Genomic DNA, 115343 nt, shown 5'->3' on the forward strand with positions numbered 1-115343 from the left:
CGGGGCCTACACCGCCGCCGTCGTCGACGCCGACCCCACCGCCGAACTCCCCTGGCTGGCCACGCTGTACGTCCCCGGCCCCTCCCTCTCGGAAGCGGTCCGCGCCGACGGCCCCCTCCCCGAGGCCCAGGTCCGCCCCCTCGGCGCCGGCCTCGTCGAGGCGTTGCAGGCCATCCACGCCGCCCACGTCGTCCACCGCGACCTCAAGCCGGCGAACGTCCTGCTCGCCCAGGACGGCCCCCGCGTCATCGACTTCGGCATCTCCCGCGTGGACGGCGCCCCCGGCCTCACCCGCGTCGGGGTCGTCGTCGGCACCCCGCCGTTCATGTCGCCCGAGCAGATCCGCGGCGACCGCGTCGGCCCGCCGAGCGACGTGTTCTCCCTGGGCGGGGTCCTGGTGTACGCGCTCACCGGCCGCCCGCCGCACGGCAGCGGGGAGGGCGTGCGCATCGAGGTCGTACAGGCAGAGCCCCGGCTCGACGACGTACCGCCGGGACTGCGGCCCCTCATCGCGCGCTGTCTGGCCAAGCGGCCCGAGGACCGGCCCCGGCTCGCCGAGATCCTGGCCGAGTTGGTGGAGGAGGAGACCCGCGTCGAGGCGTGGCCGCCGCCGCAGGTGGCCCGGACCATCGAGGTGCGGTACGAGGAGCTGAAGGAGCGTCATCTGCGTCGTACGACGAGCGAGTCCGTCCCCTCCTGCCTGCTGCTGCACGCGCAGGCCCTGCTCGACGCCGGGCTGACCGACGCCATGGTCGCCGGGGCGGTGGTCCGTGACGGTTCCTGACTCCTATCCGGGCCGCGACTCCTTCTCCGGTCGTGACGGTCGCGATGGTCGTGACAGTCGCGACTCGTACCCGGGGCGCAACGCCGAGATATACGACCTCGGCACGCACTGGCGGCAGTTGGTGCAGAACTGGGTGGCGCGGCGGAATTACCACACGGTCCACGACACCGTCTCCGTCTCCCTGCAATTCGATCTCCGAGAGGCGGGGCGGGTGGTCACCCTGCGGTTCATGACGACCAAGAGACTTCTCGTGGCCTTCGCGACGGACGGCAATTTCCTCCGGCAGGACCAACTCGCCATCGCCGCGGCCGCGTCGAACGCATGGAATACCGAACAATTGAACCCCATGCTTTCCGTATGGGACGTCCGCGGGCCCCGCCCCTGTCTTGCCGGGGTCTGTGATCTGCCGTTGACATGCCGGATCACCCAGGCGGATTTCGATGCCTTGGCCAATGACTGGGTGGAGCGGGCGCGGCAGATGTTCAGTCGTTGCCATCAGGTGTTCAAGTTGTAGAAGTGAAAAGCGTATTGATCGAACGTCGGCGTAACTCGCCGTAATTCCATCGGCGGAATTCGCCAAACCCTTCCGGCCGCCCGGCTGCCTGCTCCACTATGGGATGGGCTTTTTCAGGGCCGCGGGGGCGTGCCTTTCAGGCCACGGGGGGTTGGGCGATGGGTGCGATCGGGCGTTTGTCGTTTCTCGGTGTGCTGCTGGGGTTGCTGGTCGGACTGGTTCCCCCGGGGCCGTCGGTCGCGGCCGGCAACCCGTGCCCGGGCGACGGGTTCATGAAACAACTGGCCTGCTGGGTCGGACGGACGGCCGAGGGACCCGTGGTGATCACCCTCAGGAAGCCGCTGGACTACGAGGACCTCGGTGACGACCGTTCGACGGTCCTGGAGCAACTGAAGGACAGCACCCACCCGGTGGTGGTGCAGGTGCCGAAGGGTGCGCGCACGGGACAGGGCGGCACGGCGTTGCTCCTGGTCTTCGACGAACTGCTCATCCACCCCGATGCCACGATCGACCGGCTGACGGAACACACCCGGGCCGACCTCAGGGCGAACGGTCTCTGCGCCGACGACAACCAGCTGTGCCGCGTGGTCAGTCCCGGCGAGGGGCGGCCGGCCAAGCTCAAGGGATCGGAACTGACCGAGTTCGCCGCCGATCCCGACGCCAACAGCTTCACCGTCACCGAGGTCGACAAGGGCGGGAGCACCACCCCCTCCACCTCGGCCGGCGCCCTCGGTGGCCAGGGTGACGGTGACGGCGACCAGGACGACAAGGCGAACAACGCGGTCGACACGCCTGACGACGAGGGCTCCGGATCCGGATCCGGCTACAGCAGCGCCACCTGGACCGCTTTCTGGATGGCGCTCCTGCTCGCGCTCCTGCTTCTCGCCTTCGTGATCGTCATCCGGCGGTCCAGGGGCCCGGTCGCCGTGGGGCACCGGGCGCCCTCGCCCGGCCGGGCGGTCGGCGGGTTCGGCGGGCTCGCGCGGGTCGCTCCCACCCGGACCACACCGGCGCACGCGGCGCGCGGCGGGGGCGGCAGCGCCGGCGCCGGGGCGAACGGGGGCAACGCCGGGGCGAACGGCAGCGGCGGTGCCGGTGGCCATGGGGGCCATGGGGGCGGTGGGGGCGGTGAGGGTGACGGCGGTGACGAGAGCACCACCCGGCTGCGGGTGGCCTCCGGGCCCCGCCACGGGCGGCAGGTGGGGGCCCGGCCGTCGCACGCCCGGACCGCGGTCGTCCGGACCGAACTGCACCCGCAGGGATACGTCGAGGTCGACCGGGTGCTGCGCCGGGCGGTATGGGCCGAGCCGGGGCGGCCGCCACCCGCGCCCGGCGGTCTCGTCGACGTCACCGACGCACGGGAACCCGACTCCGACGTCCTGTACGCCTTCCCGCCGACGGCCGCGCGGCACGCCAAGGGCACACCCAGGTGATCCCCACGGCGCCAGGCACCCGGCACCACCCGCGGAGCGCCAGGCATCAGCACGGTGAGCGGCACGCCCACCGAGCACAGCACAGCACCACCGGAAACACAGGGGGATGACGATGCACAGCGAATACCCGCCCACGCTGCCGGCCGAGTACGCCGACATCGAGTTCGAGAACAACGCCCAGCGCATGCCGCTCGTGCTCTGTCTCGACACGTCCAGTTCCATGGCCGGCCAGCCGATCCAGACACTCAACAACGCGCTCGCCGAGTGGACCAGGGAACTCCACGACGACGTCAGCCTCAGCTACAGCGTGGAGGTCGCCGTCGTCACCTTCGGCGGACAGGGCGTCGGCGCCTGGCGCGGCCCCCAGCTGCTCGACCCGCGCACCCGGACGAGCCCCTTCATACCCGCGCACGCCTTCCAGGCCCCGCAGCTCACGGCCGCCGGGGTCACACTGATGACCGAGGCGCTGGAGCTGGCGATGCACATCGTCGCCGCCCGCAAGAGCGAGCTGCGGGCGTCCGGCCTGCAGTACTACCGGCCGCAGATCTGCCTCGTCACCGACGGTCTGCCCACGGACCCGACCGGCCATCTCACCGACTCCTGGCACCGGTTGGTGCCCGTCCTCGCCGAGGAGCAGCGCGCCCGCCGGTTCCGGCTGTACGCGATCGGCGTCGGCGGGATCACCGACATGGGCGAGTCCGTGCTGCGGGCGTTCGCACCCAAGTTCAACGCCCGGTTGCAGGGCTTCCCGTTCCGGGAGCTGCTCCAGATGATGTCCGCCAGCGCCAACGCCGAGCAGAAGGGGGCGGGGGACGAGGTCTTCGAGAAGATCTTCAGCCAGTTCAAGACCCAGCGCCCCGCCTGGGAGGCGTGAGGTGAACACCGCCCCGCCCTGGCGGATCCACGGCCTGAGCGTCGAGGGCTACCGGCACCGGCGCCAGGGCCTGCCCTGCCAGGACGCCTGCGCCGCCGCCGCCACGCCCTCCGTCGCCGTGCTCGCCGTCGCCGACGGGGCGGGCAGCCGGCCCCGCTCGGAGGAGGGCGCCCGGCTCGCGGTCGGGCTCGCCACGGACCACTTCGTACGGCGGGCCGAGGCGGCCGTGGAGACACGGCCGGGGGAGGCCGTGCACGAGCTGCTGCGGGAGGCGCTGCGCGACGTCAGCGAGGACTTCCTCGACCGGACCGGCGCCGACGCGCCCGACTTCGCGACCACGCTCACGGTGGTGGTGCTCGCGCCCGGCTGGCTCGGGCACATCTCCGTGGGCGACGGGTTCGTCGTCGTCCGGGCCGGGACCGAGGACGGGGAGCGGCAGTTCCACCTGCTGCCGCAGGCCGCCGCGGCGAGCGAGTACAGCAACGAGACGGTGTTCCTGACCTCGCCGGACGTGGCGCGCTGGACCCACACCGAGTGCGTCCTGGACGACGGTGTCGACGGGGTGCTCCTCTCCACGGACGGGCTCGCGCAGGCCATGCTCAACCGGTCGGGCGACGGCGCGCAGTCACCGAACACCTCGTTCGCCGACGCCGTCTTCCGCTCCCTGGACTCCGCCGCCGAGGACGACCGCGACCCCAACCTGGCCGCTCTCCTGCGCTCCGACCGCCTCACCGCCCTCAACGCCGACGACAAGACCCTGCTGCGCGCCGTCCGCACCGCCCCGGCGATGAGCGCGCCCCCAGCTCATCAGCGGTGACGACCGCCTCGACGAACACGCGGAGGTACGGCCATGAGCGGCCGCACGGTCTTTCTCGACGGTAGGCGGGTCACTCTGGCCGAGTTGCCGTTGAAAGGGGGTGGACAGGCGGCCGTGTTCCCGGTGGAGGGGGACACGAGCATCGTCGTCAAGATCTACCGGGACACCCCGGGGCCGGACCAGGAACGGCGGCTGGCCCGGATGCTGACCATGTCACCGCTGGCCGCCCGGCCCACGGACGCCAGCCAGCCACCGGAGCTGGCGTGGCCCACCGCGATCGCCCGGGACGCGAACGGCGCGTTCCTCGGCTACGCCATGCGCCGCTTCGGGGAACCCCAACACGTCCAGCTGGTCGGCCTGTTCACCCGAGTCCAGCGCCTGAAGCTCTTCCCGGACCGGGCCGACTGGCGCTTCCTGCTGGGCGTCGCCTGGAACCTCGCCTTCATGACGGCCCGGATGCACTACGACAACCTCGTCATCGGCGACTTCTCCAGCAGCAACGTCGTCGTCGATGCCAACGGGTTCGTCACCTTCCTCGACTGCGACTCCATCGCCTTCACCGACCCGGTCACCCGGGAACTCTTCCCCTGCCTGATGCACACCACCGACTACTCGTCCCCCGAGCGCCAGACGGGCGGCCCCGCGACACGGCAGAGCGACGACTTCGCCCTGGCCGTCCTCGTCTACCAGCTGCTCACCGCCGGCAACCACCCCTTCGGCGGGGTGCCGCACGAGAGCGCCTCCGAGTCCACCGTCAAGGACAACATCGCCGCGAGCTGCAGCTATGTCGTCCGTCCCGAGCGGGTCACCATCCCACGCGGCACGATCGACCCGTCCGTCCTGCCGACCGAACTCCTCGCCCTCGCCAAGGCCGCGTTCGGGCCCGGCGTGGAGGACCCCGACGCGCGGCCGCAGGCCGAGGCGTGGCTCCGGGCCCTCGACAAGGAGCGCGGCCAGGTGCGGGCCTGCACGGTGCGGCCCCTGCACACGTACGGCTCCCATCTGCCGACCTGTCCCTGGTGCACGCGGGCCGCGGTCACCGGGCACGACGTGTTCAACGGGCCGCGGGCGGCTTCGGTCCCGGTGCGGGTGGCTCCGCCGGATCAGCCGCCGTCTCCGTACGCGGCGTTGAAGGTGTTGGCGGTGGTGGTGGGGGTGGTGTTGCTGATTGTGATTCTGGCGAGTGCGGGGTGAAGGGGGCCGGGGGGTGCGTGGGGGTGCCCGTTTCGTCGCCGGGTGCGGGTGGGTGGGGCTTCTCGCGCAGTTCCCCGCGCCCCTGAAAAGCAGGGGCTGCGCCCCGTGCTTTTCATCCCGCAGCCCGGTCGTCTTTCATCCCGCAGCCCCGTCGTCTTTCAGGGCCGCGGGGCTGTGGTCTTTCAGGCCCGCAGGGCCTGGGCCTTCAGGGGCGCGGGGAACTGCGCGAGAAGCCCCACCGGACCCGCACCCGCCGACGCACCCGTACCCCCGAGCTGCTGGGCGCCCCTACCCCGACCGGTCCTCCAGGTAGCGCGTGTGGGACTCCTGTCGGCGCGCCTCCGTGTCGCGCAGGGCGGTCGCCAGGTGGCACAACTCCTCCTGAAGCAGGCCGAGTTGGCGCTCAAGGTGCCGCTCCGGCGGTTCCGTGCCCGGGGTCAGGCGGGTCCACCAGCGTGTGCGGACGAACGTGTCGACGGCCTCGGGAACGTCCTGACGGACGGCCCGCGAGAGGGCGTGCACACCCTCGGGGTCATGGGCGAGCACCTCCGCGACCCAGCCGGGATCGAGAAGGGCCGCGAGAAGTTCCGTCAGCTCGGTGAGCCGGCCGGCCGCCGCGGGCGGCAGCTCGATGTCGGCGAGATATGTACGCAGCGTGTCGAAGTCGGCTCGCAGTTCGTCGAGTTGGGCGGACGGATCTGCGAAGTCCGGCGGAGCCACCCGCTCCGGCGGAGCGATCAGCGCGCCCGCGCCGTACAGCCCGACGACCACGACCGGCCAGTACGGTCCAGCGACCCCCGCGAAGGTCAGCCCGAGCCCGGCGACCCCGAGCGCGCTGCCGGTGAGGTTCTTGCGGGACTCGACGTACGCCATGAATCTACTGGTAGCCACGGATCTCCTCGAAGGCGCCGTCCAGCGAGCCCTGCCGGGCGTCGAAGAGACGGCCGCCGGTCAGGTCGGCGATGTGCTCCAGTTCGTCCCGGTCGGAGTCGCCGAAGAGGATCGGGAAGACGGGGATCTGCCGCTCGGCGGCGGGCAACCGGTCGTAGAAGGCGTCGAAGTCGGCGGGGCTCGCGCCCTCCGTGTTCTCGCCGTCCGTCATCAGCACGATCGAGGTGAAGGTGTCCCGGTCGCCGCTGCCGAGATGTTCGTACGCCTTCCGCAGCGAGGTGTAGATCGCGGTGTCGCCGCTCGCGGACAGCTCCCGGGTGTCGGCGCGGATGCCGTCGAGCCCGGCCTTCGGGTCCTCGGGCCGTACGACATGCGTCCGTATGCTCTTCACGTCCGACCCGAACGGCATCAGCGTGACCTCCTCCCGGTCCCGGAAGTCGCCGGTCAGTTCGGTGAGAGCGGTCTTCAGCCGGTCGAGCCGGTCGCCCTCCATCGAGCCCGAGGTGTCCAGGACGTACACGGTCCGCGACGGGCGGCGCAGCTCGTTCTCGTACGCGTCGAGCAGGCCGTCGGCGACGGAACGGCTGCCCGGGAAGGGGAGTTCGCGGCGGCGGGTGGTGTCGAGGCCGGCCGCGGGCGGCACGGAGGCGACGACCGGGCGGCGCATCGTCCGCTCGGTGATCAGCCGCTGGATGTCCGGGGTGCGCAGCGCGTCCGCGAGCCGGCGTACGTCGTCCCGGACCTCCTTGCCGGTGGAGGCGAGGGAGGAGAGCGGGTAGTCGGCGGTGACGACGCCGTCGCTCGGCCGGATCACCGTCAGGTCCTCGCGGGACTCCAGCACGGACTCGTAGTTGAGCAGCGCGTCGACGTCACCGCGCCGGTCGTACGCCGCCGCGAGCCAGCCCGACGAGCCCGAGGTCAGCTTCTGTCCCGTGAAGAACTCCTTCAGCCGGGGCGTCGCCCGTGCGACGTCCGCGTCCGTCAGCGCCGACTGGGCGCCGGAGAGGCCCGACGCGACCGAGACGAGCGTGGCGAAACCGGAGTGCGAACGGGTCGGGTCGGTCATCCCGTACGTCAGTGTCCCGTCCGCCACGGCCTTCTCGACGTCCGACCAGGTGACGTCCGCCGGCTTCCAGCCCAGCTCCGCCACGGTCTCGTTCCGTACACCGATCGCGACCGGGCTGGACATCACCGGGGTCTCCGACACGACCTGCTTCGCCGCCTCCGGGCGGAGCCGCAGATAGTCGTTGGAGGACAGCCACACCGCGTCGTACGAGCCCTTCGCGCGCTGCTCGGTGAGCAGGTCGACGGCGTCGAGGGTGCCCATGTAGGTGGGCCGGACCTTGATCCCGGTGTCCTTCTCCACCTGCGCCAACACCGGCTTCATGTCGGCGAGTTCGCTGGAGGCGAGGACGCGGAGGGTACCGGGGACGTACGCGGTCGCCTCGGCGGGGTCGGGCGCGGCCCGGTCGGTGACGGTGCAGGCGGTGGCCAGGAGGGCCGCCGCGGAAGTCAGGGCGAGACCCACTGTCGTGCGTACTCTCATGCGAGCCCACCCCCTTCCAGTGCTCCCTGGCTCCGGCTGCGCTCCAAGTACCGCGTGGCGTGCTGGAGTTCGGAGGTCAGGGACTCGACGGTCGCGGCCATGGTCTCCGTCGCCTGCGCCTTGTAGGTGTCGATCGCGTCGAGGGTGCGGTAGATCTGCTGGAACGCCGAGCGGAGGGTCTCCGCGCCGACGGCCGGGTCGGCGGCGATGCGCTGGATCTCGCCGCTCTGCGTGGCGAGCATCTCCGCGTTGCCCCGGATCAGGTCCTCCGTCGTACCGCGCAGCGCGTTGACCTGGTCGACGACCTTCTTCTGGCTGTCGAGGGCGGAGGCGAGCATCACGGAGATGCGCAGCGCCGAGACCGTGGTCGTCGCGGCCCGGTCGACGCCCTTGATCAGTTCCTCGTTGTTGCGCCGTACGACGTCCATGGCCAGGTAGCCCTGGGCGCAAACGGCCAGCTGGGTGAGGAGGTCCTGATGCTTCTGGCGGACCGGGAAGAGCACGTCGGCCCGCAGGGTGTCGCCCTGGTGCGGATCGGCGGCGTCGACGTGGGAGGCGATGTGCGCCTCGACGGCCGTGTCCAGGGCCTCGGTCAGGACGACGTACTCCTGGAGCTTGCCCATGGTCTCCCAGAGCCGGACCCGCTCGGTCTGCAACGCGGCGTTGTCGCGCCGCAGTTCGTCCTGCCCGCCCCGCAGGGCGCCCACGATCCGGTTCAACGTCCCCTGCGCGGAGGCGTACTTGGCGACGTGGTCGCGCAGCTTGTTGCCGCCCGGCAGCCGGGACAGCAGCTTGCGCCCCTTGCTCGCCGGCAGGTCGCGCGGGTCCAGATCCTCCACGACCCGCCGGAGCTCCACGAGCGAGCCCGCGACCTGCGACTGGGCGTCGCCACCCTTGCCGGGGAGGCTGCGCACGGTCCGCTCCAGCATCCGGTTGGACTGCGCGGCGGCACCGCGCATCTCGCCCGCGCCGAGCGCGGTGATCTCCCCGACCCGGCCGGCGAACTCCGGCGAGCGGGCGTCGAGGGCGGCGAGCCCCCGGACGTACTCCTCGGCCTTGCGGGCCATGTCCATCCGTACGGACTCCTCCACCGGCACGAGTCCGCCGGCCTTCTCCCGGGGCACGGCCGCGACCGGCTCGGGAGGGGTGAGGGTGAAGGCGCTGTCGCCGGCGCCGTTGTCGATGGTCATCAGTGCTGTTCCCCCGTCGTCCTACTGGCCCCTGGCCCGGCGCGCCATCTCGTGCAGCACCTCGGAGGTGGGCACGGGCGCCTGCCGGACGGTCAGCCTCTGCATCAGGTAGGTGGTGTGGTCGGCGGTCGCCGCCGTGAACTCGGTGGCCGCGCCCTGCGGCCGGAACCCGTGCCGGGCCGCCAGCTCGCGCAACCTCGGGTCGCTGCCGAGGAGTTCACCGAGCGCACGCCCTTCCTCCGTGACCGGTACGACGGTGTGGTCGCTGAACACGGTGGTGTCCGGGTAGAGGACGACCAGGTCGTCGACGGCCTGGCCCTCCGCCAGCAGGGCGGCGACCTGCGACTCGTAGACCAGGACGAGCGGATTGCCGACCCCGCTGACGAAGTCGCGGAACGCCGCGTCGGTGCTCGGCTGCTGCGCGCCCTGCACGCTGATCAGCTCGCGCATGAGGGGCGCGGTCCGGTCGAGGCCCTCCTTGTCCGCGACCACCCGTCCGCCGTTGGCGACCTCGGAGGCGGCGGCGAGGTAGAGCGCGCCCGAGTTGGAGGTGGTCGGGTCGGTGGTGGCGATGTAGAGAAGCCCCCTCAACTCGCCGTACTTCTCGGCCCCCTTGAGGTCCTGCCACGTCCGCCCCTCCTCGGCGGCCTTCAGGTACGCGTCCATGTCGAGGACGCCCCGGCCCTCGTCGAGCGTGGCCAGCCGGTTCTGCCGCAGCACTTCGGCGGCGCTCCGGTGGGCCACCACGACGAGGGGCGAGTAGAAGGGGCGGGGCAGCGGCTCGCGCACGCCGTACTTCTCGGCCAGCTCGTCGGCGGGTGCCTTGCTGGACGGGAAGGCGAAGTCGTACCCCTGCGGATCCAGGCCCTCCATGGCCCAGGATCCCGACGTCTCCGTCTTCACGGTGTAGCCCTGGGCGGCCAGGGCCTTCACCACCTCCGGGTCGGCGAAGAACTCCGCCTTCTCCGACCCGATCACGCCTCGCACGGTCTTCGTTGCCGTGCTCGTGTCCTCGGTCTGCCGGCCCGCCACGACGGCTGCCACCACGCCGCCGATCAGCAGGACCGCGAGGACGATTCCCGCTATTCGTCTCACACGGGGAGAGTGCTCCCGGAATGCAACGTTCCTTACGGGGGCCGGTGAACGAAGGGTGAAGCCGTGGTCCCGGAACGCAACGGCGACCGTCCTGCCGCGGGACGCCTTGCCCCTGCCGTGGGCCCTCTCGCCCCTGCCGTGGGCCCTGTCGTCATGCGCGGGCCTCGGCGGGGCGGCCGGACGGGACCAGTGACCGGCGGAGGGGCAGCGCGATGAGCAGGGTGACGGCCACGAGCAGGCCGCTCGCCCACAGGGGCCCGCGGTTTCCGGCCGTGGTGCCGAGGGTGGTCGCGGCGAGCAGCGGGCCGACGGCGGCGCCCATGTTGAGCGCGGCGGTCGCGTAGGAGCCCGCCATGGTGGGGGCCTCGACGGCTTCGTGCAGGACCCGTGTGATCAGCGTGCCGCCCAGTGCGAACGACAGGGCTCCCAGCGCGAACACGAGGACACACAGGGCGAGGGGCATGTGCGCCGACACCGCGAGGAGCGGCCAGCCGATGAGCAACAGCGGACCGCCGGCCGCGACGACCGCCCCCGGCCGCCGGTCGGAGAGCCGGCCGACGACGGTGACACCGACGAGGGAGCCGGCACCGAAGAGCACCAGCACGAGGGGGATCCACGGCTCGTCCAGGCCGGCGGTGCCGGTCACCAGGGGGGCGAGGAAGGTGAAGCTGCCGAAGGTGGCCGCGTTCACCAGCGCGCCGAGCGCCATCACCAGGAGCAGCCGCGGCCGTGCGAGCTGGGCGAGTTCCGTGCGCAGGGCCGGTCCGCCGGTCGTCTCCGCCCGCCCGGCTGCCGCCGGGACGCCCTTGAGGATGCCGAGGGCCGCGGGCAGACAGAGTGCGGCGACGGCCCAGAACGTGGCCCGCCAGCCCAGCGACGTGCCGAGCACCGCGCCGCCGGGGACCCCGACGATCGTGGCGACGGTCGTACCGGACAGCAGCACGGCCAGCGCGCGTCCCTTCCGGTCCGGCGGGACCAGGGCGGCGGCGGTCGTCAGCGCGACGGCGAGGAACCCCGCGTTGGCGAGCGCGGCGACGACCCTGGTGGCGGACATGACCGGGAAGCTCGTGGTGACGGCGCCCACGGCGTGCGCCGTCGCGAAGGCGACGACGAAGCCGAGCAGGACGGCCCGCGGGGGCCAGGTGCGGGCGAGCGCGGCGACCAGGGGGGCGCCGACGATCATGCCGATCGCGAAGGCCGGCACGAGCGCGCCAGCCGTCGCGACGCCGACCCCGAGATCCGAGGCGATGTCCGGCAGCAGGCCGGCGAGCATGAACTCCGAGGTGCCCATGGCGAAGACGGCCAGGGCAAGCAGGTACAGCGGGAGAGGCATCGAGTGACTCCGGGGCGAGGAGAGATCGGGAACGTCGTCTCGTCACCGCGGTCGGCCCCGGACACACCCACGTCCCGCCGCGACACACGCCGCGACGGCAGCTCAGCGATCCAAGGGGCTGACGGCGCGACCGAAAGCCCCCCACCGATCCGACTCGGGACTCACCACACCGGGCACGCTACCGAACCGGCATGGACGGGGGCACGCCGTTTTCGGAGGGGTGAGGGAGGGGCCGGTCTGAACATCGGGGAGGGGGCGACGACCGGTCGGGGGCCTCTGGCCGAGGAGGGGCGCTGGTTGGGCGGAGGCACGAGGGGCTCCTTGTGGCTGCCGGGCCACCCCGGAGAACCCAGGGGCGCGGGGAACTGCGCGATCAGCCACGCCTGGCCCGCACCCGCCCCACAACAGTCGCCCCACGACGAAGAGGCACCCACGACAGTCGCCTCACAACGAAGAGGCACCCACAACACTCGCCCCACAACGAAGAGGCACCCACAACACCCGCCCCACGACGAAGTGGCACCCACAACGGCCGTGCGCCCACGGCGATCAGGCACTCCCGCCGGTCGCCCCCCGGGGCCCCGCTCAGCGAGCCGCCAGCTCCCGGGTGGTCGGCGCCGTCGTGGGGGTCGCGGGCTCGGCCGCCGCGTGCGCGTCCATCCGCTCGGCCGCCAGGATCGCCGCCGCCGTGTCCGCGCGGGACGCCGCCACCACGAGCGCGCGGCCCGCGAGAGCGTGAGCACGCCGGTGAAGGTCGCCCAGGTCCAGCCCGTCACCGGCGCCCGAGGCGACCCGTACCGGCGGCCGCCCCCCGCGCAGACGCGCCACCTGCGCGGCCAGCCGCTCCGCCGCGGTGTCGAGGTCGACGGACGGGGCGAGCGCGCGGAGCGCGTCGGTCGTCGCCAGCAGCGCCGCCAGATGACCCGCGAGCTGGATGTCCAGCTCTTCCTCACGCGAACGGTGAGGGAAGTCGCCGGAGGTCGTGCCGGCCATCGTGTGGACCGATTTCGTGCGGATCGGCTCGTACATGGGATGACCTCCAAGCTCTCGGACGACCACTCTACCTTAGATTTGGTCTAAAGTTGAGCGAGGTCCGAAAGCTCTGGTGTGCCGTACTCGCCGCGCGGTGTCAGGCCTGCCCGTACCCGTCCAGGAAGTTCCCGATCCGGGTGATCGCGGACCGCAGGTCCCCCACCGTCGGCAGCGTCACGACCCGGAAGTGGTCGGGTTCGGCCCAGTTGAAGCCGGTGCCCTGCACCACCATGATCTTTTCCTGCCGGAGCAGGTCGAGGACCATCCGCCGGTCGTCCTTGATCTTGAAGACGTTCGGATCGAGGCGCGGGAACAGATACAGCGCGCCCTTCGGCTTCACGCACGAGACCCCCGGGATCTGCGTGAGCAGCTCGTACGCGACGTCCCGTTGCTCCTTCAGCCGCCCGCCCGGCAGCACCAGGTCGTTGATGGTCTGCCGCCCGCTGAGCGCGGCGACCACCCCGTGCTGCCCCGGCATGTTCGCGCACAGCCGCATGTTCGCGAGGATCGTCAGACCCTCGATGTAGGAGTCGGCGTGGGCGCGCGGGCCGGAGATCGACATCCAGCCCACCCGGTAACCGGCCACCCGGTACGCCTTCGACATGCCGTTGAAGGTCAGGGTCAGCAGGTCGGGGGCGACCGAGGCCGTCGGGGTGTGCGTGGCACCGTCGTAGAGGATCTTGTCGTAGATCTCGTCCGAGCAGACCAGCAGGTTGTGGCGGCGCGCGATGTCCGTCAGCCCGCGCAGGACCGCCTCGTCGTACACCGCGCCCGTCGGGTTGTTCGGGTTGATGATGACGATCGCCTTGGTGCGGTCGGTGACCTTCCGCTCGACGTCCGCGAGATCCGGCATCCAGTCGGACTGCTCGTCGCAGCGGTAGTGCACGGCCGTACCGCCGGACAGGGAGACCGCCGCCGTCCACAGCGGATAGTCCGGGGACGGTACGAGGACCTCGTCGCCGTCGTCGAGCAGGCCCTGCATGGCCATCACGATCAGCTCGGAGACGCCGTTGCCGATGAAGACGTGCTCGACGTCCGTCTCGATGCCGAGGGTCTGGTTGTGCATCACGACGGCCCGGCGTGCGGCGAGCAGGCCCTTGGCGTCGCCGTATCCGTGGGCGCTGGACACGTTCCGGAGGATGTCCTCCAGGATCTCGGGCGGGCACTCGAAGCCGAACGCCGCCGGATTGCCCGTGTTCAGCTTGAGGATCCGATGCCCCGCCGCCTCAAGCCGCATCGCCTCCTCGAGCACCGGGCCCCGGATCTCGTAACAGACGTTGGCGAGCTTGGTCGACTGGATCACCTGCATGTCCGTGAGCTTACGGCCCGGTAACGCCTTCCGGGCCGTGTTTTCCACCACGTGGGACGGCCGCATTACCCCGAAATGCCCCGCCGCTGTTCCCCCGGCCGCCTCCTCTCTACAATCCGCGAGCAGGTCCGGCCGACCCCCCACCGTACGGCCGCCGACCGCACGGACCTGGCCGTACGCCGCTGAGACCTGGGCGTTCGGCCGCTGAGACCTGGGCGCACGGCCCACGACACGAAGGCAGTGGAACGCGATGAATGGGGTGGGCGGCGTGGACAGCGCGCACGGGCCTGACCGGAACGAGGCCGACGCCGGGACACCGCCGAACGTGTACCTCCCCGTCGGTGACCCCCACTCCACCCCGGCCTACGAGGTCTTCGCCGACCCGGCCGCCGCCCACGGCTGGCAGAACGCCTACGACGACACGGTCCAACTGGACGAGATCGTGCCGCCCGCGCCGGTCCCGGCCGGGAACGGCCCCGCCGCCCAGGCCCCCACGGGCGCGCGCGGCCCGGGAGCGCCCGGCCTGCCGTACGGGGAGCAGGCGTCGTACGGCGACGGCGGTGTGCCGTACGACGGGGGCGCGCCGAACGAGCACGGCGGGGACACGACCCACGGATCCGACGCGTCCTACGGATCCGACGCGGTCTACGGATCCGACCCGGTCTACGGCGGCGGTCCGTCCCACGGCGATGGCGCGTCCCACGGTGATGGCGCGTCCCACGGTGATGGGGCGCCCCACGAAGGCCGTGCCCCGTACGGCGTCGACGCACCGTACCCGGACGCACCCGGCCGGCCCGGTGGTCCGGAGGGCGTGGGGGCCGGGCGGCGGGCGCGGGCCGTCGACGGGCGGCGGGGCACGCTCGGGCGGCGACGGGCACGCCGGCGTGGCGCGTTGGTCGCGGGCGGGATCGGTGCCGCAGTGCTGGTCGGCGCCGTGACAGCGGGGCTGGCCGGGCTCGGCACCTCGGAGAAGGGGTCGCCCGACACCCCGGGATCCGTCCCGTCCGCCACGTCCGACGGCCGCACCGGGGACGGGGACACGGCCGCCCCGTCGGCCGGCGAGACCTCCGACACGGGTGCCGCGACGTCGTCCGGCGACTCCTCGCCGGACACTTCCACGTCCCCGACCTCCTCCGCCACCACCGGCGAGCCGTCGCGCTCCGCGTCACCCACCGCCACCTCCGCCCCGCCGTCCACCGCCACCTCCGACACCGAGGCCCCTTCGTCCCGAGGCAACTCCAACGGCAACCAGGGCCGTGGCCAGGGCGCAACGAAGGACCCCAAGTAACCACGGCCCGCCCCCGGTTCACCCCCGCCCCCGCCCCCAACCCCCACCCCTGGCCGAAGATCGCGCGGCCGGAACCAACTCCTTGCTCGTCCTCCACATCGCCCTCACAATGCGCATGACAAACTGCGGTGGCCGGAAGATCTTCTGCCACCACGCAGCCCTATAGCTGTAGTGAGGGGACCCCCACATGAGAAAGCCTCTCGTCGCCACGCTGGCCGCCCTGGTGATCGCCGGGGCCGGCGCGGCACCGGCGGTCGCGGCGCCGGAAGCGGCGGCACCCGGGAAGTCGGCGGACGCGACCGTGCGGAACGTGGTCGGCGACGTCGTCGACACCGCGAACAAGACCGTCGCCGACCTCGCGGGCCCGGCCCCGGCGGCGCAGGCCGTCAACTTCGCCGGCACCGTCTCGCTCAGCAACTGTTCCGGCTCGGTCGTCCGGATGCCCGACTCCGAGGACAACGACCCGGCGCTGGTCATGACCAACGGCCACTGCCTGGAGACCGGCTTCCCGACCCCCGGACAGGTCATCGTCGACCGGGCCTCCACCCGCACCTTCGGTCTGCTCAACTCCGCCGGCACCCGCGTCGGCACCCTGCGCGCCAGCAAGATCGCGTACGGCACGATGACCGACACGGACATGGCGGTGTACCAGCTCACCACCACGTACACGCAGATCAAGAGCACGTACGGCATCGACGCGCTCGTCTACGACACCGCCCGCCCGACCGCCGGCACCGCCATCAGCGTCGTCTCCGGGTACTGGAAGCGGATCTACACCTGCGGGGTCGACGGGTTCGCGTACCGCCTGAAGGAGGGTGACTGGACCTGGAAGGACTCCATCCGTTACACCTCCGCCTGCAACACCATCGGCGGCACCTCCGGCTCCCCGGTGGTCAACGTCGCCACCAACAAGGTCGTCGGCGTCAACAACACGGGCAACGAGAGCGGTGAGCGCTGCACCGTCAACAACCCCTGTGAGGTCGACGCGAACGGCACCGTGACCGTCCGTCAGGGCATCAACTACGCCCAGCAGACCTGGCACGTCCCCGCCTGCTTCGGCGTGGACAACAAGCTCGACCTGTCGGCGGCCGGCTGCGTGCTCCCCAAGCCGTAGCGCTCCGCTCGGGGGGCGTGGGGGCTACCGGGCCCCTCGGTCGTTCTCCGTCCGCGGGCCGGTGGGGCTTCTCGCGCAGTTCCCCGCGCCCCTTTACAGGGCCGCCCTCCTGCGCACCGCCCGGCCCGCCAGTACGTCCGTCCGGCGGCCGTCCTCGATGACGAAGCGGCCGTCGACCAGGACGTACGGGATGCCGGTGGGCAGGGTGCGGGGGGCCTCGTAGGTCGATCCCGCGGCCACGGTCGCGGGGTCGAAGAGGACCAGGTCGGCGCGGTACCCCTCGCGGACGAGTCCCCGGTCCGCGAGGCGCAGCCGCGCGGCGGGACGTGAGGTGAGATGGGCGACGCACTCCTCCAGGGAGAGCACGCCCAACTCCCTCACGTACCTGCCGAGATAGTGGGGGAACGTCCCGTACGCGCGCGGATGCGGCTTGTCCCCGCGCAGGATGCCGTCCGAGCCGCCGGTGTGCACACGGTGGCGCATGATGGCCCGAACGTTCTCCTCGTGGCCGACGTGCTGGAGGATCGTGGAGCCGAGCCGGTCCTCGACGAGCAGCCGGCGGGCGGTCACCCAGGGCTCCTCGCCGCGCGCCTTCGCCGAGCGCGCGACCGTCCGGCCCACGTACGAGGACAGCGCCGGGTCGGTGACGCCCGAGATCTCGATGGTGTCCCACTCGATGGGCACGCCGTGGCAGCCGTCGGCGCCCACCACCTCCAGATGGTGCCGGATCCGCTCGGCCGTGTCGTCGTCCGTCAGCCGCCCGAGGACCGCCTCCGGCCCGCCCTCGCCCGCCCAGCTCGGCAGCATCGCGACGAGGGTCGTGCAGCCGGGGGTGTAGGGATAGGTGTCGAGGGAGATGTCCGCGCCCGCCGCGAGCGCGTCGTCCAGGAGCGCGAGGAGCTCCGGGGCCCGGCCCTCGTTCACCCCGAAGTTCATCGTCGCGTGGGCCAGGTGCAGGGCACAGCCGGCCTCACGGGTCAGCGTCACCATCTCCTCGTAGGCCCGGAGCGCGCCCGCCCCGTACGAGCGGTGGTGCGGGCAGTAGTAGCCGTCGTACGCCGCCACCACCCGGCACAGCTCGGTGAGTTCGGCGTCCTTCGCGTACATGCCGGGCGTGTACGTCAGCCCCGACGACATCCCGACCGCGCCCTCCCGCAGCCCCGCCGCCACCAACTCCCGCATGTGGTCCAGCTCTTCGGGGGTGGCCTCCCGGTCCTCCCAGCCCACGGCGAGCATCCGGACCGTGCCCTGCGGGACGAGGTAGGCGGCGTTCACGGCGATGCCCTCGCCCCCGAAGCCGTGGTCGAGCCGGTCCAGGTACTCGCCGACCGAGCGCCAGGTGAAGTCGACGTCCTCGCCGTAGCCGTTCCAGCCGGTGATCGCGCGGCGGACCTCTTCGAGGGTGCGGTCGTCGACGGGGGCGTACGACAGACCGTCCTGGCCGATGACCTCCAGGGTCACGCCCTGGGCGGCCTTCGCGGTGTGCTCGGGGTCCCGCAGGAGCGCGAGGTCGCTGTGGGCGTGCATGTCGATGAAGCCGGGCGCCAGGGCCAGGCCCTCGGCGTCGATCTCCCGGCGGGCCCTCGGCCGCTGGCACCCCGCCGCGGCCGCCTCCTTGACGATCGACGTGATCCTGCCGCCGGCCACGACCACGTCGGCGCGGTAGGAGGGGTCGCCGGAGCCGTCCACGACCTCGGCGTCACGGAAGACCAGCTCGTCCATGCGCGCTACGCGTTCGTCCATGCGGGTCACCTTTCAGGGCTCGGCGGCCGGGCTCAGAAGAACGTACGGACGTAGTCCGTCACGGTCCCGTCCGCCTCCACCACCGGAATCAGCTTCCACTTGTCGAACGACGTGCACGGATGCGACAGCCCCAGCCCGACCCAGTCGCCGACCTCCACCTCCGCGCCGGACTCCGTGCGCAGCCAGGCGTGCTGGTCGGACAGCCCCGTCACCGTGATCCCGGCGGCGTCGCGGACCGCCCCCGTGCCCGCGTCCCGCACCACCTCCGCCGACGGCAGATCGAGGTCGTGCGCGGCGTCGCGCTTGCCCGCGTTGACGAAGGCCTGCTCGGGGGAGGGGCGGGAGACGACCTGGGCCCAGAGCCGGAAGGCGGGCTCCAGGGCGCCCTCCTCCGGGATCCGGTTGAAGGGGGTGATCCGGCGGTAGTGCCCGGCGTCGTGCGAGACGTACGCGCCGGAGCGCAGCAACTTCAGTACCGGCACGGACAGTTCGGGCAGCTCGGCGAAGACCTCGGCCACCGCGTCGAACCAGGCGCTGCCGCCCGCGCTGACGATCACCTCGTCCAGCCCCGCGAACCGCCCCGCCTTGTCGAAGTCGACGGCCAGCGCGGTGAGCCGGCGCAGCCACGCCCCCACCCGCTCCGGGCCGGCCTGCGGCACCTCGCCCTCGTACCCGGCGACCCCGACGAGGCGCAGTGTGTCGACGCGGGCCACCGCGTCCGCGACCGCCGCGCACTCGGCCTCCGTACGCACGCCGGTGCGCGCGCCCTCACCCGCGCCCAGCTCCACCACGACGTCCACGGGGCGCGCCGGGCGCGCGGAACCCCGGAGCGCCGCGTCCATCAGCTCCACGCCGCGCACCGAGTCGACGTAACAGACGAGCCGGAACGCGGGGTCGGCCGCCAGCTCGTCGGCGATCCAGCGCAGGGCGACCGGATCGACGACCTCGTTGGCGAGGAAGACCCGCTCGATGCCGAACTCCCGTGCCACCCGCACCTGGTGGGGCACGGCGAGGGTGATGCCCCAGGCGCCGCGTTCGATCTGCCGCCGGAACAGCTCCGGTGCCATGGAGGTCTTGCCGTGCGGGGCGAAGGCGAGGCCGTGGCGCGCGGAGTAGCTCTCCATCAGCGCCAGGTTGTGCTCCAGGCGCTCGGCGGACAGGGCGAGCACGGGGGTGGTGAAACCGCCGGTGAACAGGTTCCGGCGCTGCGCGGCCAGCTCGGCCACCGTCAGGCCGTCGGCGTCCGGCGGCAGTCCCTTGAAGCGGTGGTCGACGCGCTCCTCCGCCAGCCGGGCCAGCGCTTCGACACTCTCGACACCCATGGGATCTCCCTGACGAGGTGCGTTGCAGAATATGCAACGCTCATTGCGTATGTCGCTCACTGCTGTCTAACATCCCAGCCGACGCCGGGTCAACGGTGCCGCCCCGCCCCAGCCGACGCGACGAGGAGCCCCCACCATCGTGACCGCCGACGGACTCCGTTCCCCAGACGCCGCTCCCGCCGCCGTCGACGTCGTCGCACTCGGCGAGTCCATGGTCACCTTCCTGCCCACCCGCCCCGGGCGCCTCGCCGACGTCCCCTCCTTCGACCGGGCCATCGGCGGCGCCGAGTCCAACGTGGCCTGCGCGCTGGCCGCCGCCGGGCACACGGCGCGCTGGGTCAGCCAGGTCGGCGCCGACGGCTTCGGCGACCACCTGCTGGAGGAGATCGGCTCCTACGGCGTCGACGTGACCTCCGTACGCCGCGACCCCGCCCGCCCGACGGGCGTGTACTTCCGCACCGCGGCCGACCGAGCCACGGACACCCACGAAGTCGCCTACTACCGCGCCGGTTCGGCCGCCTCGGCGATGTCGACGCGGACCGTCGACCTCGCCGCGGTACACGCCGGACGCGTCCTGCACCTCTCCGGCATCACAGCGGCCCTCTCCGACGACTGCCTGCGCCTGCTCCGCGACCTGACGGCCCCCCGCCCCGACCACCACCCCCTGGTCTCCTTCGACGTCAACCACCGCCCGGGCCTCTGGCGCGACAGCGACGGCCCCCGCGTCCTCCTCGAACTGGCCCGCCGCGCCGACCTCGTCTTCGTCGGAGAGGACGAGGCACAGCAGGCCTGGGGCGTCACCGGCGGCCCGACCGCGATCCGGACCCTCCTGCCGGAGCCGACCACCCTCGTGGTGAAACAAGGAGCGCGCGGAGCCACCCTGTTCGTACGCACGCCGCCATGCCCGGACCGGCCGCGTACGGACGGAAGGGGGCGTGCCGGGGGGTGTCCGCCCGCGGCCGGCGTCCACCACCGGGCACGTCCCCACCCGACGGCGCCCGCCGGACCGAGGACGGAGACCCCCCGGCACGTCCCCGACCCCACCCCCACCGCGGGCGACCCCGAGACGACGCGCACCGAACCAGTCACGGACACGACGACGTTCGTCCCCGCCCCCACCGTCCAGGTCGCGGCAGCGACCGGCGCCGGCGACGCCTTCGCCGCCGGCTTCCTCTCCGCCACCCTCCGCGCCCTCCCCGCCAAGGCCCGCCTCCGCCACGGCCACCTCATGGCGGCCGCCACCCTCACCGTCCCCGGCGACCTCGCCGTCCCACCCCGGCGGGACCACGCCGACCGCCTCGCCGCCCTGGACGACGACGCGTGGGGGACACTTCGACTCGCCCCCGGCTGGACTGACGCACCGGACCGGGCCGAGGAGGAGGTACACACCCCATGAGCCAGACCGTCGACCGCGCGCTCAGCATCCTGCCGCTGCTCGCCGAGGGCCCCGCCGACCTCGGCCAGGTCGCCGACCGCCTCGGCGTCCACAAGTCCACGGCCCTGCGCCTCCTGCGCACCCTGCACGAACACGGCCTGGTCTACCGCCAGTCCGACCAGCGTTACCGCCTCGGCGCCCGCCTCTTCGCCCTCGCCCAGGAGGCCGTGGAGAACCTCGACATCCGCGAGATCGCCCACCCCCACCTGGTCCGCCTCAACGAACAGTGCGGCCACACCGTCCACCTCGCCGTCCACGAGGAGAACGAGGTCCACTACATCGACAAGGTGGAGAGCCGCTACCCGGTCCGTATGTACTCCCGCATCGGCAAGCCGGTCGCCATCACGGTCGCCGCCGTCGCCAAGCTGTGCCTCGCCGACCTCCCCGAAGCCGAGCGCCGCGCCCTCGCGGAGAAGCTCGACTACCCCCTCTACACGTCCCGTTCGACCCCCAACGCCGCCGCCTTCCTCAAGGAGCTGGCGCGGGTGCGCGAACAGGGCTGGGCCACCGACCTCGGCGGCCACGAGGAGTCCATCAACTGCGTCGCCGCGCCGATCCGGGGCGCCGACGGCCGGGTCGTCGCCGCGATGTCGGTCTCGGCCCCCAACGTCGTCGTCACCGCCGACGAACTCCTCACCCTGCTCCCGCTGGTCCGCCTTACCGCGGACGCGATCAGCGGCGAGTACTCCGGCAGAACCCCCACGTCAGACCCCGTATGACGGACAAGGACCCCCGATGACCGACAAGATCGCCCTCACCCCGAAGACCCACACCGCACCCCCCGCGAAGTTCTCCCACGGCGTCCGGAAGGGCAACATCCTCCAGGTCGCCGGCCAGGTCGGCTTCCTCCCCGCCGTCGAGGGCGAGCCCCCCACCCCCGCCGGCCCGGACCTGCGCGCACAAACCCTCCAGACCCTCGCCAACGTCCGGGCGATCCTGGAAGAGGGCGGCGCGACCTGGGACGACGTGATGATGATCCGCGTCTACCTCACCGACGTGGACCACTTCGCCGAGATGAACGCGATCTACAACGAGTACTTCGAGAAGCACCTCACGACAGCCCCCGCGGCCCGCACGACGGTCTACGTCGGCCTCCCGCCGGGCCTGCTGATCGAGATCGACGCACTGGCGGTACTGGACAACTGAGGCCCCCGCGCCCAAAGGGGGCCGCAGGCCCTCTAGGGGCGCGGGGAACTGCGCGAGCAACCACGCCCCACCAGCACCCGGCGACGCTCCAGCACCACCCCCACCATTCCCGGTCCCGGCGGCGCCGAGGTGCCGGCCTCCCGCCTGCCTGGCCGAACGCCGTGAAATCCAGATACGGACATATGCCTGGACCGACTGTCCCCGACACAGGGTCGTCGACCATACTGCCCGCTGTGGAGCAGCGCATCGGTTCGAACAACCAGCCCCTGGCCGCCGCAGCGGTCGACCCGTCGCACATCCCCGGACTCACGGCCCCGGTGTCCGTGAAGAAGGAGAAGCAGGAGGAGCCGGAGGACATTAAGCCGACGGAGTCCGCCGAACCGGCGGAGACCGAGGAGCCGGACGAGGCTGCCCTGACCCGGGACGAGCCGTCCATCGCCGAGAAGCCCTCGGCCAGGGCAGCAGCCGGATCCGAAGCCAAGGCCAAAGCCGCGGCGGAAGCCGAGTCCGAGGCCGGAGCCGAGGCCGAAGCTGAAGAAGCCGACGGCGAAGAAGGCGAAGAAGGCGAAGAAGCCGGAGGCGCGGCCGAGGACACCACGGACGGCCCCGTCTTCGAGGCCTCCGACCGCCGCGCGAAGATCATCGCGGACAGCAGCGGCGTACGGCTGCGCCTGGACGACCAGGAGTGCGAGTTCACCTGGGACGAGATCGGCGCGATCGAGACGGAGTCCCCCCTCTTCGGCAAGCGTTTCACCATCACGGTCCACACCCCCGACCGCCGTTGGTACTTCCTGGAGATCGAGGCCAAGGCCAAGTCGGAGCACGCGGCCTGGGAGAAGCAGATCGACGAGGTGCTGGACGCGTACTTCGACGACGGTTCCGATGACGCCGCCGCGGAGGAAGAGCCCGAGGACACCGCCCCGTAAGAGGCGCGGGGAACTGCGCGACCAGCCACGACGGTCCCGCAGTTCCCCACCCACGGACTCACGTACTCATACGACGAACCCCACGGCTAGCAATACTGCGCTTCCTTGCCGATCGACCGGTACATACAGTCCGAGTTCTCCAGCAACTGCAGCACCGCGTCGCGGTTCCGCGCGGTCTCCCGGGCGATGACCTCGTCGGGCGGGTAGAAGCCGCCGCCCCCGGCCGACCCCGGATACATCTCGAACGTGTACCCGAAGATCTTCTGGTTGCCCCACAGCCAGTCGTCGATCGACCCGTCCGTGATGTAGAGGTCGCTGGACTGCTCGGGCGTGTACCCGTTGCTCGCGGCCATCTTCCCGCCGACCGTCGCGAACGCGTTGCGGTCGTCCGCCGTCATCCCGGTCGTGGTGTCGGCGGTCGTGTACCCGAAGGGCCACAGCACCAGCTCGCTGTAGGTGTGGAAGTCGATCGCCGTCTTGATCTGCTGGACGCCGCCGACGACCCGGCTGCGCACGAAGTTCGCGACGACCTTCACCTCGGGCGCCGACTCGGCGGCCGTACCCCGGTAGGTCTCCGAGGACGTCGACCCGGACGAGCCGCCGCAGCAGCCCCAGCGGTAGTTCCAGTTGCGGTTGAGGTCGGTACCGACGTACGACGAACCGGAGTTGGGCTGGCGGTTCTTGCGCCATGAGCGGTACGAGCCGGTCGCGACGTCGTACTCGCCGCCGTCCGGGTTGATGTCCGGGACGATCCAGATCTCGCGGTTGTTCACCATGTTGGTGACGCGGGAGTCGGTCCCGTAGTCGGAGGTCAGCTCGTTGAGCAGATAGAGCGCCATCTCGACCGTGAGGTGCTCACGGGCGTGCTGGTGGTGGGTGAACAGCACCTCGGGCTCGGCCTCGTCCGTGCCGACGTTGTCGCTGATCTTGATGGCGACGATGTTCCGGCCCTGGTACGTGGTGCCGATGACCCGCTGACTGGCGATCGAACTGTTGGCGGCGACAACGGAGTTGATCTCGTTCGTCATCTCCGCGTAGTTGTGGTAGCGGGAGTCGGCGGACGGGAAGTCGAAGAGCCGTACGTCGTCCTCGCCGTTCGACCGGTCCGGGGCGGCGCCGAGCGGGGTGATCTCGTACCCCTGCTGCTTCAGCTTCTTGATCTGGTCCGCGCGGCCGGAGACGAACACCGAGTGGTCGTCGGCGTCGTCCACGGTCACGCCGGACCGCTGGAGCGCCGTGCGGGACTTGCTGTCCGAGTGCATGTGGACCTCGTACTGACGGATGTCGTCGGCCGAGGCCTTCGGCCGCTCGGCGCTGGTCGCCGTCGCGTCCGTGGTGGTCGCGGCGACCGGGGCGGCGAGGGCCAGCGCCAGCAGGGTGGCGAGGGCGGCGGTGCGGCGGCCGGATCTGCTGCCGGTGCCGTCGGGGGTCGCCGCCCTGCCGCGTATGCGGAGTCGCATCAAGTCTCCTTGTTTCTCCAGGAATTCCGGGGTCTCCGGAAGTGGGGAGTGGAGCTGGGGGGTGGATCCTTGCGACGTGCCTCGGGCCTGGCCGGTGACCGCGGGGTGCCCGGCCGGCCCTGGTGCGGGTGTGGCGCTCATGGTGCGGCTCTGGCATGACCAGGTCAAGAGTGGGTGGGGGCGTGGAGGCGGCCCGGGCGGCCGGAACAGAGTGGAACAGGCCGGGGGTTCATGGCGCGCGTAAGCCCCTACACAACCGCGTACTCGCCCATCGGCCGCGTAGGCGCCCAATTACGGACGTACCCGGGCGGGAAACAGGTATATGCACGGCCGGAAACGGGTAGTCCTCCCCGTGTGCCGCGTACGCGTGGCGGCAACCCTGGAAGCATGCTGCAACTCTCCGGGGGTCTCCTTCCGGATTCCGGCCCCCATTTCGCCTCGTACCCCCAACCGCCCATGGGTGCGGGTCACTTGAGCGTCGAGTACGACCCCCGTCCCACCGCCGCCGCACAGGCCCGCGCGCAGGTGCGCAGGCAGCTGGAGGGATGGGGTCTGCTCGACCAGACCGACACGGCGGAGCTGCTGGTGAGCGAGCTGGTCACCAACGCGCTGGTGCACGCGGAGAGCCGACTGAAGCTGACCCTGTCGGCCGCCCACGGTGTGCTGCGCTGCGAGGTGTCGGACACGGACGGCCGCCCGCCCCGGGTGCGCCGGGTGACGGAGATATCGGAGAGCGGCAGGGGAATGTTCCTGGTGGACGCGCTGGCCGGGCGCTGGGGCTGCCACCAGGACGGGTCGGGCAAGACCGTGTGGTTCGAGCTGGGGACGTGCGGGGCGGACGTCTGCGTGTAGCTCCGCCGGGTTGAGCGGTTCGGCGGGTTCGGCGGCATCGGCCGCCGGGCTCGTCGTTCCGCCCAGGGCGTCTTTTGTCCGCGGCTGCGTCGTGGCTGGTCGCGCAGTTCCCCGCGCCCCTGACGGGGCGCCCCGGGCTCGCCCTCTTGTCTGATGCCGCCCCTTGGGGTTTCTTGACCCTCATGGCGGACACCACGGGAAACCCCACCGACTCACCCGCGACATCCGGCTCCAACCCCCCACCCCGCAAGTCCAGTTGGAAGTACATCGGCCCCGGCATCGTCGTCGCCGCGACAGGTGTCGGCGCCGGTGACCTGGTCGCGACCCTGATCGCCGGCAGCAACTTCGGCTACACCCTGCTGTGGGCGGCCGTCATCGGCTGCCTCGTCAAGATCTCCCTCGCCGAGGCGGCCGGACGCTGGCACCTGTCCACCGGCCGCACCCTCTTCGACGGCTGGGCGAGCCTCGGCCGCTGGACGACGTGGTTCTTCGTCGTCTACGTCGTGATCTGGGGCTTCGTCTACGGCGCCGCCGCGATGTCCTCCAGCGCCCTGCCCCTCCAGGCCCTGTTCCCCGACGTGATGGACCTCAAGTGGTGGGCCGTGCTGTGCGGCCTGAGCGGACTGGTCTTCGTCTGGTTCAACAAGTACGAGGTCTTCGAGAAGGTCATGACGGTCCTGGTGGGCGTCATGTTCGTCGTCACCGTCTACCTGGCGATCCGCGTCACCCCCAACCTCGCGGACGCCTTCGCCGGACTCCTGCCCGTCCTGCCCGACGAGAAGGACTCGATCCTCAACACCCTCGGCCTGATCGGCGGCGTCGGCGGCACGATCACGCTGGCCGCCTACGGCTACTGGGTCAACGCCAAGGGCTGGACGGACACCGGCTGGATGAAGGTCATGCGCCTCGACAACCGGGTCGCCTACATCACGACCGGCATCTTCGTGATCTCGATGCTCTTCGTCGGCGCCGAACTGCTGCACTCCGCCAACATCGCCCTCGCCAAAGGCGACAAGGGCCTCATCCAGCTCGGTGACATCCTGGCCGACGAGTACGGCACGGCCACCGCCAAGTTCTTCCTGATCGGCTTCTTCGCCACCTCGTACACCTCCCTCATCGGCGTCTGGCACGGCGTGAGCCTGATGTTCGCGGACTTCGTGGCGCGCTTCCGCCGGAAGGGGGCGGTGTCCGGCGAGGAGGTCGCCTCCGGCCGGCACGAGAAGTCCTGGCCGTTCCGCGCCTACCTGCTCTGGCTGACCTTCCCGCCCATCGTCCTGCTCTTCCAGGGCCAGCCGTTCCGTCTGATCATCCTCTACGGCGTCCTCGGCGCGGCCTTCCTGCCGTTCCTGGCCGCCACCCTCCTCTGGCTCCTCAACTCCTCCCGCACACCCCGGGAATGGCGCAACGGCATCGTCAGCAACGGCATGCTGGCCGTCGCGGGCCTGCTCTTCCTGGTGCTGGCCGTGAAGCAGATCTGGGACCAGCCGTGGGCGGACTTCTTCTGACGCCGGGCCGTCAGCCGAGCGACTTCCACCGCTCGCTGGTGGCGATCTCCCTCAGCTGAGCCATGGTGAGGGCGGGGGCCTCGCGGGTCGCGGCGGTGTGCTGGGCGCCGGAGTTGAAGGCGCTGATCACGACCCGCAGCCCGTCGGTGCGGAGCGTGTCCACGGTCCACATCACGACCCCCGCGCCGCCCTTCTCGCCGGGCTCCTGCCGGGTGGCGACCTTCGTGCCGTCGGACAGGGTCTCGGCGTCGGCGCCGAACAGCGTGTCCGCGACGTCCGCCATGCCCGGCTGCACATTGATCTGCACCAGGCTCCGCCCCTTGCCGTCGTCGAGGACGACGTACGCGAAGTCCGACACCTGGCTGTCCTCGCCGACGACGTCGGCGTCCTCGGGCAGGAGGCCGATGAGGGTCTTGCGAATGGCCTCGCCCTCGACGACCGGGGCGTCGACGGACCCGCCCCCGGGGGGAACCGTCGACGACTCCTGCTTCTCCCCCTGGTCCTCCTGGCTGCCACCGTCGGCCGGCTTCTCCGTGATGGCGTCGACGACCGACTGCCAGCCCGGGTCCCGGACGATCGAGGTCAACGCGGCGAGGGACAGCGGCGGTTCGGCGCGGGTGACGGGCGCGTCCTTCTGCGCCTCGGCGTTCCATTCCATGACGTTGACCTCGTAGCCCGCCGGATCGACCAGCTGCGCGTACCAGTACTTGGTGTCCACCCGGCGGTCCGGGTACTCGTAGCCCTGGAAGAGCATGAGCCGCGCACCGCCCGGCAGGGTGCTCTCCTCGCAGGAGTCGTACGCGACGAACGTCTTGTCGGGGCAGTCGGTCAGCTGCCGGCCCTCCTCGCTGTCGGCCTCGATCCGCCCGAGCCCGAGCTGCACGGCCGCCCCGCCCTTGCCGTCGTCGTACACGACCTGGGCGTACGGCGGCCCGTCCGCGCTCGTGCCACGGGCGGACTCCCCGCTGATGCGCCCGTCCGGCAGCAGTTCCTTGAACATGCGGACGAGTTCCGTGCCGGGCACCGCGCCGTCGTCGTCCCTGACGCTCTGTTCGAGGTCCGGCTCGGTGGACCTCTTCGCCGCCACGGACTGCTTCCCGCCCCCGTCTCCGGCGCCGGGCAGCAGGAGCGCCCCGCCCACCCCGACGAGCGCGATCCCGGCGACCCCGCCCAGCATCGCCGCCCGGCGGCGGAACAGCAGCCGCCGGCCGCGTACGGCGCCGCCGCCGACCAGCGTGTGGTGATCGGTCGCGAAGGTGCCGCCGACCTGGCGCAGGGCGTCGCCGAGGCGGTCCTCGAAGGGGTCTTCGTGCTGTTCCTGGGGCATGGCGAACCGCCGTTCTGCGAGTGGGTGGGGTGGGCTGGTGTCGGTGCACGCGGGGTGCGCGGTGCGGGGCGCTCAGGGTGTGGCGTACTCGCCGATGGTGTCGCCGAGCAGGACGCGCAGTCGGGCGAGGGCGCGGACGCACCGGGTGCGGACCGCCGCCGAGCTGGCGTTCATCGCCGCGGCGGTCTCCTCGACGGAGCGGTCCTCCCAGTAGCGCAGGACGACCACGGCCCGGTCCTTGGGCGGCAGTTGGGCCAGCGCCTCGACGAGGGTGAGCCGCAGGGACGCGTCGGTGCCGGGCGCGGCGGGCCCGTCCGGGATGACGTCGGTGGCCCGCTCCCGGCTGCTGCGCCGCCGCTGGTGGGCGAGGAACGTCCTGGTCAGCACGGTCTGCGCATAGCCGACCGGGTTGTCGGCCCGCCGCACCCGCCCCCACTTCACGTACAACCGGCCGAGCGTCTCCTGCACGAGGTCCTCGGCGAGATGGGTGTCGCCACCGGTGAGCAGACATGCGGACCGGTACAGATGACCCGCGCGGGCCGCCGCGAACTCCTGATATCCGTCCGCGCGGACTGATCTCATCTGTGGCTCCCCCTGAACGGACTCGCGTTGTCGCCTCTCACTCCCTTGATGCGGTGGCACCCGGGGAATGTTTCACGCGAGGGTGAGAGATACGGTGCGGTACGAGTCACACCGACGGGGCAGAGGACACACACCATGGACCAGCCTGGACAGGGCCACCAGCCGCCACCGCCGCCGCAGCAGCCGGGAACGCCGCCGGGAGGCCACCAGGGCTTCGGCCCCCCGCCCCCGCCGTACTCGCCCCCGCCCGCACCCCCCGGCCCGCCGCAGGCGCCCCCGCAGCAGCCGTACGCACGGCCACAGCCGTACGCACAGCCACCGCAGCCCTACGCGCAGCAGCAGCCGTACGCGCCCCCGCCGTACGCGCAGCCACCCCAGCCGTACGCCCAGTCACCCCACCAGGGCCCGGAGTTCCTGGCCGTCGACCGGCACAATTCCGTCGTCATCGACGCGGGCGGGGTCGCCTTCGAGGACCACGGCGCCTCCGTCGACTTCTCGTGGCCCGAGATCCGCAGCGTCCACTACAGGGCGAGCGGCAACGGCAAGGCCCTCATGGTCGCCGTCATCCACCTCGACGGCGGCTTCTTCGAGTGCGTGGTCGAGGCCAAGCCCCGGGAACGCCTCCACCAGTGGTTCGCCCACCTCGCCCACGTACTCGGCCACTACCGCCCGATGGGCTAGCGCACGGAGTCGAAGAACTCCCGTACGTCCGCCGCCAGCAGGTCCGGTACCTCCAGGGCCGCGAAGTGGCCGCCGCGGTCGAACTCCGTCCACCGCACGACGGTGTTGACCTGCTCGGCCCAGTGGCGGATCGCCACGTCCTCGCCGAAGTTGGCCACCGCCGTCGGCACCCCGGAGGTCGCCGTCGGGAACCAGTCCGGGACATGGCTGTTCTCGTAGTACATCCGGGCCGCCGAACCGGCCGTACCGGTCAGCCAGTACAGCATCACGTTGGTGAGCAGGGTGTCCCGGCCGATCGCGTCCTCCGGCAGCGCGGCCGAGGAGTGCGTCCACGCCTGGAACTTCTCCATGATCCAGGCGAGCTGGCCGACGGGGGAGTCGGTGAGGCCGTACGACAGGGTCTGCGGGCGGGTGGACTGGAGGGCGTTGTAGCCGAAGCCGTCCGTGGTGAACTCGCCGATGCTCGCGAGGCTCCGCAGCTCCCGCTCGTCGAGCCTCTTCCGCTCGTCCTCGTCGACGGGGCCGAGCGGGATGAACCCGACCGACGCGGCGTTCACATGGACCCCGACCACCGCCTCCGGGGCGGTGCGGGCCAGCGCGGGGGAGACCAGCGCGCCCAGGTCGCCGCCCTGCGCGCCGTAGCGCTCGTAGCCGAGCCGGCGCATCAGTTCCGCCCAGGCGCGCGCGACCCGGGAGACGTTCCAGCCCTTCTCCCGGGTGGGCCCGGAGAACCCGAAGCCGGGGATGGAGGGGATCACCAGGTGGAAGTCGCTCCTCAGCAGGTCGATCACCCCGAGGAACTCCACGATCGAGCCCGGCCAGCCGTGCGTGAGGATCAGCGGCAGCGCGTCCGGCCGGGCGGAGCGGACGTGCAGGAAGTGCACCCGCGCGCCGTCGATCTCCGTGACGTACTGCGGGATCTCGTTGAGCGCGGCCTCGTGCCCGCGCCAGTCGTAGGTGTCGCGCCAGTACGTGGCGAGGTCGCGGAGGTACGGCAGCGAGGTGCCGTACGCCCAGCCCGCGTCCGGGAGTTCGTCGGGCCAGCGAGTGAGGTCCAGGCGGGTGTGCAGATCGTCCAGCTGGGTCCGAGGGATGTCGATCCGGTGGCTGCGCACGCTGTTGTCCGTGTTGTCCGTCATGAGTCCAGGGTGGGAAGGCCCGCGGACGGCAGTGTCCGCAAGGGCGGGCGGATTGCTCTCACATGTGCCGGTCCCCGGTCGGCGGCGGACTTCCGGCCGCCGCCGGGGCACCGATGCTCACGCACGCCCGCCCGCCGGACAAGCCTTTCGAACCCGCTCGAAAGGGGTTGACCGACGGGCCCCCACGGTCGCGTCGGGCCGGGGCGCTACGCCGCGGGCCGTTCCCGGTACGCGTCCACGACCGCCCGCTCCAGCACGGCGTTCTCCGACAGCACCGTCCCCTTCGCCCCGCTCGCGCCGTCCTCCGTCAGCGAGGTGCGTTCGCCGAGGTAGACCAGGGTCTCCCGGTCGAAGATCCACTCGGTGGCCCACCCCGTCCGCCGGTCGACGCGGCGGATGCCGACGCCGTGCCGCCCGGCCGGATCGGTCGCCTCCTCGATACGGGTCACCCCGGGGATCCGCGCGGCGGCCCCGTACAGCGCGGCGGCGGTCTCGGCCGGCATCACCGAGGCGTTGAGCAGTTCACCGATCCGGTCGAAGACCGCCTGCGACGGCTCCTGGTCCTCGAACGGCTCGACGAGCCGCCGGAGTTCGGCGAGCAGTTCGTCCGGGTCGGTGGGCAGTGCGGCCAGCCACCGGTACGTCGGGCGGTCGATACCGGCCGGGACACCCGGCGACCCCGGCGGCAGCAGCTCCCGCAGCGGGAAGTAGGCGCCGTTCTCGTAGTGCAGGGCCAACCGCTTCACCGGTCCCGGCTCCTGGGACACCCACTCCTCCCGCTCGTGCAGCCGCCCCGGGACGTACACGCCGTTCTCGCCCTTCGCCTCCGCCCCGGCCGTCAGGCTCCGCACATAGACCAACTGGTCGTCGCGGACCGGCTCGACCTCCGTCCGCGCGGCGACGTCGGCGATCCGGTCGAGCAGCACGACGGCGCTCTCGTCGTCGGACGTCCGCACACCGTGCCCGGAGTCCGAGGCCGTGACCAGGCCGACGGTCAGCGCCCCGGCCAGCGTCAGCGCGGCGGCGGGCAGCCACAGGGCGGGGCGGGGGAGCCGGGGGCGTCGCCACCGGGGTGCGGCGGCGTCGGCGGGCGGCGCGGGAGCGACGGGAGTCGTGGGCAGGTCGTCAGCGACCGGAGTCCTGGCCAGGTCGTCGTCGATGAGTCGCATCAGTCGGTCCTTGTGGTGGACGAGGCGATCAGGCGGAACGTCCCGTTCGGGCGGGGGCGGCAGCAGTCGGGCCAGCTCCTCGTTCATCGGGATCCCTCCTGAATCTCCTTGAGCGGAAGGGCCGCGAACGCGGCCTCGCCCTCTACCTCTCCGCGACGGCGCCCCGGTTCCCTCCGGTTCGGCATGGTTCGCGTACGTTCCTCACGCAGCCGCTCGTCCGTCAGCCGGCCGAGCCGCGCCCTGGCCCGGGAGAGCCGGGACCGTACGGTCCCCACCGGCACGCCCAGCGCCTCGGCCGCCTGCGCGTAGTCGAGGCCGGACCACACGCACAGCGCCAGCACCTCACGCTCCGCGCGCCGCAGCCGCCCGTACACCTGGCGTACGGCGTCCAGCCGGCGCGCGTCGTCGAGGCGTCCGGCGGTCTCGTCGGCGAAGTCGGTCACCGGCGGCGGGCCGGGGCGGCGGGCCAGGAACGCCAGCCGGCGGCCGAGGCCACGGGTGGCGTTGCGGGCCTTGTTGGTCGCCATGCCCAGCAGCCACGGCTTCAACGAGCCGCCGTCCGGCTCCAGTCGCTCCCGGGTGCGCCAGGCGTCGAGGAAGGTGTCGGCCATCACCTCCTCGGCGGTCGACCAGTCGCCGGTCAGCCGGTGGGCGTGGTTGTAGACGGCCCGCGCGTACGCGTCGTACAGCTCGGCGAAGGCCTCCCGGTCGCCGGCCCGGATCCGCGCGCGGGCCGACGCCTCCGCGTCCGTGCGGGCCGGCGCCCTCTCGGGGTCACTCATCTCGTATGCACCTCTCCCACCTCACACCCCCTGTCTCTCCGTGAGGTGGGAGAGGTTCCGGTGACCTGTGCCACACCCGCCGGGCGGGCCGCGGTCTACGGCAGCCCGTGCACGTGCGGCCCCACCGCGTTCGACCACGTGTTGCCCGCCGTGGCGTCCCAGTTGGTCGACCACGTCATCGCGCCCCGCAGGTCGGGGTAGGTCCGCGGCGGCTTGAAGGAGCCGCAGTTCGTCCCCCGGGTCAGACAGTCGAGGGCGTTGTTCACCACGGTCGGCGACACGTACCCGCTGCCCGCGCCCCGCGTCGAGGCGGGCAGTCCCAGCCCCACCTGGGAGGGGGCGAGACCGTTCTCCAGCTGGATGCAGGCGAGGGCGGTGAGGAAGTCCACCGACCCCTGGCTGTAGACCTTGCCGTCGCAGCCGAGCATGGAACCGCTGTTGTAGTACTGCATGTTGACGACGGTCAGGATGTCCTTGATGTTCAGCGCGGTCCGGAAGTACGCGTTCGACGTCGACTGCATGTCGATGGTCTGCGGCGCCATCGTGATGACGAGCGACGGGCCCGCCTTCGCCGACAGCGACCGCAGCGCCTGCGTCATATAGGTCGCGTCGAGCCCGTTCTCCAGGTCGATGTCGACGCCGTCGAAGCCGTACGTCCGCATCAGGGCGTACACCGAGTCCGCGAAGTTCGTCGCGGAGGCCGCGCTGTTCACCGCCACCGTGCCGCGCTCACCGCCGACCGACACGACGACCTTCTTGCCGGCCGCCTGCTTGGCCCGGACGTCGGCCTTGAACTGGTCGACGGTGTAGCCGCCGAGGCCCGCCGAGTCGAGGGTGAAGGTGACCGCCCCCGGTGTGGCGGTGGCGTCCGCGAAGGCCACGGCGATGATGTCGTAACCCGACTGCACGTCCGAGAGCTTCTGGACGGCCGCCCCGTTGTCGAAGTTCTGCCAGTAACCGGTCACGGCGTGCTTCGGGACGCCCGTGCCGCCGCCCGGGGTCGCCGTCGTCGTCCCGGTCACCGTCGCCGAACGGGCCGACTCACCGGCCGCGTTGGTCGCCGTGACCTGGAACGTGTACGAGGTGGAGGCCGCGAGTCCGGTCACCGTCGCCGAGGTGCCGGTCACCGACTGGACCTTGGTGCCGCCCCGGTGGACGTTGTATCCGGTGGCGCCCGGCACCGGGTTCCAGGCCAGGGAGACGGAGGAGGACGTCGAGCCCGACACCGTCAGCCCGGCGGGGGCGGACGGGACGGTGGGCGGCTGGTCGCCGCCACCGCCGCCGTCGGGGCCGTAGACGGACACGTCGTCGACGAGGTACGCGGCCTGCCCGTACCAGCCGTGCGTGTAGACCGTCACCGACGTGGTCGAGGCGCCGGTGGTGAAGGTGGTCGACAGCTGCTTCCAGGCCGTCGAGTCGGGTGTCCACGTCGAGACGTCGGTCGTCCCGGTCCCGGTCACGCCCAGGTACGCGTACCCGCCCCGCACCCAGGCGCCGAGCGTGTACGTCGAGCCGGGCCGCACCGCCACCGTCTGGGTGCAGCGGGCGTTGTCCTGCCCGGCCGGGGTGGCCCGCAGCGCGGCCGTGCCGCCGTGCACCGGGGAGGAGACGGTCGCGCCGCTGCCCGCCGAGCAGTTCCAGTCGCTGAGCCCCGACTCGAATCCGGCGTTCCTGGCGTTGTTGATGTCCGCGGCCGACGCCTGTCCGGCGCCGGCGAGCGAGAGACCGAGGGCGAGGGAGACGGCGACGACCGCCGACCGCAGCCGGGTCCGTCCCCGTATGCGCGAGCCCTCACACTCCTGCGCGTTCGTCCGCATATGTATGCGTCTTCTGTGTCTGAACATACTCGTAAGTTGGTCCAGACCAATCAAGTTGTCAATACTCCCGCACGAGACCCGTTCACCCGTACGGGGGGCCCAACCACCGCGTCCGACCGTCGAGTTGAGGCATATGCGTCTCACTCTGTGTGGATACGGCCCCACCCCGCGTGAGTTGATCAAGGAGATTCGGTGTTGATCGGGCCATGCCGTGGATATGGTGCTGATGCAAGACGATGCAGGAGGGGCGTCCAGCCGTACGTCGCTCCGCACAGGGGCCGTCCGAGGCGGTGGTCGACCACTCCGCCGAAGTGAACGGGGTGGTGTGCGCCGTGCCGACCGCGATAGCCGTCACCAGTTCCGACCTGGTGCTCCCACCGCACGACCGGCAGACCCCGCCTGCGGTCGTCCAGCCGCAGGAGACCCTCGAAGCCTCCCTGTATGGCATGCACGCGCTCATCGAGCAGCACGGCTACGTCATCGCCCTGCACTCGTCCTCCGACGCGTCGGCCGTCACCCGGCGGCTGCACACCGTCCGTTCCGTGCTGGAGAGCGACCGCATCGCCCTGCTCGGTGTGGACCTGCCCCCGCTCGGCGTCGCCCTGCTCGCCCAGCAGTTGCGGCAGCTCTCCGTGTGCGACTTCAGCCCGGGAGTGCTCGCCTCCTCCGTGCGCCTCCTCGCGCACTACATCTACGCCGGCGCGCACCTCGGCTCCGTCGCCAAGCTCGACCGGGTGCCGGTCACGCTGAAGTCGCACGCCAAGTCCTGGCTGCCCGGAGCCCGGTTCGCCGTCCTGGCCAACCCGCGGCCCCAGCTGGTCCGCCTCCACACCGCCGACGAGGAGCCCCTCGCGGGCCCCGAGTTCGGCACCCGGTTGCTCGTCGCCCAGGGACCGCAGCCGCCCTCCGACTGGGTCACCGCCTCCCTCGCCCCGGCCTGGCAGGTGCAGGGGTCCCTGCCCGTGCCGCTGCCCGAGGAGTCCGTGCGCTGGTGGGGCACCGGCAAGCTCGTCGAGTTCGCCGCCGGCCTCTCCGACGTCTCCGTGCTCTACCAACTCGTCTCGTCCGTACGCCGCGAGACCTGCCACTGGTGCGGCCTCGAACTCATCGGCGACCGCTGCGGATTCTGCGCGGCCCCGCTGCGCGAGCCCGAACCGCCACCCGTGCGCGCGCTGCCCCGAGCGGTCACATGACAGCCGTACGACAACTCCGCACGTCCCCACGAGGTGAGATGTAGTGAACTCGCGCCAGCGCCGCGGCGTCATCCTGCTGGTCCTCTCGGCCCTGTGCGCCCTGGCCGCGTTCACCGGGGTGCTCTCGGTGATCCGTGACGTGAACGCCAAGGTCGGACCGGAGGTGACCGCGTACCGGCTCAAGGGCGACATCGCGCCCTACAAGGAGCTGACGGCGGGCCAGTTCGAGAAGATCTCGATGCCGGAGCGGTGGCTGTCCGGCACGGCCGTCACCGATCTGGCGGAGATCCGCGGGAAGATCGCCGTCACCCAGCTGCGCAAGGGCTCCCTGCTCCAGTCCGACATGATCGTCGACCGCCCCGAACTCGAAGCGGGCCAGCAGGAGATCGCCATCCTGATCGACGCCTCCACCGGTGTGGCCGGCAAGATCAACCCGGGCTCGCGGGTCAACATCTACGCCACCTTCGAGGAGAAGGACAGCGACTCCAAGAAGGACACCTCCAAGCTGATGGTCACCGACGCCCGCGTCATCGACGTCGGCAGGCTGACTCCCCTCGAATCCGGCCAGTCCAACAGCGACCGCCGGCGCACGGCGACCGAGGCCGTCCCGATCACCTTCGCGCTCGACACCGCCGACGCCCAGCGCGTCGCCTTCGCCGAGTCGTTCGCCGAGCACGTCCGTCTCGCCCTCGTCGGGGGCGGCGAGGCCACCGTCGTCGTACCGGACGACCGTTCGTACACCCTCGAAGAGGACAAGTAGGAGGCCCCGCGATGAGGTCGGTCCGGAACGTCCACGCGAGGGTCCCTCGAACGGGGGTGCGCCGAACACCGCTACGGAGCGGCGCGTACGAGATCCCCTCGCCCTCCGCACCACGAACGGGGATCCGCCGATGACCATCCGCATCCTCCCCGCCGCCGGCGACGTCGACTCGGCCCGCGCGCTCACCACGCTGCTCGGCCAGCTCGCCGACGCGGAACCGGCCCCGCCCGTCTCCGACTCCACCGCGCTGCTGGACACCCTGGCGCGGCTGGCCGCCGACTCGCTGGACGAGCTGCCCGAGGTGGTGCTGGTCCACGAACGGATCGGCCCGGTACCGGCGCTGGACCTGGTCCGCGACCTCGTCCTGCGCTTCCCTGCCGTCGGCGTCGTGCTCGTCACCTCCGACACCAGCACCGGCGTCCTCACCGCCGCCATGGACTCCGGCGCCCGGGGCATCGTCCAACTGCCCCTCTCCTACGAGGCCCTCGCCGAGCGCGTCCAGGCCGCCGCCGCCTGGTCGGCCGGCATGCGACGCCACCTCGGCAGCGCGACACCCGAGCTGTACGCGGGCCCCGGCGGCACCGTCGTCACCGTCAGCGGGGCCAAGGGCGGCGTCGGGGCCACCGTCACCGCGGTCCAGCTCGCCCTCGCCGCCCGCGCGTCCGGCCGTACGGTCGCCCTTCTCGACCTCGACCTCCAGTCGGGGGACGTGGCCTCGTACCTGGACGTGCAGTTCCGCCGCTCGGTCGCCGACCTGGCCGGCATCCAGGACCTCAACCCCCGGGTCCTCCAGGAGGCCGTCTACGCCCACGACACCGGTGTCTCCCTCCTCCTCGCCCCCGCCGAGGGCGAACGCGGCGAGGAGGTGACGGACCGGGTGGCCCGCCAGGTGGTGGCCACCCTCCGCTCCCGGCACGACGTGGTGGTCGTCGACTGCGGCTCCCAGATGACCGCGGCCACGGCGGCGGCCGTCGAGATGGCCGACCAGGCCCTGCTCCTCGTCACCCCCGACGTCATCGCCGTCCGCGCCGCCAAACGCATGGTCCGCCTCTGGGACCGCCTCCAGATCCGCAAGGCCGAGGAGACGCTGACGGTCGTCAACCGCCTCTCGCGCGCCACGGAGATCCAGCCGGCCCTGGTCGAGAAGGTCACCGGCACGAAGGTGGCCCGCGCCGCCGTCCCCGCCGCCTTCAAGGAACTCCAGTCCGTCGTCGACGCGGGCCGCCTCCAGGACCTCGACGCCCGCTCGGTCGTCAAACAGGCCCTCTGGGCCCTCGCCGGCGAACTGGAACTCGTCGCCGCCCCGGACCACAACCACCACGGCGGCCGGCGCCGCAAGTCCGCCGCCGACCGGGGCGCCCTCGTCCTGCGTCGCAAGGGCGGCGACCGGGGCTCGGCGACCCTCGAGTTCGCCGGCATGCTCCCGCTGATCCTGATCACCATGACGATCCTCTGGCAGGCGGCCCTCTACGGCTACACCTACTCCCTCGCCGGCAACGCCGCCGACGAGGCCGCCCGCGCCGCCACCGCCGCGTACGCGGTCGACGGCGACATCGCGGGCGCCTGCGAAGCCGCGGGCAGCGCCCACCTCCCCGGTGCCTGGAGCGACACGTCCATCGACTGCGCCCCCGCCGGCCCCGTCATGCGCGCCGAGGTCCAGGCCAACGTCCCCCTCTTCTTCCCCGGCTTCGACACGGGCTGGACGGTCGACGGCGAGGCGGGCGCGGCGTTGGAGGGCGACACACCATGACCCGCACCCGCCCGACCACCGGGACCGCGGCTGAACACGTACGCCCGCTTACTGCGACTGTTGCCCTGAGCCCGACCGCAGGGAAGGGACCGCAGCCCGGACGGCGGGTCGGCCGCGCACGGCGAGAAGGGGGCGTGCCGGGGGGTGTCCGCCCGCAGCGGTTGGCGCGTCGACAGCCCGCACCTCCCAGCCGACCGATTCCGCGCCGTTCCGAGGACGGACACCCCCCGGCGCGCCCCCGACCCACCCCCCAAGCCCGGGCGCACCCCGAACGCACAGGCGACGGCCCCACCCCTCGCACCCGGCCGACCCCCCCACCCACGGGCCGCCGCCCCACCCCCCGCTGGAACGACCGCGGCTCCTCCATCCTGGAGTTCGCCGGCTTCCTCCCGATCCTGCTCCTCGTCGGCATGGCGGCGATCCAGCTCGGCCTGATCGGCTACGGCATCAGCCAGGCGGGCTCGGCGGCCCGGGCCGCCGCCCGCGCCGAGTCCCTGCAACCCGGAACCGGCGGGGCCGCCGGCGCCGCCGCGGCGAGCGCGTGGCTGAACCCCTCGGTCGACCCCGGAGGCGGCGGCACGGACACGATCACCGCCACGGTCGTCGTCACCGTCCCCTCCGTGATCCCCCTCTTCGACCCGGTCCCCGTCGAACGCTCGGCCACCATGCCCAACGACCTCGACCCCTGACCCGAGCCGCACCCCGACCCCCACCCACCGACCCAAGCCCACCACCCCCGACCCGCACCACCCACCGCCCCAAGCCGCCCCCCCCCGAGAGGAGTTGACGACAAGATGAGCCTGCGATCCCGTATCGCCGCCCCCGACGAGGGGGGAGCCGGGCGCGAGGACGGACACCTCGTGGCCGTCTACCGCGCCAAGCTCCTCGAAGAGATCGACCTGGCCGAGATGTCGGCCCTGACCGCCGCAGACCGCAGGGCCCGCCTGGAACGCGTACTCGGCCACATCATCAGCCGGGAGGGCCCGGTCCTCTCCTCGGGCGAGCGCTCCGGGCTCATCCGCAGGGTCGTCGACGAGGCCCTGGGCCTCGGCGTCCTCGAACCCCTCCTCGCCGACGCCTCGATCACGGAGATCATGGTCAACGGCCCCGACTCGATCTTCGTGGAACGAGCCGGCCGCGTAGAACAACTCCCCCTACGCTTCGCCTCCACCGACCAGCTGATGCAGACGATCGAACGCATAGTCTCGACCGTCAACCGTCGCGTCGACGAGTCGAACCCCATGGTCGACGCCCGCCTCCCCACCGGCGAGCGCGTCAACGTGATCATCCCTCCGCTCGCCCTCACCGGCCCCACCCTCACCATCCGCCGCTTCCCCCGCGCGTACACCCTCCCCGAACTCATCGACCTCGGCTCCCTCGACGAGCAGATGCTGATGCTCCTCGCCGCCTTCGTCCGAGCCCGCTTCAACGTCATCGTCAGCGGCGGTACCGGCACCGGAAAGACGACCCTCCTCAACGCCCTCTCCGGCCTGATCCCACCCCGCGAACGCATCATCACCATCGAGGACTCGGCCGAACTCCAGCTCCAGCAGGAACACGTCATCCGCCTGGAGTCGCGGCCCGCCAACATCGAGGGCAAGGGCCAGATCACCATCCGCGACCTGGTCCGCAACTCCCTGCGCATGCGCCCCGACCGCATCATCGTCGGCGAGGTCCGCGGCGGCGAGACCCTTGACATGCTCCAGGCCATGTCCACCGGCCACGACGGCTCCCTCGCCACGGTCCACGCCAACTCCGCCGAGGACGCCCTCATGAGGCTCCAGACCCTCGGCTCGATGTCCGAGGTCCTCATCCCCTTCGAGGCCCTCAAGGACCAGATCAACTCGGCCGTGGACGTGGTCGTCCAGCTGACCCGCTTCGCCGACGGCTCCCGCAAGGTCACCGAGATCGCCCTGCTCGTCTCGCACGGCCGCGAACAGTTCCGCATCGCCACCGTCTCCCGCTTCGCCCCTGACCCCCTCGGCGCCGACCGTGTCGTCCACGGTCGCTTCGAGCACCTGCCGATACCCCGGCCGATCGCGGAGAAGCTGTACGTGGCCAACGAGCCGCTGCCGCCCGCGTACGGCGTGGCCGAGGCCATCGACCCGCTCAACATCCGCCAGGCCATCGGATAGCCGAGAGCCCCGAGGAGGTAGGACCGACCATGGCGACCACCGACACCACCACCCTGCTGGCGCTCGGCGCCACCGTCCTGGGCGGCACCCTCGCCGTCGCGGGCGCGCACGCCTACGCCTCCGGCCGCGCCCAGGCCCAGGCCCTCGTCGACCGTCTCGCCGGACAGCAGGGCGGCCCCCCGCGCACGGCGGCGGGCCGGGTACGGCGCTTCACGGCCGTCGACCGCCGTCTGCGCCGCACCCGGCTGGGCCGCGCCATCCACCTCCGGCTGACCACGACCGGACTGGACCTGACGACGGGGGAGTTCGCGACCTACGTGGCGATGGTCGTCGTGGCGCTGTGGCTGATCGCCGCCGCCACCCTGGCCCCCTTCTTCGGCCCGATCGCGGGCGCCGTCGGTGTCTGGGCGGCCGCCATCTTCCTCAACTGGCAGCGCCAGAAACGCATCGAGGCCTTCATCAACCAACTCCCCGACGTGGCACGCCTCCTGGCCAACGCCACCGCCGCCGGCCTGGCCCTGCGCACGGCCCTGGCGATGGCGGCGGAGGAGCTGGAGGCCCCCGCCGGTGAGGAACTGGCCCGGGTCGCCGACCAGTTGGCGCTCGGCCGCTCGGTGGACGACGCCCTCGGCGAACTCGCCGAACGCCTCCCCTCCCGCGAACTGATCGTCCTCGTCACCACCCTCGTCCTGTCCAACAAGGCGGGCGGCACGGTGGTCAGTTCCCTCCGGAACCTCACCCAGACGCTGGAGGACCGGAAAGAGACCCGCCGCGAGGTCCGCACGATGCTCTCCGAGGTCAACGCGACGGCCTTCACCGTCCCCCTCCTCGGCGTCGGCTCGCTCCTCCTGATCAACTCCTCGAACGACGGGGCTCTGGCCCGGGTGACCGGCTCGCCCCTCGGCCAACTGCTGGTCCTGATCTCGATCGGCCTCTACACGATCGGCTTCTTCGTCATCCGCCGCCTCGGCAAGATCGAAGTATGAGAAGGCCCCGGTGACCGACATGACGACCTCGACGCCCTCCGTCCTCCCGCTCGTCCTGGCCCTGCTGATGGCGATCTCCGTGGCGGGCGTCCTCCTGGGCATCCGCATGATCCGCGCCGACGCGAAACTCCCCGGCGACCTGGCCCTCGCCCTGGAGGTGGGCGCCACCCGCGTCTCCAAGACGGGTTCGGCGGTCGACCGCCTGGGCATGCGCTTCGCGCCCCTCGTGCTGCGCCTCATGGGCCCGCGCCGGGTCGAGGCCAAACGCCACCGCATCGACATGGCGGGCAACCCCGGCGGCCTCACCCTCAACCGCTACGCCGCCCGCCGGGCCGTCTACGGCTTCTTCGGCGCCTTCATGGGCCTCGTCTTCCTCACCAGCGGGCGCCCCCTGTTCGCCGCGTTCACCTTCGCCTTCGGTCTCCTCGCCGCCGACGCGGCGATCTGGCAGGCCATCCGCGAACGCAAGGACGTCATCGACCGCACGCTGCCGGACTTCCTGGACGTCCTGGCCGTGGTCGTCTCGGCGGGCCTGGGCTTCCGTCAGGCCCTGGACCGGGTGGCGGAGAAGTACGAGGGTCCCTGGGCCGACGAACTGCGCATCACCCTCCGCCAGATGGACATGGGCGTCAGCCGCCGCCAGGCCTTCGACGAACTCCGCAGGCGCAACTCCTCCGAACAGGTGGCCCAGTTCGTCTCGGCGCTCCAACAGGGTGAGGAGCTCGGCTCTCCCATCGCCGAGACCCTGATCCAACTGGCCGCCGACATGCGCCGCACGGACGCGCAGAACGCCCGCCGCCGAGCGGCCCGCACCATCCCCAAGGCCACCCTCGTCACCCTCGTCTTCATGCTCCCGGCCACGATGATCCTCATCGCCACGGGCATGTTCCTGGGCTCGGGAACGAACTTCGGCGACATCCTGGGCCGCTGATGAACCCCTCGAGCCCTGAAGGCCTCCCGCTCGCCCCCTCCTGCGGGCAATCGTGCCGCTGGGGCGATGGGGAGGGTGGGCGCGGGCGGCGCCTCGCAACCGCCGAGCAGCGGAACCCGCCCCCGCCCGGCCCCGGCGAGGGCACGCCCGCGCAGCCACCGCCCGGCCCCGACGCGAACCCCACCTCCGGCTATCTCGCCGACGACGTCACACCCCCCGCCACCCTCCGCCTCCAGCTCAACGCCCTCCAGGCCCTCGCCCGCCAGACCTTCGCCGTCCGCCTCACGATGCTCGCCATCGGCACCCCGTTCGCCATGGCCAACACCACGGACGGCACCCCGACCCACGCCGTACTCATCGCCGCCGTCCTCGGCATCACCGTCTCGTACGCCATGCTCAGGGACTGGTACCGCTTCGCCCCGCGCCTCCTCGCCCACCCCACCCTCATGGCCCTGGACCTCCTCTTCGGCGCGGTCCTCCTCGTCACCGCCTCCCCGGCCTCCCCCCTCGCCTACGCCACGGTCTGCACCCCCCTCCTCTCCGGCCTTCTCTACGGCTGGCGCGGCGCCGGCGTCCTCACCGGCCTCCAACTCGCCGTCCTCCTCACCGTCCACCGCGCCTGGGAACACCACCCCGGCGCGGGCGCCAGCACCCTCCTCGTCGCCGGCTTCTGCGTCGCCGCCGGCATCATCGGCGTCACCCTCCGCAACCTGATGTTCCGCTTCGGCACGGCCACCCAGGCGCTCGCCGAAGCCACCTCCCGCCTGGCCGTCGCGGAGGCCGTGGAGTCCGAGCGCGCCCGCCTGGCACGCGACCTCCACGACTCGGTGGCCAAGACCCTCCACGGCCTCGCCCTCGCCGCCGACGCGCTGGCGACCTCGGCGGACCGCCCCACCCCGGACCCGGCCCATCTCAGACAACAGGCCGGCCTGGTCGCGTCGGCGGCCCGCCGGGCCGCGGCCGAGTCCCGCGACCTCCTCACGGACCTACGCCGCCACACCGACCTGACGACGCCCGCCCCGCCCACCGATCTGACGGCCGAACTGACGGCGAGGGCGGCGGACTTCGCCTCCCGCACCTCGATCCCCACCCGGGTGACGCACCCCGGCGAGGCGCCCCCGCCCCTCCCGCCCGAGACGACCCGCCACCTCCTCGCGATCACCGCGGAGGCCCTGGAGAACATCCACCGCCACGCCCACGCGACCACGGCGGAGATCTCCCTGACGACCACGCCGGACACGCTCCACCTCACGATCAAGGACGACGGCGTGGGTCTGCCGCCCGCCCTCACCCTCGAAGAAGCGCAAAGTTCCGGCCACTTCGGTCTCCTGGGCATGGCGGAACGAGCGGCCCGCACGAACGCGACGCTCCACCTGCGCTCGACCACCCCGGGCACGGAGGTGACCCTGACCCTCCCGCTGCCGGTCAGCGATCCCCAGCCCACCCCACTCACCTCCCTCACCCCTCGACAGGAGGCCGCTCATGCCTGACCAGCCGCAGGCACGCCCCGGCCCACCCCTCCGCGTACTCGTCGCGGACGACAACCCGGTGGTCCGCGCCGGCCTCACGGCCCTGCTGGACGCGCACCCCGACATCACGGTCGTGGCCCAGGCCACGAACGGTGAGGACGCGGTGCGTGAAGCGCGCCGCCACCGCCCGGACGTCGCCCTCCTCGACGTCCGCATGCCGGGCACGGACGGCCTGACCGCGCTCCCCGAACTGGCCGCGCTCTGCCCCGTGATGATGCTGACCTACAGCACGGAGCCCGAGGTGGTGACCGAGGCCCTGCGCCGTGGCGCCTCCGGTTACCTGGTCCACGGCGAGTTCACGGCCCCCGAACTGATGACAGCGGTACGGGATCTGCGGGAGGGGCGCCCGACCATCTCCGCGACTGTCTCAACTTCACTCGGCGTTTCCTACGAACCTTCACACGAAAGTCACGGCCACGCTTCGCACATGCAACCATCTATGGCACAGTCGTCGAAGTCCGGCCCCACCCGCGCGACCACACCGCCCCGCCACGCCTTCGACCGTGTCAACCGCCCGTCCTTCGGCCTGAGTTCAAGAGAGGTGGAGGTGATGGACCTCATCGCGTCCGGCATGAACAACCGTCAGATCGCCGCCACCTGCTTCATCAGCGAGAAGACGGTCAAGAACCACATCAACAGCATCTTCGCGAAACTGCACAGCTCGACACGCAGCGAAGCGATAGCCCACTGGCTGGGCACCACGCCGGACGGATGGCCCCGATGACCCCACCCCCCGACAAAAGTTGGGCCCCCGGACCCACCCCCCGTACGTGCCGTCTCACGTACGGTGATCCGGTTGGTGTCGGCATCGCGCGGGAAGGCAACCGCCATGAAGGTGAAACACCGTTTCGAGACCTGGTGGACCACGGTCACCACCCGCATGCGCGGCAAGGACCGGGACGCGGGCGCGGGGTTCGTGGAGTACGCGGGCATCATGATCATCGTCGCGGGAATCTTCGTGATGATCGACGGGCTGGGATTGGACGGGGCCATCTCGGGGGCGATCATGGACGCGGTCGAGACCGTTACCGGCGGGGGCGGCTGATCGCGGAACGCCTCCGAGGCGATAGGGGATCGACCCTTCCCATCTACATCTGGTTGACGGCCATCCTGCTCTTCGCGGCGTTGGCCTTCTTCGCGTTCGCCCAGGCTGCCTCCGCCCGCAACGGCGCCCAATCGGCAGCGGACGCCGCAGCGCTGGCCGCTGCGCAGGAAGCGCGGGAGGAACTGCTGCTCGACCTCGGTGACGCCATCGACGCCGGCGACAAGGACTGGTTGGACTGGTTGGACCTGCCCGCCGAGCAACTCCCCGCAGACGAGGCCACTCTCGCGGCCGAGCAGCTGGCCGCAGCCAACAATTCGACCGTCCAGGGCGGTGCCGTAGTCACCGAGGTGGGCGGCTTCCCCGGCTTCCAGGTCGCGGTCGAGACGGACTACACCGTCGGCGATTCGATCATCCCGGGAACCGAGAGCCTGACGGCTGTGGCGCGGGCCACGGCCATCATCCAGCCGCGCTGCGACTTCGACGTGTCTGCGGACCCCGAGAAGCCTGTCGCCCTGGACTGCGACGGCCAGCCGGTTGACATCGATCCCGGAAATTTCGATCCGGACGACCTTCCCGACGCGTCCGTGATGTTCTCTGTGCGTCTGGCTGATTGAGAGGAAGTTGTTCCCATGAAGTTCCGGTACACCATGAAGAGCCGGATGGCTCTGACCACGGTGACGATCGCCACCGGGCTGGTCCTCACGGTGGCCGGTTGCAGTGGAGGAGAGGGCGGCACCTCGTCGGACGCCAAGTCGCCCTCCTCATCCTCCGAAAAGTCTGATGGGGGCGACGACAAGCAGGAGACCGAGACGGAGGTCGCGGACTCGGTGCTGGCCGAGGTCAAGGGCGAAAACGGCCTGACCCTGGTGGTCTCGGCCGCCGGTCGGGACGCCGGGGGGTTCGTGACTGTGGAAGGCACGGTCACGAACAACACGGGCGGTCGCTGGATGGCGGTGGAGTGGCGCGGCGACGAAAGGGAACTGGCGAAGAACGGCGGTTCCCTTGCCGGCGCCAACCTCGTCGACCAGGCAGGGAAGAAGAAGTACCTCGTACTGCGCGACACATCGGGCCGGTGCCTGTGCACCCAGTTCTCGGGCGGAGTGCGGGACGGTGAAAGCGCCCACTGGTACGCCCAATTCCCCGCACCCCCCGAAGACACCACCTCCGTAGACTTCCAGGTCGGCTCCATGCCCCCCGCCACCATCGAGCTCTCCGAGGACGAGTGACCATGGCCGTCCTCACCCCACGGGCCACCGCGGCCCTCGTCGTGCTCGCCGCCCTCACCCTCGGCGTGCCCTCCCAGACCGCCGCCGCCGACGACCCGAGCGAACCCCCGGGCACCGTCACCACGTCCCCGCCCCCGGAGGTCGACGCGAACAGCCCGGGCCTGAAGCTCGCCCAGGGGGCCACCCTCGCCCCCGCCAAGGTCCTGGACATCAAGTCCGTCGTGGAGGACCTCGGCGGCGAGGAGCGCCGCGAGGACACGAACGAGAACGTGACGTTCGCCCTCCAGGCCGAGGTCCTCTTCCCCAGGGACAGCGCGAAACTCAACCCCCAGGCCCGCTCCCGGATCCAGGCCATCGCGGAGGAGATCAAGAAGCAGAGCGCGGGCACGGTCCGCGTCTTCGGCTTCACCGACAACCTCGGTTCCTACGCCCACGGCCTGACCCTCTCCAAGAAACGCGCCGAGGCCGTCCACGACCTCCTCGCCGCCGACCTGGGCGGCAACATCACCTTCGAGGTGCGCGGCTACAGCGAGGACTACCCGATCGCCGACAACTCCTCGGAGGAGGGTCGCAAGAAGAACCGCCGCGTCGAGGTCTCCTTCCCCCGCACCACAGCCGACCCCGAGAGCACCTCAGACACAGCCTCAGACACCGGCGGCGACGAGAGCTGATCCCACGCGACCGTCGCCGCCCTCGCTCCGGCAGCGAATCCCGTACGCCCCAGAGCCGTTCCCGGGGCCGCCGCTCGATGACCCGGGAACGTACGCGCGTGGTACCGGGCTCAGCGCGGTCAGCCCGTCGGGCGACCGGCGCGCCCGTCGACGTCGGCACCGCCGTCGACAAGGGCCTGCCTCGAACGCCCATCCGAAGCGCCCTGGGTCGATACGCCGACACGGGCGACCGGCTTCCCCACCGCGACCCACGTCCGTGCGCCCGCCCCCCACACGAGCGATCCTCTCCCTCACAAGCCCGTACACCCTGTGCCACTGAGAGGCCCCATGCGCAAGCTCGTCCTGATGATGTCCGTGTCCCTCGACGGCTACATGGAGGGCCCCGACCGCGAGATCGACTGGCACCTGGTCGACGACGAACTGCACACGCACTTCAACGACGTCCTCCGGGAGATGGGCGTCTTCCTCGAAGGCCGTGTCACCTACGAGCTGATGGACGCCTACTGGCCCACGGCCGACCGGGACCCCGACACCCCGCGTGCCGTCGCCGACTTCGCCGAGATCTGGCGGAACAAGCCGAAGCTGGTCTACTCCCGCACCCTGCGGCACGGGGACCGGCACACGACGATCGTCCGGGACATCGTCGTGGAGGACATCGAGGCGCTCAAGGCACAGGACGGCGGTGACCTGGTCGTGGGCGGCGCCGAACTGGCGGCCCAGTTCATGCGGCACGACCTGGTCGACGAGTACCGCGTCTACGTCCACCCCGTGCTCCTGGGCGCCGGCAAACGGCTCTTCCCGGCAGCCGACGCCGCGACCCCGACCGGCCTGCGCCTGGTAGAGACCCGCACCTTCGGCAACGGAGTGGTCCTCCTGCGCCACCAACGCTAAGAGTTGCTGTCGTACAGGTCCCGCCCGTGCTCGTCCGCGTACGCCCGTAGCGACCCCACCACCGTGTTGGTGACCGCGACCAGCGGTACGGCCACCACCGCGCCGCCGATGCCCGCGACCATGCCACCGGCGGCGACCGCGAGGACGACGGCCAGGGGATGCACCCGGACGGCCCGGCCGAGGATGAACGGCTGGAGGATGTGCCCCTCGATCTGCTGCACGGCGAGCACCACGACCAGCGTCATGACGGCCGTGAACACGCCCTGGGTCACCAACGCCACCACGACTGCCAGCGCGCCCGAGACGACCGCACCCACCAGCGGGATGAAGGAGAACAGGAAGATGAACACGGCCAGCGGGACCGCCATCGGCACGTTCAGGAAGTAGATCCCCAGGCCGATGAAGATCGCGTCGATCAGCGCCACGACCACCGTGCCGCGCACGTACGCGGTCAACGTCCGCCAGGCACGCGGCCCCGCGTCGGCGACACCCGGCCGGGCCGCCGTGGGCACCAGTTTCAGGGCCCACTGCCAGATCCTCTTGCCGTCGTACAGGAGGAACAGTGTGGAGAACATCGTCAGGAGGATGCCGGTGAGCGCCTCGACGATGACGGTCACGCCCTCCAGTCCCGCCGAGGTGATCGTGTCCGTGTTGTCGCTGACCGCCTCGCGGAGGTTCTTGGCGATGTCGTTGATCTGGTTCTCGGTGACGTGGAACGGGCTGTCGAGCAGCCAGCGCTGCAACTCGTCGATGCCGTCCTGGATCTGGTCGGAGAGATCGTCGATGTTCTCCATGACCTGCCACGTGACGAACCAGCCGATCAGTCCCATGACGATGAAGCCGAGGGCGGCGGTCAGCGCCGTGGCGAGGCCGCGCGGTACGCCGAGCCGGGACAGCCGTGCCACGGTCGGCTGGAGCACGGCGGTGACGAGCAGCGCGGCGGTGAACGACAGCACCAGCAGCCGTACCGAGCTGATGACCCGCATCAACACCCAGACGGTGCCCGCGAGCACGAGCAGCCGCCATCCGGCCTCGGCCGCCACCCGCATCCCCCACGGCACGGCCGACGCGGGATCCGGACGGGAGTAGAGGAGGGGGGTGGTCGTCGCCCGGCTCGTCGAACCCGTGGTTCCGGGGGAACCCGCGTCATCCGTAGGGCCGGTGGAGCCGCCCGCCTCGGCCGGTGAATCGGCGCCGCGGGCCCCAGCGGTCGCGTCGGTGCCGCCGGCCCCGGACTCGGCCCTGCTCCCGCTCCCGCTCCCGCTCCCGCTCTCGCTCTCGCCGGAGACGGTCCGGCCGCCCGAGCCCACCTCGGAGTCCTCGGCCTCCGCCTCCATCTCCGCCCGGCGTCGCTCCAACCGCTCGCCCCATCCGCTCAGTCCGGCGCCGAGCCGGCCGAGCCATCCTGGAACTCGCGACATCATCCGTCCTCTTCCCCCGTCGCTCCTGTGGGTCACCACTCCTCCCGGAGGCCGCGTCACCACCCGGGGCTTTCGACCGTACATGCCCGAAGCCCCCCACCAAAGGACGGTGGAGGGCTTTACGGGGTTGAGCGGCGGGCGGGTGTCACCGCGTCGCCGACCGGCCTAGTACCAGTGGTTGGCCTGCCAGAACGACCAGGCCTCGCACGGGCTACCGTAGCGCGATTCCATGTAGTTCAGGCCCCACTTGATCTGCGTGGCCGGGTTGGTCTGCCAGTCGGAACCGGCGGACGACATCTTGGAGCCGGGCAGCGCCTGGAAGAGACCGTAGGCACCCGAGGAGGGGTTGACGGCCTTGTAGTTCCAGGTGGACTCGTGGTTCACGATGTTGCTGAAGCACGTCCACTGGTCGCTGGCCACGACCGCCTTCGCCATCGCCTGGATCTCGGCGATGGTGTACGAGCTCTGCGTGGGGATGTCACCGAGCGAGCCGGCGGCAGCGGACTTCGACTCGGCCTCGGCCGCTGCCGCTTCCTTCGCCTTGCGCTCCTGCTCGGCCTTCTCCGCCGCCTTCTGCTTGTCGATCGCGTCCTGGGCCGCCTTCTTACGGGCGGTCTCCTCGGCGTCCTTGCGGGCGCTCGCGTCGGCGGCGACGGCCTGGGCGTCGGCCTGAGCAGTCAGGGACGCGGTCTGCACCTGGGCCTGCTGGCCCACGGGTATGTCGGCGAGCAACGTGGTGTCGTTCGCGACCGCCTCGGCGTCGTCAGTGGTCTGGGCGGTGCTGCCCGAGGCAACTCCGACGACACTGCCGACTGCGGTGACCGCGGTGGCCGAGGCCACTGCGAATCCCCGGACCGAAATCCGGCTCACACGGTTTCCTTCCAGCATCGCCCGCCTCGGTGACCCTGGCGGACGCAATCGTGCCCCTGACGCTGGCCTCCCAACTGCGGGGTCACGGAGGCGCGGGCCCGACGGGCAACTCCCTTGCGGAAGCGCCGTGTGGTGCTCGGGCGGCATACGACGACGCTGTGGAGTTGACCTGATGCTGCTGTGGTTCCGTACCGCTGGGGGTACAGGTGTGTCGTATGCGGGGCCTGACAGAAATGAGACTCTGCCGTAACCCGACACCGGGAGGCAATTCAGTGGTGAGTGTGAAAGCTCACACCTCGTTTGACGCCGGAGATTCCAGGAAACCCCCACACGCCGAGGCGCCGCCCGGCTAGGCTGCTGAGCCTTTTGCCGGACGGCGCCCGGGAATTGGGGCCGAACCCGTGGTGTCGGGGTTAAATCTGCCCGTCCTCCAGCATTTCGGTCACAAGGGCCGCGATCTGGGACCGTTCGGACCTCGTCAAGGTGACGTGGGCGAAGAGCGGGTGGCCCTTCAGCTTCTCCACCACGGCGACGACACCGTCGTAGCGACCGACGCGCAGGTTGTCGCGCTGGGCGACGTCATGGGTCAGAACGACCCGTGAATTCGCCCCGATCCGGGACAGAACGGTCAACAGGACGTTCCGCTCCAGGGACTGCGCCTCGTCCACGATCACGAACGCGTCGTGCAGGGAACGGCCGCGGATGTGGGTGAGCGGCAGCACCTCCAGCATGCCGCGGGCGGTGACCTCCTCGATGACCTCGCGGCTGGTGACCGCGGACAGCGTGTCGAAGACCGCCTGCGCCCAGGGGCTCATCTTCTCGGACTCGGAACCGGGCAGATAGCCGAGCTCCTGCCCGCCCACCGCGTACAGCGGCCGGAAGACCATCACCTTCTGGTGCTGGCGCCGTTCGAGCACGGCCTCCAGACCCGCGCACAGCGCGAGCGCCGACTTGCCGGTGCCGGCCCGGCCTCCCATGGACAGGATGCCCACGTCCGGGTCGAGCAGCAGATCCAGCGCGATGCGCTGCTCGGCGCTGCGCCCCTTGATGCCGAACGCCTCCCGGTCGCCGCGCACCAGACGGATGTTGCCGTCGGGCGTCACCCGGCCGAGCGCCTTGCCGCGCTCCGACTGGATGGTCAGGCCGGTGTGGACGGGGAGCGTGCTCGCCTCGGGGACGTAGATCGACCCTTCCTCGAAGAGGATGTCGACCTGTTCGCCCGGCAGGGTCAGCTCGGACATCCCGGTCCACCCGGAGGCGTCCGTGATGGCCAGCTCCGCGCGGTACTCCTCGGCGAGGAGGCCCACGGAGGACGCCTTGATCCGGAGGGGGAGGTCCTTCGACACCACCGTGACGTCGAAGCCCTCGGCCTGCAGATTGCGGGCGACCGCGAGGATCCGGGAGTCGTTGTCCCCCAGGCGGTAGCCGCTCGGCAGCACGCTGGGATCCGAGTGGTTGAGCTCGACCCGCACGGTGCCGCCGAGGTCCCCGATCGGGATGGGGGCGTCGAGGCGGCCGTGCCGGACCCGGAACTCGTCGAGCAGGCGCAGGGCCTGCCGGGCGAAGTAGCCGAGTTCGGGATGGTGCCTTTTCGCCTCCAGCTCCGTGACCACCACGATCGGCAGCACGACTTCGTGCTCGTCGAAGCGGCTCAAAGCATTCGGGTCGGCCAGCAGGACGCTGGTGTCGAGAACGTAGGTGCGCCGGTCTGGCATGCGGCGCTTTGTGCTGGTCACCACGGAAGGACGTACCCCCTCGGATGAGGTCGGGGAGCGACGAGAACGAACTGGGCCGGTCGTTGGCCCCGTTGCACGGGCCGGTGACCGGCCCTCCGCTGCTTCGTCCGTGCTGTGACCGCACGATCGGGCTGGTGCAAAGGGCCTCCCGGGCGGACGGCCCCGAGCCGCCCGCTGAGATCCGACACCCGTGGTTCGGGCGTCGACCTGACTGGCTTATGCCCTCGAACACGCGCCGCCATGCCAAGCGGTACGACGGCGTCCCGGTGAACTCCTCGTTACTTCTGTCCCGGTGAGCGTGGTGCACACCTCGCGTGGGGTGCGGAAGCTCAGCCTCCGTAGCGCCGGTGTCGCGCCGCGTAGTCCCGCAGGGCGCGCAGGAAGTCCACCTTCCGGAAGGCCGGCCAGAAGACGTCACAGAAGTAGTACTCGGAATGGGCGGTCTGCCAGAGCATGAATCCGGACAGCCGCTGCTCGCCGCTGGTGCGGATCACCAGATCCGGGTCGGGCTGGTCGACGGTGTAGAGGTGGCTGCCGATCAGGTCCACGGAGACCTTCTCGGCGAGTTCCTCCATCGAGGCGCCCCGGTCGTGCGCGTCCTGGATCATCGAGCGGACGGCGTCGGCGATCTCCTGGCGCCCGCCGTACCCGATGGCCACGTTGACCAGTATCCCGTCGACGTCCGCGGTGGCCTCCTCGGCCTCCTTGAGCGCGCGCTGCATCCCGGGGGAGAGCAGGTCCAGCGCCCCCACGTGGTGCACGCGCCAGCGGCCGTCGGCGGCGAGGGAGCGGACGGTGTCCTCGATGATCCCGAGCAGCGGGACGAGCTCTTCCTTCGGGCGGTTGAAGTTGTCGGTGGAGAGCAGCCAGAGCGTGACGACCTTCACGTCCGTCTCGGTGCACCAGCCGAGGAACTCCTCGATCTTGTTCGCCCCCGCCTGGTGGCCCTGCACCGTGGTGGAGCCCGCGGCCTTCGCCCAGCGGCGGCTGCCGTCCACGATCACGCCGATGTGCTCGGGCACCTGGGCGTGGTCGAGGTGGCCCTCGACCCTGCGTGCGTAGACCTTGACCAGCAGGCCCCGCAGTGTGTCGCGCAGGTTCACGTCTTCCAGCCCCTCCGATGCGGTGGCAGTCCCCTAGGTTGGCAGAGCCTACCGGGGCTGGAGGCCAACTGCGCCAAGGGGTGTGCGGGGTCGGGCCGCGCCCGGGGCCCTTGGTGCGGCCTCTTCGGAGGGCCGTCTTCCGGGCAGAAAAAACGGGCCGGTCCGTGGGGGGGAGACGGACCGGCCCGAGGGGGGGTTTCCACCATAACCCTTTGTGAGTGATGCTGCGTGCATCGGCGTGCCACAACTACTCTCCGCAGCCGGACGACCGCGCGGCGGTGAGTGCGGAAGCGTTCATTCAGGGTGTGATCGAGGGGTGATCATGGCCGAATCCCGGTGGATTCCAAGGGAGAATGGAGGAATCCCGGCGGGAATGTGGGGTTTGCGTATCGTTGTGCGACTTCCGGGGAGAAGCGCCTCGACGCCCCCGTACGGGTGAAGCGCGGGCGGAACGCGCGCTTGACGTCGAGAAGTGGGTACCCGGCTTCGCGCAGCCCCCTCCACTGCGCGAGGCCGTGCCGCGCAGCTTTGCTCACGCGAATTACCTTGGTCTGAACCTACGCGAGTAGACCCGGGTAAGCCAAGCCGCGGGCGATAACGATGTGGACACCGGCTCAGCCGGCCGACGGCCTCCGGGCCTCGAACAGCTGGCGGGCGCTGTGCGCGACGAAGGGGCCCTCGGCCTCGATCCGCTCGTGCAGGGAGCGGAGCCGGGGGAGATACGCCTCGACGGTGAAGCCGGGCACCATCCAGACGACCTTCTTCAGGAAGTGCACGACCGCGCCGATGTCGTGGAACTCCATCCGCAGCCGCTCGGCCCGCAGATCCACGATCTCCAGGCCGGCCGCCTCGGCGTCGGCGCGTTCCCGGTCCGGGTGGCGGGCGTTCCGGTTCTCCTCCGGCAGCGGGCCGGTGAAGTGCTCGACCAGCTCGTAGACGCTGCTCGGCCCCACGTGCTGCGCGAAGTACGTGCCGCCGGGCCGCAGCACCCGGGCGATCTCCGCCCAGCGCGCACGCACCGGGTGCCTGCTGGTGACCAGGTCGAACGCCCCGTCGGCGAACGGCAGCGGCGCGTCCTGGTCACTGGCCACCACCACCGCACCCCGGGGGTGCAGCAGCGCCGTCGCCTTCGCGACGTTCGGCGGCCACCCCTCCGTGGCCACGGTCACCGCCGGAAACCGGGCGGCGGAGGCGAGCACCTCACCGCCCCCGGTCTGGATGTCCAGCGCCGCCGAGGCCCGCCCGAGCCGCTCGGCCATCCCCCGCGCGTACCCCCACGACGGCCGCGCCTCCGTGGCCCGCCCCTGGAACCACGAGAAGTCCCACCCCTCGGTGGGCACGGCATCGCCCTCGGCGACGAGCTCTTCGAAGGTGGGGGAGGAGGGGGAGGTCATGGGGCCTGATTTTCCCCAGCGACGAAGCGATCGGCGACCGGTTTTCCGGGGCCTGAAGGGCAGTGGGCGAAGCCCCTGTCCCTTCAGGGGCGCGGGGAACTGCGCGACCAGCCCCCTCCGACCCGCGGTCGCCCCACAACTACACCCTCCGAGCTCTCAGGCGATTCCGGCCACCCGCCGTGAGGCACACGCGCCCTACTCGGAGAGAACCGCCCCTACTCGGAGAGAACCGCCTCCGCCTCCACCGTGACCCCCACCGCCTGCACCACCGAAGCGACCCGGAACGCCTCCTGCACGGTCTCCCGGCTCACCCCGGCCTCGCGCAGCACCCGCTCGTGCGAGTCCAGACACGCCCCGCACGCGTTGATCGCGGACACGGCCAGCGCCCAGAGCTCGTAGTCGACCCGTTCCACCCCGGGACCACCGACGGCCTTCGTCCGCAGCCCCGTCCGCAGCGCGCCGTACTCGTGGTCGGACAGCAGATGCCGGGTCCGGAAGAAGACGTTGCTCAACGCCATCGCCGCGGCCGCGGACTTCGCCGCGGTGTACGCCTCCGACGACAGCCGCGCCCGCGCCTCCGGTGCCAGCTCGCGCAGCACGATCGCCGAACGCGAGGCGATCGCCGTGGCCAGCACCGTGCCCCACAACCGCTGCGCCGACAGCCGCGAGTCGCCGAGGACGGCGTCGAGGTTCCGGCGGAGGTCCCCCGCGTACTCCGGAATCAGGGACCTCAAGGTGTCGAGCGACATGGCGTCCTCACTCCCGGTGGGCGGCCGACGGGGTCCAGTGTGGCGGTGCCGCGGGGTCCCCGCGGCACCGGCCTACTCCGTACGCAGCCCCTCCGGCCGCATCATCCTCAGCAGCGGCGGCATGCTCAGCGCCGTGACGAGGACGACGACGCCCGCGCCGATGCCGGCCATGGACAGCACTCCCGACCAGTCGACGGACACCCCGACGTTCGTCATCCGCAGCAGGACCGCGCCCAGGGTCACCCCGACCGTCGAGGCGAGGACGAGGCCGAGGGCGATGGGGATCGTCGTCTGCCACAGCACGGACAGGCCCAGGGTGCGACGCCGGGTGCCGAAGGCGACCAGCGCCGACAGCAGCTTCCTGCGTTCGCGCAACTGCTCCAGCTGGGAGACCAGCAGGCTCGCGCCGATCAGGGTGAGCACGGCGGCGGCACCGACCAGCAGTCCGGTGCGGATGTCCGCGAACTGGTCCACCCGCCTCGTCAGCTCCCACTCCCAGGTCCGGATCAGCGGATCGACCGCCACGGCCGCGTTGCGCACCTCGTCGAGCGCGTCCGGCACCCGGGGGTCGGTCCGCACGTAGACCGTGCCGTAGAACTCCTTCTCGGTGTTCGCCGGCAGGGCGCCCGGGGTGACCAGCAGCCCGTACGTCCCGCTCCGCAGGGGGTCGGCGCGCTCCGGCACCCCGCGTATCTCGGTCGGCAGCTTCCAGGCGATCTCGGCGCCCTGTTCGTCGCCGGTGTAGGTCGGGTCGAAGTAGACCGTGTTCCCGGGCTCGGCCAGCTCCGCCGCGGCCGGGTCCTCCAGGTTCTCCAGGGACTCCATCCGGAAGACGTCGCCGTCGCGGCAGGAGGAGATCTTCGCCAGTTCGCGCAGCGTGGCGCAGTCGCCGAGGGTGATCTCCGTCGCCGCCTCGGGGTCCTTGGCCGTGGCGGCGACGGTCGCGCTGGAGAGCGTCGCGGTGGTCTGCGCTCCCCTGGCCCGCTTCAGCTTCTCGCTGACGACGTCCACCCGGGCGTCGTCGGGCAGGGCGAGCTCCAGCTGCGCCCGCGCGGTGTCCTGCCCGGTCGGCACCTCGTACCGGCCCTCGATGCCGGAGAACAGCATCTGCAGGGCGATCGCGCCGGCCACCGCCACCGCGATGCCGTTGACCATGCGGGCCGCCGTACCGCTGCTCAACTGGAGCCTGCGGACGGCCAGTTGCCAGGAGACGGCGCCGGAGCCCAGCCGGGCGACGAATGCTTCGACGACCCATGGCAGCAGCGCGGTGATGCCGAACAGCAGCAGCACGACACCGCCGATCACCATGTACTCGTTGAAGTCCCCGTTCTCCGCGCCCTGGCCGATCATCGGGTAGAGCAGGGCGAGACCGCCGAGCGGCGGCAGCAGCCGCCACCAGAGCCTGCGGCGCGGCGGCCGGGCCGTGCGCACCACGCCGAGCGGCTCGATGACGACACCGCGCAGCGCGAACAGCGTGACGAGGACGGCGGCGGCCGGCACAGCGAGCGCGACCAGCAGGGCCAGACCGGGGGAGGGGTTGAGGTCGCTCGGGAACACGCTGATGTCGAAGACCTCGACGGAGCCGGCGACCTCCCTGCCGAGCATGAAGAAGCCGGCGCCGAAGACCAGCCCCAGCAGGGAGCCCGCGAGCGCCTCGCCCGCCGCGATCCGACGAGTCATCCGCCCGTCGGAGCCGACCAGCCGGAGCGCCGCCAGCCTGCGGTCGCGCCGCTCGCCGCCGAACCGTACGGCCGTGGCGATGAAGACCGCGACCGGCATCAGCAGCACCACGAAGACGACCAGGGTGAGCAGCACGAGGATCGGGTCGACCTCGTCCTCGTCGGGCGCGCCGGTGGTGTCCGTCCCGAACGCGTCGATCCGGGCCACCACCGAGCCGTCGACGCGGTCGGCGATCCCCTCGGCCCCCGCGTAGTAGGCGAGGTCGGTCGAGCCGATGAGCCCGGCCTGGCCGATGGTGCCCACCGTCTCGTACGGCAGCCGCTCGCGCAGGAGCTTCCCGGCGTCGGACTTCAGCAGGTCGGACAGGGCGGGGGAGACGACCATCTCGCCCGGCGCGGGGAACTCGGCGACCCCGGGCGGCAGCGGGGCGCCCGCGCCCTCGGGTTCGAGAAGCCGTCCCCGGATCTCCTGCTGCCGGTACTCGGTGTCGGTGTCGGCGATGACCAGACTCTTGCCGGTCGGCTTCGACTGGGGCTGGAGGTAGCCGATCCCCCGGTCCTGCCGGGCCTCCTCGCGGATCTCCCGCGCCGACAGCACGTTCGGCACCGCCGCGGTGAGCAGCAGCAGTGCCACCCCGAGGCCCACCCCGACGGCGGTGAGCAGGGCCCGCACCCACCCCTCACGGCCCCCGGTGAAGGTGAACCGCACCCCCATAGCCAGGTCCCGGTACCACTGGCGGAACACGGCGGTGCTCATACGACGCGCTCCATGTCCCGGGACTTCCCGTCGCGTACGACGATCTCGCGGTCGGAGTACGCGGCCACCCGTGCCTCGTGCGTGACCAGGACGACGGCGGCGTTGGTGGACCGGGCGGCCTCGGTGAGCAGCTCCATCACCCGCTCGCCGTTGAGGGAGTCGAGCGCGCCGGTGGGCTCGTCCGCGAAGAGCACCCGGGGGCCGGTGACCAGGGCCCGCGAGACGGCGACCCGTTGGCCCTGGCCGCCGGAGACCTCACCGGGACGTTTGCGGGCGAGGTCGTCGACCTCCAGGCGCTCCATCCAGCCGAGGGCGGTCCGCTCGGACTCCTTGCGGGAGGCGCCGTTCAGCCGCAGCGGCAGGGCCACGTTCTCCACACACGTCAGTTCCGGCACGAGCTGGCCGAACTGGAAGACGAACCCGAACTCGCTGCGCCGGAGCGCGCTGCGCTGGGCGTCGTTCATGGAGGCCATCTCGCGGCCGTTGTAGGTGATCGAGCCCGAGTCGGGCGGCACGATCCCGGCGAGACAGTGCAGCAGCGTCGACTTGCCGGAGCCGGAGGGGCCCATCACCGCGACGACCTCGCCGGGGTGGATGGAGAACCCGGCGCCGTCCAGCGCGGTGGTCGGGCCGTAGGCCTTGCGCAGGTCGGTCGCGACGAGGAGGGAACCGGCGGGGGCCGGCGAGAAGGCCGGGTTCACCGGGTCACCGCCTCGGCCAGCTTGCCCAGTCGGGCGGCGGTCAGCTCCAGCCATCGCAGATCGGCCTCCAGGTGGAACAGGGCGTGGTCGCAGATCAGCTGGTCGGCCAGGTCGCCCTTGCGCTTGCGGTCGGTGAGGATGCGCATCATGCGCAGGTGCTCGGAACGCTGGGTGTCGAGGATGTCGGCCGCGTCCCGGTCGGTGAGCAGGGCGAGGACGACCTTGGTGTAGAGGGTCGACTGCAGATACGGCTCGGGCTTCTCGGGCGTCGCGAGCCACCGCTGGACATCGGTGATGCCGGCCTCGGTGATCGCGTACCGCTTGCGCTCGGGTCCGCCGCCGGGCTCGATGCCGTCGACCTCGACGAGGCCGTTCTTCAGCAGCCGCGACATCGTCGAGTAGACCTGGCCGTAGTGCAGTGGCCGGTCGTGACCGAACTTCTCGTCGAAGGCCCGCTTCAGGTCGTAACCGTGTCGGGGCCCGGACTCCAGGAGTCCCAGGAGGGTGTGACCGATGGACATGAGCACGACTGTACACACGGGGTATACACCGCACGTATACATACCGTGTATAGGTGCCCTCCGGGGGTGAAGGGGGCCCTGGTCAGAGCCGATTGTCACGGTTCTGTCACCGACGCCGTCGGAAACTCATGGGTCGGGTGGGGCAACCATCGCCCCCGCTGGCACGTCCGTTCCGGTGGGATGAGGTCTGTGACCGCGCGCAGCGCGTGCGCTTTGTCACGTCGCCACTGAGCGGACCGACTCCCTCTTGTCGTGGTCCTCGGTGTTAGCTTGCTGAGCTGACAAGACCCGAGTGACGTATGAGACCGAGCAGAAGTCGGAGCGGACCGGAGCCATGGGACGAGCGGAAGAAAGACGAGCGCGGCAGCGCGGCGGTCGCCGCGCGGCGCCCCAGCGCTCGTCCGGAGGCGATGCGGGGGCGACGGCCGTCATAGCCCCGCCCGAGGGCGGCGGCCGGGCGGCGGCCCGCGCGGCGGCCAAGGCCGGCAACAAGAAGAAGCAGAAGAACGAGAAGAGCTTCCTCCGCCGCCTGTTCACCTGGAAGAAGATCCTCGGCACCTTCCTCGGGGTCTGCCTGCTCGGCATGGGCGCCTTCATCGTGCTCTACCTGATGATCGACATCCCCAAGGGCAACCCCGAGGCGACCCAGGAAAGCAACGTCTACAAGACCTCCGACGGCAAGATCTTCGCCCGCACCGGCGACACCAACCGCGAGATCGTCGAACTCGACAAGGTCCCCAAGCAGGTCCAGCTGGCCTTCGTCGCCGCTGAGAACAAGACCTTCTACAACGACCCCGGCGTCGACTTCAAGGGCATGGCGCGCGGTGTCATCAACACCCTCTCCGGCAAGGGCAAGCAGGGTGGCTCGACCATCACCCAGCAGTACGTCAAGAACTACTACCTGACGTCCGACCAGACGGTGACCCGCAAGCTCAACGAGCTGGTCATCTCCCTGAAGCTGGAGCGCGAGGAGTCCAAGGGCTACATCCTCGCGGGCTACATCAACACCAGCTACTACGGCCGCGGCGCGTGGGGCATCCAGGCCGCCGCCCAGGCGTACTACCGCAAGGACGCCAAGGACCTCGACGTCGCGGAGGGCGCGTACCTCGCCGCGCTGCTCCAGGCCCCCAGCCAGTACGACCTGGCCACCGCCACCCCGACCGGCAAGAAGCTGGTCACGGCGCGCTGGAACTACGTGCTGGACAACATGGTCGAGATGCAGGACCAGACCAAGCTGACCGCCTCGAAGCGGGCGGACCTGAAGCTCCCCAAGCCGAAGGCGCCCCAGGCCGCCGCCGGCATGGCCGGCCAGAACGGCTACCTGGTCGAGGCCGCCAACAACCAGCTGGCCAAGCAGCTCGTGGCCTCGGGCAAGGCGGACGACACCGAAGAGGCCAAGGCGCTCATCGACCTGCGCGGCTGGACGATCACGCTGAACATCAACCCGAAGAAGCAGGCCGCGCTGGAGAAGGCCGTCAAGGAACGCCTCACCAGCAACCTCGACCCGAAGAAGCGCAAGGTCGACAAGTACATCCAGGCCGGCGCCGTCTCCGTCGACCCGAAGACGGGCAAGGTCGTCGCGATGTACGGCGGCGTCGACTACGTGAAGCACTTCACCAACAACGCCACCCGCCGGGACTACCAGCCCGCCTCCACCTTCAAGCCGGTGATCCTCGCCGCGGCCGTCGACGGGGACGCCGAGACGCAGGACGGCGACCCGATCACCGCCAGCACGGTCTACGACGGTGACAGCAGGCACAAGGTCACGGACGACGGCACCGCGGTCGGCTTCGCCCCGCCCAACGAGGACAACGTCGACTACGGCGACGTCACCGTGCAGACCGCCATGAACAAGTCCATCAACTCCGTCTTCGCCCAGATGGGTGTGGACGTGGGCATGGAGAAGGTCATGGAGGTCGCCGGGAAGCTCGGCATGGACACCGAGGGCATGGAGGCCGTGCCCGCCCAGACCCTGGGCTCCATGGGCGCCAGCCCGCTGGAGATGGCCGGCATCTACGCCACTCTCGACAACCACGGCAAGAAGGTCACCCCGACCATCATCGCCGAGGCCAAACGCCGGGACACCGAGGTCGAGTTCGACGACCCGATCGGCGAACAGGTCATCAGCGAGGAGGCCGCCGACACGGTCACCTCGGTCCTCACCGGCGTGGTCGACGACGGTACGGCCCAGAAGTCCGTCCGTGACAACCCGGCCCGCAACGGCCAGCAGGTCGCCGGCAAGACGGGTACCTCCGACGAGAACCGCTCCGCCTGGTTCACCGGCTACACGCCGAACCTCGTGACCTCCGTCGGCCTGTTCGGCGAGGACATGAGCAAGAACGGCAAGCACGTCTCGATGTACAACGCGCTCGGCGAGCCCCGGATCAACGGTGGTGGCTTCCCCGCCCGGATCTGGGCCACGTACACCTTCGGCGTCATGGGCAAGACCACCAAGTTCGACCTGGACACCAAGCAGGGTGCCGCGGTCGCGCCCACGGAGTCCCCGACCCCGTCGCAGACGCCGTCCGAGACTCCTTCGGAGACGCCGTCCGAGACCCCGTCGGAGACACCCACCACGGACGAGCCGTCGAGCGAGCCTCCGACGACCCCGGAGACCACCCCGGAGGAGACCCCCTCGACCACCCCGGAGGAAACTCCGTCGGGCGACGACGGCGGCATCGAGTTCCCGACGAACCCGAACGACCCACAGGTGGACAACTAGCGCACGTGACAGAGCGAGGGGGCGCCCGGCGAAAACACCGAGCGCCCCCTTCGCGCGCTCAAGGCCGTAGGCCCTTGAGGGGCGCGGGGAACTGCGCGACCAGCCACGACGAACCGGCTTCTGCTCAGAGCACGGTCGGTCCCGAGCTCTGAGCGGCGCAGCCCAGCGGAGCGCTCACGCCTGGTTGAGCTCGAACCAGACCACTTTCCCCGCACTCAACCGCGTGGCTCCCCACCGCTTGGCCAGCCGATTGACCAGGTAGAGCCCACGGCCCCCCTCGTCCGTCGCCCGAGCCTGCCGCAGCCGGGGCAGCTGAGGCACGTCATCGGTGACCTCGCACCGCAGCACATCGGTCCGCAACAGCCGCAGGGTGACGGGCCGCGTTGCATACCGCACCGCGTTCGTCACCACCTCGCTGATGAGCAGCTCCACCGAATCGGTCAAGTCCTCAAGACCCCATCGGGACAGCGCATGCCGGGCCAGCCGACGTGCCCGCCCCGGAGCCATCTCCTCCGGCTCCAGGAACCAGTACGCGACGTCGCTGGGAGCGATCCCATCGAACCGCGCGGCAAGAAGCGCGATGTCGTCGTCACGGTCCCCCGGGCCGAGCATGTCGAGCACCTCGTCGCACAGCGCCTCCAGCGGCGGCGGATGGTCCGGCCCGGTCAGCTGCGCGGTCGCGGCCAGCTTCTCCCGCAACTGCTCTATCCCGGTCCAGACATCCCGCAGCCGCGACTCCACGAGCCCGTCGGTGTACAGCAGCAGCGTGCCACCGGCCGGCGCGTCCAGCTCGACCGCCTCGAAGTCCACCCCGCCCACGCCGATCGGCGCCCCCGGCGGCACCCGCAACACCTCGGCGCGCCCGCCGAGATGCAGCAGCACCGGCGGCGGATGCCCGGCGTTGGCGATGGTGATCCGGTGCGAGACCGGGTCGTACACCGCGTACAGACAGGTCGCCATGCGGTCCGTGCCGAGCCTCTGGGCCTGCTCGTCGAGGTGGTGCAGCACCTCCTGCGGCGGCAGATCCAGGCCCGCCAGGGTCTGCGCGGTGGTCCGCAGCTGACCCATGATCGCGGCCGAGGTCATCGAATGACCCATCACATCGCCCACGACCAGCGCGACCCGGCTCCCCGGCAGGGGGATCGCGTCGTACCAGTCGCCGCCGACCCGCGCGGTCTCGGCGGCCGGCAGATACCGGTGCGCGAGCCGCACGCCGGTGCACTTCGGCAGCGCCTCCGGCAGCATCGTGCGCTGCAACTCGTCGGCGATGTACGCCTCGCGGCCGTACAGCACCGCCTTGTCGATGCCGAGCGCGCTGTGCGTGGCGAGCTGGGCGGCGACCAGCAGGTCGTCCTGCTCGAACGCCATCCGCTCCGGGCGGCGCAGGAACACCGCCGCGCCGATCACCCGACGCCGCCCGCGCAGCGGCGCGAGGATCGCCCGCTGGCCGGTCGGCACGGTCAGTTCGGCGTCCGGGCCGAGGAGTTCCGGCAGCGCGTCGTGCGCGGCGGGGGCGTCCGCGAAGACCGGGCGCACCCCCCGCAGCACCTCCGCGAGCGCCCCACCGGGCCGTACCTCGCACTGCTCGGCGGTGACGACGGCCAGGTCGACGGGCTGCTCGGGCTGGAGCGACGAGGGCATGAAGCCGCCCTCGGTGTCCCGCTCCTCCGGGATCCGGTCGGTGCGGCGCAGCCGCAGCACCATGGGCCCGGTGGGCCGCTCGTCGCCGACCGGCAGCGGCTCGCGCAGATACACGAGGATCGCGTCCGAGAACGTCGGCACGGTGGCCCGGCACAGACCCATCACGATCTCGTCCAGGTCGATGCCGCGGGCGATCCGCCGGGTCGCGGCGCCCACGAAGCGCAGCCGGTCGCCGTCGCGCCGCATGGGCATGGGGGCACCGGGAGGCACTCCCTGCCCGCCACGCCGCTCCAGACCGCCGCCGCTGTTGCCGCCGCCCGACCGGTCCGGCTCACCGCCGGGCTGCGCCGGGATGGTCTCCGGCGCGGGCCTCGGGCGGTGCGGGTCGGGCTCGGTGGCCGCAGGCTGCGAATGCTCGGAGAGCGCCGGCTGCGCGTGCTCCGAGGGCGCCTCGTTCTTCGCGCAGGGGGCCGCGGTGCCCGGCTCGGCCGGCGCGTCACCCATGCGTGCCTGAGCGGGTAAGGCCGTGGCGGGCGCGTTGCGCATCGGCTCCTGGGTACGCAGAAGCGCCCCGCGGGGATCCGTGGGGCCGGCGCCGCCCTGAGGGCGCTCGTGGGAGGTGGGGTGCTCCGTCACGCGTGTCGAATCCATCCGTCCGGGACTGCGCGTCGTGAGCGCAGTGCGTCCCGCAAACCCGATACTTCGTCCCGCAGAAAGGCCGATACCCGGATTACGTGTCCTGGGAACGGAATTCCCGCGTGGTCAGAGGCAGTTCCTGTGGCACACACGGTACCGGCGGGCTCGCCGAACGACAGTACTGCCCGTCCGTCGGGCCGTCTCCGGCTCGTCCCGGTGTAACCCTCGTACCCCTTGATCACGTCTTGCCGCCCCTCGGTGACGTACGGTCAAGCCCTGCCCGAACTGCGGGAGTTGCCCCTGTGAACCATTGCGGAGGACGATCCTACGGTTGCGGACCGGGGGCGCATCAAGGGTCTCATGAGGACAAGTGCGCGGGCGTACGGTCCCAGTCGTCCGGGAGAGACGGTACTCCCCATGCCGGATTCGGGCGCCAGTGCTGCCAACCGTCCGAGAACGGCGGGCCCCACGCGCGGATCACCTCCACCGCCGACCGCCCCGCCTCCCGGACCCGCTCGGCCGCCGAAGCGTCCATCAGACCGTCCTGCTGGGCCTGCGCGAACTCGTCCTCGTCGAGCCAGTTCCACGATCGGTCCGGATACACGCAGACGTCCAGGAAGTGGTCCTCGGAGTCCACACCGCCGTCCCAACGAGCCAGCGGCGTCTCCAGGTTGACGTACCAGTTCTTGAAACGCCAACCCTGCTCCCAGAACAGCCACACCGACCACGGCTCGCCCGGCCGTGCCAGCTTCAGCACTCCGGTGCCGGACCAGCGGCCGAGCCGCACGCTCCGAGGCTCCTTGTAGCGGGAGTCGAGCGGTACCGAGGTCAGCGAGGCGCCGTCCGCCAGCGCGGGTCGTACGCATTCGGTGCCGGGTGCCAACCACACGGCCAGCAGCTCCGCGTCGTCGCGCACCACCGTGACGGGACGCGCGATATGGAAGCGATCGCCGCCGTTCTCCCGGTAACGCCACAGGATCTGACTCCCCGGCTCCCAGAACGCCGTCGCCCCGCCCGCTTCCACTCGTCTCACCACTCCGTCGTCTCCCATGCGCAGATATTAGGTGTCATGCGCATATGACGCTGCGGTACCGGTCACGGTTCACGCCTCGGCGGGAATCGGTTACCCGGGGGACACCCACGAAGGCCGGAACTCGCCGTCCGCTCACGGTCGCGTCACGGCCGTGTCATCCGCAGGACATCCAGCGCCTCGTCGAGCTGCGCCAGCGTCAGATCGCCGCGCTCCACGTACCCGCCGTCCAGGACGACCTCCCGGATGGTCCGACGCTCGGCGAGCGCCCTCTTGGCCACCTTCGCGGCCTCCTCGTACCCGATGTACTTGTTGAGCGGGGTGACCACGGACGGGGACGACTCGGCGTACTCACGGGCCCGTTCCCGGTGCGCGACGATCCCGTCCACGGTCCGGTCGGCGAGCAGCCGCGAGACGTTCGCCAGCAGCCGGACGGACTCCAGCACGTTCTTGGCGATGACCGGCAGCATCACGTTGAGCTCGAAGTTGCCGGAGGCGCCCGCCGTGGTGACCGTGACGTCGTTGCCCGTGACCTGCGCGGCGACCATGAGAACGGCCTCCGGGATCACCGGGTTGACCTTGCCCGGCATGATCGAGGAACCGGGCTGGAGGTCGGGCAGGGAGATCTCCGCGAGACCGGTCCGCGGGCCCGACGCCATCCACCGCAGATCGTTGGCGATCTTGGTGAGGGAGACCGCGATCGTACGGAGCTGGCCGGACGTCTCGACGATCCCGTCCCGCGCGCCCTGCGCCTCGAAGTGGTCCCGCGCCTCGGTGAGCGGCAGCCCGGTGGCCCGCGCGACCTCCGCGATGACGGCGGCGGAGAACCCGGGCGGTGTGTTGATGCCCGTGCCCACCGCCGTGCCGCCCAGGGGGAGTTCGGCGAGGCGGGGGAGCGAGGCCTCCAGCCGCTCGACGCCGTACCGCACCTGGGCCGCGTATCCGCCGAACTCCTGGCCGAGAGTGACCGGTGTGGCGTCCATGAGATGCGTACGGCCGGACTTCACGACGTCCGCGAACTCCACGGACTTACGGGTGAGCGCGTCGGCGAGATGCCGCAGCGCCGGGATCAGATCACGCGTCACGGCGGCGGTGGCGGCGATGTGGATCGAGGACGGGAAGACGTCGTTGGACGACTGCGAGGCGTTGACGTGGTCGTTCGGATGCACATCGCGGCCGAGCCGCTCGGTCGCCAGGGTGGCGAGGACCTCGTTGGTGTTCATGTTCGACGACGTCCCGGACCCGGTCTGGAACACGTCCACCGGGAAGTGCGCGTCCCAGCGGCCCTCCGCGACCTCGTCCGCCGCCTCCCGGATCGCCTCGGCGATGTCCTTGTCGAGCACGCCCAGTTCGGCGTTGACCTTCGCGGCCGCGCCCTTGATCCGGGCCAGGGCCTCGATGTGGGCACGCTCGATGTGCTGCCCGGAGACCGGGAAGTTCTCGACCGCCCGCTGGGTCTGGGCCCGCCACTTGGCGTCCGCCGGCACGCGGACCTCGCCCATGGAGTCGTGTTCGACGCGGTAGTCACTCATGCCCGGTACAGCGTCCCGGCCGTCCGTGATGTTCCCGGCCGTCCCCCGTGAGGGTGACCACGGCGGACGGCGGACGGCGGACGGCCGCGGCCCGGCCCGGGACCGGGCCGGACCGCCGCGTCGGGCGTCCGAGGAGGACTACGCCAGGCCGGGCCCGCGCACCGGGATCGACGTGAAGGTGGGCGCCGGGGCCGGGTCCTTGAAGAAGTCGTTGCCCTTGTCGTCGACGACGACGAACGCAGGGAAGTCCTCGACCTCGATCTTCCAGACGGCCTCCATGCCGAGCTCCTCGTACTCGACGACCTCGACCTTCTTGATGCAGTCCTGCGCGAGGCGGGCGGCGGGGCCGCCGATGGAGCCGAGGTAGAACCCGCCGTGCGACCCGCACGCGTCCGTGACCTGCTGCGACCGGTTGCCCTTCGCCAGCATCACCTTGGAGCCGCCGGCCGCCTGGAACTGCTCGACGTAGGAGTCCATGCGCCCGGCCGTCGTCGGGCCGAAGGAACCGGAGGCGTACCCCTCGGGGGTCTTCGCCGGGCCGGCGTAGTACACCGGGTGGTCCTTCAGGTACTGCGGCATCTCCTCGCCCGCGTCGAGCCGCTCCTTGATCTTGGCGTGCGCGATGTCCCGCGCCACGACCAGCGGCCCGGAGAGCGAGAGCCGCGTCTTCACCGGGTACTTGGTCAGCTCGGCGAGGATGGCGTCCATCGGCTGGTTGAGGTCGATCTGGACCACGTCGCCGTCGGCCTGAAGGTGCTCGTCCGTGGTCTCCGGCAGGAACCGCGCCGGGTCCGTCTCCAGCTGCTCCAGGAACACGCCCTCGGCGGTGATCTTCGCGACGGCCTGGCGGTCGGCCGAGCAGGACACGGCGATCGCGACGGGGCAGGAGGCACCGTGCCGCGGCAGGCGGACGACCCGCACGTCGTGGCAGAAGTACTTGCCGCCGAACTGCGCGCCGATCCCGATCTTCTGCGTCAGCTCGAAGACCTTCTCCTCCAGCTCCTTGTCCCGGAACCCGTGACCGAGCGGCGACCCCTCGGCCGGGATCTCGTCCAGGTAGTGCGCGGAGGCGTACTTCGCGGTCTTCAGCGCGTACTCGGCGCTCGTGCCGCCCACCACGATCGCCAGGTGGTACGGAGGACAGGCGGCCGTCCCCAGCGAACGGATCTTCTCCTCCAGGAACTTCATCATGGACGCCTCGTTGAGGACGGCCTTCGTCTCCTGGTAGAGGAAGCTCTTGTTGGCGCTGCCGCCGCCCTTGGCCATGAACAGGAACTTGTACGCGCCGCCGTCGGTGGCGTACAGCTCGATCTGCGCCGGCAGGTTCGACCCGGTGTTCTTCTCCTCCCACATGGTGAGCGGAGCCATCTGCGAGTAGCGCAGGTTGAGGTTCAGGTACGCGTCGTAGATGCCCTGGGACAGGGCCCGCTCGTCGGCGCCCTCCGTGAGGACGTTCTGCCCGCGCTTGCCCATCACGATGGCCGTACCGGTGTCCTGGCACATGGGCAGCACACCGGCGGCCGCGATGTTCGCGTTCTTCAGCAGGTCCAGCGCGACGAACTTGTCGTTGCTCGACGCCTCGGGGTCGTCGATGATCCGGCGGAGCTGCGAGAGGTGCGCCGGACGCAGATAGTGCTGGATGTCGTGGATCGCCTCGGCGGCCAGCTTGCGCAGCGCCTCCGGCTCCACCTTGAGGAACGTCCGCCCGTCGGCCTCGAAGGTGGAGACACCCTCGGAGGTCACCAGCCGGTACGGGGTGGTGTCCTCTCCCATGGGGAGCAGATCGGTGTACTCGAACTCAGGCATGTCGCCCATTCCTCACTCGGCACTCGGCACTCGGCGCTCGACACGACGGCGCGGCTGGCCTCCATCGGCAGCGTCCACCAGCGTAGAACCTGGCTCGGAGACCGGGCTTGTGAGGTAAGGCTCAGTTCGCCGGCCCCGAGTTGTCCACACCCCTGGTCGCGATCTATCGCGAGTGGGTACGCTGCTGCCGTGGACCTTCAGAAGCGCCCCACCCAGGAACCGCCGTTGTCCGCCGCCGAGCTGCGCGCCTCCGACGCCGACCGCGACCGGATCGCCGACCTCCTGCGCGACGCCCTCGCCGAGGGCCGCCTCACCGCGGACGAGCACGCCGAGCGCGTCGAGGGCGTGCTCGCCGCCAAGACGGTGGGCGAGCTGGACGTCTTCGTGCGGGACCTGCCGGCCGGCCAGGCCCGCAAGGCCGGGCCGGCGTATGTGCCGCCCGTGTCCTCCGTGCCCAACCGGCCGACGCCCGGCGCGATCCCGATCGACCCCGACGACCGGGTGGTCGCCGTCTTCAGCGCCTCCACCCGCAAGGGCCGCTGGCGGCCCGGCCGCCGGATCCATGCCTACGCGATATTCGGCAGCGTGGAGCTGGACCTGAGCGAGGCGCTCTTCGAGCACCGCCAGGTGATGATCAAGGTGATCTCGGTCTTCGGCAGCGTCGAGATCCGCGTCCCGGAGAACGTCTCGCTGCGCGGCAGCGGCGCCGGTGTCCTCGGTGACTTCGCGGTGGACGCGCTGGACTCGGAGGAGACCGACGCCCCCGTGGTCTATGTGGACGGACTGGCCGTCCTCGGGAGCGTCGAGGCGAAACCCAAGCGGGGCAAGGTGATCGCCGATCTCCTCGGCCGGGTCACCGACCATGTCGCCCGCAAGGTGGACGATCATTTGCGCAAACGCCTGGATCGTTGACGTCAGCGAATTCGACCATGTCCGGACAGGCCCCGAAGGGATCCGGTCCGCTTGTGACCACGCGGTGTTGACAACGAATTCCAGCGGTTCGGGACTCAGTGCATAGGCCCGCGCACAGCGGGTAGGCCTTGCTGCATCGTCTCTCGCTCGCGAAGCCGTCGTCAGGAGTAGACCGTGCTGCATCCGCCGCATTCGTCCCTGCAGGTCGCTGCTGTTCCGCCCCAGCGGGTGCCAGTGCGAGACAGGGATCAGGACGCCCCGTGGCACACGGAGGCCGTGTGCCGGCGTGACGAGGCCGGGCTGTTCTTCGCCCCCTCCAAGGAACCCACCGCGTCCCGGCTCTCCCGAGAGGAAGCCGCCAAGCGTGTCTGTGCCCGCTGTCCCGTCATGGTCGAGTGCCGGGAACACGCACTCCTGCAACCCGAGCCGTACGGCGTCTGGGGCGGCCTCACCGCGGCCGAACGCCGCGTGGTGCTGGCCCGAAGGCGCCGCAGGGACGTCGAACTGCAGAAGGCCGCGCGGGCCAACGGGACGATAGCGGCGGCGGGTTAGCCCCGCGGACCCTGTGGAGGGCGCCCTCTCCGCACAAGAGGGCGCCCTTTCGCCTTGGGTTTTTCAGGAGCGCGAGACTGGATCGATATGCGGCTCCGCCGCGTGGGCGCGACCAGCCACGCGCAACGCGCAGCCGACGGACGGTCGAGGCACCCCGCCCCTTCGGCGTGACCGGCGGAGCTACTTGGCCTTCTCGAAGTCGATGGAGCTGTAGGCCCGCAGCTTGCTCAACCGGTGCGTCGAATCGATCCGCCGCACCGTCCCCGACTTCGACCGCATCACGATCGAGTCGGTGGTCGCGGTCTCCGACCGGTACCGCACCCCACGCAGCAGCTCGCCGTCGGTGATCCCCGTGGCCACGAAGAACACGTTCTCCCCGGACACCAGGTCGTCGGTCGTGAGCACCCGGTCGAGGTCGTGCCCCGCGTCGATGGCCCGCTGCCGCTCCGCGTCGTCCTTCGGCCACAACTTGCCCTGGATCGTGCCGCCGAGGCACTTCACCGCGCAGGCCGAGATGATGCCCTCGGGCGTACCGCCCACGCCGAGCAGCAGATCGACGCCCGTGCCCTCGCGCAGCGCCAGGATCGAGCCCGCGACATCGCCGTCGGAGATCAGCTTGATCCGCGCGCCGGCCTCCCGGATCTCCTGGATGATCCCCTCGTGCCGGGGCCGGTCCAGGATGACCACGGTCACATCGTCCGGCGCGGACCGCTTGGCCTTGGCGACCCGGCGGATGTTCACGGAGACCGGCGCGTCGATGTCGACGAAGTCGGCCGCCTCGGGCCCGGTGACCAGCTTGTCCATGTAGAAGACGGCCGAGGGGTCGAACATCGTGCCCCGGTCGGCCGCCGCCAGCACGGCGATCGCGTTCGTCATGCCCTTGGCCGTCAGCGTCGTACCGTCGATCGGGTCCACGGCGATGTCGCACTCCGGGCCGGTGCCGTCACCGACGCGCTCGCCGTTGAAGAGCATCGGGGCCTCGTCCTTCTCGCCCTCCCCGATCACGACGACACCGTTCATCGACACGGTGGAGACGAGGGTCCGCATGGCGCGCACGGCGGCTCCGTCCGCCCCGTTCTTGTCCCCGCGGCCGACCCAGCGGCCCGCGGCCATCGCGGCCGCCTCGGTCACCCGGACGAGCTCCAGGGCGAGGTTGCGGTCGGGGGCCTCGGAGGGGACTTCGAGCTCGGACGGCAGATGGTGGTTCTCGGTCATCGGAGCGCACCTTTCTGATACGACGACGGCCGGATGAGGGTTCCGCCCGACTCTATCGTCAGTGCGACAGAATGAGCAGGGGACCCCACGGATGAGCAGACCGGGGCACCTGCGACGATGAGGGCGTGGCAGGTACGAAAGGCAAGCAGACCGTTCGCGACATGGTCCTCTCCCTGGGACTCATCATGCTGGCGGCGTGGGTCATCTATCTCTTCATCCCCCATGACGAGACCGAGCAGGAGCCCAAGCGCGTCGACTACCGCGTCGAACTGCTGACGGCACGTCGCGCGGCCTCCTATCCGGTGGCCGCGCCCGAAGGTCTGCCCGCCGCCTGGAAGGCGACCTCCGTCCGCTTCCGGGGCGACGAGTCCGACCACTGGCACCTCGGGTTCCACGACCCCGAGGGGCGGTACGTGGGGATCGAGCAGTCCACCGAGAAGCCGTCCCGGTTCATCGCGGACGCCACCCAGGACGCGAAGAAGACCGGCACCACGCAGGAGATCGGCGACGAGACCTGGCACCGCTACGAGGGCGACCGCTACGACGCCCTGGTCCTCGAAGGCACGGATTCCACCACCGTGGTCACCGGCTCCGCGTCCTTCGCCCAGCTGACGAAGATGGCCGAGGCACTCAGGACGGAGTGACCGCGTGCGGTGAACCGCGAAGGGCCCCGGGCGAGTTCGCCGGGGCCCTTCGTGATGCGGGGTGGTGCGTGGTGGTGCGTGGTGGTGCGTGGTGAGGCTCAGACCGTGGTGACGACGTGGTCGAAGTCCAGGCGCGGGGAGCGCGGGTGCGACGCGCCCTCGCCGGGCCTGCCGATGTTGACGACCATCAGCGGCGTGTGGTCGTCGTCCAGGAACTCCTTCTGGACGCCGGCGAAGTCGAAGCCGGTCATCGGGCCGGCGGCCAGGCCGGCGGCGCGGACGCCGATGATGAAGTAAGCGGCCTGGAGGGCGGCGTTCATACCGGCGGCGGACTCACGCGCCGCGCGCTCGGCGAAGAAGAGGTCCTTGGCCTGCGGGAACGCCGGGAAAAGGGTCGGCAGCTCCTGGTGGAACTCGTTGTCCGCGGCGAGGATCGCGACCAGCGGGGCGGCGGCCGTCTTGGCCTGGTTGCCCTCGGCCATGTGCGGCACCAGACGCTCACGGGCCTCGGCGGAGCGGACCAGGACGATCCGCAGCGGGGTCTGGTTGAAGGCCGTCGGGCCGTACTTGACCAGGTCGTAGATCGCCTGCACCTGCTCCTCGGTCACCGGCTCGTCGGTGAACGTGTTCGCGGTGTGGGCCTCGCGGAACAGCAGGTCCTGGGCGGCGGGGTCGAGAACGAGGGACATGGAACAACCTTCGTGCGATGGGGGCGGAGCGGGGTGTACGCCGTCGACCGTACGGGATTAAATTTCAACTTTCAACCAAAGTGGGCGTACGTCGCGCGTGTCACAGTGACTCGTGGGGTGCGAGACGTGAGGGGGCGAGGCTCAGCCGGCGGGCGTGCCCCGCCCGGGCCGCTCCGCGTCCTCCGCCGCGTCCTCCTCGGCCAGCGCCGCGTCCAGCCGGGCCCGTGCCCCGTCCAGCCAGCGGCGGCAGACCTTGGCCAGCTCCTCGCCGCGCTCCCAGAGCGCGAGGGACTCCTCCAGCGTCGTACCGCCCGCCTCCAGGCGCCGGACGACCTCGATCAGCTCGTCCCGCGCCTGCTCGTACCCGAGGGCGCGGTCGGACTCCGAGACCTCGGCGGCCTCGGTCGTCCCCTCGGCCTCACTCACGTTGCTGGTCATGCGGCCCACCCTATGCGTCCCCTCCGACAGTCCCGGCCCCGTCGACGGTGCCCGCTCCGTCGACCCGGACGACGAACTCGCCCTCGGCCACCCGCGCCCGCAACGACTCCTCCGGCCCGACCTCGCCGGGCGCCCGGACCACATGCCCGTCCGCCTTCTGCAGCACCGCGTACCCCCGCTGGAGCGTCGCCGCGGGGGAGAGGGCCACCACGCGCGCGTGCGTGTGCGTCAACTCCGAGGAGGCACGGTCCAGATGGTGCCCGAGGCAGCGGCGCCCCCGGTCGAGCAACGACGCCACGTGGTCGGCGCGCTCGTCGATCATGCGATGCGGATCCTCTATCGAGGGGCGCGCCAACGCATGGGCCAGCCCGCGCTCCTCCCGCTCCACCAAGGCCCGCACGCACCGCCGAGCCCGGTCCCGCAGCCACCGCACGCGCTCGTACTCCTCGCCCACGTCCGGTACGACCTTCTTGGCCGCGTCGGTGGGCGTGGACGCGCGCAGGTCCGCCACATAGTCCAGCAGCGGCGTGTCCGGCTCGTGCCCGATCGCCGACACCACCGGCGTACGACAGGCCGCGACCGCCCGTACGAGCTGCTCGTCGGAGAACGGCAGCAGGTCCTCCACGCTGCCGCCGCCGCGCGCCACCACGATGACGTCCACGCCCTCCAGCGCGTCCAGCTCCTGCACCGCCCGCACGACCTGCGGGACCGCGTGCACCCCCTGCACGGGGACGTTGCGCACCTCGAAGCGGACGGCCGGCCAGCGGTGCCGGGCGTTCTCCAGCACGTCCCGCTCGGCGGCCGAGGCACGGCCGCACACGAGGCCGATGAGCTGCGGCAGGAAGGGCAGCGGCTTCTTCCGCTCGGGCGCGAACAGCCCCTCGCCCGCCAGTGACTTCTTCAACTGCTCCAGCCGGGCGAGCAGTTCACCGACCCCGACCGGCTTTATCTCGGTGGCCCGCAGCGACAGCTGCCCGCGCGGCGCGTACCACTCGGGCTTCGCCAGGACGACGACCCGGGCGCCCTCGCTCACCACGTCGGCCACCGAGTCGAACACCTGGCGATAGCAGGTCACGCCCACGGAGATGTCGTGCGAGGGGTCCCGCAGTGTGAGGAACACGACGCCGGCGCCCGGGCGCCGCGACAGCTGGGTGATCTGCCCCTCGACCCACACCGCGCCGAGCCGGTCGATCCAGCCGCCGATGAGGCGGGAGACCTCGCCGACGGGGAGGGGGGACTCGGCGGACGTGTTGAGTGCCATGCGGCCGAGGGTAGCGGGGGGTGCGGACAGTGCCGCCGACGAGCGCGTCAGGGGGTGGGGGTGTCCGTGTGTCGGCGGGTGCGGGCGCGCTGTGGTCGCTCGCGCAGTTCCCCGCGCCCCTGAAAGAGGCCTGCGGCCCTTTCGGGGAAAAGCACGGGGCGCAGCCCCTGCTTTTCCAGGGGCGCGGGGAACTGCGCGACCAGCCCCCACGCACCCGCACCCATCCACGCACCGCCCCCACCCGAGCTCTCCCCGCCAACACCGGCGGAGCCACCCCCTACGATGGAAGACATGACCGCTTCGCCTGGCCGCCGCCGTGTCCTCCTCGCCGCCCCGCGCGGCTACTGCGCGGGTGTCGACCGCGCGGTGATCGCCGTCGAGAAGGCCCTGGAGCAGTACGGGGCCCCGATCTACGTCCGCCACGAGATCGTCCACAACAAGTACGTCGTGCAGACGCTGGAGAAGAAGGGCGCCATCTTCGTCGAGCAGACGGAGGAGGTCCCCGAGGGCAACATCGTCATGTTCTCGGCGCACGGCGTCGCCCCGACCGTCCACGACGAGGCCGCCCGCGGCAAGCTCGCCACCATCGACGCGACCTGCCCGCTGGTCACCAAGGTCCACAAGGAAGCGATCCGGTACGCCAACGAGGACTTCGACATCCTCCTGATCGGGCACGAGGGACACGAAGAGGTCATCGGCACCTCGGGCGAGGCGCCGGACCACATCCAGCTGGTCGACGGCCCCGAGGACGTCGCCAAGGTCGAGGTCCGCGACCCGTCCAAGATCGTCTGGCTCTCGCAGACCACGCTCTCCGTCGACGAGACGATGGAGACGGTCGGCGCGCTCAAGGAGAAGTTCCCGCTGCTCGTCTCGCCGCCCAGCGACGACATCTGCTACGCCACGCAGAACCGCCAGCTCGCCGTGAAGCAGATGGGCGCCCAGGCGGAGCTGGTCATCGTGGTCGGTTCGCGCAACTCCTCCAACTCCGTCCGGCTCGTCGAGGTCGCCAAGCTCGCCGGCTCCCGCGAGGCGTACCTCGTGGACTTCGCCAGCGAGATCGACGAGGCCTGGCTGGAGGGCGTGGAGACCGTCGGCGTCACCTCGGGCGCCTCGGTGCCGGAGGTCCTCGTCGAGGAGGTCCTGGAGCGGCTGTCCCAGCACGGCTTCGAGGACGTCGAACTGGTGAAGGCCGCCGAGGAGTCGATCACCTTCTCGCTGCCCAAGGAGCTGCGTCGCGACCTGCGCGAGGAGGCGGCCTCCCTGGTCGCCGAGCGCACCGGCCAGGGCGCCTGACCGTCCGACCCCGCACGGCTTCGGCCCCGGAACGTGAAGGTTCCGGGGCCGTCCCCGTTCGGTGACGTGAGGATTGCGGCCCCCGTCGGCGGTCGCCCCCCTCGCGAACGTGACTGTCAGTCGTACGACGTAACGTAGGGCCATGCACATCTTCGGCGTGGACATCGGTGGTTCGGGGATCAAGGGCGCTCCCGTTGACCTGGACCTGGGCGACCTGGCGGACGAGCGGCACAAGGTGCTGACCCCGCACCCGGCGACGCCGGACGCGGTGGCCGACGGGGTCAAGGAGGTCGTCGACCACTTCGGCTGGACCGGCCCGGTCGGCATCACCTTCCCCGGCGTGGTCACGGGCGGTGCCACGATCCGTACGGCGGCCAACGTCGACAAGAGCTGGATCGACGTCGACGCGCGCGCCCTGCTCGGTGAGCGGCTCGGCGGCCTGCCGGTGACCGTGGTGAACGACGCGGACGCGGCGGGTGTGGCCGAGGTCCAGTTCGGCGCGGGCCGCGACCGGCAGGGCACGGTCATCCTGCTCACCTTCGGCACGGGCATCGGCAGCGCGGTCTTCTCCGACGGCGTCCTCGTCCCCAACACGGAGCTGGGCCACCTGGAGCTGAACGGCCACGACGCCGAGACCCGCGCCTCCACCAAGGCCAAGGAGGACCACGAGCTGACCTACGAGCACTGGGCCAAGCGCGTCACCAAGTACCTCGCGCACGTCGAGATGCTCTTCTCGCCCGAGCTCTTCATCATCGGCGGCGGCGTCAGCCGCAAGTCCGCGAAGTTCCTCCACCTCATCGAGGGCATCAGGGCGGAGATCGTCCCGGCCCAGCTGCAGAACAACGCGGGCATCGTGGGCGCGGCGATGCGGGCGGCGAAGGCCGGCTAGGGGCGCAGCCCGGGAAGGGCGTGTTGTCGGGTGCGGGTGCGTGGGGCTTCTCGCGCAGTTCCCCGCGCCCCTGACCCCTGCGGGCCTGAAAGACCAGGCCCGCGCCCCTGAAAGACCAGGCCCTGCGGGCCTGGAAGACCACGGTCCTGCGGGTTTGGAAAGCGACGGGGGCTGCGGGATGAAAAGCACGGGGCGCAGCCCCTGCTTTTCAGGGGCGCGGGGAACTGCGCGAGAAGCCCCACGCACCCGCACCCGTACGACGGCCCCTCGCACCCCTTCGTGCGGAGCGGCGCCGCGCCCGCTACCCCCGGGGCACGGTACGGCGCGGCTGGGCCGGAGGCCGTGGCGCCCGGGGTCCGACGGGCCGGTGGTCGTACGATCCCGGTCCCCGCGCACCGGGCGCTGCTCCCCGCCCCTGCCCCCCGTCCCGGCTCTGCCCACCCTGCCCACCGACCGGGGCCCGCCCCTCCCGGCCCGAACCACCCGGCTCCCCCTCGCCGCCCCTGTCCATCTCCCGCTCGGCGGCCCGGCGGGCCATCAGCCGCAGCTTGCGCACGGTCACGATGACGCCGGCGACGAGGGTGCCGCCGTAGAGCCAGCCGGCCTGCATGGCGAGGGCGGTGACCAGGGCCATCAGATGCCCCCCGAGGCCGCCTTCGCCCTCGGCGAGCAGCGGCAGCCCGACCGCGAAGGCGATCGGCACGACGACGGGCGCGCTCGCCAGGTCACCGCGCCGCACCCACACCGCGCCCAAGGCGCTGACCAGCAGGAACAGCACCCCGTACACGGCGGCGGAGGCGCCGAGGAGCAGCCGGTCGAGCCCGGCCAGCACGAACATGGACACCCCGCAGAACAGCCCGCAGCCCCGCCCGGTGAGACGCGGGTTCGGCATCCGGCGCACGGCCCGCGCGACGCTCCGCACGGCTCGGACGGGGGGCGGCACGGGCCCGCGCGCGACCGGAGCACGACGCGGCACGCCCGCGCCGGGAACCCGGCCCCCTCTGCCCGCCTGCGGCGGAAGGGGCGAGGCGCCGCGCTGCGGCCCGGTGCGACGGGGATGCGGGGGGTGCGTCCTCTGCTGCTGCTCCACTCGTCCAACTTAGGTCGGTTAATGTGCCGAATGGGTTCACAGACACGCCGTCGAGCGGACCTTGGCCAAGCGTTCGATACCTCGCCGGGTCGGGTGCCGGTACGCCGTAAACTGGGGGATCGGCCGGCCTTCCGGCCGCTGGGGCACGATCCGCCGGACAGGCTCCGGGCCGGCCCCAGGCCCAGCCGCTCCAGCCCCGGCCGCCTGGCCCTCCTACGTACGGGAAGTCGCAAACGTGTCGCTCACGATCGGAATCGTCGGTCTGCCCAATGTCGGCAAGTCGACCCTGTTCAACGCCCTGACCAAGAACGACGTGCTGGCGGCCAACTACCCGTTCGCCACGATCGAGCCGAACGTCGGCGTCGTCGGCGTCCCGGACGAGCGCCTGACCAAGCTGGCCGAGATCTTCAGCTCGCAGAAGATCCTCCCGGCGACGGTCGACTTCGTCGACATCGCGGGCATCGTGCGCGGCGCCAGCGAGGGCGAGGGCCTCGGCAACAAGTTCCTCGCCAACATCCGCGAGTCGGACGCGATCTGCCAGGTCATCCGTGCTTTCCAGGACGAGAACGTCGTGCACGTCGACGGCAAGGTCTCGCCCAAGGACGACATCGAGACGATCAACACCGAGCTGATCCTCGCCGACCTCCAGACCATCGAGAAGGTCCTGCCGCGCCTCCAGAAGGAGTCGCGCATCAAGAAGGACATCGCGCCGAAGGTCGCCGCCGTCGAGGCGGCCAAGGAGATCCTGGAGAAGGGCGACACCCTGTTCTCGCAGGGCATCGTGCAGGGCTCCGGCAACGAGGAGCTCCTCCACGACCTGCACCTGCTCACCACCAAGCCGTTCCTGTACGTCTTCAACGTCGACGAGGACGAGCTGACCGACGAGGACTTCAAGAACGAGCAGCGCGCCCTGGTCGCCCCCGCCGAGGCGATCTTCCTCAACGCCAAGCTGGAGGCGGACCTCGCCGAGCTGGACGAGGCGGACGCGATGGAGCTCCTGGAGTCGGTCGGCGCGGAGGAGCCGGGCCTCGCCACGCTCGCCCGGGTCGGCTTCGACACCCTGGGCCTGCAGACCTACCTCACGGCCGGTCCCAAGGAATCCCGCGCCTGGACCATCAAGAAGGGCGCGACGGCCCCCGAGGCGGCCGGCGTGATCCACACCGACTTCCAGAAGGGCTTCATCAAGGCCGAGGTCATCTCCTTCGCCGACCTGGTGGAGACCGGCTCGGTCGCCGAGGCCCGCGCCAAGGGCAAGGCCCGCATGGAGGGCAAGGACTACGTGATGCAGGACGGGGACGTCGTCGAGTTCCGCTTCAATGTCTAGCGGGTGACTTACCACGACTTAGCTGATCTTGCAAATGTGCAGTTCAGGTGGGGTCTGTCTCTTCGGAGGCAGGCCCCTTTCTCGTCCCCGTGCTGACTTGGTGCTGACCTGTGAGCACCTCTCATCACCCCACATCAGCCCTCCCGTGCTGGTTCTGTGCTGACCTGTGGGCGTAGCTCCGCATGGGGAAAACAGATGCGGTCTAGTAGCCCCGCACATGACTTCTTCACTCGCCCGCAGGGGCTCACGGAAACAATCTTGCCCCTTCCTGACGTTCTCGATCTTCGAGTCGAGGAGGGGAAGGTGTCGGGCCTGAAGTTGTTCCACATGACGAACAGCGGCGTGACCGAGGTCACGCCGCGTCTTGCCGAGGTCGAGGCGGATGTGCAGGGCCTCGTCGAGGCGCACATGGAGGCGATGCTGGGGGTGCGGTTTCTGGCGAGCGAGTACGTCATTGACTGTGCTGATGGCGGACGGATCGACTCGTTGGGGCTCGATGAGAACGGGGCGCCGGTGGTCGTGGAGTACAAGCGCGGCACCGATGCCGGAGTGATCAACCAGGGCCTCTACTACATGTCGTGGCTGATGGCTCACAAGGACGCCTTCCGGAACCTGGTCCGCGACCGGCTCGGGGCATCGGCCGCGTCCCAGGTCCTGTGGAGCGCACCCCGGCTGATCTGCGTCGCCGGCGACTTCACCCGCTACGACGCGCACGCGGTACGCGAGCACCGGCGCAGCATCGACCTGGTTCGCTACCGGTTCTTCGACAAGGACCTCATCGGACTTGAGACCGTGGCTTCCGTCACCGGGCGGACATCGGCCGCGAGGCCGGTTCGCCGGGGCGCGGTCGGGCTGCCGCCTGTCCGCGGGCAGGGCGGAGCGCTGGCAGAGCTGGCGGAGGTGGTCGATGAGGTGCTGCTCGGTCTCGGGGATGGCGTCAGCCGGGTGCAGCGCAAGCAGTACCGGGCGTATCAGCGCCTGCGGAACTTCGCCTGCGTCTGCCCGCCCCAGAAGACGAAGCTCCTCGTCTACCTCAAGGTCGACCCGAAGGAGGTGGACCTCATTCCCGGCTTCACCCGGGATGTGACGGAACTCGGCCACCACGGTACGGGTGACTTGGAGGTGCAGTTGCGCTCTGAGCGGGACCTGGAGCGGGCTATGGGCGTCTTCCGCGCCAGCTACGCGGCGGCGTAACCTCCAGCGCGCTTTGACATGAGCGGATGCGGAACTCGGCCGCTGTGGATGTGGTGGGGGTTGTGCCTTCCGATGTAGATGACAGGTAGTGGCGGTGGACCATCAATGATGCGTGGTATCGCCGGTTTGGCCAACCGGCGATACCACGCTATGTTGCCTCGCTTCGAAAGCAGAGGGCGTTCATCTGCCTCGGGCCGTCATCAGCTCCCCGTGGTTCAAGGCAGTGTCTCCCGACCGACGGAACGGATCACCTAACTCAACGGGCCTAGGCCGCTGGGAACCTCCACCTGCCGCTATTGAACGGGCGACCTCCGCTGCAGTGGTTGTTGTTTGTGTACGAGCGATGTCCGGGGCATGGTTCAGGCCGCCGAGCCCCGAAAGGCCGCATGGAAGCGGGCCGAGGCGTGGTGCCGCTTCAGTAGCCCCAGCCCGCCGCTCGCAACGACGTATTCACGTTTCGTCGGTGGCGTCAGTTCCCCAGCCAATTGATGATGGTGACCGCTGTCTGGCAGCCCGTCAGTGCAGCCATGCCAGGGGGTGTGGCCAGCCAGTTGCCGACGTTACGGATCACGGCCGTTCCTGCCCGGCCTCGCTCAGCGACATAGATGCGGACAAGCCCCATCTGTTTTTTCCCCGGCAGCCTCATGTCCTGTTCCCTCCTGCTGATCGAAGGGAGGTCGTCGCGTCGCCCCCCTATGACCAGCGTCGGTCGGGGCGCCACCGGGGGGACGGGAGGTGATACCGGTTGACGAAAGAAGTCCGCGCACGGAAATCTGGTCTTGGCGAGTTGACGCCAGTTGACAAGGGAGTGTTCATGCCGAGGCGAATGGTGACTCTTCCCGGCGAGGAAGAACTCCCGGCGGGGCCGCTTAGGGAACTCACCGTCGGCATGTACGAGTTGTATGTCGCAGCGGGCTGCCCGAGTCTGCGCGACATCAGCAAGGCCATCACCGGTCACGACGCTGCCCCCACCACGGTGAGCCACGAACGCATACGGCAAGTCCTCACCGGCAGGGGGGACAGCGCCAGTTGTTCGGTCGTCGTCGCGATTGTGCTGGTGCTTGCCAGCATGGCTCGGCCGGCCCGCGATGCGGATGCGGAAGCCGACCGGTTCTCAAGGCTTTGGCGCGTGGTGGCCAGCCTTGACCCCTGGAAGCCCTTCCGACCGGGCCTCGATGTGCGCAACAGCAGCTCTGCGTCGCTCCCCCACAGCGACGACGACCAGGCCGTACTAGATGTCAGGCAGTTCGCCAGCCGATCGCCTAGGGACATCGCGCGGCATCTGTGCCAGGTCGGGGCCGACGAAGGCGTCGAGGCATTCCTTACGGGCCTTGTCCGGCTGAGCGACGCCATGATGATCATCCGCCTGGTCGAACAACTGCGGATGGCGGGCCTGCATGAGACCGCTCAGCGCCTTATCGAAGTGTCGGCGCAGAACCTGCCGTTTCACGATCTGAGCGAGCTCGTGTGGCGCTTTTTCAAGGAGGAGTGGCGTGTCCATTCCTTGTTGATGGCCATTGCGCGCAGCCGTACCCCCAGAGAGGTGTACGAGTTGTGGTGGCAATTGGCGGAACGTCGGCAACCAGAGGCAGAAGCCCTGAAGGACCTGTTCAAGCAGCTGCGAAGCGATGACGGCAACGCAGAGTTGGAACGACTGCTGACAGAGACTGACGCCGACTAGATCCCGGCGGGGCAGCGGAGCCAAACGACCACAGCACTGTGATCTGGACTCGGCGCGGCGACGTGGGGTGGGCGCATCGCCCTCGGCGAACGGGCCGGTGTCGCACGTGAGGATCAGTACCGCGGGTACCCGTAGCCGCTGCTGTGGGCCGCAGTGAGGCCGGGCTACGACCGTCTCTGGCCGAGTAGCGATCAAAGAGGCCAACTATCGAGCAACGTCGCAACAAGTACTCGGAGTCGAATTCCGCGATCGCGGCAACGTCCGTGGGTAGCTGGGAGGCGTGGCTCCGGGTAAGCCCGGTAGCCGAAGCGGGCGTCACGTAAGGTTCGGTGCTGTCGCATACTGGCCTGTCCGTGGAATCAGGGGACACCGATGACACAGCAGCTTTGGAGCAGCCAGAGGCATCGGACCGCCATTGGCCGCGTCGGCCTCTCGCTACCGGCCCGTCGTGCAGTTGGCGACCTTCAGCTGGAACCAGACGTGGGTGTACTGGACTACGGGTGCGGACGTGGCGGCGATGTACGGGCTCTGCAGCACCTTGGCCTTGAGGCCGCAGGGTGGGACCCGGTGCATTTCCCGGATGGACGGCGTGAGCCTGCCGAGGTAGTCCTTCTCACCTATGTCCTGAACGTCATTGAGAACCCCGCTGAACGACGAGAGACGCTCCTCCGCGCCTGGAATCTCGCCAAATCCGTGCTCGTGGTGTCCGCCCGGTTGAGGTGGGAGCGCAACCAGATCAAAGGCACGGAGTATGGCGACGGCATCCTCACTCAGCGCCGTACCTTCCAACACCTCTACGCCGCCGGCGAGCTTCGCGACTACGTTGAGGAGGCCACAGGCGTCCGCTGCCTGTCGGCGGCGCCGGGCATCGTCTATGCCTTCAAGGACGATGCGGCCCGCCTGAGCTACCTCGCCCGCCAGGTTGCCCCGGACGGGGGGTGGCTGGCGTCCGAGGACACCGCCTCGGCGATCACTTCGGTGGTTGATCATCTCGAACAGCGGGGCCGGATGCCTCAGCTTGAGGAAATGCCGCAGCCCATCATCAGCCTCCTCGGCCACCTGCGCCCTGCTGAACTGAAGCGGCTTGCCGAGCAGGAAGCCGACCCCGTGAAGGTGGAACGGAGCGCCGAACGCGGAGCCCTTGACACGCTGCAGTTCCTCGCTTTGGAGCTGTTCCATGGCCGAGGCCCCGTGAGCAGTCTGCCCCTGCCCGTACAACTGGACATCCGCGCGTTCTTCCCCTCGTACACCGAGGCGTGCCAGCGAGCCGATCGCCTGCTGTTCAAGCTGCGTGACGACGCATACGTCCGCCGCGCGATGAACGGATCGATCGCCGGCAAATTCACCGCGACCGCCCTGTACGTGCACCGCCGCGCACTTCACCGGATCCCGGCCGTGCTGCGCCTGTACGAGCAGTGCGCGAGCATCGCTGCCGGCCGTCCCGGCGAGTGGTCCGTCGTCAAGCTCCGCCACCAGGGCCGTGGCGTCAGCTGGCTCGACTACCCCGAGTTCGACACGGACCCCCACCCGCGTCTCGCGGCGTCGTACGCCGTCGACCTGAAGACCCTCAAGTCCTCCTTCACCTCGTACGCGGACTCCACCAACCGTCCCCTGCTGCACCGCAAGCACGAGTTCCTTGCCGAGGACGATCCCGACGCACCCAAATACCGGAGGCTCACGGACGCCGAGGTTCGCGCCGGCCTCTACGAGAGCCCGCACCTGATCGGCACGGAAGAAGGCTGGGAACGCGAACTCGTACGCTGCGAGCGGGAGTTGCGAGGCCACCGGCTCGTACGCCGCACAGCCAGCACCTGAGCGTCACATAGGCTCTCGACACCGGAGCGATTGTCAGTGCCGTGTGCCACGCTCCACCCGTGACCACTACCCGGATGGAGGGCCCCTGCCTGCCCTCATACCGCACGCTGTCCACCCTCGCGCTGTCCGAGCCCGAGGACCACGTCCGTGAACTCACCGACTGGGTGGAGCACGCCTCCGCCGTCACCGCCCTCCCCGGGGCACAGAACAGCTGGGATACGGCCTACAAGTGGCTGCGCCTCGCGCAGGGCCTGCGCACGGTGACGTTCGACATGTCCTACGACGACGGCGGAATGTGCTCGGCCGGCCTCGACTTCGACGCCGTCTGGACCGAGATGATGGAGGAGTGGCAGCGACATCAGGTCCGTCTCGGCTACCTGCGCGTAGCACTTGAAGGATTCGTCCGGCTGCTGCACCCGGGTACTTCCGAGCCTGGACTGGCCGTCGAGGCCGCAGAACAGCGACTGCACCACCACGGCGACTCATGGCTGGTGCATGCACGCGCGGTCGCCGATCATCTGCGGATGCATGCGCCGGACGGGGTTCTGGGCGTCGGCACGCCGGTGGCGGCAGCGGTCACCCAGGCGATTGCCTTGCACGACATGGCAGTCCGGGGCCGTGCCGCCATCCTCGAGCCGGACAGCGACGCGGACGGGAAGGTCTTTCCCACCGGGCACGGCGAGGTCTGCGCGGTCAAGGAAGCCTCCACGGTGCTGCTGCTGGGAATCCAGCTGCTGATGGCGGCAGCGGTGCAGGAGGACCGCGTCGCCGTCTTCGACGACAAGTACCTTCTCGACGGCATGTGGATTCCCGACGCATCGGGCGGCAGCCGCTGGGTGGATGAAGAGATGCCCTACGGCGAGTACCTCTCCGTGCTCCACCTTCAGCCCGGCGAGCCGCCCGAGCTCTGATTCCGCCACGGGCAGTGGCCCGCAGCGATCACGACGGCAGCCCAGGGGAAAACGACGGGTGGGCCCGAAGCCATGGCTTCAGGCCCACCCGTCGTGGCCTGCTCGACACCTATCAGGTCATGCACCATCCGGAGTCGCATGCACCTTCATCCTCATCGGCGTCGCCTTCCCCCGGGCTCTCATCGGGGATGGCTTGAGTGAGCGGGATCCCGTACCTCGTGAGATAGACGGCATCCCGCCCGAGTGCAGCCCGCCGTTGGTTGATTGTCTCCTCCAGCCGGACCGACTGAGCGAACAACTCCGGCTCGTGCCGACGCTGGTGGCGCCAGGCGCCGACTGTGCGGAAGGGGCAGAAGAAGCAGGAGCTCTTAGGCGGTACCGGCAGGCCGGCCTCGGTGATGATGCGCTCGCAGTCGTCCCGGCGCAGCCCGAGATCGAGGAGGGGGTATTCGATGACCTCGTGAGCTTCCCGCCGCCGGCGGTTGGCGCGATGGATTTCGTCGACCGAGATGCCGATGCCGACCGCCGCTGGCTCCTCCGCGGTGGCGCCATGGTCCCGAAGCCACCGCCCGACCACCTTGATCTTGAAGTCGGCGGTGCAGTTGCGGCGGCCAGGAGCGCCGTTGGCCATGCGGACCGGGATGGGGATCGACCGAGTGTCCGGCCGGTTCAGCCGCTGCATGAGCGTTTCCGTGGCCCCGTCGCGGCGACGGCGCTTGAGTTCGTGGACGTCCAGTCCCGCACGGGCGGCGTACGGGATGGCGATCTCGCGGACGTAGTCGAGGGTCGCGGGGTGCTCGCTGTCGTCGCCGACGTTGGCGAACAAAAAGGTGCGGAAGTCGATCTCTCGCTGAACGGCCAGCACGAGCAGGGCGGTGCTCTGGACACCGCCTCCGTAGGAAACGACCTTCATCGGAGGACGGTTGGGCTCGCGGGGAGCGGCCTTGGGGATGGAGTCGGTGGGATCGGCGTGATGGTCTCCGGTGCGCTGCTGCAAGATCGACATATGAGAGACAGTATGGATCGACCATTCGAGAATCAAGTGTTTCTCTCCCAGCTGCTGGCGAACAGGGCATGAGCCGTCCGCGGGCGTCGGCAACCGCGTACCGGCCGGGAACGGCGGTCTAGCGCTGAGGCTTGATGACGACGGAGTAACCCTGGGCCAGCATCGATGCGAGGAACTCGACGGCGGCGGTCTGGTCGGCAGCGGAGAACGTCCGGGCGGCGGGGAGCGGCTCCTCGGGCGGTGGCGCGGCGGAGGCGCCGTGTCTGCGTCCTCGAGGTTTCTGGGGGACGCGCCGCCCCGTGCGGAGGTCTTCGACCTCGGTGGGGACGACGGTCCGCTGCCGCTGCTGTGCATCGGCCAGGACGGTTTCCAGCAGCCACAGCGGGGAACCGGAGAGCATCAGATCGGCCTCGGCGATCCGCCGACGGTTACGCCACCGGGAAACGGCTTGGGCGTCCCTACCGAGGACGCGGCCAACTTCCTGGATACCGAGGACGACAGGTAGGTCTTCCTTGGCCTGCACGTCGTAACCTTCAGGGATTCCGGCCCTATAGGCCGCCAGGCGTTGCTGATCAGCCTGGCGGTCGCCGCCGCTGATCTGAAGCACTGTCGCCAGCAACCAGTACGGATTGCCTGAAGCGACCAGGTCAGGCTCTGGGAGGGTGCCTTCTGTGCGCCACTTCTGTGACGTCTGGCGCTCAACCCCGAAGAGGGACGCGATCTCAGTGTGCCCGAGCAGGTAGGGGACCCGCGCTTGCGACATAAGCACCTTCCCCACACCAACGTTCCTGCCAGGTGACTGCCACGCGGGCATGGCCTCCTCGCCGGGCTGTCTGCAGAGATCCTAGGCGGGCCTGCGGGCAGCCCGGCGCATCCGGCCGGTGTCTGCCCCGGAGCCGGCCTCGATGCCGAGGCCGGTCGTGACTGCCGGGGGCTACTTCAGCTCCTGTCCGTGCCGGATTTCCCATGTCCCGACATCGGTATAGAAACGGCCGAAGTGGCGAAGCCATGCGGCGATGGTCTCGGTGGTCCTTCGTGCCTGCTCGTCGGTCAGGCCGGTCTCTTCCTGCAGCGCTTGCTGCAACTCCACATTGCTCAGACGGGCACCGGCCACGAGCGCCTGGAGGGCGGGGATCTCCCGCAGCCGGCTCTCGATCAAGTCCGAGAACTCCGCCTCGGACAAGCCGGCCGGAACGCCGAGGAGCGCGAGGTCGCGCACGATGGCTGCTTTGACGGAGCGTCCGAACTGGGCTCGCCCGCAGTAGTACGGGTAGAGGGCGTCAGGGCGTCGCGTGACGGGATACCAGCCCTGCTGGGCCTCCCGTGGCTGGTCAGAGGCGGTCGGACGATGCTCCTTCAGTAGCTCGGCTTGACTTCTGACCAGGGCGGCCATGTGGGGAGTCGCCTCGACCGCCCGGGCCTCGATCTCTGCCAGTACCCGGACGATTTCGGGATGGGCGGAGGGCGCCTCCACCAGGATCTCGATGTTGGCGTTGGCGGCGCGGCCCGTTGCCTTGCCCGTGAGGTTGGCGGACCCGATCAGGCAGCGCTCGCCGGTGAGGTACAGCTTGGCATGCAGGGTCGGGCACAGCGCGATACGCAGCCTTTTGTCTTCCTCGGCGAGCTCGATGATCTCGGGATCGGATACCCCGGCCGCCACTTCTTCGGGGACCCAGCGCGTGATGCACTCGATGTCGTCGACGGTGGCGGGGAGGGCGGACAGCGCGGACGCGAGAACCTCTCGTTTGATGAAGGGCGCCACGAGGGTTACCCGTCCATGGGCGTCCGCCATCAATTCTTCGATCTGACGCCAGATGTGGCCACGTTCGGACACGCTCAGTCGGCCTTCCCGTCCACGAAGTCGCGGGCGTACCGGCCCCACTCGCGCCGCGCGTCGGCGATGCGCTCGCGGTCGCGGTCGGGGTAAGTCTCGTCTTCCATCCGGGCCCAGGAGAAGAGCAGCAGCTTGAAGGTGTCGGCGGCACGGTCGAGCCGGTCGCGCAGCTCGTTGGCGTCGGCGTCCTCGGGGACGTCTTCGAGGACGGCCATGAGCTGGGCGTGCAGCGGATGCTTCTCGTTGAAGATCACCTGCAGCATGCCGGCCATGAGGTCGATGCTGAAGAAGGCGGGGGTGTCCTGGAAGCTGGAGATCCACCGCGCGCGCAGATCCTTCTCCAGGGACTCTTCGACCATGGACTGGGCGGTGTCCTCGTCCAGGTGGTGCCGCTGGGTGAGGGCCTCGACCTGTTCCTGCCGCTTGGCCTCGGGGGTCGTTCCTTCGTCGAGCTCGTCGGTCTTGCCGGTGTAGCCCTCCTCACTGCGGCGCTTGACGGCGTCCGTGACCTTGGAAGCGACGTCATCGTCATGCCGCTTTTTGCTCTTGCGGGTCCCGAGCGTCTGCTGCTTCAGCTGGCGCCGGATGGCTGGCAGCAGCTTCTCTTCCAGGTAGAGCACGAGGTCGATCAAGGGCAGACGCGGATCGCCGAGCTCGGCAAGGCGCTCCTTGAAGCCCTTGAAGGATTCGCCGGCCTCCGCGTGCGCCTTCCAGTCGAAGTGCGCAAGGGACGAGAAGACGGTGGCGCTCTGCTTATTGTTGGTCACGCCGAAGATGGGATCGAGGTCCGGCGGGAACTCCACCTCGATGCCCCACCACCGCTCCGTCGGGTCGTAGCCGATGGCCCATGAGGCGTCGAGGTCCAGTTCCCTGCCCTGACGCACGAGCGAGATTCCGACGTTGCGCCGGGCGTGCTTGCCCCACGGCAGGATGCCGGAGTCGGTTGTACGGCTGATGCTGTCTGGCCACGGGTGGCCTTCGACGTCGGCACGGCGGGCCTCCGGGCGGGCGATGGAGGCCCGGACCGTGATGTTGTGCCGCTTGCCCTCGTGGAGCACGGGGAAGTGCATCACACCAGGTTCAGACTCGCTTCCCATCGAGAACGGCATGAACATCGGCTTGTTGTGGAACGGCTCCGGCGTGGATGTCGGCGCCATCAGGTACAGAGGGTCGTTGGGCACGGCGTGGTACTCGCCGTCAACGACCTTGCCCTCGCGGACAGGGGCCATTCGGATGTCGACGCGTCCCTTGTCGAGGTAGTGCCGGTAGACCCGGCCGATCAGATCGGCGGTGTTCTTCAGGGTGGCCGCGGCTCCGTACCAGTTGACCTTGTCCAGGTTGGTCCAGACGACGAGCGTGCCGGTGTCCCCAAGGCCCTCGCTCAGGTCTCGCCAGTAGTCCGGCAGCGGGGAGTGTCCAGGCTCGGGGACGTCGTCGGTTTCTCCCTTCTCGATCTCTTCGAGGCTGAGGTAGGTCCACATGGCGTTGCCCGCACCGTTGGTCCAGGACCACACGTCGAGCCGGGTGCACTGGGACATGCTTGAGTTGGGCAGGCCCATGCCGAAACGGCCGATGCGGCCCGGGTCCGCCCCGTCCCCGTCCCCGTACTTCAGAGCGCGCCGAAGCTGCTGTGCTTCCATGCCATGGCCGTTATCGAGGACCGCGATGGTCTCCACACGGTGGCTGGTCCGGGAGCCAACCTGGACGGGGTTCTCGCAGGCGAAGACCTCCACGAGGGTGGCCTTGGCGTCGATGCTGTTGTCGATCAGTTCGGCGAGGGCGTATGCGGTGTTTTTATAGCCGCTGTCCCGCATGGCCTTGACGGTCAGCGCAGGACTGACGATCCGGTAGTTGCTGCCGTCGCTGGTCACGCTGTCTCCCATACGTCTTCCCAGTTGGTGAATGCTTCTGCCACGTCGCCGAACCCGGGAAGCTCCGGGTTTACGACGGTGACGATTTCGCAGGTGTCCGTGCCGCCGGCCTTCGGGCCGCGGATGACGCGGCCGACCATCTGGCTGTACAGCACCAGGGACTTGGTCGGGCGGGCGATCACTGCCGCGCTGGCGGCCGGTGCGTCGAAGCCAGTCGTCAGGACACCGAAGTTGCACAGCACCATGGGGCGACGGCCGGACCCCTTGAATCGCGAGATGACCTGGCTGCGGTGCCGGGGGGAGGACTCGCCCGTCACGAACTCGGCATCGAAGCCCGCAGCGGAAAGCACCGCTGCGATTAGCCGGCAGTGGTCCACGGAGGCGGCGAACACCAGGATGCGCCGGTGCTGTTGCTGGAGCAGCTCCGTGATCGTCTGGACGATCTTGAGGTTCCACTGCTCGTCGCGCGCGAGTTCGGCCATCATGGCGGCCGGGATATCGAAGGACCGTGCAAGGAGCTGCTGGTCCCGGGCGGACAGATGCATGCCGGCCTCGGAGGCAACCGTCCGCATCAGCGGCTTGGCCAGGTAGCCCTGGTCGATCAAGGCTGCGACCGGGTTCGTGTAGCCCTCGATCTCCAGCATGACCTTCTGCCGGGAGAAGTAGTCGGAGAGCTCCTCATCTTTGGAGATGTCGGCCCACGTGCGCCCCGGGGTGGCGGTCAGCCCCAGCAGACTCGCATCGTGACGGATCGTCAGTTCATCGACTACTCGCTGGAACGTGGGTGCGATGATCTGATGGGCCTCGTCGAAGACCGTCAGCGTGCTGCGTGCTGCAAGAGTGGCCAGGAACTGCGGATCCGACTTGGCCGCCGAGACGGCCTTCTCCAGGCCGAGCACGACCAGCCCGTCGGTCATGTCTGCAAGGTCTGCCGAGGCGTTGCCCCAGACCCGCAGGACGGGGACCGGTCGGTCGCCTACTTTCGTCCAGGCGCGCTCGAACTCGACGGCGGCCTGCTCCAGCAGTTCCTGACCGTGGGCCAGCCACACCACCACAGTGGGCTCATGCTGCCGCAGATGGTCGCAGATCAGGCTCATGCCCGTTCGGGTCTTGCCCACACCCGTGGGGAGGTGCAGCACCGTCCGCCGTGAGCCGTCGTACAACAGTTCCTTGACCCGTGCTGCAGCTTGACGCTGATGCGGGAACAAGCCGTACTCCGGCCCCGCCTCCTGCTTGAACGCCGGCGGGAGGGATGGCACCCGGTCGATCGTGAAGCCGAAGAACTCCAGGAGCTCGCGGCGCTCGTCGGCCGTCCATTTCAGGCTCTGCAGGTAGTCCAGCGGCTCCTGCTCGTCCCCCAGCGAGCCCAGGCGCTGAGTCAACTCCGCCTGCTTGGGCTTCGGAACCAGGGCAATCAGGGCCGTACGCTCAGCAGCGTCGGCGACCAGACGCTCGGCGTCGATGGCGATGGGGGCGACAGCCCGAAGGCGGTCGTCACCTGCCGTGCCTCCCTCGATCAGGTCGAGCAGAGCGCACAGCTGCTCGCCGAGATGCGCTCGGATGTACGCCATCGGCGCATCCGCGAGCAGTGCCTTGAAGGACATCCCTGGTGACCAGGTGGTCACTGCCCCACCTGCCCGGCGGCAGGCTCCAGCCCGCACGTGTCCGCAGCCGACGCGGCTGTTGTCATGAAGTTCCACCCCCAGTTGGAGCAAGCCAAGCACCGCCCCAACGTTGCTGTGACTTCAACGCTGCAGCGTGCGGACCACCCTAAAGGGGGCCACTGACAACAGGGGTGCCAATAGGCGAAAAGCCCAGCCAGGAGCGACATTTGACGGCTCCCTGCCCGGCGCGCTCGACCAAGATGTAGATCTCGCTGTGAGTCGTCCGCCTTCCACGCATCATGGAACACTCGTTCGATAAATGGCTTGCGACACCACACGTTCGAGTGATTCAAAGAGTGGATCTCGGCTCGCGGATAGGATCACGGCGAGCTACTGGTGGAACCCCGGATGCGAGGGACGGGTTCCCCCAGCAGTACATTGGTGTGCGACACGAGCGAGGCGGGGTGGCAGACAATGAACGGGCCGAATGGGTCAGGTACGTCCTATTTTGACTACAACGCCACCGCCCCGATCCGTCCCGAGGCCCTCGCGGCCGTCATCGAGGTCATGCAAGCGGTCGGCAATGCCTCAAGCCTGCACCCACCGGGACGACAGGCCGCTCACCGGGTCGACGTCGCCCGCCGTCAGCTAGCCGACCTCCTCGGCTGCTCACCCGGCGAGATCATCTTCACATCCGGAGCAACCGAAGCGAATAACCTGGCCCTCCGAGCCGCATTCAGTGCCGGAAATCCCTTGGTCACAAGCCCCGTTGAGCACCCGGCTGTCCTGGAAACAGCCCGCGCGGTCACCGCTGGGAGCCCGGAGGATCTTGTACTGCTCCCGGTCGGCGGCGACGGCCTGGTGGATCTCGGCGCCCTCGATCAGGTCTTTGCCACGCGTCGCGGGGGAGTGGTCTCCCTGATGGCGGCGAACAACGAGACCGGCGTCCTCACCGACCTCCGCGTCGCGGCCAAGGCGGCCCGTGAAGCCGGCGCACTCGTCCACACGGACGCCACACAGATCATCGGCCGTCTCCCCGTCGACGTTGCTGAACTCGACGTTGACCTTTTGTCGCTGTCGGCCCACAAGTTCGGCGGACCGCAAGGAGTCGGCGCCCTGTACGTACGCCGAGGATCCTCCCTGCCGCACCGCCCGCTCCTCGTGGGCGGCGGACAGGAGCGGGGCTGGCGCGCAGGCACGCTGAATGTGGCAGGGATCATGGGCATGGGCGCCGCGGCTGAGGCTGCGGCGCGCGGACTCGGCGAGGAGGCCGAGCGCGTTGAGGCACTGCGCGACCGCCTCGAACACCTCATGGCCGACGCCCTGCCCGAGTCCCGGATCAATGGTCGGCGTGATCAGCGCCTACCGGGCGTGACGAGCGTCACCTTCCCTGGGGTGCCGGCGGACGCAGTCCTGGCGGCGATGCCCGAGATCGCTGCCTCGGAGGGCAGCGCGTGCGCGTCCGGCGCCCCCACACCGAGCCACGTTCTCCTGGCCATGGGCCTGTCCCGGGCGGACGCAGACAGCACGATCCGCTTCTCGCTGGGCTACGCCACCACAGAGGCCGAGGTCGAGCACGCGGCGCGGGCCGTCAAACGCGCCGTGACGCAGGTTCGGGCCGCGCTGGCCGAACCCGACGGTCCCCGCTGACCGTTACCCCATTTAGCACCTCGTTAGAGCAATCGCATTGGACACAGAGAGGTCCCGGATGTCAGACAGCCGGCTTGGGGAAGCCGCCCTTTTTGCCTTCGCGCGACACGAGACGTTCGCGCCCCGCTTCGGCTGGCTGCACAAGGCGTACATGCAGGTCAAACAGGACCAGGGTGCGTTCCTCGCGGACGGTGCGCCGGTGGGGTTCGGAGTGGGCAAGAACATGGTCAACGCCATGCGCTACTGGTCGCGGGCGTTCAAATTGACCCGGGAGTGCAATCCGGCGAAGGGCACGCAGGCCAAGTTCTCCTACCCGACCTGGGAAGCACGCTGGCTTCTAGACGAGGACGGAGCGGACCCGTATCTGGAGGAGAACGGCAGCCTATGGCTGCTGCACTGGTGGCTGATCTCTTCCCGTCCCGGCGCCAAGAGCCACGCGCCGACCTGGTACACGGCCTTCCACCTCGCGCCGTTCTCCCGGTTCACGACCGCGGACATGACGCAGGTGGTCACCCGGCACGTGAACTTCTCCTACGACAAGAGCCCGGAAGAGGCGTCGATCGTCCGTGACGTTGACTGCCTTACCAAGATGTACGCGCGCAGCGTCCCGGAGAAGGCTGGCTCGCCGGGCAGCTACGAGGACCTGCTCGCCTGTCCCTTCCGCGACCTTGACCTGCTCACCTTCGTAGGTACCCGCGGCAAGCCCGAGTGGCAGTTCACCAGCGGGCACCGCACCTCGCTGCCGGCCCGGGTCCTGGCCTACGCCTGCCTCGACTACGCCGCCAAGTTCTCCCGCCAGGCCAACTCGATCTCCGTGGCCCGCCTGGCCAACGAGCCGGGCTCCCCAGGGCGCGCATTCCGCGTCCGGGAAAACGAGATCGTCACTGCACTGCAGAAGGTCGCCGCCGACCACCCGAACCTCAACCTGACCGAGGCCGTGGGGCAGCGCAGCCTCGCCTTCACGGCCGACCCCTTCGCTCTGGCGTGGGAAGTCCTCGACGAGCAATACGACTTCGTCACCCGACGCCCCAACTTCCCCACCCGTGAGAAGTGGGCCTCTATGTTCCCCCAGCTCGCCGAGGCCGAGCAGAAGGAACTCGACACGAAGGCCACGGACACGTCCGAGGCGACCGAGAAGCTCTTTGACGAGGAGACCGCCGCGTGACCACCGCAACCCCCACGCGGACCCCAGACAGTCCGGCGAGTGAGGCCCCGCAGTTCCCCGCTGGCATCCAACTCGTCGGCTCCCAGATGCGCTCGACCAACCTGGAGCGCGATGTCGAGGACGCCCTCCACGACCCGTATGTCGGCGCTCGTGCCGTCGATGTTCTGGAACGCATCGCGAGCGCGCTGGCCGACCAACGCCGGACACGGGCCTGGTCGTTCACCGGTCCCTACGGTTCCGGCAAGTCCACGCTGTCCAACTTCATCGATGCGCTGCTGGGGCGGGATGCCAAGCGGCGTGACGAGGCCGAGCGCATCCTCGATGAGGCCAGCCCTGCCCTTGCCCAGCGCGTTGCCGCAGCACGCGACGCCCTTGCGCCTGAGGGGTTTCTCGGCGGCGTGGCCACCGCACGCCGAGAGCCCGTCGTCGCGACCCTCTCCCGTGCTCTGCACACGGCGGCGGTGCGACGCTGGGGTAAGCGCGTCCCGAAGGCCATTGCCACCGCCCTGGAGGGGTGCGCCGACCCGGACCGCGCCGGCGCCAAGGAGATTCTCGGCGCCGTCACGGCTCTGACATCAGACGGGCAGCAGCCCCTGCTCCTCGTCATCGATGAGTTCGGCAAGACGCTCGAGCACCTCGCCGGGCACCATGAGTTTGCTGACGCCCAGCACGACCTGTTCCTGCTGCAGGAACTCGCCGAGCGAGCGGCCGGCCCCAACGGTCTGCCCGTCTACCTGATGACCTTGCAGCACTTGTCGTTCATGGACTACGCCTCACGGTCCAGCGAACTCAAGACCCGCGAATGGGCCAAGATCCAGGGCCGCTTCGAAGACATTACCTTCGTCCCTCACCAGGGCGACTCTCTGCACCTTCTGCGCCGCCGCCTCGACCGCTCGGCGGTCAACTCTGCCGGCCAGGCCCTGATCACCGCGTCCGCCGAGGCATCCGCGGACCTCTGGACGCAGCACGGTCTCGGCGTTCTCGCCGAGCTCGGCCCTGACCACTTCGCCGACCTCTACCCGCTGCACCCCATCACGGCCCTCGCCGCACCGATCCTCGCCGCCCAGATCGGCCAGCACGACCGCAGCCTGTCGGGCTTCCTCAACAGCGGGGAGCCCAATACCGTCCGCCACTCGCTGTCCCGGCACAGCAACCCGGACGCGGACAGTGCGAGCACGGTGCGGCTGCCGCAGCTGTGGGACTACTTCATCAACTCCGGGCGCACCGCCCTGCTCGCCTCCGCCAACGCCAGCAAGTGGATTGAAGTCGACTCGCGCATCCGGGACGCCAACGGACTCCCGGACACCGATCAGGACGTACTGAAGACCATCGGCGTCCTCAACCTGATTGACTCCGACGGGGCGCTTAGCGCCACCGCCCCGATGATCCACTTCGCCCTCCACGACCCTACCGACGTCGCAGACCCTGGCGCCTTCACTGCGCTCGAAGAGCGACTCGCCGACCTCGTGCGCCGGGGCTTCCTCGTCCACCGTGAGTTCAGTGGCGAATACCGAGTCTGGCAGGGCACCGACGTCGACATCGACGGCCGACTCAAGGACATCATCAGCCACTTCGACGACGCCGCGGTCATCGACCGGCTCGGCAGCCTCGTTCCCCAGGCATTCGTGGCAGGCCGCCACAGCCAGGTGACCGGCATGATGCGCGTGTTCTACACCGCAGTCAGCGGCCCCGAGACCAAGACTGTCGCCGCCCCCGACGAGCTCAAGGAGCCCGCCGACGGTCTCGTCGTCTTCCACCTCGGTACCGACGCCGACCGGCCCACCGTCCGCTCGCCCCTGCCCGTACTTGTCGGCACCACCCCTGACCCCGACGTCGTACTGACCACGGCCACCTACCTCGTCGCGCTGAAGGAACTCAGCACCCAGCAGGACATCGACCACGTCGCGCGCCGCGAGGTCATCGAGAGGCTCGTGCAGGCCGAGGCCGAGCTGCTCGAACTCATGCAGGACGCCTTCTACCCGCCGTCCTCCGAAGCGTCCTGGAGCCTGTGGCACACCGGCATCGCCCCCGGCGAGGAACCCGCCGCCTCCGGCCTAACCGCCCGCAGCCTGAGCGGCCTGGTCTCCCTCGCCTGCGAATCCGTGTATCCGCACACCCCGCATATCCGCAACGAGATGCTCGGCCGCCATGTCCTGACCAGCCAGGCTGCCCAGGCGCGCGGCATACTGCTGACGGCCATGCTCTCCGCCTCTGGCAAGGAGAACCTCGGCCTCGTCGGGTACAAAGCCGAACGCGCCATCTATAGCGGAGTTTTGGCCTATCTCGGCCTGCATCGCGAAAACGGGGTGGCCCAGGCCGAGAGTCAGCAAGAGAGCCTGCTCCCGTACGGCTTCTCCCCGCCCGGCGAGGGGCACGAGCACGCCCAGCCCGCCTGGAACGCCCTCAACGAGGCACTGTCCGGCGCCACCGAGCGGGTCAGCATGGAAGAGGTTATCCGTGTCCTCAAGAGTCCGCCGTACGGGCTCAAGGCCGGCGTGATCCCGGTCTTCCTGCTCCCGGCCCTGATCATCCGACGCCACGACGTCGCCTTGTTCGAGGAAGGCACCTACCTGCCCCGGCTGACCATCGATGCCGTCGAGCGCCTGGTCAAAAGCGCGGCCCGCTTCGAGGTGAAGTACACACCGGCAGGGGACGGCCTGCGCGGCAGCATCATCAAGAAGCTGATGGTCTCGCTCGGTGTGGAAGCACCGCGATCCAAGGCCCTGCGCAACCCTGACCTCCTCTCTGTCGCCAGCGCCCTGATCACGCGCGTTGCCGACCTGCACAAGTACGCCCGCAATACCAAGAACATTTCCGCCGACGCGAGCACCGTACGCACGACGATCGTCCGGGCACAGGACCCCGACGACCTCATCTTCCACGCGTTGCCGAAGGCCCTCGGCCTGCCCGAGATCCCGGCCCGCGCCCGCGCCAACGCGGAAGCTGCGAACACCTACGTCGAACGACTCACGGCGGCCGCCGATGAACTCGTCGCCATCGACAGCCAGTTGCGCGCAGAGGTCGTAGGCGTGCTCGCCAGGGAGTTCCGACTGCCGGCCGAACTGCCGAAGCTGCGCGCACAGCTCGCGTCCCGCCTGCGTGGCTTCGCCGGCGCAGTGCTGACCCCGGAACTGCGTGGCTTCGTCGACTTCGTCCTCAGCGATGGCCTGGAAGATGACGACTGGCTCGAGCCCATCGTCGTACGCCTGACCAACCTCGCGCTCGGCGACTGGGACGACCGCGAGGCCAAGGTCTTCCCGCAGAAGGCCCGCTCGATGGCAACCGCCCTCGACCGCGTCGGACATCTGCACCACGCCGGGAAGGAGGTCCGCGCGCGGGAAGAGAAACTCGACGCCCAGTTGTTGACCTTGACAGACAGCGACGGCGTGGAACAACGCACCCTCATCTACGTGCCGGAACAGGCTCGTAGCGAGGCCAACAGCCTCGCTGCCGACGTCTTGAAGCAGGCCGAGAAGGCCCTCGGACCGGACGGAGCGAGGATCCTGCTCGCGGCCCTCGCCCAGCGCGTCACCGATGCCGCGACAGCAGCGAGTGAAAGGAAGGCACAGGGATGACCGACGGAGCCGACGCTCAGAAGGTCCGGCACGTACTCGGTATCTCCGGAGGTAAAGACTCCTCAGCGCTCGCCGTCTACATGCGCAACCGCGTTCCGGAGATGGAGTACTTCTTCTGCGACACGGGCGCCGAACTACCCGAGACCTACGAGTACCTCAACCGCCTGGAGGCCGCCCTCGGCAAGTCCATCGTGCGGCTGAACGCCGACCGGGATTTCGACCACTGGATGGAGGTCTACCAGGGCACCCTGCCCAGCCCCCAGATGCGCTGGTGCACGAAGAACCTTAAGATCAAGCCCCTGGAGGACTGGGTCGGCGACGACAAGGTCATCTCTTACGTCGCCATCCGCGCCGACGAGAACCGCCTCGGCTACGTCAGCACCAAGCCGAACATCGACGCCGTCTTCCCCTTCCGCGAGGACGGCATCGACAAGGACGGCGTCATGCGCATCCTCGACGAGGCCGGCATCGGCCTGCCCGACTACTACGAGTGGCGTACCCGCTCCGGTTGCTACTTCTGCTTCTTCCAGCGCAAGCACGAATGGGTCGGCCTCAAGGAACGCCACCCCGACCTCTTCGACCGCGCGGTCGAGTACGAGGACAAGGTCCGCTACCGGCACACCGCCATGAAGGGCCGCAACTACACCTGGTCACAGGGCGAGTCGCTGCCGGAGCTGATAGAGCGCAAGGACGAGATCGAGGCCAAGCACGACGCGGCCCTTGAGCGCGCAGCCAAGCGCATCAAGCCCAACCGCCCCTTGCTGGAGGTTCTTTCCGACGCACTCGACTCGGACGACGACGAGGCCGGCTGCTCCGTCTGCCACCTCTGACGCGCAACCACACACAGCGGCCCCAGCAGCTCGAGCTGGGGCCGCTGTTGCTTTCCCGGGTGTCAAACATGCTTGTCCCACTTGCGGTTGTGACCTCGCCCAGACTGCGTCCCAGATCTCCCGCAGGAACGCAGCGCACGCGCTCACGACAAGTCGAGTCGCCCTGTGACGGAGTGACGCAACGTCACATGTGGGGCATGATGGGCGCATGGCGCTCCTGCTACCTCTGTCGGCCACTCATATGCCACCATGAGTGACGGCTCACTCACAGGCGCGGAACGGTGACGGAGAGAAACCGGGATATGCAAACTCGCAGGTATTTGATGCGGCACGGATGTCAGCTTCTCAGTTCTTCAGCAAGCCCCGTCAGGGACTCAAGGTTCCTTCCTGTCAGTGCGCATGCAGCCGGGGCTGCCCGAGATCGGGCGCTTTCTCGGTGGCGTCGCGCACGGCCTTGACCAGCTTGCAGAGTCCGAGGGCTCGATCTGTCTCCTCGGCATCGGCATCGCGCTTTGCGACAACTACACGATCGTTGAGCCGAAATGCAGGTTGCAGGTCCCTTCCGAGGCGATGCCGCATCTGATCTGAACGAACCTGCTGAACGAAAAGGGGCTACGCATGCCTACGCAGGCCAAGGAAATATTCGAGGCGCAGAGTAAGAGTGTCCGCGAGCTGCTTTCTGACAATGGCTTGGGTCTCTACCTGCCGCCCTACCAGCGTCCGTACGGCTGGGGCAAAGACAAGGTCGAGAAATTGCTCGACGACACACTGCATGGCCTCAAGAATCTAGGTAAGGCGCCGGACAGCTTCACGTTCTTGGGGACCGTCATCACCATTCATGATGTCAACCATGTCACGGTGAAGCCAATCGTCAAGTCCGAGGTCCCCTCCAAGGTCCTTACGGTGATCGATGGGCAGCAGCGTTTGTCGAGCCTTCTTATTCTGCTGGTCGGCCTGCATAACCTCATTCGTCAGCGTGCATGGAAGATTTTCAAGGGCAAGACGCCGGATCCGACCGACAGTGCTCGGACTCACCTCTACTCGGAAACGAGTGACATCCTGCAGATGCTCGGCGCGGCGTTCTATGAGCGAAAGAACTTCGGAACTACGCCGATCTACCCGCGCCTCATTCGAGCCTTCGATGATCAGTGGGCCAGGGACGAGAAGCTCAAGAAGTATGAGTCGCCGATCGCCAACCTCATCTACCAGTACTCATTGCTGGTCGATAGCGAGCCGGCAACCTCTAATCCGACGGACTTCAGGCCGACAGCGCGACAGAACGCGGGCGACGGCGAAGGTGACCTCATCAAGAGGTACAACGAGATCCGCACGGGGTTGAACAAGCTGTCGCAGCGAAAGTCCATCGAGGAGCTGGAGGATCTGCCGCCGCTAGCAACCCTTGCCACCAACATCGAGTTCCAGCGTGCGCTTTTCAATCATGAACTCGACTCCGAGCTCTGTGCTTGGCTGGGAGAGTTGGAAGACGAGCCCGAGGCTGAGCTGATGCGACTCGTTATGTTTGCTGCCTATGGCTTGAACCGCATCGCTCTGACGGTCGTCCAAGGCAAGGACGAGGACTACGCCTTCACGATCTTCGAGTCGTTGAATACCACGGGCGAGCCTCTGACCGCCTTCGAGACCTTCCTCCCTCGGGTGGTGATGGCAGAGAAGATTCAGGACTACCAGGACTCGGACGCCCACGAATACATGAAGGCAGTTCAGGGGTACCTGGACCGTTTCGCCGTCGGAGACAGGCTTCAGAACGCAACGCGAGACCTGCTGGTCACTTTCGCGCTGGCAGAGACTGGAGAGAAGCTCTCCAAGCGTCTTCCGGATCAGCGGGTCTACATGCGCGATACCTTTGAGCGCCACAAGGACTCGGCCGATGATCGGAGCGCGTACCTGCGCCACCTGCGCGACACTGCGGCCTTTATCGGGAATGCTTGGGAACCTGCGAATAACTCGCCTCGCGCGCTACCCGGGCTAGAAGCGTCCGCAATGACGGACACCGTGAAGTTGTGTCTGGCCTTCCTTAATTCGCTCAAACACACCATTGCCATCGCGCCGCTCGTGCGCTTCTACTCCGAGGCTGTCCACGCGGACGAAGGTGAGGCGAGGGAAAAGCGCGTCGCCGAGTTCGAGAAGGCGATCAAGGCGATCACTGCCTTCACGGTCTTCTGGCGAGCAACCCGCCGCGGCACGGGTAACATCGACAGCCAGTACCGGGCCGTCATGGCCGGGGCGGACTCACTCACGGGTATTGGACCCCTTGCCCGGCAGTGGGCGGAGCCCGATGCAACGAAGCCTGATCCGGACGTCGACGCTGAGGCCCTGAAGAAGGAACTTGCGGCGCGTTTGTCGGACCCTAAGGGTAAGGGCGGGGTCCCGAATTTGGCGTCGTTCCTGGCAGATGCTTCCGCACTGCCGCTCTATAAAATTAGCCCCCCGCTGGCGCGTTTCCTTCTTCTGGCTGCATATCACGACACAATTGAAGATCCGGACAATCCGGGACTGATCGTCCAAGGTAAGGCGGGGGTTGCCTCATGCTTCACCGCAGACGGTTGGGAGGACGATACACACCTCACGATCGAACACATCGCACCACAGTCGGCCACGAGTGGGTGGGATGCGGAGTTCTACAGCGATAAGGAGACCGTCCACAAGCTGGGCAATCTTGTTCTGGCGCCAGGAGCTGCCAACGCGTCCCTCAGCTCGCGGCCTTGGACCGAGAAGAAGGTCCTGTACGCGGCACTCGGTGCTTCGACGGCCGACGACGCCAAGTCAATCCTCAACAGTTCTGGCTTCACTTTCGCGCAGACGACTGAGGACCTGGCGGCCATGTCGCGCTATCTCCCGCACCTGCGAGCACTGGGCCAGCGTGAGGACGAGTTGGATCCGGCGTTCATGGATCAGCGTGCTGACGTCCTCCTACGTCTGGCCTACACACGACTCAAGGGGTGGCTCGGTCTGGAGCTGTCTGACTCCAGTAGTGATCCGGTGGTCAAGGTCGACGACGTGGAAGTCGAGAACGGTGAGCTCGACGAGAGTGGGGATGCCGGTGCAGTGGTTGGAACGGCGTAGCCCCACAGGCCAGTTGAGTGACTTTACGGCCCGGACGGGTGATCTTGAGGTCCAGCTTCGTATGTCGAGGGACGTGGAGCGGGCGCAGGATCTGTTTCGGGCAAGCTACGCGGCGGCGTGATCGGCTTCCGCTCCGGCCTTTTGGCGGAACGGCGCTTCCGTTGTGTCTGTGGTCGTAGGTGGAACCTCTCGAGGTGCGGGCAGGGCGTGGCGGTGGACTATCGATGATGCGCGGGATCGCCGGTTTGGCCAACCGGCGATCCCGCGCTATGTTGCCCCGTTCTGCGCCGGTGATCAGCGTGAACGGCTGGCGGCTAGGTTGGCCGCGACCGACGGAGGAGCCAGCGCTCCGGTAGCACGGCTGGTACTGGGCCCGCGGCCCGTAGCCTGAGCCTGGCGCGTGCCGGTCTCGTGGGCGAGGGCCTCGGAGAGATCGGACAGCAGCGAACTCGGGGTGTGCGGGGACGCGGTGATGGCCCAGGTGGGCCGGTCCGGACCGGGGCCAGCCCAGACGGTCCAGGTGTCCACGTTCTGGCTCGGATGCTGCGCGGTGAAGGCGTCGAACTGGACGCCCGCGTCCCCGGCGGGGGATGCCCAGCGGATCCATCGCCCGTCCAGGGTGTGCTTCCAGCCGGCGTCGGATAGGGGCTGCGTGGCCGCGGTGACCCTCTTCTCGTCTACCGGGGCGCCGATGGCCGTGTCCCAGCCGTCGTCGTCGGCGAGGTGGTCCAGCAGCTTCTGCAGTACCGGGGCGGGGGTGGCGCCGGTCGCGGTGAAAACCCACATGCGGTCGGAGACGGGCGTCTCGTAGGCGGCTACGGTCCATGCGGTGTCGTGGGCAGAGGCTTCGTGGATGTGCTCGATACGCAGGGTCTGGGACTCGTGGATGGCGTGGGTCGTCTCGTCCGACCAGGTCCGCCAGCGTTCCCAGTCGCTGTGTGCATCCAGGAAGGCGTCGAGGAGGTCGTCGTGGTCGCCGACGTCGGCCAGGTAGGCAGGGACGGTCTCCGGCTCCGGGCGGCCCGGTTCGGGCTTGGCTGCGGTGCAGGCGAGTGGGGTGCGGGCTTCGGCGGCGGCGCGTTCGGGGTCGGTCAAGGGCGCCGGGCCGGGGCGCATCTCGGCGCCGTGGATCTTCTCGAAGGCGACCATGGCCCCAGCGGGTGAGTCGAAGGCGTCGGCGATTTGCCGCAGGTGGTCCTCGCCGTGGAGGTAGACGGACTTGCCGTTGCGGCCGAGGTAGGTGCCGACCGCGACGGTGGTGTGGCCGTCGTAGGCGTCGGCGTGGATGAGAAGTTGGCCGTGGCGGATGTCGTCGTTGATCTTCTGGGCCTCGTTGGAGACCTCGCGGATTTCGCTGCGGGTGCACCAGGGCATCGGGTAGTTGGCCCAGGTCCATTCTTCGTCAATGGCCTCCCGGAGCCGAGGGGGGATCTCGACGGCGATGCCTTCGGCAGACAGGTGCTCGGCCGCGTCCTGCGCCCAGTAGGGCTCCGTAAGTTGTTAGGCGGTCCGGGAGGGCCGGATGTGGCTGAGTAGGGCCTGCCAGTAGTGGCTAGCGAGGAGTGGCCGTCCGGCTCTCTGGGGCGCCCTGGCTGCTGATTGAGATGTGCGCGCCTTGTGCGGTCGCTGTTTACGGAGCGGACAGCGGGGTGTTCCTCGGGCTCAGAGCATGCTGTGCCGAACGAGGAGCGGGCAATTGAATGAGCGACCTAGCCAAGCCTGGTGCGGGATCGACGCGGGAAAGGGCCACCACTGGGCGGCGGTAGTCGACGAAACCGGCGCGACCACGTGGTCGAAGAAGATCGACAACGATGAGACAGCCATCCTCGCGGCCCTCGGGGAAGTTCTTGACCTGGCGGACGAAGTCCGCTGGGCGGTGGACATCTCCGGAACGGCTTCCGCCCTGCTGCTGGCCCTGCTCGCCGCCCATGGCCAGCAGGCCGTCTACGTGCCCGGCCGCACGGTTAGCCGCATGGCTGGCGCCTACCGAGGCGAAGGCAAGACCGATGCACGCGACGCCTATGTAATCGCTGAAACCATCCGCCACCGCCAGGACTTCGCAATCATCAGGGTGCCTGCGCAGCTGGGCGCTGACCTTGCCCTGCTGACGGCGCACCGGTCGGACCTGGTTGCCGATCGAGTACGGATGATCAATCGGCTCCGTGACGTACTCAGTGGCGCCTTCCCCGCACTGGAGCGGGCCTTCGATTACTCGGCCCATAAAGGCGCCCTTATCCTGCTGACGGGGTACCAGATTCCCGCCGACATCCGCCGCCGAGGCCGGGCCAGGCTGACGGCGTGGCTCGCCAACCGCGGTGTTCGCAGCGCTGACACGGTCGCTGCCGCCGCCCTGGACGCTGCTCAGGCTCAGTACACCTCACTGCCCGGCGAGGCCGTTGCCGCCCAGATCGTCACAGAACTGGCCGTTCAGATCCTGGCCCTGGACGACCGGCTCAAGCGCGTCGATCGGCAGATCGGCGAGGCGTTCCGCACCCACCCTCAGGCGGAAATCATCGAGTCGTTGCCCGGTATGGGCCCGATACTCGGTGCAGAGTTCGTCGTAGCCGCTGGCGACCTGTCGGCCTACGCGGACGCCGGCCACCTGGCCTCTGCGGCCGGTCTGGTGCCCGTGCCGCGGGACTCGGGGCGTCGCACTGGCAACCTGCATCGTCCCAAGCGCTACAGCCGCCGCCTGCGCAGGACTTTTTATCTGTCTGCACAGACCAGCATCATCCGTGAGGGCCCTAGCAGGGACTTCTACCTCAAGAAGCGCGGCGAGGGCTGCAAGCACGTCCAGGCCGTCATCGCCCTGGCACGACGGCGAGTCAGCGTGCTCTGGGCCCTCCTACGAGACAACCGAATCTTCAGCCCGACCCCTCCGGTTCCGCAGAACAACGTAGGGAGCTCCCTCAGCGGTGCCGCTCCAGCATGAGAACGGCTGCGGCGATTGACGACATTCGATTAGGGCTGCGCCGGGACCTGCGGAAGGTGCGCCAGGACTTCAGTCGTGCGATGCCGCGCTGGGCCGGTGCCTATGCCGCAGACAGTGCACGGTTGAGGGTGGCAGCGTGAGTTCGCAGCCCGGGGGCGTCTGAGGGGGTGTCCCTCCACGAGCTGGCCCCCACATAAGCCTGGGTTGGCGAGGACCGGGGCACCCTGGCATTCGTAGACCCGGATGATCCGGCGAGCGCGCGCGGCCGTCAGGTCGTGGGCACAGGCCAGGAGAGCGGGCGGGATTCACAGCAGTTGCCCAGCCGGATGGTCACCACCTGTAAGTTCATTCCGTGCCGGCAGTGCCTGGAAGTAGTCGGCCAGGCTGTCGCCGACCCGGTCGCACTCCGCGAGGGTGCCGTCCAGCAGTACGTAGTCGGGACCGGCTTCGTGCCGAGCGCGCCTACGAGTGGGCTGGTCGAATGTGTTTAGACCGGCGCCGCCTCGTGGCTTGGATGTCGCGACGCTACACCGACAGCGGAGCACTGGTCATTGTGCAGGAAGAGGACGGGCAGTTGACCCAAGCTCCGGGCCATCAATACGCCTGCGTGGCACGACATGCAGGGTGGGTGCGGTGAGCCGCATCCGGTGAGCGAGGAGAACACAACCCAACTCAAGTATGCAATGTCGCCCGGGGGTTTGCGTACACGGCGTATGCCAACCAAGTTGCATCCCCCGCACGGCGTGCTTTATCGCGCCCAGCCGTCACTGCCTCTGCGACTGTTTTCCCTGCAAGCAACGTTCTGTAGAACGCTTCAATGAAGGTCCGTGCAGGTGCGTCGCCTACCGCCCATAGCGGGCTAACGAAGGCCGATGCTCCCCGCGCAAGAAAGGCTTCAGCAAACCCGCCCATGCTGGTCAAGCTGTGCCCTAGACGGCCTACCTGACATGCGTTAAGTATAATCAGCGGGCCACATTTCCTGTCAAAGTTCGCTTGGTTCCGAACAGTCCTTGCAGTGAGGTAAGAAGGTACATAATCCCTGCCTCGCCAATAGCCAGCGAGAAGGATACTGGAGTCTCCTATGTTGGCGCTGCTTGCCTGACCATGCCCTGCAAAATGCAGGACGTCAAATTTCCCGCCACCCAGCACACGGCGAACTTCGTTGGCCGACTTCCCAACCTCGGTCCCGCCAAGATGCTGCTCAATGAATGTCGCCTCAGCTCGGGTATCAGTGAGAGCATATTCCGGGTGTGGATAGTCCGGAACGAGGTACAGCACGCGGCCCGGGCGGGCATAGATACAGTTCGGCGGGTACCCCCCACCTCCACCGCCACCCCGAAGCCAACGGACGGCTCCCAACTGTCCGAGGAATATAGTCTCCTTCGGCAACGCCCCACCAGGTCGCTTGAGATGGATTAGCTCCCATGGGATGAATGGCTCTTCGGAAATTATCAGCACATTGCGAAGTCTTTTTCGATTATCCCAAAGAATCTTCTGGAAATCCCTAGGGAAAAGTTCATCGAAGAGCTCTCCGCCGTACTCCCTCAATTCCTGCTCGAAGGATTCTGCATCCTCTCGTGTATCGAGCCAGCGCTCTTCGATGGACTGATACATGCGCGCGACAAATGATGCGCGATCTCGAATGGGTTTCGAATCGTGATGAGGCGTGAGGATGCCAAGTGTCGTAGCAGACAGCTCATAGCGGAATATCGTATCGAGCCCTCTCTCCATTTCGATAATGCGCAACTGAATCTCGCCAACATCTGGGCCTACTGTCGGCACGCTTGCGTGGGCAGCAGTGTAGTTCTGGGTGCGCCGAGCTCTCGCGGTTGCCTTCGCCATGAGTCGAAGAGTCAACAGAGGGACTGTCGCATCCTGGCGAACTTCCAACCAGACCTCGCATTTCCCCGCCTGAGTGGGGCGCACCTGAAACTCTAGTTGAAGAATTTGCCCCGCAGCAGGAAGTTGTACATGCTGAATTTCCTCCCCGACAACTTCGACGTTCGCCTTGGGTACGATTTGAAGAGCGAGCGGTTCCTCTTCAAAAATCTCTGCGTAACCCGCCTCAGTGACGATGTCCCTGACCCACCGCTTTAGGTCATGGCGGGAAACTGCACACGCCACTGTGGCCGTGTCATCAACTTTCACGCTGGCCGGCATTTCTGCGCGAACGTACGCTTTTACAAGATCCGACTCAGATTCGTCGCTCTGCGGAATGCGCCGGGGCCCGCCTTTTGGCCGTGGACCTGTGGAGCCAATAGGGCGGCGTTTTCCTCGTATTGGCGCGGCGCGCGCGCCCTCGCCACTACCGGCCGTTCGCCTCGGCATGAAACCAAGCCCTGCTATTTGCCCATGCCCCAAGGAATCACTCGATGCTATCTGGGTATTGGCCGCCACGACGCCAATTGGTGTCTCATAGTCCGTAACAACCTGAGGGCGGTCCCCGTAACGCAACTCGCCGGCCTCTGCCTCCACTAGGTCCACCTCAACTGCGGAATGCTCTGTGTCGAGTTTCAGTGCATCAGCGATACTCGTTCTTGATTCCACCCCCTCGAGGCGTGACCCGAGGTCCTCCGCCATATAGACATAGTATCCACCTGGCTCCAATTCGGCGGATTCGCTCGTTACGACCGCATAGTCGTACAGAGAGTTCCTCATCTGCCGGCGTACGCTTCCTGCTGAGTCCACTGCCGAGACCACCGAAATGTTGGTGTCGACGACTTGAGGCACATCAGGACCGACAAGCGTGGGCAGGGGGGGTGATTCTACTTTTGCAACAGGCTTTTCTGAAGCAGCGGAGAGGCCAAGCCATTCCCCGAGGGCCCCGCAGACCTCAGGTCGACCGAAATAGGCAAGATGATAGACCTGACTATTCGTGCCAAAGTCATACACGTCCTTGATGTGTGCTCCAGTACGCACGCCCGTGCCGAGCATTGACGAACTGTCCACCACGAGGTCATTCGGAGCCTTCATGAGTTGATCAACGAAGCCTTCGGCCAGATTGACGGCAAGCCGCAGCGGGAATTCTTTCGGCTCGTGACCGTCACCGAACACTTTTGCCTCGAAGTCTGATGAAATTATGTACCAATCTGTTCTCGACTCACGCTCACCAGTCTGCAGCTCATTTATCGTACGCACGAAATCGCTGCCAGGCTCCATTGCCGATAGCCCAGGAATGACATTGTCGGCAACAGCATAGGAGACCAAATATTTAACAAATGCTCCGACGCTCTGAAGCAGGCCAGAAATGATAGTCGGGATGCCGGCGGCGTGGGGCATCAACGAGACTACACTGGAAATACCTGCAACGATGTTCGTGTATAGATCGACGAGTCGATTCCAATTATCTGGCTCTGCGAGGCGAGTTCCGCTATGAGTTGCTGCGACAAAAACTATACGCCCCACGTTAGCTTTGGGTGGAACCGCTTCAGGAAGAAGCTGCTCGACGAAACTGCGTGCCACGAGACCGCCGCGACTGAAGCACACGATGTCTATCGTAGGTGCGAGTTTGCCGCTCCCTAGCGAGCACCGCCGCAGCAAATCTGCCGCATTCTCAAGCGGGTCGTCGCTAAGCGTGGCATGGTCGAACCCCACAACTGCGTCGTAATTCTGAACCGCCGCAGTCACGAATGAACGTCCCCACTCGGTAGCGCCCAGTATTCCGAAACTGCCTACGGTACTCGAAAAGCAGCCATGGATAAGCAGCAGCAAGCGCGGACTGCGATCGGCAGGAAGATGTACCTGTGAAATATCCTCAATGGTGTGCCACGTCTCGATTTCCGGCGAAGGGATTGCCACTAGACCGCGATGGGTGTTCCGCTCCAGGAAGGACATCGCCTGGCCTGCTACAACCCTAGCGGTGAACTTCAAAACAAATGCCCGAAGGTACCCGAGGGCGAAATCACCGATGGGACCTAGGCGGTATTCTTGAGGTCCGGCGGTCCGGCGCGCGGGCGTGTCCGGTTTCACCTCGAACTCAAAATGAATCCGCTGGCCGGACGGCGGTACTATTCGACCTTTTCTTTGTTTTTCTGTCAGGGAGAATCGTTCGCGACTCGAAGGCAGCTGCCATGAAAAGACGCCATCCTGTTCTAGAAGGACGACAGCGTCCTCGATATCTGCGACATACACATCCATGCCAAGGGTTCCACCACGCCGTGTCGGCCGTCGTCGGCCGGCAGTCGGCGCCTGCGGGCTTGGAGTGATGTTGACTTCCTCGACGAGCTCAAGCTGTTCCTTGAAAGCCTGCAACAGAGGTTCAGTAGCTCGGGCGGTCCGCCGGTTGGCTTCCCCACCCACGCGTTGTCGCCGCTTCCTGGCAGTTGGAGCGGCTACTTCGTAGGCGCTGGGGTGGATGACACGAATGCGGCCATCAGCCAGATCGGTGTGTGGCATCTCGAAGCCCCTCGCTGGGAGCGGAACTCTCTCAGTTGCCTCTCACTCCACCCTGAGTCCGGAGCGGGACTGCGTCAAACGGAGGCACAGGGCCGAACCCCGTCCCGCTAGCTTGACTTCTCCATTGAGACTCCTCATGGTCGATGCGGACCAGGACCAGCACGTTGTCAGCGACGACGGCCCAGTCGGCTGCCTCCAGGCCCAGGTGGGCGATGTGCGCCTGGGCGCCGGTCACGACGGCGGTCACGGCGCTGGGATGGGTGGGGTGGCTGTCGAGGCGGACGTGGGCGTCGATGGTGGGAGTCACGTTGGTGTGTCGTCTCTTCTGCCGGTGGCCGGGCCTTCGGGTCCGGCCACCGGCGTATTCGGGGGTTATCGGGTAGCTCGCGCGGCGCGGACGGTGCGCGCGGCCGTGGTGGTCGGCGGGCCGGCACGGATGGTCGGCGCCGGGCGCGGTCGCTGCGGCGGGACCGTTCCGGTGGCGTGCTGCCAGCGGGTGCGGACGGCGCCGATGTCGGCGAGGGAGCGGCGGGCGCCGACGACGAGCTGGAACGGGGTGTTCACTGGGTCGCCGGCGTACGCCTCGATGCGCCGGCCGGTGTACTCGGCGGTGGCCAGAAGGGAACGCTGCAGGGCCCGCTCGCCCCAGTGCTCCACGGACCCGGCCGGTTCGGCCAGCAGGCGGAGCACCTCGCCCGGTTCACTTCCGTCGTCCAGCAGACCGCGCTGCTGGGCTTCCCACAGAACGGTGACGGGGTCGACGGGCTCACGGCGGCGAGCGAGGGCGGTCAGGCACTGCCACAGCCCGGCGTGCAGCGGCCGGTTGAAGTCCTCTGGAAGCAGCCACCGGACGGACTCGATATCTGCGGGCCGCGCGGTGGCGGTCGCGAGCAACAGCAGCTCCTCCTCGACCGCCTCGGTGGAGTCGGGCGCGATGGTCGGCGGCGGTGCCACGGTACGGGGCAGGACGCCGGCGCGCGGCGGGAAGCGGCTCGCGATCTCGTCCACGACCGCGGCGAGCGCGTCGGCCTCGGCGAGCACCGTCTGGACGGGGTGCGAGAGGGAGACATCGTGGACGGTCTGGACGAGGCGTTCCGCGGCGGCCTCCAGACGGCGGCGGGCGTGTGCGGCCTCGACCATCCGCGCGTAGGCCGGCGCGTGGCGGGGCCAGGGGCAGATCTGGATGAGGGTGTGCAGATATGAGACGGACAGGCCGCGCGCCTGCTCGCGGCCGGCGGCGAGCACCTGGTCGAGCCACTTGGTGTTCTTCGCGTGCTCGGCCGGATCGGGCCGGGGCAGGGCGCTGATCGCGGCGAACAGAGCGGCGTGCGCGGCGGTGGAGAAGGAGTCGGCGGTAATCCCGGTCACGCTGCCGAGCCGATGCGGCTCGAGGAGGAGGGCACCTAGGAGGGCCTGCTCGGCGTAGCGCACGGGCTGCGGCGGATGCGTGTCGGGCAGGTCGTCTTCGTCGCATTCGGGGCTGTGGGGCATCAGGCAGCCAGGGTGAAGTCGTCGGGGTCGAGGGTGACGTCGAGGTGCGGGGCGAGGAGATGGCCGGCGAGCAATGGAGGGACCGCGTTGCCGATCTGGCTGAAGACCTGGCCTTTGTTGCCGGCCCAGGGGTAGTCGGCGGGGAAGGTCTGCAGGAGGCCCGCCTCGCGGGCGGTGATCCGGATCGGCTCCGGCCTAGCGGGGGTTTCCGTGTCCTGTGTCGGCGCAGCGGCCGGTTCTGCGACCCACGTGCACTCGTTCGCGCGGTGTCCGAAGAACAGGGTTCCCGCCGGTTCCTCGATGGACCGGATGGTGGCGTTGGCCTGGTTGTTGCTGCGCAGTGACCAAGACCAACGGTGGGCGTCGGTGCTGAACGTCGGCGCCGGAGCGCTGTCGGCACGGTTCTCACGGGTGCCGTGCCGCGCCGCCCACCCTGCGCCTTCGCGGCGGGCCTGCAGAACCACTCCAGCCGGTCGCGGCATCCAGGTGCCGCGCTCCCGGGCATCGGACAGCGTCTTTCGGGAGCCCGAAGGGAAAGGCTCGGGCCCGCCGCCGGGTCCGCCGCCAGCGCAAACGGTGGGGACGGGCCGGTCGGTCGCGCCCCACCCGAGCGCCTCAGCCATGCTCACCCAGCGGGCGCGGCCCGGACCGAACAACGATTCGGGCTCAGCGACTTGGGAGTGCGTCGGCGTGGGAGGCTGTGCCGTACGGACCCGGGAGGCGAGCAGAATCGCCCTCCTCCGCGTCTGCGGAACGCCGAAGTCCGCGGCGTTGAGGATCCCGTACCAGACCGAGAACCCCCAGCCGCGCAGGACGGCCGCGTACTGGCGCCACAGCGGCAGCACGTCGGGGACCTCCTCCATGGCCACCCACTCCGGTTCGCCGACTGTGTTGAGGGCCTGCAGGTAGCGCATCGGCTCGGCCGCCAGCAGGGAGCGCTCGTCACGGCAGGCGGCCAGGAGCTGTGCGCGGGTGTCGCGACCGGTGGCGAGGTCGGCGACCGCCTGGTGAACCAAGGGCTGGTCCACCAGGCCGAGGCGCTTGCCAGCCATGGACCATGCCTGGCAGGGCGGGCTCGCGATGAGCCCGACGGTTTTTCCAAGGAAGGGCCAGACGGGGTACAGCGCCACGTCGGTGCGAATGGTCAACTGCCCTGCTGCCGCACGGGTTTTGCAGGCCCACTCGTCCCATTCCAGGCCCACGTCCCGTACGCCGAGGACGTCAAGCGAGTGGCTCCATCCCCCCGGTCCTGCAAACAGGTCCAGGATGGTCAAGAGGCCAGTCCGAAGTCGTCCTGTACCGGCTCGACTTCACCGCGGCAGGCCCACGGGGAACAGCCGTCGACGACGCCCTGCTCCAGCTCCTGAAGGTCCGGTCCGCTGTCGGTGAGTTCTTGCTGCATCGCCGCCCATTCGGCGGCGGTGACGTGATCGATCGGGGCTTCGCTGAGCGGGACGCGGGAGCGGTGGAGAAACGCCTCACCGAGCAGACGGTTTCCGGTGGCGTTGGCGCGGGCGTTCCCCTTGCGTATAGCCGCGTCGAACTCCACCACGTCCTCCCATTCCGCCGGGGAGTTATCGCGGATGTTGCGCCATTGGGCGTTTCCGTGGAACGGGCATCCGAGGCAGCTCGATTTCGGGGTGTCGGTTAGGCCGAGCGACGTCAGGTAGCGGATGCAGTCGGATCGAGACCAGCCCATGTCGATGAGCGGGTGCCGGTTGCGCATATATTTGACGTCGGCGTCCTTGGCCCGGTGGAATTCGTCGGTGGAGATGCCGACCCACTGCTCGACGAAGACGCCCTTGGGGATGCGTGTCGGATAGGGGTAGCCGAGTAGTTCGCGGACCTTTTTCTTGATCGGTTTAATTTTGTATTCCCCTGTGCATTGCCGCCTGGTCATACCGGGTTTTCCGTCCTTGTTCAGGACGTAGAGCGGCATTGACGCAAATCTGTGGTCGGGGTCCAGGGCGTCCTTGCGTATGTTTCCGGAGGATACGCGGAGAACGGGTATGTCTGCGGGTCTGGCTATTTCTCGCTCCAGCCGGTCGAGATGGGAATAAACGGCTCTTGGTTCCCAGCCCGTGTCGGCGAAAATTGCGTAGTCGACCTTCGGGAGTATGCCTTGTGCGGAGAGGGCGAGCATGGCGCTGGACTGGATGCCGGCGCCTAGTGAAATTGCTCGAAAAGCAGGGAGTTCGGAAATCATCGGTCCTGGGGGTGAGGAGGGTGGGGGCCGGGTTCGGCGGCGAGGCGGGCGATGCGGTCGCTGATGAGCGCGGGGCGGCGGATGGGCAGCGCGTGCGTGGTGCGGGGGAGGATCTCCATGCGGGCGGCCGGGAGTTGGGCGGCCAGCTGCTTGGTGTGGGCGGCGGGGATGTGCCGGTCGTCCGCGCCGGCCATCAGCAGCAGCCGGTCGCCGAGCTGGTTGAGCATGGTGGCGTCGCGCGGCTGGTAGCGGCGCAGGCACTGCCACAGGTCGGCGAGATCGCGGGTGGGGGTGTGGCGGATGCCGTGGCGGCACGGCGGTGGCCCGTCGGCCGGCCGATCAGGGTGGGGCGCGAGGCTGTAGGGGTGTGTGGTGGGCAGCCGGTGCCGCAGCCGGTCCACGGCCTGGGGCGCGTGGGTGCAGGTCAGGGCGAACAGGCTGCGTCCGGTGGCCATAAGCAGGGCACGCGGGCTGCGGCCGGGCAGCACGCTCGCCCCGCGTGCGGTGGCCGACAGCAGCACCATGCCCCTTACGCGGGCCTGGTGTTGGGGGTGCAGGGCGGTGAGCTCCTGCAGGACGAGGGCGCCCAGGGAATGGCCGGCGAGCACGAGCGGCCCGTCGGGGACGAGGTGGGTCAGGATCTGGTGCAGGTCGTCGGCGAGCTGCCGGATCGTCAGCGGTGCCTGGCCGCGCGGGGTGTGACCGTGCGCGCGCTGGTCGTAGCGCACGACGCTCAGGCCCAGACCGGTCAGATGCCGGGCGTGGACACGCCACAGGTCCGCGGTGACGGACGCGCCGTGCACCAGCACGACCGTCGCGCCGCCGGGACGTGGGTGCACCGGAGTGTCGCGGTAAGCGGACAGACGCGTGCCGTCTGCGGCGGAGACCGACAACACCTGAGTGGCAAAGGGTGGGTTGCGCACAGGTAGGACTCCCAAACGGGGATCAGTAGGGGGCTGCCGTTCGGCGTTCGCGCCGGGGCGGTGGAACCGCCCGTCCGGCACCGCACTGCGCTTGCCGCCGTACTGGGTCGGGCGGATGGCGAGGAGGCGGCCACGAGAGGGCCGGCCAATCAGCCCGTACAGCTGTGGCCTTCGGTAGCTGTGTCGCGCTGGATCCCGGCGGCGGAGATGTTCAGTGGCGCGGGCCCGGCGTGACGGCGGGGGCAGCAACGGCGGGCGGCCGTGCCACAGTGGAGTCGCCGGGGCCGGCCAGGTAGACGGGGCTGACCAGGACGCGGTCCGTCAGGGCGAAGCCGGTTATCGCGTGCGTCCCACGGCGGCCTGCTTGGTCGCAGGAGGCGTCACGGCCGCTGTTCGGGCGGGCATGGCGGCGGGCTTGTGCTGGGCGAGGGCACGCTGGCCTGCGGCGGTGACGTGGAGGCGCTGGCCCTGGTGCAGGGATGTTGTGGTGTCCACCTCGACGAGTCCTCGCTTGATCAGGGCGTTGAGGGTGGCGACGTTCACGGTGGCCCGGTCCTTGTCCATGGCCTTGAGCACGCCGTATCGGCTGATCACGTAACGGGTGCCGCCACTTGCGGACAACCGGGCGAGGACGGCGTACTGGCTGTCCGTGATCTTCGGCACCGGTGTCGTCTGGAACGAGGACGGCGCCGGCCTGGCCCGTGGCCGCGGTCGCGGCGACCGCGTGCTCGGTGAAGCGGATGGTCACGTCGGGCTGGGCATCCGGGCTTGCGCCGTGCTGGCGCGTGGTCCAGGCCAGGCCGACGAGGTCCAGGGTGTGGGCCATGAGCCCGAAGGCCGCGACACCGGCGCGCTCGTGCGCGTCCTCGGCAGCCTCGGGCGGCAGGAGGTAGAGGGTGCGGCCCTGGTGCTCGCGGGCGGTGAATCCCGCGCCGGTCAGGATGCGGGCGGCGTTGCGGAGAGGGCGGTTGAGGACGAGGAAGGTCCATCCGTCGCCGGTCGAGCCGATGAAGATGTCGTGGTGATCGGTGAGGGCCATGGTGGTCCGGAGGGTCGTGGTGCGGTCAGCGTGATTTGGGGGTGTGGCGCAGCGCGGTTAGGCGGCCGTGTCGTAGTCGCCCTGCTGGAATGCGTGCTTGGCTATGGCGCGGGCGGTGATGGCCTTCGACGCACGGTCGGAGGCGGCGGACAGCTCGTCAGCGCCGGGCTCCAGGTACCAGGGACGCAGGTCGAGCATCGCGGCCCGCATGCCGGTGGCGAAGCACAGCGCGGTGCCCTTGGGCAGGGCCCGGATCGCGTCGGGGGGCAGGATCCGCTCCTGCCGCATCGACACGGAGGTCGACTTGCCGGACTCCGAGTGGGAGGTCGAGGTGGTCTCGACATCGTGGTCGCCGATCAGGCGGCTGAGCTTGTCGGCGAAGTCGGGGTCGTCGATACCGGAGCCGATGACCTTCACGGTCGAGGCGGACCACATGGCGTCCATGCCGGCGTCACCCCAGACCTTCTGGCCCTGGCGGTAGGACTGCAGGATCGTGATCGGGATAATCCCGCGCGACCCGAGGTGCGAATACAGATCCGGCAAGTCGCTGATCTTGCACACGTTGGCGGCCTCGTCGAGGATCGCCAGCATGGGCGGGTCGAGCCGTCCGCCGGCGCGTTCGGCCTGGGCGGTCGCGGCGCGCATCACCGAGTCCGCGCACGCCGCGATCAGCGCGGAGGCGCCGCCGCCTCCGTCTTTGCTGAGCAGGAAGAGCGTGTCGGTGGAGGTGACGAACTGCGCCGGCTGGAATTCGGGGACGCCCTTCTGCGGCGTCACCCAGGCCGCGATCTCGGAGTTGAGCAGCGTGGCGGCGTACTGGCGGGCGGTCTCGTAGATGCCGTCGCGGGTCTCGGGCGGCCCCTCCACGGTGCCCTTCAACTGCGCAGCGACGGCGGCGAAACCGTGATCACGGAGGATGTCGAGCGGGGTCCGGTCGGCAGGGAAGGCGAGCCACTGCATGATGTCGGTGATCGGCCGCTCGTCGAGAGCCGCGGCCAAGAGCAGCTGGGACAGGATGTTGCTGCCGGCCTTGGACCAGAAGTCGCCCTGCTGGGACGCATCCACGCTCGCGGCGAGGAAGTGGCCCGCCAGCCGGTTCGCCCCGTCCAGGGTGGTCGCGCCGGCCAGGGGGTTCCACCACATCTCGCGGGCAGCATGGGCGATCTGCTGCGGGTCCATGGTCCACACCTGTCCCGTCTTCGCCCGCGCTTCGTAGGCCGTGGTGAAGGCATCGCCGGCGGCCTTGTTGCTGGTGAGCAGCACCGGGCCCGGGGCGTGCAGGATGGAGGGGATCGCGAGCGAGGTCGTCTTGCCGGACCGGGGCGCCATGATCGCGACGGCGACGTCCTCGAACCCCATGCGCACCTCGTGCCTGGTGCCCTGCAGGTTGCCCAGGAGGATGCCGGTGTCCTTCGCGTCGATGTTCTTGGCGTCCTTCAGACTCGGCCGAAGGGAGCGGGCCTTGTCGGTGATCGCCCTGGCCATCAGGGGCTCGATGTCCCGGGCCTTGGCCATGTCTGCGATCTTCTTTTCCCGGCCGCCGCTGCGGCTCTTGTGCCGGGCCCATACGACGCCGCCCGCCACTGCGAGGGCCAGGAGTAGAAGGACGGGCACGATGCGGGCGCCGATCAGCAGGGACGTTTCTCCCGTACCGGGCCAGACCTGCTCGGGGTGGAGTAGGGCGGCGGTCGGCTGGTACGGCGCCCAGTCGGCTCCGGTGAGGTAGGCGGTGATGTTGCCCGACAGCCAGGCGAAGTGGGCGAAGGGGACGACGACTGCGAGCACGCCGAGGAGGAGGCGCAGAACGAGGTCGTAACCGTCGGTGGAACTGTTCGAGGAGGAGGAAGGGGGCAAGGGCTACGTGCTTCCGGGCGGGGACGTGGGGATCAGCGACTGCGGCCGTTCTTGACCGGCGCAGGCGCCGAGGGCATCGGTGTGGTCGGCGGGACGGTGCGCCGGGCAGCGAGGGTGTGGACGCGTTCTTCCAGCGCCCCGGCTACGAGTTCGGCGAGCACGTCTGTGGTCCGGCGGGTGACGACGTTTGGGTCGTGGGTCGGCCAACTGCGCACGGGGTTCGGCTCGGCTGGCGAGCTGGTGGACCTGCAAGACCGTCGACCA

General features: G+C 69.5%; 96 protein-coding genes and 2 pseudogenes (2 of these 98 only partly in view). 48 read left to right on the plus strand and 50 right to left on the minus strand.

Annotated features, from left to right (window positions below):
• From HW837_RS17745 to HW837_RS17770, 6 genes are all read left to right on the plus strand, one after another.
• On the plus strand, nt 1-784 hold the 3' portion of the coding sequence (locus tag HW837_RS17745; RefSeq protein WP_052682932.1) for a serine/threonine-protein kinase. Its footprint begins 206 nt before the window's first position; the window shows 784 of its 990 coding nt (coding positions 207-990); its start codon lies beyond the left edge, outside the window; the stop codon is at nt 782-784.
• Nucleotides 771-1298 carry a hypothetical protein gene (locus HW837_RS17750; protein WP_177262077.1) on the plus strand — a complete coding sequence of 176 codons (528 nt, stop codon included), beginning with the start codon at nt 771-773 and terminating at the stop codon, nt 1296-1298. Before HW837_RS17745 ends, HW837_RS17750 begins: the two co-directional genes overlap by 14 nt.
• Before the next feature lie 176 nt (nt 1299-1474).
• Nucleotides 1475-2731: a hypothetical protein gene (locus tag HW837_RS17755; protein WP_237270244.1), complete on the plus strand. Its 1257-nt coding sequence runs from the start codon at nt 1475-1477 to the stop codon at nt 2729-2731.
• Between the two features lie 112 nt (nt 2732-2843).
• On the plus strand, nt 2844-3605 hold the full coding sequence (locus HW837_RS17760; RefSeq protein ID WP_045559265.1) for a vWA domain-containing protein: 762 nt from the start codon (nt 2844-2846) through the stop codon (nt 3603-3605).
• A 1-nt stretch (nt 3606) separates the two neighbouring features.
• A complete protein-coding gene (locus HW837_RS17765; RefSeq protein ID WP_045559212.1) occupies nt 3607-4422 on the plus strand; it encodes a PP2C family serine/threonine-protein phosphatase in 816 nt (271 codons plus the stop codon).
• Between the two features lie 33 nt (nt 4423-4455).
• Nucleotides 4456-5616: a hypothetical protein gene (locus HW837_RS17770; protein ID WP_045559211.1), complete on the plus strand. Its 1161-nt coding sequence runs from the start codon at nt 4456-4458 to the stop codon at nt 5614-5616.
• Between the two features lie 288 nt (nt 5617-5904).
• Here the strand turns inward: HW837_RS17770 and HW837_RS17775 are convergent, their stop codons facing one another.
• The 7 genes from HW837_RS17775 to HW837_RS17805 form a co-directional block, all read right to left on the minus strand.
• On the minus strand, nt 5905-6489 hold the full coding sequence (locus tag HW837_RS17775) for a hypothetical protein (RefSeq protein WP_193380970.1): 585 nt from the start codon (nt 6487-6489) through the stop codon (nt 5905-5907).
• Nucleotides 6490-6493: 4 nt separating this feature from the next.
• Entirely contained in the window at nt 6494-8053 is a 1560-nt protein-coding gene (locus HW837_RS17780) for a substrate-binding and vWA domain-containing protein (RefSeq protein WP_193380956.1), read from the minus strand.
• A complete protein-coding gene (locus HW837_RS17785; protein ID WP_193380955.1) occupies nt 8050-9243 on the minus strand; it encodes a toxic anion resistance protein in 1194 nt (397 codons plus the stop codon). The genes HW837_RS17780 and HW837_RS17785 overlap by 4 nt, the downstream gene beginning before the upstream one ends.
• Nucleotides 9244-9264: 21 nt before the next feature.
• Nucleotides 9265-10338 (minus strand): substrate-binding domain-containing protein, encoded by a 1074-nt coding sequence (locus HW837_RS17790; protein ID WP_193380954.1) that lies wholly within the window; start codon nt 10336-10338, stop codon nt 9265-9267.
• A gap of 151 nt (nt 10339-10489) precedes the next feature.
• Nucleotides 10490-11671, minus strand: coding sequence for a Cmx/CmrA family chloramphenicol efflux MFS transporter (locus HW837_RS17795; protein ID WP_193380953.1), 1182 nt, complete (start codon nt 11669-11671; stop codon nt 10490-10492).
• Between the two features lie 585 nt (nt 11672-12256).
• Nucleotides 12257-12700 carry an SCO4983 family protein gene (locus tag HW837_RS17800; protein ID WP_193380952.1) on the minus strand — a complete coding sequence of 148 codons (444 nt, stop codon included), beginning with the start codon at nt 12698-12700 and terminating at the stop codon, nt 12257-12259.
• A 100-nt stretch (nt 12701-12800) separates the two neighbouring features.
• Nucleotides 12801-14012, minus strand: a complete 1212-nt coding sequence (locus tag HW837_RS17805) for a pyridoxal phosphate-dependent aminotransferase (protein WP_045559204.1) — start codon at nt 14010-14012, stop codon at nt 12801-12803.
• A 268-nt stretch (nt 14013-14280) separates the two neighbouring features.
• Here HW837_RS17805 and HW837_RS17810 point away from each other — a divergent pair, with 268 nt between their 5' ends.
• Together HW837_RS17810 and HW837_RS17815 are read left to right on the plus strand one after the other, a co-directional pair.
• On the plus strand, nt 14281-15300 hold the full coding sequence (locus HW837_RS17810) for a hypothetical protein (protein WP_193380951.1): 1020 nt from the start codon (nt 14281-14283) through the stop codon (nt 15298-15300).
• Nucleotides 15301-15487: 187 nt separating this feature from the next.
• On the plus strand, nt 15488-16414 hold the full coding sequence (locus tag HW837_RS17815; protein ID WP_045559202.1) for a trypsin-like peptidase domain-containing protein: 927 nt from the start codon (nt 15488-15490) through the stop codon (nt 16412-16414).
• A 93-nt stretch (nt 16415-16507) separates the two neighbouring features.
• Here the strand turns inward: HW837_RS17815 and HW837_RS17820 are convergent, their stop codons facing one another.
• Nucleotides 16508-18136, minus strand: coding sequence for an N-acyl-D-amino-acid deacylase family protein (locus HW837_RS17820; RefSeq protein WP_193382528.1), 1629 nt, complete (start codon nt 18134-18136; stop codon nt 16508-16510).
• 53 nt (nt 18137-18189) lie between these two features.
• Nucleotides 18190-19479 carry an amino acid deaminase gene (locus HW837_RS17825; protein ID WP_193380950.1) on the minus strand — a complete coding sequence of 430 codons (1290 nt, stop codon included), beginning with the start codon at nt 19477-19479 and terminating at the stop codon, nt 18190-18192.
• Between the two features lie 139 nt (nt 19480-19618).
• Here HW837_RS17825 and HW837_RS17830 point away from each other — a divergent pair, with 139 nt between their 5' ends.
• The 4 genes from HW837_RS17830 to HW837_RS17845 all read left to right on the plus strand — a co-directional run bounded on the left by HW837_RS17830 (nt 19619) and on the right by HW837_RS17845 (nt 22986).
• Nucleotides 19619-20875 carry a sugar kinase gene (locus HW837_RS17830; RefSeq protein WP_313895598.1) on the plus strand — a complete coding sequence of 419 codons (1257 nt, stop codon included), beginning with the start codon at nt 19619-19621 and terminating at the stop codon, nt 20873-20875.
• On the plus strand, nt 20872-21633 hold the full coding sequence (locus tag HW837_RS17835) for an IclR family transcriptional regulator (protein WP_193382515.1): 762 nt from the start codon (nt 20872-20874) through the stop codon (nt 21631-21633). The genes HW837_RS17830 and HW837_RS17835 overlap by 4 nt, the downstream gene beginning before the upstream one ends.
• 16 nt (nt 21634-21649) lie before the next feature.
• Nucleotides 21650-22060 carry a RidA family protein gene (locus HW837_RS17840; protein ID WP_045559198.1) on the plus strand — a complete coding sequence of 137 codons (411 nt, stop codon included), beginning with the start codon at nt 21650-21652 and terminating at the stop codon, nt 22058-22060.
• Between the two features lie 233 nt (nt 22061-22293).
• On the plus strand, nt 22294-22986 hold the full coding sequence (locus HW837_RS17845) for a PH domain-containing protein (RefSeq protein ID WP_045559197.1): 693 nt from the start codon (nt 22294-22296) through the stop codon (nt 22984-22986).
• An 86-nt stretch (nt 22987-23072) separates the two neighbouring features.
• On the opposite strand, the gene HW837_RS17850 is transcribed toward HW837_RS17845, so the two are convergent.
• Nucleotides 23073-24446 carry a M14 family metallopeptidase gene (locus HW837_RS17850; protein ID WP_045559196.1) on the minus strand — a complete coding sequence of 458 codons (1374 nt, stop codon included), beginning with the start codon at nt 24444-24446 and terminating at the stop codon, nt 23073-23075.
• Nucleotides 24447-24917: 471 nt separating this feature from the next.
• On the opposite strand from HW837_RS17850, the gene HW837_RS17855 reads away from it, so the two are divergent.
• Together HW837_RS17855 and HW837_RS17860 are read left to right on the plus strand one after the other, a co-directional pair.
• The gene (locus tag HW837_RS17855; RefSeq protein WP_237270245.1) at nt 24918-25298 is read left to right on the plus strand and encodes an ATP-binding protein; all 381 of its coding nucleotides are present in this window, start codon (nt 24918-24920) and stop codon (nt 25296-25298) included.
• A 182-nt stretch (nt 25299-25480) separates the two neighbouring features.
• Nucleotides 25481-26803: an Nramp family divalent metal transporter gene (locus tag HW837_RS17860; protein ID WP_060883474.1), complete on the plus strand. Its 1323-nt coding sequence runs from the start codon at nt 25481-25483 to the stop codon at nt 26801-26803.
• A gap of 10 nt (nt 26804-26813) precedes the next feature.
• Here HW837_RS17860 and HW837_RS17865 read toward each other — a convergent pair whose 3' ends face one another.
• Entirely contained in the window at nt 26814-28130 is a 1317-nt protein-coding gene (locus HW837_RS17865) for a hypothetical protein (RefSeq protein ID WP_093791687.1), read from the minus strand.
• A gap of 72 nt (nt 28131-28202) precedes the next feature.
• Entirely contained in the window at nt 28203-28712 is a 510-nt protein-coding gene (locus tag HW837_RS17870; protein WP_093791685.1) for a SigE family RNA polymerase sigma factor, read from the minus strand.
• Between the two features lie 135 nt (nt 28713-28847).
• Between HW837_RS17870 and HW837_RS17875 the strand changes: the two genes are divergently transcribed.
• Complete coding sequence (locus HW837_RS17875; protein ID WP_045559191.1) at nt 28848-29393, plus strand: hypothetical protein; 546 nt, start codon at nt 28848-28850, stop codon at nt 29391-29393.
• Here HW837_RS17875 and HW837_RS17880 read toward each other — a convergent pair.
• The 4 genes from HW837_RS17880 to HW837_RS17895 form a co-directional block, all read right to left on the minus strand.
• Nucleotides 29390-30532 carry an epoxide hydrolase family protein gene (locus HW837_RS17880; protein ID WP_045559190.1) on the minus strand — a complete coding sequence of 381 codons (1143 nt, stop codon included), beginning with the start codon at nt 30530-30532 and terminating at the stop codon, nt 29390-29392. The genes HW837_RS17875 and HW837_RS17880 overlap by 4 nt on opposite strands.
• A gap of 206 nt (nt 30533-30738) precedes the next feature.
• Nucleotides 30739-31788: a CU044_5270 family protein gene (locus HW837_RS17885; protein WP_093791679.1), complete on the minus strand. Its 1050-nt coding sequence runs from the start codon at nt 31786-31788 to the stop codon at nt 30739-30741.
• The gene (locus tag HW837_RS17890; protein WP_045559188.1) at nt 31785-32483 is read right to left on the minus strand and encodes an RNA polymerase sigma factor; all 699 of its coding nucleotides are present in this window, start codon (nt 32481-32483) and stop codon (nt 31785-31787) included. Before HW837_RS17890 ends, HW837_RS17885 begins: the two co-directional genes overlap by 4 nt.
• A 95-nt stretch (nt 32484-32578) precedes the next feature.
• The gene (locus tag HW837_RS17895) at nt 32579-34300 is read right to left on the minus strand and encodes a chitinase (RefSeq protein ID WP_237270246.1); all 1722 of its coding nucleotides are present in this window, start codon (nt 34298-34300) and stop codon (nt 32579-32581) included.
• A gap of 290 nt (nt 34301-34590) precedes the next feature.
• Here HW837_RS17895 and HW837_RS17900 point away from each other — a divergent pair, with 290 nt between their 5' ends.
• From HW837_RS17900 to HW837_RS17965, 14 genes are all read left to right on the plus strand, one after another.
• Nucleotides 34591-35493 (plus strand): hypothetical protein, encoded by a 903-nt coding sequence (locus HW837_RS17900; RefSeq protein ID WP_045559263.1) that lies wholly within the window; start codon nt 34591-34593, stop codon nt 35491-35493.
• A gap of 43 nt (nt 35494-35536) precedes the next feature.
• Nucleotides 35537-36253 (plus strand): Flp pilus assembly protein CpaB, encoded by a 717-nt coding sequence (gene cpaB / locus HW837_RS17905; protein ID WP_193382516.1) that lies wholly within the window; start codon nt 35537-35539, stop codon nt 36251-36253.
• A gap of 130 nt (nt 36254-36383) precedes the next feature.
• The gene (locus HW837_RS17910) at nt 36384-38003 is read left to right on the plus strand and encodes a CpaE/TadZ family protein (protein WP_045559185.1); all 1620 of its coding nucleotides are present in this window, start codon (nt 36384-36386) and stop codon (nt 38001-38003) included.
• 368 nt (nt 38004-38371) lie between these two features.
• Nucleotides 38372-38692, plus strand: coding sequence for a TadE/TadG family type IV pilus assembly protein (locus HW837_RS17915; RefSeq protein ID WP_078853613.1), 321 nt, complete (start codon nt 38372-38374; stop codon nt 38690-38692).
• 105 nt (nt 38693-38797) lie between these two features.
• Nucleotides 38798-40138: a TadA family conjugal transfer-associated ATPase gene (locus tag HW837_RS17920; protein WP_060885357.1), complete on the plus strand. Its 1341-nt coding sequence runs from the start codon at nt 38798-38800 to the stop codon at nt 40136-40138.
• 29 nt (nt 40139-40167) lie between these two features.
• Nucleotides 40168-41124 (plus strand): type II secretion system F family protein, encoded by a 957-nt coding sequence (locus HW837_RS17925; protein ID WP_045559177.1) that lies wholly within the window; start codon nt 40168-40170, stop codon nt 41122-41124.
• Between the two features lie 19 nt (nt 41125-41143).
• Nucleotides 41144-42055: a DUF5936 domain-containing protein gene (locus tag HW837_RS17930; protein WP_193380967.1), complete on the plus strand. Its 912-nt coding sequence runs from the start codon at nt 41144-41146 to the stop codon at nt 42053-42055.
• The gene (locus tag HW837_RS17935) at nt 42055-43545 is read left to right on the plus strand and encodes a sensor histidine kinase (RefSeq protein ID WP_093791675.1); all 1491 of its coding nucleotides are present in this window, start codon (nt 42055-42057) and stop codon (nt 43543-43545) included. The genes HW837_RS17930 and HW837_RS17935 overlap by 1 nt, the downstream gene beginning before the upstream one ends.
• Nucleotides 43538-44308: a response regulator transcription factor gene (locus tag HW837_RS17940; protein ID WP_193380948.1), complete on the plus strand. Its 771-nt coding sequence runs from the start codon at nt 43538-43540 to the stop codon at nt 44306-44308. The genes HW837_RS17935 and HW837_RS17940 overlap by 8 nt, the downstream gene beginning before the upstream one ends.
• A 105-nt stretch (nt 44309-44413) precedes the next feature.
• Complete coding sequence (locus tag HW837_RS17945) at nt 44414-44629, plus strand: hypothetical protein (protein ID WP_060883462.1); 216 nt, start codon at nt 44414-44416, stop codon at nt 44627-44629.
• A 53-nt stretch (nt 44630-44682) separates the two neighbouring features.
• A complete protein-coding gene (locus HW837_RS17950) occupies nt 44683-45243 on the plus strand; it encodes a pilus assembly protein TadG-related protein (protein ID WP_234379438.1) in 561 nt (186 codons plus the stop codon).
• Between the two features lie 15 nt (nt 45244-45258).
• On the plus strand, nt 45259-45855 hold the full coding sequence (locus HW837_RS17955) for a hypothetical protein (RefSeq protein ID WP_193380947.1): 597 nt from the start codon (nt 45259-45261) through the stop codon (nt 45853-45855).
• A 2-nt stretch (nt 45856-45857) separates the two neighbouring features.
• Nucleotides 45858-46526 (plus strand): OmpA family protein, encoded by a 669-nt coding sequence (locus HW837_RS17960; protein WP_193380946.1) that lies wholly within the window; start codon nt 45858-45860, stop codon nt 46524-46526.
• 327 nt (nt 46527-46853) lie between these two features.
• On the plus strand, nt 46854-47417 hold the full coding sequence (locus HW837_RS17965; protein WP_193380945.1) for a dihydrofolate reductase family protein: 564 nt from the start codon (nt 46854-46856) through the stop codon (nt 47415-47417).
• Here HW837_RS17965 and HW837_RS17970 read toward each other — a convergent pair.
• The 9 genes from HW837_RS17970 to HW837_RS18010 form a co-directional block, all read right to left on the minus strand.
• Nucleotides 47414-48838, minus strand: coding sequence for an AI-2E family transporter (locus HW837_RS17970; protein ID WP_237270248.1), 1425 nt, complete (start codon nt 48836-48838; stop codon nt 47414-47416). The two genes, HW837_RS17965 and HW837_RS17970, sit on opposite strands and share 4 nt — an antisense overlap.
• Before the next feature lie 165 nt (nt 48839-49003).
• Entirely contained in the window at nt 49004-49726 is a 723-nt protein-coding gene (locus tag HW837_RS17975) for an aggregation-promoting factor C-terminal-like domain-containing protein (RefSeq protein ID WP_177262074.1), read from the minus strand.
• 395 nt (nt 49727-50121) lie between these two features.
• On the minus strand, nt 50122-51447 hold the full coding sequence (locus tag HW837_RS17980) for a PhoH family protein (RefSeq protein WP_045559168.1): 1326 nt from the start codon (nt 51445-51447) through the stop codon (nt 50122-50124).
• 326 nt (nt 51448-51773) lie between these two features.
• Nucleotides 51774-52547, minus strand: a complete 774-nt coding sequence (locus HW837_RS17985) for an isoprenyl transferase (protein WP_045559167.1) — start codon at nt 52545-52547, stop codon at nt 51774-51776.
• Between the two features lie 614 nt (nt 52548-53161).
• Nucleotides 53162-53941, minus strand: a complete 780-nt coding sequence (locus tag HW837_RS17990) for a class I SAM-dependent methyltransferase (protein WP_093791663.1) — start codon at nt 53939-53941, stop codon at nt 53162-53164.
• Nucleotides 53942-54156: 215 nt separating this feature from the next.
• Nucleotides 54157-54690 (minus strand): alkylhydroperoxidase, AhpD family, encoded by a 534-nt coding sequence (gene ahpD / locus HW837_RS17995; RefSeq protein ID WP_045559165.1) that lies wholly within the window; start codon nt 54688-54690, stop codon nt 54157-54159.
• Nucleotides 54691-54762: 72 nt separating this feature from the next.
• Entirely contained in the window at nt 54763-57126 is a 2364-nt protein-coding gene (locus tag HW837_RS18000; RefSeq protein WP_193380943.1) for an ABC transporter permease, read from the minus strand.
• On the minus strand, nt 57123-57827 hold the full coding sequence (locus HW837_RS18005) for an ABC transporter ATP-binding protein (protein ID WP_045559163.1): 705 nt from the start codon (nt 57825-57827) through the stop codon (nt 57123-57125). The genes HW837_RS18000 and HW837_RS18005 overlap by 4 nt, the downstream gene beginning before the upstream one ends.
• Complete coding sequence (locus tag HW837_RS18010) at nt 57824-58348, minus strand: PadR family transcriptional regulator (RefSeq protein WP_045559260.1); 525 nt, start codon at nt 58346-58348, stop codon at nt 57824-57826. The genes HW837_RS18005 and HW837_RS18010 overlap by 4 nt, the downstream gene beginning before the upstream one ends.
• Nucleotides 58349-58682: 334 nt before the next feature.
• Here HW837_RS18010 and HW837_RS18015 point away from each other — a divergent pair, with 334 nt between their 5' ends.
• A complete protein-coding gene (locus HW837_RS18015) occupies nt 58683-61070 on the plus strand; it encodes a transglycosylase domain-containing protein (RefSeq protein ID WP_193382531.1) in 2388 nt (795 codons plus the stop codon).
• A gap of 174 nt (nt 61071-61244) precedes the next feature.
• On the opposite strand, the gene HW837_RS18020 is transcribed toward HW837_RS18015, so the two are convergent.
• From HW837_RS18020 to HW837_RS18035, 4 genes are all read right to left on the minus strand, one after another.
• Nucleotides 61245-63362, minus strand: a complete 2118-nt coding sequence (locus HW837_RS18020) for a SpoIIE family protein phosphatase (protein ID WP_193382517.1) — start codon at nt 63360-63362, stop codon at nt 61245-61247.
• A gap of 343 nt (nt 63363-63705) precedes the next feature.
• The gene (fomD, locus tag HW837_RS18025) at nt 63706-64398 is read right to left on the minus strand and encodes a cytidylyl-2-hydroxypropylphosphonate hydrolase (protein WP_045559160.1); all 693 of its coding nucleotides are present in this window, start codon (nt 64396-64398) and stop codon (nt 63706-63708) included.
• Nucleotides 64399-64523: 125 nt separating this feature from the next.
• Nucleotides 64524-65909, minus strand: a complete 1386-nt coding sequence (locus HW837_RS18030; RefSeq protein WP_193382518.1) for a class II fumarate hydratase — start codon at nt 65907-65909, stop codon at nt 64524-64526.
• Nucleotides 65910-66047: 138 nt separating this feature from the next.
• Entirely contained in the window at nt 66048-67715 is a 1668-nt protein-coding gene (locus HW837_RS18035; RefSeq protein ID WP_045559158.1) for a fumarate hydratase, read from the minus strand.
• A gap of 189 nt (nt 67716-67904) precedes the next feature.
• Between HW837_RS18035 and HW837_RS18040 the strand changes: the two genes are divergently transcribed.
• Both HW837_RS18040 and HW837_RS18045 read left to right on the plus strand, forming a co-directional pair.
• Nucleotides 67905-68627 (plus strand): DUF1707 SHOCT-like domain-containing protein, encoded by a 723-nt coding sequence (locus HW837_RS18040; RefSeq protein WP_045559157.1) that lies wholly within the window; start codon nt 67905-67907, stop codon nt 68625-68627.
• 174 nt (nt 68628-68801) lie between these two features.
• Nucleotides 68802-69179: a WhiB family transcriptional regulator gene (locus HW837_RS18045; RefSeq protein ID WP_041669242.1), complete on the plus strand. Its 378-nt coding sequence runs from the start codon at nt 68802-68804 to the stop codon at nt 69177-69179.
• Nucleotides 69180-69359: 180 nt separating this feature from the next.
• Here HW837_RS18045 and glpX read toward each other — a convergent pair whose 3' ends face one another.
• Entirely contained in the window at nt 69360-70394 is a 1035-nt protein-coding gene (glpX, locus tag HW837_RS18050) for a class II fructose-bisphosphatase (protein ID WP_045559156.1), read from the minus strand.
• A gap of 125 nt (nt 70395-70519) precedes the next feature.
• Here glpX and HW837_RS18055 point away from each other — a divergent pair, with 125 nt between their 5' ends.
• Nucleotides 70520-71038 (plus strand): DUF4245 domain-containing protein, encoded by a 519-nt coding sequence (locus HW837_RS18055; RefSeq protein WP_193382519.1) that lies wholly within the window; start codon nt 70520-70522, stop codon nt 71036-71038.
• 98 nt (nt 71039-71136) lie between these two features.
• On the opposite strand, the gene HW837_RS18060 is transcribed toward HW837_RS18055, so the two are convergent.
• The 3 genes from HW837_RS18060 to xseA form a co-directional block, all read right to left on the minus strand.
• Complete coding sequence (locus tag HW837_RS18060; protein ID WP_045559154.1) at nt 71137-71727, minus strand: malonic semialdehyde reductase; 591 nt, start codon at nt 71725-71727, stop codon at nt 71137-71139.
• A 141-nt stretch (nt 71728-71868) separates the two neighbouring features.
• Nucleotides 71869-72165 carry an exodeoxyribonuclease VII small subunit gene (locus HW837_RS18065; protein WP_193382520.1) on the minus strand — a complete coding sequence of 99 codons (297 nt, stop codon included), beginning with the start codon at nt 72163-72165 and terminating at the stop codon, nt 71869-71871.
• 10 nt (nt 72166-72175) lie between these two features.
• The gene (gene xseA, locus HW837_RS18070; RefSeq protein ID WP_193382521.1) at nt 72176-73426 is read right to left on the minus strand and encodes an exodeoxyribonuclease VII large subunit; all 1251 of its coding nucleotides are present in this window, start codon (nt 73424-73426) and stop codon (nt 72176-72178) included.
• Nucleotides 73427-73708: 282 nt separating this feature from the next.
• On the opposite strand from xseA, the gene HW837_RS18075 reads away from it, so the two are divergent.
• Both HW837_RS18075 and ppgK read left to right on the plus strand, forming a co-directional pair.
• Nucleotides 73709-74719, plus strand: coding sequence for a 4-hydroxy-3-methylbut-2-enyl diphosphate reductase (locus HW837_RS18075; RefSeq protein WP_107073744.1), 1011 nt, complete (start codon nt 73709-73711; stop codon nt 74717-74719).
• A gap of 142 nt (nt 74720-74861) precedes the next feature.
• Complete coding sequence (ppgK, locus tag HW837_RS18080) at nt 74862-75608, plus strand: polyphosphate--glucose phosphotransferase (protein ID WP_045559152.1); 747 nt, start codon at nt 74862-74864, stop codon at nt 75606-75608.
• A 301-nt stretch (nt 75609-75909) separates the two neighbouring features.
• On the opposite strand, the gene HW837_RS50050 is transcribed toward ppgK, so the two are convergent.
• A complete protein-coding gene (locus HW837_RS50050; RefSeq protein ID WP_045559151.1) occupies nt 75910-76500 on the minus strand; it encodes a DUF6542 domain-containing protein in 591 nt (196 codons plus the stop codon).
• A gap of 433 nt (nt 76501-76933) precedes the next feature.
• Between HW837_RS50050 and ychF the strand changes: the two genes are divergently transcribed.
• Entirely contained in the window at nt 76934-78022 is a 1089-nt protein-coding gene (gene ychF / locus HW837_RS18090; protein WP_093791646.1) for a redox-regulated ATPase YchF, read from the plus strand.
• A gap of 303 nt (nt 78023-78325) precedes the next feature.
• Nucleotides 78326-79216, plus strand: a complete 891-nt coding sequence (locus HW837_RS18095) for a DUF5655 domain-containing protein (RefSeq protein WP_037729858.1) — start codon at nt 78326-78328, stop codon at nt 79214-79216.
• A 469-nt stretch (nt 79217-79685) separates the two neighbouring features.
• Here HW837_RS18095 and HW837_RS18100 read toward each other — a convergent pair whose 3' ends face one another.
• Entirely contained in the window at nt 79686-79862 is a 177-nt protein-coding gene (locus HW837_RS18100) for a hypothetical protein (RefSeq protein WP_159056946.1), read from the minus strand.
• Nucleotides 79863-79961: 99 nt separating this feature from the next.
• Between HW837_RS18100 and HW837_RS18105 the strand changes: the two genes are divergently transcribed.
• The 3 genes from HW837_RS18105 to HW837_RS18115 all read left to right on the plus strand — a co-directional run bounded on the left by HW837_RS18105 (nt 79962) and on the right by HW837_RS18115 (nt 83623).
• Nucleotides 79962-80897, plus strand: a complete 936-nt coding sequence (locus tag HW837_RS18105; protein WP_143671971.1) for a hypothetical protein — start codon at nt 79962-79964, stop codon at nt 80895-80897.
• 372 nt (nt 80898-81269) lie between these two features.
• Complete coding sequence (locus tag HW837_RS18110) at nt 81270-82712, plus strand: DNA phosphorothioation-associated putative methyltransferase (protein WP_037729856.1); 1443 nt, start codon at nt 81270-81272, stop codon at nt 82710-82712.
• 74 nt (nt 82713-82786) lie between these two features.
• Nucleotides 82787-83623, plus strand: coding sequence for a hypothetical protein (locus HW837_RS18115; RefSeq protein WP_013001090.1), 837 nt, complete (start codon nt 82787-82789; stop codon nt 83621-83623).
• 112 nt (nt 83624-83735) lie between these two features.
• Here the strand turns inward: HW837_RS18115 and HW837_RS18120 are convergent, their stop codons facing one another.
• The 5 genes from HW837_RS18120 to HW837_RS18140 all read right to left on the minus strand — a co-directional run bounded on the left by HW837_RS18120 (nt 83736) and on the right by HW837_RS18140 (nt 89959).
• Nucleotides 83736-84536 carry an adenine nucleotide alpha hydrolase family protein gene (locus tag HW837_RS18120; protein WP_037729926.1) on the minus strand — a complete coding sequence of 267 codons (801 nt, stop codon included), beginning with the start codon at nt 84534-84536 and terminating at the stop codon, nt 83736-83738.
• Between the two features lie 211 nt (nt 84537-84747).
• Nucleotides 84748-85152: a hypothetical protein gene (locus HW837_RS48670; protein ID WP_225615456.1), complete on the minus strand. Its 405-nt coding sequence runs from the start codon at nt 85150-85152 to the stop codon at nt 84748-84750.
• Between the two features lie 411 nt (nt 85153-85563).
• Nucleotides 85564-86463: a phospholipase D family protein gene (locus HW837_RS18130; protein ID WP_013001087.1), complete on the minus strand. Its 900-nt coding sequence runs from the start codon at nt 86461-86463 to the stop codon at nt 85564-85566.
• Nucleotides 86464-86465: 2 nt separating this feature from the next.
• On the minus strand, nt 86466-88346 hold the full coding sequence (locus HW837_RS18135; protein WP_037729854.1) for an ATP-binding protein: 1881 nt from the start codon (nt 88344-88346) through the stop codon (nt 86466-86468).
• Nucleotides 88331-89959: a DEAD/DEAH box helicase gene (locus HW837_RS18140; RefSeq protein ID WP_231885027.1), complete on the minus strand. Its 1629-nt coding sequence runs from the start codon at nt 89957-89959 to the stop codon at nt 88331-88333. Before HW837_RS18140 ends, HW837_RS18135 begins: the two co-directional genes overlap by 16 nt.
• 453 nt (nt 89960-90412) lie before the next feature.
• On the opposite strand from HW837_RS18140, the gene HW837_RS18145 reads away from it, so the two are divergent.
• From HW837_RS18145 to HW837_RS50365, 7 genes and pseudogenes are all read left to right on the plus strand, one after another.
• On the plus strand, nt 90413-91588 hold the full coding sequence (locus tag HW837_RS18145) for a cysteine desulfurase family protein (RefSeq protein WP_013001084.1): 1176 nt from the start codon (nt 90413-90415) through the stop codon (nt 91586-91588).
• 58 nt (nt 91589-91646) lie between these two features.
• Entirely contained in the window at nt 91647-92753 is a 1107-nt protein-coding gene (locus HW837_RS18150; RefSeq protein WP_013001083.1) for a DUF4007 family protein, read from the plus strand.
• Nucleotides 92750-96328: a hypothetical protein gene (locus HW837_RS18155; protein ID WP_060878367.1), complete on the plus strand. Its 3579-nt coding sequence runs from the start codon at nt 92750-92752 to the stop codon at nt 96326-96328. The genes HW837_RS18150 and HW837_RS18155 overlap by 4 nt, the downstream gene beginning before the upstream one ends.
• Complete coding sequence (locus HW837_RS18160) at nt 96325-97158, plus strand: phosphoadenosine phosphosulfate reductase family protein (RefSeq protein ID WP_013001081.1); 834 nt, start codon at nt 96325-96327, stop codon at nt 97156-97158. Before HW837_RS18155 ends, HW837_RS18160 begins: the two co-directional genes overlap by 4 nt.
• A 393-nt stretch (nt 97159-97551) precedes the next feature.
• Complete coding sequence (locus HW837_RS18165) at nt 97552-97746, plus strand: hypothetical protein (protein WP_013001080.1); 195 nt, start codon at nt 97552-97554, stop codon at nt 97744-97746.
• A gap of 30 nt (nt 97747-97776) precedes the next feature.
• Nucleotides 97777-100239: a DUF262 domain-containing protein gene (locus HW837_RS18170; RefSeq protein ID WP_013001079.1), complete on the plus strand. Its 2463-nt coding sequence runs from the start codon at nt 97777-97779 to the stop codon at nt 100237-100239.
• A gap of 34 nt (nt 100240-100273) precedes the next feature.
• Nucleotides 100274-100360: pseudogene (locus HW837_RS50365) on the plus strand (transporter); the annotation flags it as partial.
• Between the two features lie 173 nt (nt 100361-100533).
• Here HW837_RS50365 and HW837_RS18175 read toward each other — a convergent pair.
• Entirely contained in the window at nt 100534-101613 is a 1080-nt protein-coding gene (locus HW837_RS18175) for a DUF317 domain-containing protein (RefSeq protein WP_013001078.1), read from the minus strand.
• A 322-nt stretch (nt 101614-101935) separates the two neighbouring features.
• Here HW837_RS18175 and HW837_RS18180 point away from each other — a divergent pair, with 322 nt between their 5' ends.
• Entirely contained in the window at nt 101936-103171 is a 1236-nt protein-coding gene (locus HW837_RS18180; RefSeq protein ID WP_060878366.1) for an IS110 family RNA-guided transposase, read from the plus strand.
• On the opposite strand, the pseudogene HW837_RS48675 reads toward HW837_RS18180, so the two are convergent.
• The 9 genes and pseudogenes from HW837_RS48675 to HW837_RS50055 all read right to left on the minus strand — a co-directional run.
• Nucleotides 103149-103620: pseudogene (locus HW837_RS48675) on the minus strand (transposase family protein); the annotation flags it as partial. The gene HW837_RS18180 and the pseudogene HW837_RS48675 overlap by 23 nt on opposite strands.
• A 223-nt stretch (nt 103621-103843) precedes the next feature.
• Nucleotides 103844-107566: a DUF7379 domain-containing protein gene (locus HW837_RS18185; protein WP_079158162.1), complete on the minus strand. Its 3723-nt coding sequence runs from the start codon at nt 107564-107566 to the stop codon at nt 103844-103846.
• 372 nt (nt 107567-107938) lie between these two features.
• Entirely contained in the window at nt 107939-109057 is a 1119-nt protein-coding gene (locus HW837_RS18190; RefSeq protein ID WP_086786384.1) for a DnaB-like helicase N-terminal domain-containing protein, read from the minus strand.
• Entirely contained in the window at nt 109057-110331 is a 1275-nt protein-coding gene (locus HW837_RS18195) for a DNA cytosine methyltransferase (RefSeq protein ID WP_060878364.1), read from the minus strand. The genes HW837_RS18190 and HW837_RS18195 overlap by 1 nt, the downstream gene beginning before the upstream one ends.
• Nucleotides 110328-111200 carry an adenine nucleotide alpha hydrolase family protein gene (locus HW837_RS18200; protein ID WP_173402976.1) on the minus strand — a complete coding sequence of 291 codons (873 nt, stop codon included), beginning with the start codon at nt 111198-111200 and terminating at the stop codon, nt 110328-110330. The genes HW837_RS18195 and HW837_RS18200 overlap by 4 nt, the downstream gene beginning before the upstream one ends.
• A gap of 59 nt (nt 111201-111259) precedes the next feature.
• On the minus strand, nt 111260-112102 hold the full coding sequence (locus HW837_RS18205) for an alpha/beta fold hydrolase (protein WP_231885024.1): 843 nt from the start codon (nt 112100-112102) through the stop codon (nt 111260-111262).
• A 420-nt stretch (nt 112103-112522) separates the two neighbouring features.
• Nucleotides 112523-112849, minus strand: coding sequence for a helix-turn-helix domain-containing protein (locus HW837_RS18210; RefSeq protein WP_060878363.1), 327 nt, complete (start codon nt 112847-112849; stop codon nt 112523-112525).
• 433 nt (nt 112850-113282) lie between these two features.
• A complete protein-coding gene (locus tag HW837_RS18215) occupies nt 113283-115079 on the minus strand; it encodes a type IV secretory system conjugative DNA transfer family protein (RefSeq protein ID WP_060878362.1) in 1797 nt (598 codons plus the stop codon).
• Nucleotides 115080-115082: 3 nt separating this feature from the next.
• Nucleotides 115083-115343, minus strand: partial view of a hypothetical protein gene (locus HW837_RS50055; protein WP_308057809.1) — the 3' portion only. It continues 198 nt past the right edge of the window; 261 of the gene's 459 nt are visible here — the last part of the coding sequence; the start codon falls outside the window, past its right edge; the stop codon is at nt 115083-115085.

Origin of the sequence: Streptomyces caniscabiei (genome assembly GCF_014930365.1) — a bacterium.
GTDB lineage: Bacteria > Actinomycetota > Actinomycetes > Streptomycetales > Streptomycetaceae > Streptomyces > Streptomyces caniscabiei.

Coding starts and splice junctions, on each gene's coding strand:
- HW837_RS18160 (WP_013001081.1), top strand. CDS start 96,325: ATGACCGACGGAGCCGACGCTCAGAAGGTCCGGCACGTACTCGGTATC.
- HW837_RS17940 (WP_193380948.1), top strand. CDS start 43,538: ATGCCTGACCAGCCGCAGGCACGCCCCGGCCCACCCCTCCGCGTACTC.
- HW837_RS17860 (WP_060883474.1), top strand. CDS start 25,481: ATGGCGGACACCACGGGAAACCCCACCGACTCACCCGCGACATCCGGC.
- HW837_RS18115 (WP_013001090.1), top strand. CDS start 82,787: ATGGAGGGCCCCTGCCTGCCCTCATACCGCACGCTGTCCACCCTCGCG.
- HW837_RS17865 (WP_093791687.1), bottom strand. CDS start 28,130: ATGCCCCAGGAACAGCACGAAGACCCCTTCGAGGACCGCCTCGGCGAC.
- HW837_RS18020 (WP_193382517.1), bottom strand. CDS start 63,362: ATGGATTCGACACGCGTGACGGAGCACCCCACCTCCCACGAGCGCCCT.
- HW837_RS18190 (WP_086786384.1), bottom strand. CDS start 109,057: ATGCCCCACAGCCCCGAATGCGACGAAGACGACCTGCCCGACACGCAT.
- HW837_RS17955 (WP_193380947.1), top strand. CDS start 45,259: ATGAAGTTCCGGTACACCATGAAGAGCCGGATGGCTCTGACCACGGTG.
- HW837_RS17870 (WP_093791685.1), bottom strand. CDS start 28,712: ATGAGATCAGTCCGCGCGGACGGATATCAGGAGTTCGCGGCGGCCCGC.
- HW837_RS17840 (WP_045559198.1), top strand. CDS start 21,650: ATGACCGACAAGATCGCCCTCACCCCGAAGACCCACACCGCACCCCCC.
- glpX (WP_045559156.1), bottom strand. CDS start 70,394: ATGACCGAGAACCACCATCTGCCGTCCGAGCTCGAAGTCCCCTCCGAG.
- xseA (WP_193382521.1), bottom strand. CDS start 73,426: ATGGCACTCAACACGTCCGCCGAGTCCCCCCTCCCCGTCGGCGAGGTC.
- HW837_RS17925 (WP_045559177.1), top strand. CDS start 40,168: ATGGCGACCACCGACACCACCACCCTGCTGGCGCTCGGCGCCACCGTC.
- HW837_RS17850 (WP_045559196.1), bottom strand. CDS start 24,446: ATGCGACTCCGCATACGCGGCAGGGCGGCGACCCCCGACGGCACCGGC.
- HW837_RS17825 (WP_193380950.1), bottom strand. CDS start 19,479: ATGGGTGTCGAGAGTGTCGAAGCGCTGGCCCGGCTGGCGGAGGAGCGC.
- HW837_RS18030 (WP_193382518.1), bottom strand. CDS start 65,909: ATGAGTGACTACCGCGTCGAACACGACTCCATGGGCGAGGTCCGCGTG.
- HW837_RS50050 (WP_045559151.1), bottom strand. CDS start 76,500: ATGCCGAACCCGCGTCTCACCGGGCGGGGCTGCGGGCTGTTCTGCGGG.
- HW837_RS17880 (WP_045559190.1), bottom strand. CDS start 30,532: ATGACGGACAACACGGACAACAGCGTGCGCAGCCACCGGATCGACATC.
- HW837_RS17800 (WP_193380952.1), bottom strand. CDS start 12,700: ATGTACGAGCCGATCCGCACGAAATCGGTCCACACGATGGCCGGCACG.
- HW837_RS18015 (WP_193382531.1), top strand. CDS start 58,683: ATGGGACGAGCGGAAGAAAGACGAGCGCGGCAGCGCGGCGGTCGCCGC.
- HW837_RS17770 (WP_045559211.1), top strand. CDS start 4,456: ATGAGCGGCCGCACGGTCTTTCTCGACGGTAGGCGGGTCACTCTGGCC.
- HW837_RS18150 (WP_013001083.1), top strand. CDS start 91,647: ATGTCAGACAGCCGGCTTGGGGAAGCCGCCCTTTTTGCCTTCGCGCGA.
- HW837_RS17910 (WP_045559185.1), top strand. CDS start 36,384: ATGACCATCCGCATCCTCCCCGCCGCCGGCGACGTCGACTCGGCCCGC.
- HW837_RS17965 (WP_193380945.1), top strand. CDS start 46,854: ATGCGCAAGCTCGTCCTGATGATGTCCGTGTCCCTCGACGGCTACATG.
- HW837_RS18010 (WP_045559260.1), bottom strand. CDS start 58,348: ATGTCCATCGGTCACACCCTCCTGGGACTCCTGGAGTCCGGGCCCCGA.
- HW837_RS17890 (WP_045559188.1), bottom strand. CDS start 32,483: ATGAGTGACCCCGAGAGGGCGCCGGCCCGCACGGACGCGGAGGCGTCG.
- ahpD (WP_045559165.1), bottom strand. CDS start 54,690: ATGTCGCTCGACACCTTGAGGTCCCTGATTCCGGAGTACGCGGGGGAC.
- HW837_RS17835 (WP_193382515.1), top strand. CDS start 20,872: ATGAGCCAGACCGTCGACCGCGCGCTCAGCATCCTGCCGCTGCTCGCC.
- HW837_RS17875 (WP_045559191.1), top strand. CDS start 28,848: ATGGACCAGCCTGGACAGGGCCACCAGCCGCCACCGCCGCCGCAGCAG.
- HW837_RS17885 (WP_093791679.1), bottom strand. CDS start 31,788: ATGAACGAGGAGCTGGCCCGACTGCTGCCGCCCCCGCCCGAACGGGAC.
- HW837_RS18120 (WP_037729926.1), bottom strand. CDS start 84,536: ATGAAGGTCGTTTCCTACGGAGGCGGTGTCCAGAGCACCGCCCTGCTC.
- HW837_RS17795 (WP_193380953.1), bottom strand. CDS start 11,671: ATGCCTCTCCCGCTGTACCTGCTTGCCCTGGCCGTCTTCGCCATGGGC.
- HW837_RS18110 (WP_037729856.1), top strand. CDS start 81,270: ATGACACAGCAGCTTTGGAGCAGCCAGAGGCATCGGACCGCCATTGGC.
- HW837_RS17780 (WP_193380956.1), bottom strand. CDS start 8,053: ATGAGAGTACGCACGACAGTGGGTCTCGCCCTGACTTCCGCGGCGGCC.
- HW837_RS18135 (WP_037729854.1), bottom strand. CDS start 88,346: ATGGGAGACAGCGTGACCAGCGACGGCAGCAACTACCGGATCGTCAGT.
- HW837_RS18035 (WP_045559158.1), bottom strand. CDS start 67,715: ATGCCTGAGTTCGAGTACACCGATCTGCTCCCCATGGGAGAGGACACC.
- HW837_RS18145 (WP_013001084.1), top strand. CDS start 90,413: ATGAACGGGCCGAATGGGTCAGGTACGTCCTATTTTGACTACAACGCC.
- HW837_RS18170 (WP_013001079.1), top strand. CDS start 97,777: ATGCCTACGCAGGCCAAGGAAATATTCGAGGCGCAGAGTAAGAGTGTC.
- ppgK (WP_045559152.1), top strand. CDS start 74,862: ATGCACATCTTCGGCGTGGACATCGGTGGTTCGGGGATCAAGGGCGCT.
- HW837_RS18185 (WP_079158162.1), bottom strand. CDS start 107,566: ATGCCACACACCGATCTGGCTGATGGCCGCATTCGTGTCATCCACCCC.
- HW837_RS18200 (WP_173402976.1), bottom strand. CDS start 111,200: ATGCTCGCCCTCTCCGCACAAGGCATACTCCCGAAGGTCGACTACGCA.
- HW837_RS17930 (WP_193380967.1), top strand. CDS start 41,144: ATGACGACCTCGACGCCCTCCGTCCTCCCGCTCGTCCTGGCCCTGCTG.
- HW837_RS17805 (WP_045559204.1), bottom strand. CDS start 14,012: ATGCAGGTGATCCAGTCGACCAAGCTCGCCAACGTCTGTTACGAGATC.
- HW837_RS17815 (WP_045559202.1), top strand. CDS start 15,488: ATGAGAAAGCCTCTCGTCGCCACGCTGGCCGCCCTGGTGATCGCCGGG.
- HW837_RS18000 (WP_193380943.1), bottom strand. CDS start 57,126: ATGAGCACCGCCGTGTTCCGCCAGTGGTACCGGGACCTGGCTATGGGG.
- HW837_RS17935 (WP_093791675.1), top strand. CDS start 42,055: ATGAACCCCTCGAGCCCTGAAGGCCTCCCGCTCGCCCCCTCCTGCGGG.
- HW837_RS17970 (WP_237270248.1), bottom strand. CDS start 48,838: ATGTCGCGAGTTCCAGGATGGCTCGGCCGGCTCGGCGCCGGACTGAGC.
- HW837_RS17775 (WP_193380970.1), bottom strand. CDS start 6,489: ATGGCGTACGTCGAGTCCCGCAAGAACCTCACCGGCAGCGCGCTCGGG.
- HW837_RS17975 (WP_177262074.1), bottom strand. CDS start 49,726: ATGCTGGAAGGAAACCGTGTGAGCCGGATTTCGGTCCGGGGATTCGCA.
- HW837_RS17920 (WP_060885357.1), top strand. CDS start 38,798: ATGAGCCTGCGATCCCGTATCGCCGCCCCCGACGAGGGGGGAGCCGGG.
- HW837_RS18075 (WP_107073744.1), top strand. CDS start 73,709: ATGGAAGACATGACCGCTTCGCCTGGCCGCCGCCGTGTCCTCCTCGCC.
- HW837_RS18175 (WP_013001078.1), bottom strand. CDS start 101,613: ATGCCCTGGTGCACCCGCAGCGAAATCCGCGAGGTCTCCAACGAGGCC.
- HW837_RS18100 (WP_159056946.1), bottom strand. CDS start 79,862: ATGAGGCTGCCGGGGAAAAAACAGATGGGGCTTGTCCGCATCTATGTC.
- HW837_RS17960 (WP_193380946.1), top strand. CDS start 45,858: ATGGCCGTCCTCACCCCACGGGCCACCGCGGCCCTCGTCGTGCTCGCC.
- HW837_RS17945 (WP_060883462.1), top strand. CDS start 44,414: ATGAAGGTGAAACACCGTTTCGAGACCTGGTGGACCACGGTCACCACC.
- HW837_RS17785 (WP_193380955.1), bottom strand. CDS start 9,243: ATGACCATCGACAACGGCGCCGGCGACAGCGCCTTCACCCTCACCCCT.
- HW837_RS18060 (WP_045559154.1), bottom strand. CDS start 71,727: ATGTCCCTCGTTCTCGACCCCGCCGCCCAGGACCTGCTGTTCCGCGAG.
- HW837_RS17760 (WP_045559265.1), top strand. CDS start 2,844: ATGCACAGCGAATACCCGCCCACGCTGCCGGCCGAGTACGCCGACATC.
- HW837_RS17990 (WP_093791663.1), bottom strand. CDS start 53,941: ATGACCTCCCCCTCCTCCCCCACCTTCGAAGAGCTCGTCGCCGAGGGC.
- HW837_RS17895 (WP_237270246.1), bottom strand. CDS start 34,300: ATGCGGACGAACGCGCAGGAGTGTGAGGGCTCGCGCATACGGGGACGG.
- HW837_RS17820 (WP_193382528.1), bottom strand. CDS start 18,136: ATGGACGAGCTGGTCTTCCGTGACGCCGAGGTCGTGGACGGCTCCGGC.
- fomD (WP_045559160.1), bottom strand. CDS start 64,398: ATGGGAGACGACGGAGTGGTGAGACGAGTGGAAGCGGGCGGGGCGACG.
- HW837_RS18065 (WP_193382520.1), bottom strand. CDS start 72,165: ATGACCAGCAACGTGAGTGAGGCCGAGGGGACGACCGAGGCCGCCGAG.